Origin of the sequence: Nocardia macrotermitis (assembly GCF_009604405.1) — a bacterium.
In the GTDB taxonomy this organism is placed as follows: domain Bacteria; phylum Actinomycetota; class Actinomycetes; order Mycobacteriales; family Mycobacteriaceae; genus Nocardia; species Nocardia macrotermitis.
In genome coordinates this window covers 115,344-230,686 of sequence record NZ_WEGK01000008.1, presented here as the reverse complement: position 1 = coordinate 230,686, position 115,343 = coordinate 115,344, and the positions used below count along the sequence as shown (strand labels likewise).

Here is a 115,343-nt window from a genome sequence, read left to right as displayed (position 1 = left end):
GTTCTTCCGAGTGCGGCGGCATGTGAATCGCGAGAACGGCGTATCTCGACACGAGCCTGATGCCGCATTCGCGGGCCACATCGATGGGACTCTCTCCCCGGAGCAATGCGGTGGCGACTGTCTCGGTGGCGTCAGGTGATGAGGGCCGGGGGCCCGTGGATTTATGCGCGTACGCCTTGGTTATCGCGCTGGTCAACAGATCGAGGGCGTCGATGAGGCCTGCGATCCGCGCCGCTTGCCCCGTGCCGCGCTCCTCGTGGAAAGATCCGCGGGCGTTGTTCTCGACAGTCATCGCCGAAGCATCGGCTGCGAGCCGTACCCGCCGGTGAAGGGCATGCAATACGCTGTCGAGCGGTAGGCCGGAGGTAGCCCATCGGGCAGCGGCGTTCTCCAACGGAGGAATGCACAACGGCATCGCGTCATCCCGCGTCGCTTCGACCAGCAATTCGAGGCTGCGGTGCGCGGCTGCCGCGATCCCGCTGCGGTCTTCGCTCGTCGGCGCTGTGCCAGAGGTGGTGATCTGTTCGAGGATATCGGCGACCGAGTTTTCGATGGTGCACTGTGCCTGTGGATCCAGCATGGGCGACCTACGGCTGTGTGAGAGGGATCGGGTCCTGGGAACGGCGAAAACGCTTTCATCTGTTCGGACAGGCTGGGTGGACGGCTGACAGCCTAACGCAGGTCTAGACGCATGTCTAGACCCATGTCCATTTATCGGCGAGACTGGATTGGATAGACATCTAGACGTTAGTCTGCCAATTGTTCGATGGCGCCTCGGTAACCGAGCTGTCGGCTGACGGCGCACCGAGTCGATGCTTGCATCGGCGTTGACGATGCGAAGGGTGATCACGACGCGGGTGTCCATGACTTCTGACCGCATCTAGTAAACTAGACTAACGTCTAGACGGATGGCTATATAATCTCTACTCTCGTTGTCGAACCGTCGAAGACGTCGCCGCGCGCCGGGAGCCGGATAGAGGAGGAACCATGGGCTACGAGGATCTGACGAGGGCGCAACCGGCTCAACTCCTGCCCGATCTGATGCTCAGCGGCCACATGTCGGACCGCGCCGGGATGCCCTATGTGATCGCGGAATTCGGGATGGACGAACAATCGCAGATCGCGATCGAGGAGTAATGAATCTGCATCCCGCGTTGAAGCCGCAGGTCTACACCGGAGTCACCGTCGAGCGAACACACTCGGGGGAGTTCGGCGGCGTGCGTCTGCGTTTCCCCACCGATGCGCCCGCAGTGCGCGACCGCAGTTGGATGGCCACCCTCGGCCCGGGGGACCTCGGATGGTCCGCTTTCCTGTTCCATCCCCGGCGTATCACACCCGAGGATCGTGACCGTCTCCTCGAAGCGTGCCACGTCGGCGGTACCACCGTGCACGGCAGTGGTCTCAACCCCGGCAATATCTCGGGCGTTCTGCCGCTGGTGCTGTCGGGGATGAGCCGCAGGGGAGCCGCTCATCGACATCGAGGCGTTGTGGACCGTCGGCGGCGAGTACCCCGCGCAGTGGCCGAAGCCGCAGGATGGCTGGACACTGACCATCGAAGGCGACCCCTCGATGCGGACCCGCTTCTTCTCCCTGGTGAGTTTCGTCCGTCCCGCGGCGAGCCGGGAAAGGGTGAGCTGTGTTGATGAGTGTGCGACAGATCAGTGACCAGCTGGAAATCACCGCGCTACTGAACACCTACGCTCGTGCGGTCGACAGCCAGGACTGGGAGCTGTGGCGTTCGGTGTTCACCGAGGACGCTCGTATCGATTACTCGAGCGCTCCCGGCGGCACGGCGGGACCACGCGACCAGATCGCCGAGTGGCTGCGCACCAACGTGGCACTGTTGCCGATGACGCAGCACTACATCACGAACGTGGAGATCGAGGTCGAGGGCGATACCGCTGCCGTGCGAGCGATGTTCTACAACCCGATGCAGCTGCCCGGCGTCGAGGGACTCAGCTTCTGCGGTGGCTATTACCACCATCGCCTGGTCCTGACCGCCGAAGGCTGGCGTAGCCGAGAGCTGCGCGAGGAGAATATGTGGTTCGGCAACCAGCCGTTCGCGGCGGATACCCCCGGCCGGGATTCGAACAGGAGACATCAGCAGTGAGTGCCCGCCATCTGGTCATCGGAGCGAGCGGCTTCCTCGGCTCGCATGTGGTCCGTGCCTTGATCGAACGTGGTGAGCCCGTGCGGGCGATGGTCCGCAGAACCAGTTCGCTTCGCGCACTGGAGGATCTGGATGTCGAGTACGCCTACGGCGATATCGAGGATCCGGAGTCGGTCCGCGCGGCGATGCGGGGCTGCGAGGTCGTGTATTACTGCGTCGTCGATGCCCGGCCGTGGTTGCGCGACCCGGCGAGGTTGTTCCACACGAACGTCACCAGTCTGCGCCCGGTGCTGGATGTGGCGCTCGAGGCCGGGCTGCGACGGTTCGTGTTCACCAGTTCGATCGCGACTCTCCCTATCGGCGAAGGCGTCGTCGACGAGGGGTCGGGCCCGCACAACTGGGAACGCCGCGGCGGGGCCTACGTGCAGTCGCGCGTGCAGGCGGAGCGCCTGGTCCTGGACTACGCGCGCGATCGCGGGCTGCCCGCTGTCGCGATGTGTGTGGCCAATACCTATGGGCCGGGCGACTATCTGCCGACGCCGCACGGCGGATTCGTCGCGGCGGCCGTGCGGGGCAAGATGCCGTTGTACGTTCGCGGCGTCGGGGCAGAGGTCGTGGACATCCGCGATGCCGCGCGAGCCTTGATTCTGGCCGGAGAACGCGGCCGGGTGGGGGAGCGTTACATCGTCTCGGCCGGATTCCACAATTCCCGTGAACTGCACGATCTCGCCGCGAGAATCAGCGGAGCGGAACCACCGCGATACGGGATACCCCGCGCCATGCTGCCGGTGGCCGGGCTGCTCGGCGAAATAGCCGCCCGAATCAGCGGCAAAGAGGTTCGTCTGACCCGGACATCCATGCGTCTGATGCACATCATGACCCCGTTGGATCATTCGAAGGCCGAGCGCGAACTCGGATGGTACCCACGACCGATCAGGGACACGATCGGCGACGCCGCGCATTTTTTCACCGTAGGAAGGCGGCGTGGGAGAGCAGATGGATCGGCGGATCCCGATGTCAGCGGAACAGTGCCTTCCACAACACCGACAGGTGGTGAAGTATGACCGATAAGCTGTCCGATGAACAATTGGCCCAGTTGTTCGCGAAGCAGGAGATCACCGAGCGACTCGCCGCGTATTGCCGGGCGATGGACCGGATCGATCTGGACCTGGCCCGGTCGGTGTTCCATCCCGACGCGGTGCTCGACTACGGCGCGATGTTCACAGGCTCCACCGACGAATTCGCCGAATTCATCGGCGCGGTGCACCCCGCGTTCGAGGGGCACGTCCATCATCTGGGCTCGATCGGGATCAATGTCCATGGCGATGAGGCGGGCAGCGAAGCCTATGTGATTTCCCGGCTGCGTTCGCGTATGGATGACGGCACGTTCTCCGACTTCGTCTCCTACGGCCGGTATGTCGACGAATGGCAACGGCGCCAAGGAATCTGGCGGATCAGCCGCCGCCACTACCTGCATGTACTCGACGAGACCCGACCGATCACCGCGCCGGCCTTCCCGGCGGGAGGGTCCCGCGACCGCAACGACCCCGTCTACGGGGCCCTGGAACGACCCGGAAAGCAGAATTCATGAACGACACGATGCGCGCGGTCAGCCTCCGCGACGGCACGCTCGCCCTGCGCGAGATCGCCCGGCCGGTACCCGGGCCGGGCCAGATCCTGGTCCGCACCCTGGCCTGTGCCATCTGTGCGTCGGACCACCACTACATGGATCACCCCGAGGTCGCCGCGGCCGACCGATCCGGCATGCGGGTGCACGCGCCCGATCAGGACGTGGTCATGGGCCACGAATACTGTGCCGAATTGGTCGAATACGGTCCGGATACCCAGCGGCAGTGGCCGATCGGCACCCGTGTCACCTCCGTGCCCGCGCTGTTCGTCGACGGTGGAATGCGCATCATCGGCATGGCGCCCGATGCGCCGGGCGGGTTCGGCGAGTACTTCCTGCTGTCCGAGGGATTCGCGCGATCGTTGCCCGATGACCTGCCTGTCGAGCGTCTGGCTCTGGTCGACGCCATGGCCGTCGGCTGGTACTACACGCGTGTCGGGCACAACGACACCACGGTCCCGCTGGTCATCGGACTCGGCGCGATCGGTCTGTCGGTGGTCGCCGCACTGAAGCAGCGCGGCGCGAAAACCGTTGTTGCAGCGGACTTCAGCCCCTCGCGACGGAAACTGGCCCGCGAGTTCGGCGCCGACGTGGTGATCGATCCCGCCGAGCGTCCGACCTTTGAGCAATGGCGGGCAGCCGCGTGGGGCAATTCCGAGGACGTGCACGATCGCATCGCGCTGGCGGGTCTGGCGCCCTGCACCGTCTACGAGTGCACCGGTGTCGAAGGAGTCCTTGCCGACATCATCGAGAACTGCCCGATCGGCACCCGGATCCTGTCCGCGGGCGGAGCCGGGAGTGACACCATTTCCTCGGCGACCGCTCACCTGAAGGGGATCAACCTGCAATTCGGTGGCGGTCCCGCCGTCGAGGACTGGTACGAGACACTCGATCTGGTCGTGAGCGGTGGACTCGATCCCGAACCGCTCATCGGCGAAACCGTCGGAATCGACGGCCTCGCCGATGCTTTCGAACGAGCCCGCGCCTCCGATGCCCCACCACGAATCGTGTTCACAACGGCGTAGCCCGTGTGGGGTGCTCGGCAGCTCAGCGGTGGGCGTGAGGAGATTCGTCGCTCGTGGACGCCATGGACTCGGCCGGATTCACCACGTTTCGAGACTGCGCACTTCGCCGACGGGAAGCCATACGAGAGCGAGTACAGTATCTGGGTCTAAGCCCCGAAATCCGGTGGGGCCCCTGCGTCCTTTGGGTATTCCGGTCCTGCTGGATCGGGTGCTTCAGGCGCGGGGTTTGTCGTTCAACGAGGACAAGACCTCAATCGTGTCCCTGGATCAGGGATTCGACTTTCTGGGGTTCACAATTCGGCGGTTCACCACCCCACGAGGGGGCAAACTGCTGATCAAGCCCAGCGCGCAATAATCCACTTAGCGGCAACGGGTTCGGTCTCGAATAAGACAGTGCGAGTCGGGTCCCGCGCCGTTCTCGAACGCCCGCCAGCGGCTATGAGCGGATACGCGCGGCGTATCGGGGTTCCGACCGTATTCGCGGTTCAGTCGTCGGGAATGGAGGTCTTGGTCAGCTCCTCGGAGATCGTCCAGATGCGTTGGGCGTCATCGGTGTTGGTCAGGCGGGCGTAGAGCTGCTGCTCGGCGGGCGGGCCGCCGAGGTGGCCGGGGCCGCTGGGGCCGTAGAGTCGCCCGCCCTGAGCGTCGGGTGCGGTCGCGGCGTACAGGGCGGGGAGTTTCGCGGTGTCGACGGTTCCGAACAGGATGCCGCGGGCGGACAGGGCGCTGATGAGCCGCCTGCGCGGTGTCTGTTTCGTGCGGCCGACCTCGGGACGGGCGGCGAGCAGGTTCGTCGGCGCGACGCCGGGGTGGGACAGGTTGCTGGTGATGCCCCAGCCGTCGGCTCGGCTGCGGCGGTCGAGTTCGAGGCCGAAGAGTCCGAACGCGATCTTGGATTGGCTGTAGGATTTCGCGCCGTTGTAGGAGTGCTCCCAGTTGAGGTCCTGCCAGTTGATCGCGTGCTGGTCGGCGGCGACGCTGATCTGCGAGGTCACCCGTGCCCGACCGGCGCGTAACAGTGGCAGCAGGTGCGCGACCAGGGCGAAGTGGCCGAGATGGTTGGTGCCGAACTGCAACTCGAACCCGTCGGTGGTGCGCTGCCGGTCCGGCGGCGTCATCACGCCCGCGTTGTTGATCAGCAGGTGGATGGGCCGACCCTGCCGGCGCAGGGTCTCGCCGAATGCCGCCACGGAGTCCAGCGAGGACAGATCGAGGCTGTGCAGGGCGAGGTTCGCGTGCGGGGCCGCCTGCGCGATGGTGGTGATCGCCGCCTGGCCCTTACGTGGATTGCGCACGGGCAGCAGCACTTCGGCTCCGGCCGCGGCCAAGCGGGTGGCGATGCCCAGCCCGATGCCGTCGCTGGCTCCGGTGACCACCGGCGGCGTTTAAGGCCGCGATTCACTGAACTCGTTGCGAGACTGGCGTAATCGAAACTGGCGTAATGATGTGTGGCCGAGGCTCGTGGCGCCGACGTACTTGGTGGCGAAAGGTCTTGCGGCCAGCAGATATTCGTTCCCGGGTGACTGATGTCGATGAGGTATCGCGCACGGACGTGGCTCACTCGGTCGGGCGCGAAGTGCGCTCGATCGGATCGCTGCCGTCGAACTCGCCGAACACGAATCGGCAGTGCGGTTGCAGGGTGTGGGCGAGGTTCACGATTGTGGTCAGCAATCGGGGGTCGGCACTGAATTGTATTGCCGTGCTGATGAATACGGCGTCGTAGTGTTTGGTTCGAAGTGATCGGCGGACGATATCGGCCGCGTCCTGATCCTCGATGATGCAGGTGTCGACCTGGTGCTCGACAGTTGGTTGAATTACCTTGTCGGAATTCGCTTTTCGATATCCGGAGGCAGCGGGTAACGGGAGATTGCCGGTGTCGCCGACGAGGTCGGGGTGTAGTTCGACTCGAAGTACCGTGGTGGACGGCGATTCTCGGACAGAACCTGTCGCGGCGTCACCCGGTCGCGTCTCGGGAGGAATGCGGCGGGGATCGATCGCGGTCGCCGAATCCGGTGCCAACAGGGCGGGATCCTGGTGCAGGATTCGTTGCTCGAGAGTGCGGAGTGAAGGGCCGGGGTCGGTTCCGGTGTCGGCGCGCAGGCGTTGACGGAACCGGTGCAGGGCTGCGAGGGCCTCGGTTTGGCGACCGCTGCGGTACAGCGCGAGTGCGAGCAACTCCCATCGGCGCTCTCGGTAGGGGGCGGCCTCGATGGCGTGCGGAAGTGCGGCGATGGCCGCAGCGGTCTCGCCGAGAACGAGTCGTGCGGCTTGGAGCTCCTCCAGCGCGGTCTCGTACAGCTCCCCAAGGCGGACGCGAGCCCCCGTCAGCTCCGGCATATCACCGAGTTCTTCCCACGGCGCGCCGCGCCACAACTCCACCGCCGCCTCGAAATCGCGCACCGCGACCGCCGAACTGCCGTGGGCGAGTTGCTGTTGCGCCCGGGTGATCAAGGCCGGAAGGCGGCCGTAGTCGGTCTGTTCCAACGGGACGGTCAGCGCGTATCCGCCGCGACCGCGCTGCAGATAGCGATGTCCGGTCTCGGCGCCGAGGCCGGTGCGCAAGCGGTTGATCATGGTGCGTAATGCCTGAACGACGTTGCGCGGCTGTTCGTTTCGCCAGACTCGATCGATCAGGTAGTCGTCCGGGACCGGCACGCCGAGGCCGGTGGACAGCACCGTCAGCACCTGCCGCGTGCGTGGACCGCCGAGATTCGCCGGCACACCGTCGATCTCGACCTCGGTGGGGCCGAGAATTCGGCAGAACGGTATCGACGCTCCCGCCTCGGCCGGTTCGGTCCGGACATCGGTCATATTTTCGGCTCCTGATCGCCACGCAACAGATCCGATGTCTTATCGCCGTTCGGGCACGCCGCGTATACACACCCGCGTCATCGGTGAAGCTCTCGCGGGCGATCCGCATTCCGCCGAACGCGCCACTCAGCCCGGCCGACCCTGGAAGATATGAGTGGGCTGGGCCGCGCACGTCTCGCTCGGGCAAACCGGGCGATCGGCCTGCCCAGGTCGATGAACTCGACGTGTGAGAACCGATCAGCCAGCCGAGATAACATGGGCGGCAGCGAATTTCGCCGCGTTCACGCGCCTCGACGAACAGGTTCGACGCCTCCACCACACCGCTGCGCAGCCTGACGCGGACATCGGGTTCCGGCTGTGCGTATACGGGCGCCTGGCTCCGGATCGCGTATTCCACCTCGCCGGCCAGCGCGGCGATCTTGTCCCGCAGTTGCGGGGCGAGTTCGGGTGTAAGCGACGCCAGCGAAAGGGGCTGTGGCGTGCGGCGCGAAGCGGGTGCGGCCAAGGTGTGGCCGTGTAGGTGCATCGGGTGGAACATCATGGTCTTGTTCACGAAACGGAGCCGAACTCGTTGGCTCGCAGTCACATCCAGTGGGATGTGATCGGGCTAGGTCTTGCCGTTGATCGTCCAGATGTACCTGGATGAATCGGTTCCGAGGGTCACCTCGATCGGGTGTCGGCGCTGAATTGTATTGCCGTGCTGATGAACCCGTCGCTCGGGAGGGCTGATCAGCCGACTGGTGCGGAGCGGTGATTCGCGTGGAGGACGGTGAGGCCGTGTGGGGTGGTTTCGGTGTGCTGCATGTGCAGGTTGTTTGCCCGGAATTGGTCGACGAGCCATTGGGTTGACAGTCGAAGTTTAGGGTAGCTTCCTTTGTCGAGTTTCCAGGTGTCGCCGTGGCGGGTGTGGAGGATGTCCCAGACCATGACGGTGTCTTCATCGATGTAGTCGAGAAAGCAGGTGAGGATCTGGTCGGGGGTGCTGCGTACGGGGATGAAGCGGTCGGCTCCGCGTCGTTCGGTGCTCAGGTCGCGGTAGGTGATGGTGAGGCTGCCGTTCGGAGTGAGGGCTGTGGCGGAGTCGGCGATGAGTTGTTGTACGTCTGTTTTGGTGGGGAGATGCGTGATGGTGTCGCCCATGCAGGTGATCGCGGCGATCGACGCGGGGGTGAAGAGGTGTGGGAGAAGTCCGCGCAGGTCGTCGTGGACGGTGTGCACGGTGTTGGTGATGCCGCGGCGGGTGCAGTGGTTTCGAAGTTCTTGCAGGAGAATGGCGCTGGAGTCGATGGCGGTGATGGAGGTGAAGCCCAGATCGGCCAGTGCGAGGGTTTGGAGGCCGGGACCGCAGCCGAGGTCGACCGCGGTGCCGTTGCCGATAGTGGTGTCGAGTCCGAGTGTGCGTAGTAGTTCGGTTTGCGTGGAGGCCATTGTGTCGATGTCGCCGCCTAGCATCCAGGTATAGTTCTGGGCCAGGAGGTTTTCGTAGTGTTCTGTTGCAGTTGCCAATTCGAGGTTTCCTTCACACAGTCGCGGTGACTCGGTCGGGGATGTGATCGAAGGCCCGTCGGGGCGTGCTGTGCCCGAGTTCAGGGCTGCGCCGGGGCGTCAGCGGTGAGCTGGAGCAGGTAGCCGTCGATATCGGTGATGAATGCGGTGTCTGCGTTTGTCGGCTCACGGAACCGGCGGTGCACCTTGCCGCCCGCGGATTCGACGTTGATCAGGATCCGGTCCAGTGTCGAACTGTCGCGCCGATAGAATTCGACGGCCGACTCGACGTCTTTCACAACCAGGTTGACGTGATTGAGTGCCGACGTCGATGCCGGGCCAGTGTCTTCGGTATTGTCCGAGATTCAGTCATGCGCTCATCCTGCAAGTTGAAGTCAACTTGAAGTCAACGGGCAGGTCGGGTCCTTCGTGGCGTGCGCATGTCATTCGGAAACCGGGTGATGGTGATCGTGGGGCCGGGTGAGGTCGTCGAGGACGACGAGATTTCCGCCGGAATGTTTTGCCTGGTACATGGCGGCGTCCGCGGATTGTAGTAACCGGTCCGGGCTCGGGCGGGGGCATTGTGGGCAGCTGGTGGAGTCGAAGACGACGACGCCGACGCTGGCGGTGATCTCCACCGCGGTGTCGGACGGTTCGGCGATCAGGTGACGCAGGCGTTCGGCTTCGGCGCGGGCAACGTCGACGGCGATCGGTGCGGCGACCACGAACTCCTCGCCACCGGTACGCGCCACCACCGCACTGCCTCCGGCGGCGTCGGACAGGCGCTTCGCGGTTCGCACCAGGACCGCATCGCCGACGCGGTGCCCCCAGGTGTCGTTCACACTCTTGAAGCGGTCGAGATCGAAGGACATCACACAGATCGCGGGACACCGCTCGACCAGCAGCGGGAGTCGAATCTCCAGGCCGCGGCGGTTCAGCAGGTGCGTCAACGGGTCCGAGAGCGATTCGGTGCGCAGCAGCCAGTAGAGGACCTGCAGCGCGGGTAACACGCTGACCACCGACACGAACAGCACCAATCCGACCGCGACGGCCAGCGGGACACCGCCGCCGCCGGTGGCGATCCGCACCGAGAACACGACCACCGACAGCAGCGACCACGTCGAATGCGCGGCCAACGCTCGCGCGCTGTGGAAAAAGCCGAGATAACTGCCGGTTACCACGAGCAGCACCGCGCCCATGGCGCCGAACACCCGGTTCGGCACCTGCAGGAACTCGATGGTGAACAGGACGTCGGCGCAGGCGATCAGCACCAGCGACTCGGTCCTGCTCGGCCAGGGCAGCAGCCACCAGCGCAGAGCCCACAGCACCCCGCACACCACCCCGATCGTCGAGGCGATGCCGGGCGTGCCGGGCGGACCGTCCGGCGTGCCCGCGATCACCGCACCCATCACCGCGATCGCCGCGCCCGCGACACCGATCAGCAGTTTCAGCGGACGCACCGACGATCGAGCCGCCAAGGTGCGCACCAGCCAGCGGTAGTCGACCGGATCGTCCCACCAGGCCCGCAGCGTGCTGCCGTTGTTCATCGACTCACCCGTGGTCCCGACCGCATGACCAACCGTTGCTCGTACCGACTGTGAGAGTTCCAGGAAATCTCACCAGCTAACCCGCAGCAGTCTAGACCGGATGGTCTCGTGCGACGAGTGAATGTGCGTGCCATTCCGGGGAGATTCTGGGTTGTCGCGATCCTGTCCGGGCTGGTCGCCGTTGTTCCCACTGCGGCGTTGGTGATCGAAGCGGCGGAAGATATCGCGTGGTGCCGCAATCGCTCGGGAATACGGGGTGCCAGCTGTGTCCCCGGCTACGACTCCAGGTCGAGGCGGGTGTCACCGATGATGACGAATCAGGATGGTGCGGCTCTCGGATTTGATACTCACCGAACTCTCGGCCGCCGGCCTGGGTGAAGGAGATGCGCTGTGCTTTGCCGGGGCGGGTGTCCGATGACCGGGCCGGGGCTAGCATCGGGGAATGGACGTCGGTGAACTGGTGGGGCGGTGGGAGCTGACCGGGTGGACCGCTGTTGACGAAAATGGTTCGGTTTCAATGCCTTTCGGTGAGAGGCCGCAGGGCTGTGTGATTTATACGCCGGGTGGGTGGATGAGTGGTCAGCTCGCGGTGGGCGGACGGCGGGAGTTGTCGACGTCGGTGGTGCTGGCTGGGGCCGAAAGTGAACGGGCCGAGGCGTATTCGAGTTATGTCGCTTACTGCGGTGAATATCGGTTGGAAGCGGATGTGGTTGTGCATACGTTGCGGATGAGTTTGTTTCCGAATTGGGTGGGTGTCGAGCAGCGGCGTAGGGCGGAGTTGATCGGGAATCGTCTGGTGCTCGCTACGCCGCCGACGGTCGTGGGGGAGCGGGTGTTGGTCAATCGGCTGGATTGGGTTCGCGCGGAGTAGCGGGCGGTATTCTCGTCAGCGTGCCGGGGGTTCGCAACAGGCGTGCGGCGCTTGCTCTTTCGCGCCTCCGGCCTCGCCTCGGCCGATGGCTTCGGCGACTCTGCCCAGCCACTGGTCGCCGGTTTCGTCTACCGCGGCGGTGTATTCGTCGTGCCAGTTCCACCACTGGTACGGCGCGGTCGCGGGGTAGCCTTCGGGCGAATCCTCCCACGTTTCCTGGCGGCCCAGGGCCGTCATGTCGAGGTAGCTCCAGGTATTGCCGAGGGTTTCGTCGCCGCGGCGGTGGATGAAATAGGTGCGGTATATCTGGTCGCCTTCGCGGATGAAGGCGTTCGTGCCGTGGTATTCGTCGACGCCGAAATCCTTGTCGAATTCGTCGGTGATGGTGTACCAGGGCATCGCCCAACCCATCCTGGCCTTCACCTTTTCGATCTCGGGTTGTGGTGCGCGCGAGGCGAATACGAGGGTGGTGTCGCGGGCCTCGAGGTGGGCGAGATTGCCGACGTGGTCGGCGATCATGGAGCAGCCGCGGCAGGCGTGTTCGGGCCAGCCGACGACGCCGGGCTCGAAGAACGCGCGGTAGACGATCAGCTGACGGCGGCCCTGGAACAGATCGAGCAGGCTCGCCGGTCCCGTGGGGCCTTCGAATGCGTACTGCTCGTCGATGGCGACCCATGGCATGCGGCGGCGTTGGGCGGCCAGCGCGTCGTGTGCGCGCATCACCTCCTTCTCCTGCACCAGCAGCGCCAGACGCGCTGTCTCCCAGTCATTTTGCGAAACGATCGGCGGTGTGTTCATGGTCTGATTCCTGTTCGGTTGTTCAGTTTCGGTCCAGGGCGTTCTTCAGGGCGTCGAGCGGCCCGTCCCAGTCGCGCGCGAGTGCGGCCAGGAATTGTTGCGCCACCTGCATCGGCGCGGAGCGCAATCGATAACGCACCCGGCGGCGCTCGCCCGGCTCGGCGGTCACCAGACCGGCCTCGGACAGCAGCGTCAGGTGTTTGGTGATGGCCTGCCGGGTGATCGGCAGGCGGGTCGCCAAGTCGGTGGCCGTGGCCGGCCCGGCGGACGCCAGCGCGGCGAGGATCGCGCGTCGGCTGGGGTCCGCCAGGGCCACGAACACCTGCTCGGCAATCGCCTCCTGGTCAGGCTGCATCGAGGTAGGTGGCCAGTTCGCCGAGCTCGTTGCGCCAGCCCTGGGTGTTGCCGTCGAACGCCACCTTGTGGGCGTCTTCCGGGAGCTGGGCGAAACCGGATTCGACCACGGTCAGCCGGGTGCCCGCCGATACCGGTTCCAGCGTGAACTCCACGTAGGTCCGGCGCGGATCCTCCTCGGGCAGGCCGAAGATGTGCCAGGTGAATCCGAATACGCGCGGCTCCTCCACTCGCTCGACCCGCAGGTCGGCGCGGTGCTCGCTGTCGTTCCAGCGCATCCAACCGGTGCCGCCGGGGCGCAGCTCGATGTCCGCTTCGTTACCGAACCAGGTGCCCAGCCCTTCGGCTGTGGTCAGCGCGCTCCACACCTTGGCGGGCGGATGCGCCAGCTCGATCGTCCGTTCGATGTGATCGGGGAATCCCATGAACCACCTCACTTAGTAGCAACTTGTCGGTTGCAATAGTATTGCAACCGACAAGTTGCGTCAATGGTGGTCCGGAACGAAGGTGCTGTCAGTGGGTGCCGATGTATTCGATGTACCCGGTGCCGGTGACGGGTTCGCCGCGGAAGTGGCCGTCGTACCGGTAACTGCCGACATAGCCACCGGCCATTCCGTAGACGTAGTCGTCGTTGGTGGTGCCGTGGATTTCGATCAGCTCGCCGCCGTTCTCGTCGTCGACGCGCCAGCTGAATTCCTTTCCCAGGTGCATGGTCAGGCCGTTGGGCGTGCGCCGGGGAGTGGGCTCGAGGCGCTGGACCTCGAAGCGGAAGCCGTTTTCGTAGGTCCCGCCGTGGTCGGTGAGCGAGCGCAGGTACACGGCTTGCTGCATGGGGATTCCGCCCGGGCCGCGCAGTTCGACCATCAGGACCTGGGTGCTGTCGTCGAGATTGATGATGTGGTAGGTGAAGAACCGCAACGGCAGCGGCACCCGGACCGCGCGGGCGTATTCGAGGGTGTTCAGACCCGACAGTTCGACGGTGGATCCGCCGTGGGTGATGGTGCCCTCGTACCGGCACAGCAGCGACCAGTGGTCGTAGAGGTCGCCACGGAATTTCGCGAAGTGGGCGATCTTGTCGGTCGCGTGCACGCGCAGATCGAACTCGAAGTCCGGGTTGCGGTAGGTGACGGTGAACTGGGGGTAGCGGGCCTCGAGGCGGAAGTCCTCGCCGAAACGGACGAGGCTGGAGTCGGGGGCCAGTTCCAGATCGCGACCGACCCGGTAGCCGCGGAATTGGCCGGGGAACTCGACCCCCGCGCCGATGAGGAGATTCGCGGTGTCCGCGGCGGAGGTCTCCACGAGATGGTCGTTGGCCCACAGCCGGACCGCGGGCTGGCCGATGATGGCGATGACGTCCAGAAACCGTAGCGGGGCAGGAAGATTCGGCAGCATCAGCCCGTAGTGCACGGTCGAATACCGTCCGCGCGGGGGATGAAACGGGGTCGCGGGATCGAACGGGGTGCCCTTGAGCGAGTGTGTGGCCGAGACGCTGCGCTGCGCCGTGTGTAGCACGAGATCTTTCAAGCCCATGAGGTGGTCCCTTCGCGAACGGCAATATATGTGTGACTGAAGGTAACATGAAGAATTGACTCCTGGGTCAGTTGATTCGTCGAGAGCATGGTGGTGAGGTCGTTGGTGCGCAGGTCGGGCAGCAGAGGGGTGCCGCGTGGTGAGCGGGAGACGCAGATCCTGGACGCGGCGGCGATCGAGTTCGGCACGCGTGGGTATGCCGCGGTGTTCGTCGCGGATGTCGCCGCGCGTGCGGGGATCTCCAAACCTTTGATCTACCAATACTTTTCGTCGAAGGACGGGTTGTACTCCGCGTGTGTGGAGCGGGCCGGTGCGGCCTTGACCGCGGGGATCGGCGAGGCGATGCGGTTGTCGAATCCCGGTTTCGTCACCGCCGCCGCCGCGGTGCTCGACGCGATCTTCACCGCCCTCGAGCCGCGACCGCACGATTGGAATGTGCTCTACGACCGCAGCGTGCCGCCGGACACCCCGGCTGCCGTCGCGGCCGGAAGGTATCGGCGGAACATCGCCGACCAGGCCGCGGCCGGAGTCGGATCGGCGTTTCCGGCCGAGGAACTGTCCGACCCCGGCGATCTGAGCAGGCTGATCCGCATCTGGATGAGCAGCGTCTCGGCGATCGTGTCGTGGTGGCTGGACCATCCCGACCAGACCGCCGCCGAGATGAGCGCTCGCACGCAACGCGTGCTGTCCGCGCTGGGTTCGGGGCCGCCTCGCCCCGCTTCTTCGGCCCAGGACGCTCTCAGTCGACGGGGCCGCGGGCGGTGAGGACGGTTCTGAGGACGTGTTCCACCGCCGTGGGGAAGACCGCTCCACGCAGTTCGTCCCGTTCGGCGAGGTTGCGCGTCGCGAGGTCCAGGATCTGGTCCGGGGGCAGGCGGTGGACGAGGAGGGCGGCGATGTCTTCCAGATCCAGGTCGGCGGTTGCGTTGTCCAGCCGGATGAGGGCGAAGGCGACGACTATCTCTTCGTCGGTCATGGTTCGCCTCCTCGTGCGGCCGGGACAGTCGGCCCACAATCCTACGGCGTCGAGGTTGTCGTCAGCCGTTCGAGGGCAGTGGTACCGGCGGCGGGGGGAGGGTGGGGACGGGCAGGTGCAGGTGGACTCGTTCGGGGTCTATTCCGTTGGTGCGCAACAGGTTCAGCACTTCGGACAGGAAATCCTGGAAGGTGCCGTGCCGGTGGCGTTGCAGGGCGGCGAAGATCAGGGCGGTGCGCAGGCCGCCGAAACTCGTTTGCGCGCGGCGGGGTTCGGCGGCGTAGGCGACACCGGCCAGCACCTGATCGGTGCCGGGTGGGACATCCCAGAGGAAACGGTCGCTGTAGGACTGCTGGACCTGGTGTGCCCAGGTGAGTACGCGGCGGACCGCGTCCTGGTCGCGCAGGAAGATGACGATGCCGTCGTTGCGGCGGTGGACGGGGCCGGTGACCTTCGCGGAGTGGACGCCGGGGAAGTGGACGGGATCGTCGACGATCTCCCGGACCACACCGGCCATCAGCCAGGTGCGGGCGTCGCCGGCGGGGTTCAGGTAGACCTTGTAGCCGATGTCCTCACCGCGCATCCCGTCCCGCTGGCTGACGCGGCCGAAGTGCACGAATTCCAGATCGTCGGGACGCCACAGGTGGGCATTTTCCCTGGTGAGCACGCCGACGCCCTGGATGACCGCGGACTGCGCGGGGCCGACGGCGCGGCGGGAAAGGATCCGCACCAGCGCGTCGGTGTAGGTGGCCGGGTCCTCGGTCGGGTCGCTCGCGCCGCGGTCGCTGTAGAGGGTGTAGACGTCGTCTTCGCTCCGGATCAGCTGACGGTAACCCCAGACACCCTCGAGGAAGAGATCGAAGTTCTCCCGCGACACCTCGGGAACGGGTATTCCGGCGTTGATGTAGGACTGGTCCCGCAACATCATCAGATCCTCGAACGCCACCCCCGGGCGGAGCGAGGTACGCAGGATGTCCAGCGGACGCGGCTGGTCCAGGACGTCCGGATAGTCGCGCATGATGTCGGTCAGATCGGCGTTCTCCGCAGGTTCCGTCGGGTGGCTACCGGAGCGTTCCGGGGTGAACAGACCACCCTCGACCCAGACGTGCGGGGGCCGGGCGGGCGGTTCGGACACCGGAGCGGCCGGGGTGGGATCGAACGGTGCGCCGGGCGAGAGTGATGTCGCGCCACTGGTGCTCGGCCGTGCGGCGGGGCCCGGTCCGTAGGCCGCGTACGCGCCCGGGCCGCCCGCGGTGAACCGGTCGAATTTCGGCAGGTGTTCGAGTCCGACCGCGAGGACGCCGGTGCCCTTCGGCATGGGTACGGTCGGCCACTCGGGGAGGGTGCCCGCGGCGTAGAAGCGGGGTTTGCCGTCCGGGCCGTACACCGCGCCGTGGCCCTCGGGGGACATCCGGTACTCGGTGCCGTCCGGCAGTCGCCAACCCTGATGGTCCCGCATCGACCGGTACTCGACGCCGGTGGCGGTCCGGAGGTACAGCTCGCCCTGCTTCGAGAGCCCGACCACCGACCCGTCGGGGTCGCGCCGGAACTCCACTCCGCCTGTGGGAGTGAAGAATTCGCTCACCACATCGTGCAGTCGGCCGCCCTCGGCACGTCCGGTTCGCTCGTCGCCGACGTTGAAGTACTCGATGCCCCGGCTCTCGTCCTTGCGATACCGGACGCCGCCGACGTCGGTGTAGCCGGTGCCGCCCGGATCCAGCCGGTGCTCGATACCGTCGAGCGGCCGCGGGTATCCGTGGTTCTGGTCGTGTGGATCCTCCAGCAGCAGCCGCACGGGTTTGCCGCTGTGCGCGTCGTATTCCAGGCCCAGGACCGCGTAGGCGTGCATGCCGAGCAGGCCGGGGGCCTCGCCGGGCCCGAACCAGTGTGTCGAGATCAGTGCTGTCGCAGCACGTTTCAACAGATATTCGATCCGCCCGAGGAATTCGGTCCCCGCCGCGCGCTGGCCCTCGGAGTGCAGGGTGTTCAGGCCGCCGCGCAGGTGTGCGTAGTAGTCGACCAGGGCGGCCTTCTCCGAGGTCCAGCGGTCCGGGAAGTTGTCGTTCAGATACTGCTCGAACAGCGGGACGGCGTCGGTCTCCTCGTCCCACTGGAACCGCACCCATGCGGCGTGGCGGTCGGCGCCCGGCGGATGGGCCAGGTCGATCCGCTCCCGTGCGGCGGTCACCCGATCGTCGACCGACTGCTGCCAGTGGTCGAAGGTTTCCGCCACCCGCTCGACGAAGTCCGGATCGGCATTCGCCCCCAGCAGCGCCCGCAGCGTGCGCGGACCGAGCCGGAGCGGATGCAGCACCGGCTCGCGGTGGGTGCGGGTCGGGCGCGAAATCCCGGTTCCCGCTTCGTAATACGCGTGGCCGAGACGTTCGAGAATCTGTTCGGGCGGATGCCCGGGACCGCCGTAACCGTCCTCGGGGGCGAAGCGGCGCAGATACGCCTTCTCGATCATCGCGGCCCACAGCGGACCGCCGCGCTCGTGCCGGACGAAATAGCCGACACCGTCGGCGTCCACGAAGAGCGTTTTCTCCACCGGCACCCATTCGGGGGCGCCGTCGACGAAGAAGCGGACGCCGACCGTGCCGTCCCCGTAGTCCTCGAGCATGTCCACCAGCGCCTGCGGATGCTCCCGGGCCAGGGACTTCAGCGGGGCCAGCAGGCCGCAGGTGGCTCCGGCGCCCTGCCGCGCGTCCTCGGGATCCGGCACGGGCGCACCGGTTTCCGACAGTCGGAACAGGGGATCGTCGTGCCGATCGGCGAGCTGCGGCAGGGCGGGCAGGACGTCGTCGCGGGCCTCGACGCGGACCCATTCGTCGTGCCCGACCATCCGGATCCACCGCGACGTACCGCCGCCGGCGGTGGCCACCAGTGCGTCAGGGGGCGAAATGCGTACCACCGCAGGATTATTCGAGGCGGAATGCCCCGTGATGCGGATCTCGCCGTTCGGCATGTTCCACTGGAGTGTTCCGGTGTTGCTCCCGGGGCTGTCCGGCTGGAAATGGGAGATGTCCAGCAGACTGGTCGGCAGGTACAGCTGCTGCTTGTTCGGACCCCAATAGGCGTAATGCTGTCCCTTGCCGGGGATTTCACCGACCGTGACGGGCATGCGGCCCGAGCTGTAGAAGCGGTGCGCGTCGCCGTTGTGGTCGACGAGCGTCAGCAGCGGGTCGCCGTTCGCCGTGTGCAGGCCGATCGGCTGCACCGGCACCGGGAGCACGGGCAGCTTGCGGTTCCTGTCCGCGGGGGACAGATTCTCCAGGCGCTCACTGTCATCCAGCGGTTTCGCCTCTAGTGCGGCCCAATCGAAGGTTTTCGGGAACTGCGCGCGTCGGCGCGGGGCAGCGGTGCTCGGGCCGGGGTCGGCGGAGAGTTGCTCGTGCAGATCCGCGCCGAAGGCGGTGCCGTCGTCGGAGGCGGGGTGGTGCTCGGGGAACAGTTGGGGTGCGGGACCGGCGAGTCCCGGCTGGGACGCATTCGCGGATACGGGCCGCAGCGCCCGGTGTGTCGGTGTGGTCGCGGCGGCCGACGGTGTGGTCGGTTTCGGGCCGTCGGCGGCGTACGCGCCGACACCGCTCATCGAGACCGACGAGAATTTCGGCAGATGCTCGAGGCGCACCGAAACGATGCCGCCGCGCGGCGGCACGGTCATATCCCGCTGCGGGACAACGGGATTCGGGTCGATGGACCAGTTGGATCGGCCCGGACCGCGGATCCGATGGGTGCCGGTGCGGGTGGTCCAGTGCACGACCCCGTCGGGGGAACGGCGGAAGCTCCCGTCCCGCACCATCTTGTACTCGGCGCCGTCCGGCGTCCGGGCGTAGCGTTGGCCGTCCGCCGACAGGCCGTACACGGTCCCGTCCGGATCACGGCGGAACTCCGCGCCGCCGGGGGGTGCGAAGAAGTCACTCACCACATCGTGCAGCGCACCACCGGGAGCACGGCCCGATCGCGGGTTGTCGACGGCGAAGTATTCGATCCCCTCGACCTGGTTCTTGCGATAACGCACACCGTCCGCGTCGGTGGTGTGGCCGGACGTCCGGGGATCGAGCCGATACTCGATACCGGCGGGCGGCACCGGATACTTCTCGTTGAAGTCGTACGGGTTCTCGAGCAGCACCGCTACCGGATTCTTGTGCGCGTCGTACTGCACATCGGACACCGCGTACGCGTGGGTGCCGTAGAGGCCCGGTACCGCGACGGTGTTCTCGAGCCCCTCGCCGAGTTGGCGCGTACCCAGCAGCACGGTGGTGTTGCGCTGCATCATGTAATCGATGCGCCGAGCCAGCGCCTCGCCCGCGACCTGGTAGTTCGCATCCAGAACCCGCTCATGATCCGGCCCGGCGAACAAGCTGCGGTAGTAACTCCCGAGGGCGTCCTTCTCGGCATCCCACCTGTCCGGGAACTGTTCGTTCAGGTAGCGGCGGAATCCGTCCGGGGAGAAGATCGACCGGTTCGCGACGAAGTCCTCGAACGCCTCGTCGCGGGTGTCGGCGTGCGGGTGGAGTTGCGTGAGGTGCGCGAACTCCGCCACGCCCTCGGCGTCGAACGCGGTGTTCCAGGCGTCGTAGGTACCCGCGAGGCCGCGGGCGAATTCGAAATCGGTGTCCGGGCCGAGCAATTCGTGCAGGGTGTCGGCGTCGAACAGCAACGGGTGCAACATGTTCTGCGCATCGGTGCGGATCGGTTGCCACGGTCCGGTACTCGCCTCGTAATACGCGCGGCCCAGGTGTTCGAGCGTCGCATCGGGGTGATCGGCGAAACCCGCGTACCCGTCGTCGTTGCCGAACCGCTGGGCGAACGCCTTCTCGATCATCGCCGCCCACAGCGGCTCACCCGGTTCGTGACGCACGAAATATCCGGTACCGGTGCCGGTCCGGACGTAGAGCCGTTTGGTCACCCGCACCCATTCGGGTCGGCCGTCGACGAAGAACCGCACGCTCACCGTGCCGTCGCCGTGGTCGGCGAGCATGTCCAGGATGGCCTGCGGGTGGTGTTCGGCCAGATACTTCAGCGGGGCGATCAGGCCGCAGTCACCGGCCGCGCCCTGCCGCGCCTCGCTCGGCCACGGCCGCGGCTGCCCGGTTTTCGAGGTGCCGAACAGCGGGTCGGAGTGCCTGTCGGCGAGTTCGGGCAATTCGGGGATGACGTTGAGCGGCGCCTCGACGCGATACCACTCCGATCCGTTGCGGAACTTGATCCACCGCGACGTTCTCTCGCCCGGTTTCGCGACCATCGTGGTACCGGCCGGGGCCAGGACCGTGATCGGGTTGCCGTCGGTGGTGTGCGCGTACATCCGGGTCTGGCGAGGTGGCAGCGACCAGCTCAGTACGCCCGTGGTGCCCGAACCGTCCCACCGGAAATGGGAACCGTCCAGCAATATCGCCGGGATCTCCTTGATCCGACCGCCCCCGATATTGATCCGATAGTACGGCTCACCGGAGGGGAAGACGCCGGGCTGCGCACGGGCCTGTCCGGTACCGGGGATCTGGAAGCCGTCGCCGGTGTGGTCGACGAGGACTATTCCGCGTTCACTGCCGGGTGCCTGTTGGACAACGAGATCGACGGGGACACCGAGATCCGGGAACAGTTGCTCGCGCTGTTCGGCGGTGAGGTTTTCCAGTCGCTCGTGCTCGGCGAGCTTCGGGGGTGCGAGTAGCGCGCGGTCGTATGTCTCCGGGAAGACCGCTCGTCGGATCTGCTGCGCGGGGGAGGTGTCCGGGGCGGACATCTGCTCGTGCAGGTGGTCGCCGACGTACGGCTCGTCCCGGCGCACCACGGGAGCGGGATCGTCCGAGTGGATTCCCGTGTCGGCAGCCGCCTGCCCCTCGACCGCGTGGACGCCGACGCCGCTGACCGAGACGGTCTTGAACTTCGGCAGATGATCGATCGCGACCGCGACCACACCGCCGCGCGGCGGCACGGTCGGATCCACGACCCACGGATCGGCCAACCGGTCCGCACGCCAGCTGCGCTGTCCGGGCTCGCGTACCTCGGCGAAACCCGAAGGCTCCCTGCGCCATTCGGTCCCGCCCGCAGCGCGTTCATAGTGGTATCCGTCCCGCAGGACCTTGTACTCGGTACCGTTCGGCGTCCGGGCGTACCGCTCACCGTTCCTGGACAGGCCGTACACCGTGCCGTCCGGATCGCGGCGGAATTCGGTCGGGCCGTCGGGCCGGAAGTAACCGCTCACCAGATCCCGCAGCGCGCCGTCGGGACCGCGCCCGGCATCGGCGTCCGAGGCGAAGAAGTATTCGACACCGGTCTCGTGGTCCTTGCGATACCGGATGCCGGACTCGTCGGTGGTCCGTCCGGCCGGACGCGGGTCCAGGCGGTATTCGACGCCGGGCACGGGCTCGGGGTAGCCCTTGGTGAAGTCGTGCGGATTCTCCAGCAGGAGTCGTGCCGGTTCGAGGTGTTCGTCGTACTCCACGCCGAGTACCGCGTAGGCGTGCGAACCGACCAGGCCGGGCACCGCGGTGCCGTTCTCCTGCCCTTCCCCGAGCGGGTACGAGCCGAGTTGCACCGTGGTGTGGCGATCCAGGAGGTAGTCGATCCGCCGCGCCACCGCCCGGCCCGCCGCCAGGTAGTCCTCGTCGAGGATCCGCCTCCGGTCCGTTCCGGAGGTCAGACTGGCGAAATACGATGCGAGAGCTGCCTTTTCGTGTTCCCACCGCTCCGGGAGCTCCCGATCCAGATAGTCGCGGAAACCCTGCGGACTGTTGAGGGCAATGGTCTGCCGGAACTGGGCGAGGGCCGCACGCCGGGCGGCGCGATCCACCGGGTGATCGGTCGCGATCCGGCGGATCTCCGCTTCCTGCTGGTCGGTCAGCGCCCGCTTCCAGTGGTCGTACGAACCCGCTACGCGACGGGCGAACTCGATGTCGGTATCCGGGCCGAGCACTTCGTGCAGCGTGTCCATATCGAACAGCAGCGGGTGCAGCATCTCCTCGAGTTGCGTGCGGGTCGGCTGCCAGCTGCCGTTCTTCGATTCGAAGTACGCGCGCCCGAGACGTTCGGCGTACACGTGGGGTACGTCCTCGAAGCCGCCGTACCCGTCACCCCGGCCGAAGCGCTGCGCGTACGCCTTCTCGATGATCGCGGGCCACAGCGGTCCACCCCGTTCGACGCGGGCGAAATAGCCGGTCCCGGTCCTGGGGTCGACGTAGATCCGCTTGTCCACCTGCACCCATTCGGGTTTGCCGTTGGTGAAGAAACGCACGTCGACGGTGCCGTCGCCGCGGTCGCGCAACATGTCCAGGATCGCCTGCGGATGCCGCTCGGCCAGCTGCTTCAACGGGGCGAGCAAGCCGCAGTCGCCCGCGGCGCCCTGCCGCACATCCCCGGGCAGTACGAGCGGCCGCCCGGGCGGGCCGAACAGCGGATCCTCGCGCCGATCCTCGAGTACCGGCAGTGCGGGCAGCACGTCGTTCGGGATCTCGGCGCTGAACCAGCCCCGGCGGCCGGGCATCTTGATCCACCGCGACGTCTCGTCACCGGGCCTGGCCACCAGCGTGGTTCCGGAGGCCACGGTGAGCACGCTGGGGTGACCGCTCTCGGTGCGGACCGAGAGGAGGGTCTGTCCACCCAGCCCGCGCCACTGGATGATGCCGTACCCCTGGCGGCCCGGGTTCGGGGTGAAATGGAAGTCCGCCATGAATTCGGCCGGAATCCGCCGGGTCCGGCCGTCACCCGGATCGAACTCGTAATACGGTGTGCCGTCCGGCATTCGGCCCTTGCGCGCGGATTCCACACCGGAGCCGGGCAGATCGACCACCTGACCGGACTCGCCGACCAGGGTCAGCGCCGGGCCGCCGCGGGGTGCGCGGCGCACCGCCAGATCGACCGGAACGCCCAGCACCGGGAACCTCTCCGCACGCTCGAAGGGCAGCAGTGTGTCCAGCTGTTCGGTGGCCGGCATCGGCGGCGGTTCGAGCAGCTTCCGATCGAACGTCGCCGGGAAGACCTCGCGTGGTCGTCGCGGATGCAGGGCCGGATCGTAGTCCGAGGCCAGTTGCGTGGACAGGTGCTCGCCGAGATCCATGTCGTCGGCGGGGGGCGCTCGTTCCGGTTCGTGCGCGGTCTCGATCAACAGTGAATCTGATTGCGGTGCGGCGGTTTCCACATCCGTGGGTGCTGCGAGGGAGCTTCCGTACGAGACCAGGACACCGATGTCGGCGCTGTCGACCGAGCTGACCGCGTCGGACGAGCCGTCGTCGACGTAGTCCTCTTCCTCGCCGACCATGATGTCGTCGTCGCTGTCGCCGACCACGACATCTTCGTCCGGCTCGACGGCGAGGAGGTCCGTCAGCTTCCTGTCGTGGCGTGTGTCTTCTTCGTATTCGTCTTCGTCCTCGATCGGCACGTGCCCGCGAGTGACGTGCGCGCCCACACCGCTGACCACCATCTCGCCGAATTTCGGCAGATGCGCCAGATCGATGGCCACGAGGCCCCCACGGGGCATGACCATGCCCCGCAGCGAGGGGGGCGTCGCCGTTTCGGCGGACCAGTCCGGATCGCCGGGCCGACGCACCTGGATCACGTCGCCTTTGAGCTTGCGATGCTCGGTGCCGTCGGGGGCGCGGCGTTGCAGACCGGCAGGGGTCAGCCGGAATTCGGTACCGTCCGGCAGTCTGGCGTAGCGCTCACCGGACTCGGTCAGCGCATACACGGCGCCATCGGGATCCACGCGGTACTCCGCGACATTGTCGTGCGCGAAATAGTCGTCGGACAGGTGCAGATCGTGTAGCGCACCGCCGGGCGCGCGACCGGACCGGCCGTCGGAGACGTGGAAGTAGTCGACACCCTCCTGCTCGTCCCTGCGGTGACGCACGCCTGGCTCGACCTCGGTGGCGGCCGCCGCGTTCGGGTCGATGCGATAGCTCATACCCCGCATCGCGGGATACACCTGCTGGGTGTCGTGCGGATTCTCCAGCAGGATCCGCACGGGTTCGCGGTGCTGCGCGTCGTACTCGACACCGGCGACCGCGTAGGCGTGGGTGCCGATCAGCCCCGGCACTTCGGTCGCGTTCTCGAGGTTCTGCCCGAACCGGCGGGTATTGAGCACCACCGTGGTGTCGCGTGTGCGCAGGTAATCGATCTGCCGGGCGAGCCAACGTCCCGCGACCCGGTAGCGATCGGGCAGCAGCCGCTGGTGGTTCTCGATCTGCGTGGAGTAGATGCTGTCGTAGTACTGCGCCAGCGCGTTCCGTTCGGCTGTCCAGTCCTCGTCGTCCTCCCAGGCCATCATGTCCAGGTACGACCGGAAGTCGGGGTAGTGGTGGACCGCTGCCTTCCAGTGGTCGAAGGTGTCGGCGACCCGGCGGGCGAACTCCGGGCTGGCGCTGGGGCCGAGCAGTTCGAGCAGCGTATCCATGTCGAATTGCAGTGGATGCAACGGCACTTCGGCCTGCGAGTAGGCGGGTCGCACCGATCCGGTGCGCCACTGGTAGTACGCCAGGCCGAGGCGTTCGGCGGGAATGTAGCCCTGATCGCTGAAGTCGGTGTAGCCGTTGCCATTACCGAAGCGGTGGACGTACGCCTTCTCGATCATCGCCGCCCAGAGCGGCGCACCCGGCTCGTGCCATGCGTACAATCCGATGCCGTTGGAGCCCACGTAGATTCGCTTGTCGACGCGTACCCATTCGGGTTGCCCGTCGGCGAAGAAGCGGACGCTGACGGTACCGTCGCCGTGATCGGTCAGCATGTCCAGGATCGCCTGCGGGTGATCGGTCGCCAGCTGCTTCAGCGGGGCCAGCACGGTGCAGGAACCGGCCAGGCCCTGCCGCACGTCCCGGGGCCACGGCAGCACCGCACCGGTCGGCGAGGCGCCGAACAGCGGATCGTCACGGCGATCGACCAGGGCCGGCAACTCCGGCAGCACGCTGTGCGGAATCTCGGCCCGGAACCAGTACCGTCCGCGTTGCTGCTTGATCCACCGGCTGGTACCCGTACCCGGTTTGGCCACGATCTCCTGACCCGGCGAGATCTGCAGGAAATTCTTGCCGCCGTTTTCGTCGGTGACGCTGATTCGGGTCGTCCCGGGCTGCGCCCGCCACTGGATGGTGCCGGTCTCCGCACCCGGAGTGTCGGCCTTGAAGGTGAAACCGAGCAGCAGTTCGTCCGGAATGTAGTGGAACTGCCCGTCCGGCATCAGGATCTCGTGCCGTGGTGACTCACCGGGCTCTTTGGTCATGGTGGCCCGTGCCTGCCCCGAGTGGGGCAGCTCGTACATGTCGCCCTTGTCATCGACGAGCGTCAGCGTGGTCTCGCTGCCGGGGCGCGTGGCCAGCCGGGCCGGGACGGCCGGTGCCGGGAGCAGCTCCTCCCGCTCCTCGGGGGTGAGATTTTCCCAGCGCTCGGCCTCGGTCAGTACCGGCGGCGCGAGCAGTGCCGGATCGTATGTCGGCTGGAAGGTCTTGCGGGGGCGCTGCGGGTGCAGGGCCGGGTCGTACTCCGAGGACAGCTGGACGGACAGGTGGTCGCCGAGGTAGCTGCCGTCGGCGGGGTCCGGGCCGCGGCGTGCCCGCCCGAGCGAACCGTCCGTTGCGCCCGGTACGGCGGCGGTGTGCGTCGGCATCGTGGATCCCGGGCCGTATGCGGCGTACGCGCCGGGGCCGGTCGCGGATATCGAGTCGAACTTGGGGAGCTGTTCCAGTCCGACGGCGATGATTCCGGCGCGGTGCGGGGTGGGCAGGGTCGGCCAGTCGTGGAAGGCGCCCGGATCGTGCAGGACGGGGTTGCGGCCCGGCTCGCGGACCAGGGTGTAGCCGTTCGGGGTCGTGCGGATCTCGGTGCCGTTCGGGAGCCGCCAGGCCCGGCCGTCGTGCGTCGCGCGGAATTCCAGGCCGTCGGTGGTGCGGATGTAGCGCTCGCCCTGCGCGGAGAGTCCGAAGACGGCGCCGCCCAGGTCGCGTCGGAATTCCGTGGGCCCGGCGGGCTGGAAGAAATCGCTGACCACCTCGTGCAGCGCGCCGCCGGGGCCGCGGCCGGTGTGCGCGTCGGGGACGCGGAAGTAGTCGGTTCCCCGGGACTCGTCGTGGCGATGACGCACCCCGCCGCGGTCGACGTAGCCGGTCCCGCCCGGGTCCAGGCGGTATTCGATGCCGGAAACCGGTGCGGGATAACCCTTGTTGTCGTCGTGCGGGTTCTCCAGCAGCACCCGCACCGGTTTGCCGGTGTGCGCGTCGTATTCGAGTCCCTGGACCGCATAGGCGTGCCAGCTGTGCAGGCCCGGTACGGCGGTGTTGTTCTCCATGCCGACGCCGAACGTGTGCGTCCCGAGCACGATCGTGGTATCGCGTTTGAGCAGGTATTCGATGCGCCGCAGGAATTCTGTGCCCGCCGCGCGCTGCCCGTCGGTGTGCAGGGTGCTCAGGCCGCCCCGCAGGTCGGCGTAGTAGTTCACCAGGGCGGTCTTCTCCGCGGACCACTTGCCGGGGAAGGCGTGATTCAGATATCCGCGCAGGGCCCCGGGTGTGCCGAGGCCGTTGGTCGACAGGAACCGTTGCCAGGCAGCGGTTCTGGCCGGACCGCGCGGATGGGTCCGCTTGATCCGCCGCCACTGCGCGTCCTGATGGTCGCGGGTGCTGCGCAGCCAGCGATCGTAGGAACCCGAGATCCGCTCGATGAATTCGGCGTCGGCGTCGGGACCCAGCAGTGCGCGCAGGGCGTCCGTGCCGAACTGCAACGGATGCAGCACCGCCTCGAAATGCGTTGCGGTGGGCCGCACCCGGCCGGTGCCCGCCTCGTAGTAGGCGCGGCCGAGGCGTTCGGCCATCAGATCGGGATAGTGCCCGAGATGGCGGTAACCGTCACCCTCGGCGAACCGTTGCGCGTACGCCTTCTCGATCATCGCGGCCCAGATCGGTTTGCCCCGTTGGTGTCTCGCGAAATATCCGATGCCGTCCGGGCCCACGTAGATCTTCTTGTCCACGCGCACCCACTCGGGTTTGCCGTCGATGAAGAACCGCACTCCGACGGTGCCGTCGCGGTAGTCCTTCAGCATGTCCACGATCGCCTGCGGACGCTGCTGCGCCATCGCCTTGAGCGGGGCGAGCAGACCGCAGGTGCGGGCCGCGCCCTGCTGCACGTCCTCCGGATGTACCTGTGGCTCACCGGATTCGGAGAGGGTGAACAGCGGGTCGTCGTGCCGGTCTTCGAGCGTCGGCAGGGCGGCGATCACGTCGGTGGGGGCCTCGACGCGGACCCATTCCCTTTTTCCGGCCAGCCGGATCCACCGCGAGGTGCCCGGCCCGGCCAGTGCGATGACCGTCGAATCATGTTGGACGCGAACGACTCTCGGCGCGTTGCTGCCGGTGGCGTTGCCGAGGATGCGGGTTTCGCCACCGGGCAGCTGCCAGCGCAGCGTGCCCGTGGTGGCGCCCGGCGAATCCGGATGGAAGGTGAACCCCTCGGTCAGCTCGGCAGACAGGTAGGTGGCCCGGCCGTCCGGGCCCCACATCGCGTAGTGCTGCCCGCGGCCCGGGAGCACACCCGCGGTGACCCGCATCTCGCCGGAGCTGTAGAGCCGGTGCGTCGCGCCGGTGCGGTCCACGAGCGTGAGCAGTCGGTCCCCGCCGGGTTGCCGCTGTCCCGGCAGTTCCACCGGCACCGGGAGCGCCGGGAACAGCTCGGATTTCCGCGCGTCCGTGAGGTTTTCGAGCCGTTCACCGGCAGCCAGCGGCGGCGGGGCGAGCAGCGCCCAGTCGAACGTCCTCGGGAAGGACGGGCGTTCGCGGGGCGATTGCGACACCGGGCCGGGCTGCGCGGACAACTGCTCGTCGAGATGTGCGCCGAGATCCGTTTCGCCCGAATCGAATTCGGCCGGTGCGGTCCGCGTGGAACGGTCCGGCGTGCCGCCGTCGCCGGTCGTGATCTCCGCGGTGCCGCGCGTGGTCGCCGGGACGCTCACCTCGTGTCGCGGCTGCGCGCCGGGGTCGCGCGGGGTCTCACCGGTCGGCGCATCCGATTGCGGTGCGGCGACGGGGCCGCTGGCGTGGGGTGCGGGTCCGGCTGTGTTGGCCTGGACCGGCACCTCCGGTCCGTACAGGGCGACCGCGCCCGGACCGCTCATGATCAGGCCCCTGAATTTCGGCAGATGCTCCAGGGCGAGGGCGACGATGCCGCCGCGCTTCGGGATGGTCGTGTCGCCGGGATCGCGGCGGGTCGGATCATCGGAACGGTCCGGATCGCCGGGCCTGCGGATCTGCTTGCTGCCGTCGGCGTTCGTCCAGAACTCGGTCTGATCGGGAGTCCTGCGGTAGCGGCTGCCGTCCGGATTGCGTTGCTGCTCGGTGCCGTCGGGGGCGCGGTGGTAGCGGGTGCTGTCGGGGGAGAAGCGGTAGAGGTTGCCGTCGGGGTCGTGACGTTCCTGAGTGCCGTCCGCCTTCGTGAGGTAGCGGGTGCCGTCGACGCCGTCGCGGTAGCGGCCGCCCTGACCGTCGGACAGGTAGCCGATACCGCCGGGATCGAGACGGAACTCGATGCCGGGGATCGGCGTGGGGGAGGTGCGGTTGTCGTCCCACGGGTTCTCGATCAGGATCCGGGTCGGGGTGCGCTTCGCGTCGCGTTCGACGTTCAGCACCGCATACGCGTGCCCGCCGACCAGGCCCGGCACCTTGGTCACATCCTCCTGATCGGTGCCGTACGAGAAGGTGCCGAACACCACCTTGGTGCCGCGCCGCAGTGCGTGATCGATCCGCTCCGCGACCGCGCGTCCGGCGGCGGCGAGGTGGGCCGGCAGGCTCCGCTGCTCGGGGATGCCCTCCCGGAAGGTTCTGAAATACTCTGTCAGAGCGCGCTTCTCGTTGTCCCACTGGTTCGGGAAGCGGCGGTCGAGGTAGCTTCGGAACCCGGCGGGGGTGGCGAAGTCGTAGGTGCTCAGGAACTGTTCCCATGCGGCGTTCGCGGCCGCGTCGTCGCCCTGGTGGACGGTGCGGATGTGCTGTTTCGCCGCGTCCCGCCGGGCGAGGTCCTCCTGGTCCCAGTGTTCGAAGCTGTCGGCGATCACGCGGGAGAACTCGAAGTCGGCCACGGGCGTATCGGCCCGGGTGTGGCCCGGACGGACCTGTTCGTCGGCCAGGAATCCGCTCACCAGGTCGTGCAGGGTGTACATGTCGAAACGCAACGGGTGCAGGAAGATACCGTCGTCGACGACGCGGACCGGTTGCGCGCGTCCGGGCTGTTCGACCGTCACCATCGCGCCCTGCTCGGAATTCCACGCCCGGTAGCTCGGGCCGGTCGGAGTCCGATGGAAGCCCCCGCCCAGGATTTCGGCCGTATCGCCCGCGTGCGCGCCCGCCGCCAGGCCGTGGTAGCCATTGCCGCCGCCGAACCGGATGGCGTAGGCCTTCTCGATGATGCTGGGCCACAACGGTTCTCCGGGCAGGTGGCGGGCGAAGTGCCCGCGATCGGTTCCCGGGGTGACGAAGATCTTCTTGTCGACCGTGACCCACTCGAACTTGCCCCCGACCCGGAACCGGACGCTGACATTGCCGTTCTTGTCCTCGCGCAGGACGTCGCGGATCGATTGCGGATCGACGGTGGCCATCGACTTGAGGTTCGCGAACAGCGGGCAGTCCCCGGCCCGACCCTGCACGGCGTCCTGCGGCTGCGGACCGTGCGGGCCGTAGAGCGGACTCGAGCTCCTGTCGACCAGCTGGGGCAGTTTCGGCAGCACACTCTCGGGCGCCTCGACGCTGATCCAGAACGGGACGCCGGGATCCTTGATCCACCGTGCCGTTCCGGCCCCGTGGAGGGCCACCAGGGTGTGTCCGGGCGGTAGGTGGATCGGCATCTTCTGACCGGCCTCGTTCTGGCCGATGATCCGGGTCTGTCCGCCCGGGACGTTCCAGCTCAGGGTGCCGTACGGGCCGTTGGTGCCGGGCTGGAAACTGAAACCATTGTTCAGGTCCACCAGATCCGCGTGGACCGGCAGGTGTTTGCCGTCCACCATCCGGATCAGATACATCCGTCCGGTTGGAAGGTATTGCGCGTCCGCGATTCCGCTGGCGGCCAGCTTCCGCACGATGCCCTTGTGGTCGACGAGGGTCAGGGTGTCGGTCGTGCTGGGGACCCTGAGCGATACGCCGGGGTTGGGGAACGGTGTCGGTAGCGGTGTCGGGGGTTCGAGGTCGGCCTGGTCGAACTCGGTGCGCGCCGGGGTGGTGGCGCCGGGGTGTTCGAAGCCCAGTTTGTCCAGCAGGTCGTGGCCGAAGTCGGTGCGGCCGCCGTCGAATGTCGTTGGGGTCGTGGGGACTTCGACGTCCATCGGATCGTCGGTGGTCGCCGGGAGCGTGGGGTATGCCTCGGGGTTGTGCAGGTCCGCGTGGTCGAGGGTGAAGCCGATGCCGTCGGCGGCCATGGCCACGCTCAGTTGCGGCGTCTCGCCGTAGGGCCGGTGCAACACCAGGTACGAGGCGTCGAACTCGTTGTGCTGATGCACATTCCGGCTTCCATCCGGGCGCACCACGACCATGTCGATGCCGAATTCGCGGGCGGCGATAGGGATCAGCAGATCCGTCAGGTGGTCGGTCGGCGCATGCGGGTTGCGCAGGGTGCCGATGAGGCTCCGGAGCTCGGTGCGCCGCCAGTGCTCGAGTTCCTGGTCGACCTGGAGGCGGCGGATCTGCTCGGTGGACCATTGGGCGGGGGTGAGGCGTCCGTACCGGTGCTCCGCGTCGGCGTGCTCGCGGTGGGTCTCCTCGGCCTCGCGGCGCTGCCGGTTGCCGGGAGTGTTGTCGAACAGCGGGAGCAGGTCGTAGAAGTGCTCCCGCATCCGGTCGGCGAGCATGGTGCGCACCCGCTGCGCGCCGGTGTGGCCCTCCCAGCGCGCCAGCGCCTCGAACAACTGATTCCCGTTGTCCGGCAACGTGTCCCAACGCGCCGCCGCGGGCTCCGCCGTGTGCTCGGCGTCCCGCTCCGATGACGTGTCCGCCCCGTCCCGATCGCCGATGGCGGGGCCGGGCGCGGTGAGGCCGCCGCGATCCTTCGGGCTCGGATGATCCTCCGAGTACAGACCGTGCGCGCCGGGCCCGCTCAGTCCGGCGCTGCCGAACTTCGCCATGTGCACCAGGTCGACCGCCACGGTCAGCCCGCGCGGCGGAATGGTCATATCCCGGGCCGGCGGCGCGCGGTACGGATCGGACTGCCACGCGTGGCCCGGCCGCTTGCGCAATTTGATGCCGCCGGGGCTGGTCAGGTACTCGGTGCCGTCGATCTCCCGGCGGAACGTCGTGCCGTCCGCGTCGACCTGGTACCGGGTGCCGTCCGGGGACGTGCGGTAGCGGCTGCCGTCGGTGGTGAGGCCGTACTGGACCCCGTCCCGGTACCGGCGGTACTGGTTGCCGTGGCCGTCGATACCGTATTCGACCTCCCAGGACTCGTGATTCGGCTCGCGGCGGTAGGTGCCGCCGTCGGGACGCGGACGGTGGTCGGTCCCGCCCGGGTCGAGGCGGTAGGAGACGCCCGGCATCGGCAGTGGCGGGAAGGTGCCCTCTTCGTCGTGCGGGTTCTCCAGCAGCACCCGGGCCGGATGGCCGCCCTCGTGTTCGACGCCCAGCACCGCGTATCCGTGGTTGCCGACCAGACCCGGTGCGGCGGTGGCGTTTTCGTGGGTCCCGCCGAACTTGAACGTGCCGAGCACCACTGTGGTGTTGCGCCGCAGGGCGTAGTCGAGCCGATGGCCGATCGCCCGCGCGGCGATCCGGGCTCGCGGGCTCAGCACCCGATCCTCGGCCCGGCCGCCGTAGACCTCCTCGAAATACCGTGTCAGCGCGGCCTTCTCGGTCTGCCAGGTGTCCGGGAACCGCTGGTCCAGATATTCCCGGAAGCCGTTGGGGGAGGCGTAGTCCCGGGTGCCGAGGAATTCGCTCCAGGCGGCGCGCAGGGCGGCCGGGTCGTCCCTGTACCGGGCATCGAACTGGCGTCGGGTCCGCTCGAGCAGATCCTCGCGCTCCTGGTACCAGCCGAGGTAGGTGTCGGCGATCGCGCGGGAGAAATCGCGATCGATCCGGGGCGTCCAGGTCTGCCGGGTGTCGGACCGGACCCGGTCGTACCGGGCGTAGGTGCGGATCAGGTCGTGCAGGGTGTCGGCGTCGAAGGCCAGCGGGTGCAGGATGTCGTCGTCGGCGATGCTGCGCGCGGGTTGCGGACGCGCGTCGGGACCGGACTGGTGGAAGCCCTTGTCGAGGAGTTCGGCGACATGTCCGGCGTGCGCACCGTCCATGAGCGTACGGAAACCGTCGCCCCGGCCGAAACGTTGCGCGAACGCCTTCTCGATCATCGCCGCCCACAACGCTTCTCCGGGCCGGTGCGAGACGAAATATCCGGCGGTCGCGCCGCGCGCGACGTGGATCTCCTTGGTGACCTCGACCCAGTCGAACGACACGGCTTTCGTGTCCGGATCCCGGATGGTGAACCGCACCGAGACGGTGCCGTCCTCGTTGTCCCGCAGCATCTCGGTGATCGAGCGCGGATCCCGGGCCGCCCTGGCCTTCAGGTTGGCCAGCAGGGCGCAGTCGCCCGCGGCGCCCTGCCGCGCCTCGTGCGGTTTGGGCAGCCCGTCCGGCCCGAACAGCGCATCCGCGCGCCGGTCGACCAGCGACGGCAGCCGCGCCAGGATGTTGAACGGGACGTTGATCCGGAACCAGCCGTCCTCGCGCGCGAACTTCACGTACCGGAGCCGGCTCTCGCCGGGTTTCGCCGCGAAGGTGTAGCCGTGCGGCGCCTGCTTGGCCACCAGCGCGCCCTGCTCGTCGTGACCGAGGAACCGGATGCCGCCCTGCGGGAAGTTCCAGCTCAGTACGCCGGTCCGTCCGGTCGCGTCGTCGGCCTTGAAATCGAAGCCGTCCGAAAGCTTTTCGTGCAGGAACTGGGTGAACCCGTGCTGTTTGAACACGTACCCCGCGGGCTCGCCGTCCTTCGCGGGGCGGAACGTCGCCTGGGCCGAGGAGACGCCCGGCAGCTGGGTCGTCTGCCGCCGGTCGTCGACGAAGGTGTACATCGGGCGGCCGGCGGCGTCGGTGACCACGGGGACGTCCAGCGGCACGGGGAGCACCGGGAACCGCTCCTCGCGCTGCTCGGCCGTGAGGTTGTGCAAGAGTTCGTCCTCGTTCAGCGGCAGCGGTTCGAGACCCTCGGTCTCGGGCTGCCAGCGTTGGAACGCGGTGCCGTCGGACGGCTCGGACCTCGGCGGCTCGATCGGGCGGCCGCCGAAATAACTGTCGATCTCCTCGGGTGTGAACATCGGGTTCGGGTCGTGATCGGCCGGGCCGTGCGATGCGTCCGTTCCGGAGATACCGGGTGCGGACTCCGCCGCGACGGGACCCACATCGGCGTCCGAACCGGGCGCCCTATCGGTGGATGGTACGAGGACGGCATCGATGTGGATCAACTTCGGGGTGGCGTCATCGGCCCGGACCTCATCTACGCGCAGCGTGCTTCCCCGCGAAATGCGCAGACGGGGAAGGCGTCCGGTGTCGCGGACATCCAGCCAGAGCCCGCGCGAGCCGTCGGGAAGTGCGACATGCACCAGGACATCACCGTGGGTGTGCTGCGATCCCAGTGACAGTTCGAGATGACCCGGCTCCCGATGTTCACCGCCCCGCAACAGCCGGGGGTTTCGCTCTCCCAGCGGTTTGCCGTCCACGGCGATCCACGAGGACACATCGTCCAGGCCGTAGGTCCCCACGACGGGCCCGTGCGGAATGACCCGATCGAGGATCCGATCATGTTCCGCCAGAACACGTTCGAAGGATTCTGCATCAGGCTCGGCATTCACGAAGTGCCGCAGCGCGTCCCACCGTTCGCCGCTCCTGTGTAGCGAACTCAGATGGTCGGTCAGCCACCGGCCCCGCGCCCGTCCCCGAGCGTGCTCGTGATCGTCCCGGTCCAGGAATTCGGTAAGTAGTGGTTCGATCCGTGCCGCCAGTGCGGCGCCCTCGGGATCGAGTGCGGTGGTGTCGTGCGCGCGTAGCTGGTCGGCGCAGTACTGGATATGCTCGCGCAGCTCCTCCGGCGTGTTGTCCTCGAGCATATCCGGCAGGTTGTCGTCCTCGAAGAGCCCCGCGTCGTCGAGGAGTCGCATCGTCTCGGCCTCCGCGCGCGTTCGATCGAAGAAGGCCGCGTCGGGGGTCTCGGTGCGCAGGATGTCGGTGAGGCTCGCACTGGCGGTGGAGTACCGGGCGACGAGCTCCTGCTCGGATTTCGGAATATCGCGGTGGACACCGGCCAGCCAGCGAGCGGCGTAACGGTATCCCTCGCGGTTGGTCGTGAACTCGCGTGAACCGTCGGCACGGTACGTGCGGGTCCGGGGCGTCGGCACTATGCCGTTGGCCGGGATGTCGAAATCGACGTCGTCCGGACCGCGAATCGCGGTGAACGACACCTCGACGGTGTCGTCGATCAGATCCTGCGGCAGATCCCGGAAAAGCTCGAGCGACAACCCATCCCACCACATCGGCGCACCCGCGGACGGGTAGACCACCGCCATGTTCCGATACTCGAATACGCCGGGCCGATTCGGCGCGCGCATGGTGATCTCGACGAAAGCCGCAGAGCCCCAGCCGTAACCGGGATCATCGCGCAGGGTGTCGACGATGTGCCGAAAGCGGGCTGCCGCGTTCGCTCCGGGCGCGGGTGCGGGCGTGGCGCCGAGCCACTCCGTGATCTCCTTGTGCACCGTATCGCGCAGCTGTGCGATCGGGAGTGCGGTGCCGTCGGGGCCGAGGTGTTCCGTGGTCGGGAACGCCACTGTCGCAGAGCCTTCGAAGCTCAGCAGACCGGCGACCATCGCGTGGTAGGAGGCCAGGTAGCGGGCCTCGGGAGTGTCGATCACCGTCGGATGGCCGACCGGTGCGCCGAGGGTGTACACCAGCTTTCCGTACGGTGTGCCTTTGTCCCCGGCGGCGCTGTGGGTCCGCGGATCGAAATGGCGGAAGTGGTGGAGATTGGCCTTCAGGATCGACAGCTGCGCATCGGCCTCCACCTTCCAGTCCTGCGCCGACAACGGTGTATCGGTGTCCAGCCGCTGCCGCAGCGCATCCAGGGAATCGGTGAGGTAGGCGACCTCGTCGAAGCGCCGGACCAGTTCGGCCGGTAATGTCGGCCCGGTCACCACCCGGCCCTGGTGCGGCATCATCCACACCGGGGCCGTCGTGCCGTCGGTCGGATATACGAGCAATGCCGCGTGCACCGCGACCGGCGTGTCCGACCAGGTGGAGAAGGAGTCGAATTCGCGGAATTCGACGAACGCCATCGCACCCGGCCCGGCCTTGCGGACCGCCTCGGTCACGGTGGTGATCGCCGGATTCGCCGAGTAGGTGCGCTTGGGCACGACGGTCAGTTTCCGCTGGAACAGGTACGCGGCCTCGGCCCGGCCGCGTTCCCAGGCGCCCACCCGGTAGTCGACGGCCTGGGAGCGGAACCGCTGCAGCGTCGCGACAGCGAACTCGCGACGGCCGGCCCACGCCCGGGCGGCGGCGATCACCGCCTGATGACTGTCCACCACACCGACGCTCGGGGAAATTTCCGGAAAGACGAGCTGGGCAACGGTTTTGCCATCGCCGGTCGGTGCCGAGGGATTCCACCCGGACCGGTCGCCGACCGTGCGATCCAGATCGGCGTAATGCCGTGACGCCGCCTCGACTCGTTCCGGATCGGTGATCAGGAAGCGCACCCAGGCCGTTTTGTCGATCACACGCTGCGGCGGCAGCGCGCTGCGGGTGCCCGTCTGCGGGTCGACCCATTCGGGTGCACCGGCACCGCGCGGATAGACCACCCCCATGACGTGACTGATCTCGGTGACGAACCGAGCACCGGTGATCTTGCGTTTTCCGTCGGCCCCGAGCTCGGCCCACTGGATCAGGGCAACTCCGGCCGCACCCTCACCCGTCTTGGCGACCAGCTCGTGCATCGCCCGATACTGGTCGGCGAGCCGCAGCTTGCCGTTCTGGAACGAGAGGAACCGCGACCCCAGCGACTGCTCGAGCTGCCATTGGTATCGGGCGCCGAGGCCGAACGGAAGGGACGCCGAAGTCGGCGGCGCGACGAGCGGCGTGCCGAAATGTGTCGACATCAGCGCGAGCACCGTCAGACGGCAATTGGTGAGTCGGCCCGGATTGAACCAGCCGTTGCCGTTCAACAGCCCCAGATACTTGCCGATGTCCGGATACTTCTCGAAAGTACCGTCCGGCAGCCGCAATACCTGCTCGAGATCCTGCTGTAAATTCGGATTCTCCAGCGGCAGAACCTCTCTCGCGGTCACATGCCGCATCACTTCGATGGTGTTCGGTGCGGCCGGGGTGCGTGGCGCGGGGACGGGATCGTGTTCGGCGGATGGCTGTTCCGGCGGATGGTGACCGATGTGCGAGCCGTCACCGGAATCGGCAGTGTCGCCTCGCACGTCGGACATCGGGGCGAGTACAGCATCGAACGGTTCGCCGTGCGCCTCCGGATCATTGTTCCGTGCCCGCGGGCTCGGTGCGAAGATCGCGCGCGCGCCGGTGGTGTTCGTCGCGGCGGCCGCCACCGCCGATAGCTGGCCGAGGTCGACGGAGATGTTTCGGGCGTGGTTGGCGGGCGCGGAGACCCGCGGCGTCGCACGGGGCCGCGCTGTCGTTACGGTGGGCCCGCGGACGGGTGCGTATGCGGTGCATCCGTCGCCTACCAGGGCCTGGACTCGGGTAGGCGCAGGATCGGCTCGCACGCTGGATGTTTCGGGAGTCTGGGAGGATTCGGGCGGGGATTCCATCGGGGTGACATCCAGGTCGGAATCGGAATCCGAGTCGGTGATGGGTTCGGGTGTGACATCGGTGCGCGGGCCGATGGTCTTCGGTCCGTAGAAGGCGTGCAACGCCGCGCCGCTGACCGACATCGTCCGGAATTTCGGCAGGTGCTCGACCCGGATCGAGATGAGGCCGCCGCGCCGGGGGATGGTCGGGTCCGGTTGCCGCGGAATGGTTTCCGTGGTGGCCGTCCATGTGCCGCCCGGCTTCTCGACGAAGCTGCGGCCGTCGGTGCGCAGCCAGTACTCGGTGCCGTCAGGGTCGCGCCGGAATCTGCCCTGCTCGACGACTTTGTGCTCGGTGCCGTCCGTGGTGCGGGCGTAGCGTTCGCCGTCCTCGGTGATGCCATACACCGTGCCGTCCGGGTCGCGCCGGAATTCCGCGCCCCGGGCCGGTCTGAAGAAGTCGGTCACCACACCCCGCAGCGCACCGCTGTCGCCGCGCCCGGCCCTGGCGTTGCGCACGCGGTAGTACTCGACGTTCTCGTCGTCGTCCCGGCGGTGCCAGACGCCTTGGGCGATCTCGACGCGGTCGCCGGGCCGCGGGTCGAGGCGATAGTCGATGCCCGCGGTGGACTTCGGATAGATCTTGCTGCCGTCGTGCGGGTTGTCCAGCAGGATGCGCGTGGGTTTGCCGGTGGTGCGGTGGTATTCGACGCCCGTCACGGCGTAGGCGTGCCTGCCGATCAGTCCCGGCACCGCACGGCGGTTCTCGGTTCCGGGCCCGAACCGGTACGACCCGAAGATGATCGTGGCACCCTTGTTGTGCAGTCCGGCGATGCGCCGGGCGACGGCCTCGCCCGCGATCCTGGCGCCGCCCTTCAGGATCCGGTTCCGGTCCGGTCCGGACTGCACCTCGGACATGAACGCCGTGAGCGCGGCCTTCTGCGCGGCCCACTTGCCCGGGAAGGTCTTGTCGAGGAATTCGCCGAAGCCCTGCGGGGTGCCCATCCGCGCGAATTCCTTGGACTGCTGACGGCTGATCCCCTGCACCCAGTTCCGGTACGCCGCGCCGGCCTCGCGGGCGAATTGCCGATCGCCGTGCGCGCCGAGGATCTCGTACAGGGTGTCCTCATCGAGCAGTCCCGGATGCAGAATGTGCTCGATGACCGAGCGGGAGGGCCGCATCCCCAGCAAACCGGTCTGATAGTGCGCGATCCCGAGGCGTTCCGGGACGTCTCGGAAGGTGCTCCGGATACCTTCGTAACCGTTCTCCCCGCCGAACCGTTTCGCGTACGCCTTCTCGATAATCGCCGCCCACAGCGGCTCGCCCGGCGAGTGCTGCGCGAAGATCGCCTTTCCGCTGTCGTCGACGTGGAGCTTCTTGTCCACCCGGACCCATTCGGGTTCGCCGTCCACGAAGAACCGCACGTCCACCGTGCCGTCGTCGTGATCGGCGATCATCTCCATGATCGCCTCCGGACGATCGGTGGCCAGCGCCTTGAGCGGGGCCAGCAGACCGCAGTCGCCCAGACGCCCCTGCCGCACGTCCTGCGGTGCGGCCCGAAGCACACCCTTGGCCGAGGTGCCGAACATCGGGCTCTCGCGCCGGTCCTGGAGTTTCGGCCGCGGCAGGACGGGGGCCGGGGCCGTGACCCGGAACCAGTTCTGTTCCCCGGGCAGCTTGATCCACTGTGCCGTGCCGGCGGCCGGTTTGATCACGACCCGGTTGTTGCGCGCGATGGTGATCACATCGGAATTGCCGGTGGCCGGGTCGTGGGACTGGATGCGCGTCTGGCCGCCCAAGGTGTGCCAGACCAGCTTGCCGGACGATTTGCTGGTCCCGCCCTGTTCGAACCTGGCATCGGGCAGCAGCGCGACCGGAATCCGCAGCGGCTTGCCCTCGCCGAGAGACACCACGTAATGCGGCTCGCCGCCGTCCTGCTTAGGGATCTTGACGCTGAATCGGCCGCTCTCGGGCAGATCGTAGACGGCTCCGTCGCGGTCGACGAGGGTCAGCCTGCTCGCGGAGTTCTTGCGGCCGGGCAGCACGAACGGAGCCGCGAGTGCCGGGAACTTCTCCTCTCGTTCCTCGCGGGAGAACCTGTTCAGCTTCTCGTGGTCGGTCAGGACCGGAGCCGCGAGCAGCGCCGGGTCGAACGTCGGCGAGCCGGACGCGACGGTCGGCTGCTGTGCGGGGCGATCGGTGGTGTACGAACCGTCGTGGACCGGAGCGGGCTGCGTCGGCGTCGCCTCGGTGACGGCGGGCATCGCTCCTGGCGTCTCGCCGTGCACCCCGGAGTCATCTCCGGGCGCGAGCAGATTCGGCTGGAAGACCGCAGGCGCACCCGTGCCGCTCGTCGGCGTGGACTCCTTGTCCGGCCGCGCCACACGAGCCAGGTCGAGCATCTCGCTGATGCCCGTGAGTGACCTGTTGTACTGCGGCTCAACGGTTTTCGGCTCGTTGGAGGCCGACCGCCGGACTGCGGCGCCGTCGCCGGGATCGGATTCGGGCCCGGCCGGGCGCGACGGCGGACTCCGGTCGACGGGAGTCGAGAACCGCGGCGTCGACGGCAGCTGTGCCGCCGGTGCCGGGTGCACGATGGAATCGCTCGCGAGGGTGTGGGCCGCACTTCCGTCACCCGTCCGGATCTGGTCTCCGGTGTGAGTCGACGCGGGGTGATCCGCGCCGGACCGTGGTGCGGGCAGGTTCGGCAGCGCGTCGTTGGATGCCGCCGCGGCGCGTGCCTTCGTGGCGGTGGTGCTGGTGCTCTCGATCGCGGGTCCGTACGCGGCGTACACGCCCGCGCCGCCCGCCGAGATGAAGTCGAACTTCGGCGCGTGCCGCACGGCGACCGCGAGCAGGCCCGAACGCACGGGGAAGGCCCGATGCCAGTGCAGTTCACCGGGGTTCGAATCGACGAGCCAGAGCTTCCGGCCCGCCTGCCGGACCCACACGGTGCCGTCGGCCTTGCGCCGGTGCTCGGTGCCGCCGGGTGCGCGCCGCAGCACCTCCCCGTCGTGCAGGACCTTGTATTCCGTACCGTCCGGCGCGCGGGTGTACCGTTCGCCGTCGTGCGAGAGCCCGTACACGGTCCCGTCGGGTTCGCGACGGAACTCCGTGCGGCCGACGGGCGTGAAGTAGTCGGAGACCAGATCGTGCAATGTGCCGCCGGGCGCCCGGCCCGTCGAGGCATCCGGGACAACATAGTATTCGACGCCCTCGGTCCAGTCCTTGCGATACCGCACGCCGTCGTTCTCCATGGTGTGCCCGGACGTGGCCGCATCGAGGCGATATTCGACACCGGCGATCGGCACCGCGAACACGCCGTTCTTGTCGTGCGGATTTTCCATCAGAATGTTCACCGGTCTCTTGGCGCGATCGCGCTCGACGCCGATGGTCGCGTACACGTGATTGCCGATCAGCCCCGGCACCATGGTGCGGTTCTCGGTGCCGGGACCGAACGGCAGGGTGGACATCGTCACCGCAGTGCCCCGTTTGCGCAGGTAGTCGATCCGGTCGGCGAGGTTGTGGCCCGCGACCAGGTCGGCGGCGTTCAGCTCGCGGTCCTTGTCCGCTCCCGAGGCAACGCGGCCGACGTATGCCGCGAGGGCATCCTTCTCTCTCGTCCACTGCCCCGGTGTCGGCTCGGGCACGAAGGTGTCCAGGAATGCACGCACGCCCTGCGCTGTGTCCGGGTCCTCGGTCGCGCGCCAGGTGTCCATTGCGGCCTTCCGGGCCTTGACCGCGGCACCGGAGTCACCCGGATATTGTTGCCGCAATTCCTGGCGCTTGGCCGTGTACAGCTGGTCGGCCGCTTGCTGCCAGCGCTCGTAGGAGCGGTCGAGTTCCTCGGCGAATGCGCGATCCGACCCGGGCCCCAGCAGTTCGTGCAGTGTGTCCGCGTCGAACCGGGCCGGATGCAGCGGGAACTCGTTGACCGCGCGGGTCCGCTGCCGCATCCAACCGCCTGGTTCGTGATGTGCGCGCCCGAGGCGGACGGGAACGTCTGCGAAGGTGGCGCGAATCCCCTCGTAACCGTCGATCCCGCCGAACTTCTGGGCGTACGCCTTCTCGATGAGCGCCGCCCACAGCGGCTGCCCCGGGCGATGCCGGGCGAAGAGCGTGTCACCGGATTCCGCGTTCGCATAGAGCTGTTTGGTGACCCGCTCCCATGCGGGTTTGCCGTCCACGAAGAATCGCACGCTGGCGGTCCCGTCACCGTGATCGGTCACCATGTCCAGGAGCGACTGCGGATCGTCGAGCGACATGGCCTTCAATGTGGCCAGCAGGCCACAGTCCCCGAGATTTCCCTGGTAGACATCCTGCGGCAGCGGACGCGGCAATCTGCCGGACGGTGAGGTACCGAATATCGGATCCTGGCTCCGGTCCACGAGCACCGGCGATTTCCGCAGCACGGTGTCCGGGATCTCGGCCTGATACCACGTCTGTGACCTGCGGAATTTGATCCACCGCAACGTAGCCGTGCCTGGTCTGACCACCATCCGGGTGTCATCGGGGATCTCGACCATCTCCTGCCCGCCGGTGGTCGCGTTGCGCGCGAGTACCCGGGTGGTCCGCGCGGTGACGTTCCAGCGCAGCTCGCCGGTGGTGGTACGCAGGAAACTTGTCCGGAATCGGGCGTCGGGCAGCAGTTCGACCGGTACCCGCTGAATCTTGCCGTCGGCGGTGGTGAACTCGTAGTGCGCGACGCCACCGGATGGCGTGCGCATCTTGGCCCTCACCCGGCCGCTGTCGACCAGATTTACCGCGTTGCCGTTCGCATCGACGAGCGTCACCGACCGGCTCGCGCTGTCCACCGGGATCGGCACCGCGAGCGTCGGGAATTTCTGTTCTTTCTCGGCGGCGGTGAGCTTTTCCAGGCGCTCTTTCGGGTCCAGGACCGGAGGTGCGAGCAACGTCTCGTCGAACGTCGCCGGGACGGTCTCTCGATCTCGCTGCTGATGCGTCACAGAACTGTGATCGACAGCGAGCTGATCCCGCAGGTGATCACCGAAATACGAACCGTCCCTGGGTTCGTGCGCCCGCGCGGCCAGTCGCGACGCGAACGTCCCGGGTTGCGCGGACAACGCCGTGAAACCACCCGCAGTGAGATGTGCATGTGGCGCGGCCACGGTCTGTCTCGGCTCGAGGAGATCCTGCAAGGACAGTACTGTGGGACCGGACTCCGGCGCACGACGGGTCGGTGGGGCCGGTGGGGCGAGCTTCTCGGATATATCCGACGTCTCTTTAAGGTCGGACGCCTCTTTTGCCACCTGCGATGCGAAGCCGTACCCGGGCGTGACCGTATGCCGACCGCGGATCGTGTGCAGCGCATTCCGGCTGTACTGGGGTGACTGCGAAACATGTTGCAGCCCAGCAGTATTCGGTGTGGTCACGGCCCGCTTACCGCTGCCCTGCGCCGGTGCGGTGGGTTCGGGCCCGTAGACCGCCTGCGCCGCGACGCCGCTCACCGAGATCCGGACGAACTTCGGCAGATGCTTCAACTCGACGGTGACGATGCCGCCCCGATCCGGAATGGTCTTGTCCAGATGCCCACCGGCCGTATTCGGATCCGGTGTCTCGACCCCGTCGGGGGTGCGCACGACCAGCGTCCGATTCCCGTGCTCGTCGGCAACGGCCTTGTATTCGGTGCCGTCGGTGAATTTGACGTAGCGATCACCGTCGGGCGTGAGGCCGTAGACGGTGCCGTCGCGGTCCCGCCGGTATTCGGCCGGGCCGTCGGGGGTGAAGAAGTCGGTGACCACGTCGCGCAGTGCGCCGTCGCGACCGGAGGTGGCGTTCTCGGCGTGGTAGTAGTGCACGCCTTCGTCCGTGTCGACGCGGTGGCGCACACCGTCGCCGAGATCCTCGGTGTCCGCGCGCCTGGGATCCAGCCGGTATTCGACACCGGCCACCGGCCGGGGGTAGTCGCGGCTGTAGTCGTGCGGATTGTCGAGCACGACCCGCACCGGTCGTTTCCGGTCGTCGCGTTCGACGCCGATCGCCGGATACGCGTGCCCGCCGACCAGTCCGGGCACGGCGTCGGAGTCCTCGGTGGTCGAGGTGAACCACTGCGATCCCAGGATGACCGTGGTGCCGCGCCGGAGCAGGTGATCGATGCGTTCGGCGGCCCACTCGCCGATGGGCCGGTAGCGTTCCGGTAGTTCCAGCGGGTTGCCCGGCCGCGCGTCCAGCAGCTTGCTGAACTCCAGGATCGCGGCGCGCTGCGCCCGCCAGTTCCGCTGCGGGGTGTCCGGGAAATCGTGGCCCATCTGGTAATCGAGCGACCACTTGCCGGGCCAATCGCCCTTGACCTCGGTTATCGCTCGCGCGAATTCGATATCCGCGGCCGGTCCCAGCAATTCCTGCAAGGTATCGATATCGAGCGAATACGGGTGCAGGAAATCTTCCGAGTGCGAGCGGTACGGGTGCCAGCTGCCGGACTCGGATTCCAAGTAGGCGCGGCCGAGCCGTTCGGCGGTCAGCGACTCCCGTTCGGACAGTTCGTGATAGCCGTTGCCGTGACCGAACCGCTGGGCGTACGCCTTTTCGACCAGCGCCGCCCACAGCGGCTCACCGGGACGCTGCCGGACGAAATATCCGACGTCGTCGTCGGTGTCGACATAGATCCGCCGGTCCACCTGAACCCATTCCGGCTCGCCGTTCTCGAAGAATCGGACGCTGACGCTGCCGTCGTCGTTCTCGTGGATCATGTCCAGGATCGCCTGCGGGTGGTCGATCGCCAGCGCTTTGAGCGGGGCCAGCACCGAGCAGTCCCCGGCCATGCCCTGTCGCACATCGTCGGGGGAGGCGCGGAGTTTCCCGGTGACCGTGGTGCCGAATATCGGGTCACCACTGCGGTCGACGAGCTTGGGCATCCGTTCGGGCAGCAGTTCGCGGGGCGCCTCGAAGTCGAGCCATTCGGTGTCGCTGGGGCGTTTGACGGTCCAGGACGTGCCGTGCGGTTTCGCGACCGCGGTCATGTTCGACGGAATGGCGACGACGGACAACTCGCCGTGGGAGTCGCGGCCCTGGAAGCGGACTCCGGAGCGGGGTACGGACCAGGTCAGGGTTCCGGAGGCGCCCTCGGGTCCGCCGGGGCGGAAGGTGAAGTCCTTGTTCAGCAGTGCGGCCGGAATGTCGGCGGTGGTGCCGTCGTAGGTCTTGATCGTGTAGCGCGCCTCGCCGTCCTGGCCGCGGGTCAGGGTGACCGATTCGGTTCCCTTCGTACGCAATCGGAACGATCGGCCGCTGTGATCCACGACGGTCAGCAGCGGACGTCCGCCGCGGCTCAGCTGATCGGGCAGGTTGATCGGGATGCCCAGGGGCGGGAAATGCTTGTCCCTTTCCTCCGGGGACATCCGGTCCAGCCGCTTGTCCTCGGCGATCGCCTTGGGCCGCAACAGTTCCCGGTTGAACTTCGCCGGGACGGTCCGGCGTTCCGGCGGGGCGCGGGTGCGGCCGTGCTGTGTGGTGAGCTGACCGGCGAGGTGGTCGCCGAGGTACGAGCCGTCGCCGGGTTCGACGTCGGGCGCGAGCCGAGCCGGACGCGCGGCCTCGTGGGGGGACTTCAACTGCCGGAACAGGTTACGTCCGAAATAGGTGCCGTTCCCGGGATCGAAGGCGGGTGTCGTGCGGGGAGCCGGTGCGGGCTCGGACCGGGCCGGTGTGGTCTCGGGCCGCGCGGAACCGGTCTCGCCGCCCTCGTCCTCGCTGTCCGTCCAGTCGATATCCGATATCACCTCACCGCTCGAGATCGATGTCGCGTCGTCCTCGTGCGCGTCGGTACGGTCCGTATTGTTCACGGGCGCAGTGTGATTCAGCCCCATGACGCTGTTCGCGCCGTCGATCAGCGAACCGAATCGGGTGGCGTCGCCGGTGTCGGCCTCGATGAGACCTCGCCGCAATGGCGCCGAGTCCTGCGGCGGCGCATCGGTATTCGTTCGAGGGGTGAGGTCGGCCGGTCTCGCCTCCGGCGCGCGGACCGTCATCGACCGGAACTTCGGCAGATGCTCGAGCCCGACCCGGACCAGACCCCGCGGCCCGGAAACGGTCATATCCGGTTTCGGGACACGGTAATTCGGATCGTGGGTGCTGCTGTCCCCACGCTTGATCAAAGTCAGACCCGGACCGTTCGTCCAATACCGGGTCCCGTCGGGGTCCCGTCGGCCCACGGTGTGCCGGGCGACCACGTGCTCGGTCCCATCCGAGGTCCGTACGTAACGGCGCCCGTCCTGGGCGACCCCGTACAGCGTGCCGTCCGGATCGCGACGGAACTCCGCGCGTTCGCCGGGATGCCTGAAGATGTCGCTGACCATCGCCAGGCGACCGCCGGGCCCGCGCCCGGCCTGATCATCGGTGACCGCGAGGTACTCCGTGCCGTCGGTGCGGTCCGTGCGGGACCACACACCGTCGCCGACCAGGGGCCGGGCGGTCGGCTGCGGATCGAGCCGGTGCTCGATACCGTCCTGCGCGCCCGGGAACGAGCCGCCGGGTTCCTGCGGATGCTCGAGCAGCAGGCCCACCGGCTCACCGGTGTGCGGGTCGTATTCGACGTCGCGTACCGAATACGGCTTGTCGCCCCACAGGCCGTAGACGTCGGGGGACTCGTCCTCGTCGCCGTTGCGGAAGGGATGCGTGGTGAGTTCGATCGGGTTGCCGTTCCGCATCAGCGTATCGATCTGCCGGGCGACCGCGCGGCCCGCGGCCAGCTGTTCCTCGTCGAGCGTGCGGTCCTCGTGCGATTCGTCGTTCAGCATCTCGAAATACTGTGTGAGAGTGGATTTCTCGGCTGCCCACCGGCCGGGGAACCGGTCGTCGAGGTACCGCCGGAACTCCTCGCCCGAGGCGGGGTCGGTTGTGGCCTGTTTCCACCGGTCGTAGGTTCCGGCGAGTTGTTCGGCGAACGCGCGGTCGGCTTCGGGGCCCAGCAGAGTGTCCAGCGTGTTCGCGTCGAACCACAGGGGGTGCATCGGGTTCTCGGTGTGGTTCGTGCCCTCCATGGACGTATCGGTGTGCGTGGCATCGTCCACGGGCACAACGGGATTCACGTTCGCGGCGGGCATGGTCAGCGGCGCGTGCTGTGTGACGGAACCGGAGGAGATCGGCGCGGCCGTGGGGGCGGCGGCAGCGGGCAGCGGGCCGTACGCCGCGTACGCGCCGTAGCCGCTGGCTTGCAGGCTCGCGAACTTCGGCAGGTGCTCGATACCGACGGCGATCAGGCCGCCGCGGCGGGGGATCGTCATATCACGCGGGGGCGCAACGGGATTCGGTTCGGGCAACCAGGACTGCGTGCCGATCGGGCGCATCACGGTCTCGCCCGAGAGCTTCGTCCAGTGCTCGACGCCGTCCGGGGAACGCCAGTAGCCGCCGTCGGGCAGCACCTTGTACTCGGTGCCGTCCGGCAGTCGGGCCCAGCGCTCACCGTTCCCGGCGAATCCGTACACCGCACCGTCCGGATCGCGGCGGTACTCCACGGGACCGGTGGGGGTGAAGAAATCGCTCACGATATCGCGCAGCACGGTGTCCCGGCCGGCCGCACCGTCCTCGGCCCGGAAATAGTCGACCCGCTCGGCCTCGTCCCGGCGGTGCCGCACACCGTCGACGACGGGACCGTGACCGATGCCCTTCGGATCGAGCCGGTACTCCATGCCCGCTCGCGGGGCGAGGTAGAAACCGTTGTTGTCGTGCGGGTTCTCGATCAGGATCCGCAGCGGTGTACCCCGGGGGCGGTCGTACTCGACGCTGGTTACCGAATAGGCGTGCGTGCCGTACAGCCCCGGCACTCCGGTGCGGTTCTCCGCGCCCGGACCGTAACGTGCGGTGCCGAGCATCACCGTGGTATCGCGCTTGTGCATGTAATCGATGCGCCGGGCGATCTCCTGCGCGGCGATCCGGTAGCGGTCCTCGAGTGGCGGCGTCGTGGTCGGGTCGACGGTCAGGCTGGTGTGGTAGGCGTCCAGCGCTGTTTTCTCCCGGTCCCACCGACCGGGGAACTTCGTGTCCAGATAGTGCCGGAAGCCCTGGGCGGCATCGGGCGAGAACTGCCACGTCTCGTAGGTGTCGGCGACCGCGCGCGCGAATTCGGGATCGCTGCCGGGACCCAGCACGCCGAGCAGGGTGTCCATGTCCAAGCGCAGCGGATGCAGCGGCATGTGCAGGATCGATCGCATCGGCCGCCACCGCCCGGTCCGCGTCTCCCAGTACGCGCGGCCCAGTCGCTCCATGATCTTCGCGGGGGGTTCGAGCACGTCGCGGTAGCCGTCGCCGGTACCGAACTCCTGCATGTACGCCTTCTCGATCATCGCAGCCCACAGCGGTTCACCGGGCGTGTGCTGGATGAAATATCCGGACGTGGCGCCGGTCCAGACGTAGATCTGCTTCTCCACGCGCACCCATTTGGGTCGGCCCTCGGTGAAGAACCGGACCAGGACCGTCCCGTCGCCGACGTCGTGCAGCATATTCATGATCGCTTGCGGATGATCGGCCGCCAACGCCTTGAGCGGGGCGATCAGACCGCAGTCGCCCGCCGCGCCCTGCCGCGCGTCCTGCGGCATCGGGCGCACCACACCGTCGGGTGAGGTGCCGAACAGGTTCTCGTTGTGCCGGTCGGCCAGTTCCGGGGGCCGGGGCAGCACGGCCTCGTTCGTCCGGACCAGGTACCACCCGGCCTTACCGGGTTGTTTGATCCATTGCACGCCGTTGTTCGCGGGTCGGGTCACCAGTGTCGGATCCGTTGCCAGCACCTGGATCGGAGCCTGGCGGCCCTGTGTGTCGTAGCTGAGGATGCGGGTCTCGCCGCCCTTGCCGTCCCAGCTCAGGATGCCCGTCGCGGCGCCCGGTTGATCCCGGGTGAAGGTGAAGTCGCTCATCAGCGGGTACGGAATGCGCCGGACCTGGTTGCCGGGCATCTGGAACTCGTAGTGCGGGACGCGCCCGGGCGGGGTGACCAGGGTGGTCCGCATGGCGCCCGACGCGCTGAACCGGTACGAATTGCCCTCGAGGTCGGCCAGGCGCAGCACCGCTACGCCGTTCGGTCCCTGCTGCTCGGGCACCCGGACCCGCACGCCCGGAACCGGCAGGGCCAGTTGGTAATTGGCCGGATCCAGATTCTCCCGGCGCAGCGCGGCGGGCACCTGCGGCGGCGCGAGCAGGCGCGGATCGAAGGTCGCCGGGAACGACTGTCGTTGCCGCTGCGGCTGATTCGCGCCGGTCGTATCGGCGGCCAGCATGCCGTGCAGGTGAGCGCCGAAATAGGTGGGGTCCGCGAGCGGTTGGGCCGCGTCGGCCCGGCGGAGTTCGCGCTCGGCCCGCAGGTTCTGGACCGCCGGATCCACCTGTGCCGGGCGCACGATCTCGACGCGGTCCACGCCCAACGCTGCGTGCTGGCCCCGCAGGTAGTTCCGGAAACTCCGGAAGCTGCGCTGCTGGGTCGCGCCGGAGACGTCCCCGGCACCGGTCCGGCGCACCTTGCGCGGTCCCGACTCCGACGGCGGCAACCGGTGCGTACTGGGCATCCGCACCGAATGCCCGTCCACCACGGCCTCGATCTCACCGTTCGGGGTGTGCAGCAGAATCCTGGTGCCGGTGGGGAATTCGTCCGATACCGGGCGGGCCAGGAATTCCGCGACGCCGCTGCTCTCGCGCTGTTCGGTCGCGGCGGCCGGGTGTGTCGCGCTGCTCGACGCGGCGGCGGGCGCAGGGCGCGAACCATCCCGCCCCGCGCGCGGTGCGTGCCGGGTCTGCCCGGGAGCGTTGGTCCGTTCGTTGCGGTACAGCGCGAACGCGGCGGGACCGGACAGGCCGAGGAAGGAGAACTTCGGCAGGTTCACCAGGTCGACCGCGACGATGCCGCCCCGGGTCGGGGTCGTCGGATGCGACGGGTCCCGGCGGTTCTGATCGCGCGACCATTCGTCGTCACCGGGATGTTTGATCCACTTGCGGCGCTGGGTGTCGGTCCAGTACCGGGTGCCGTCGCTGGTGTGCCAGGACAGCGAGCCGTTCGGGTCCTCCCGATAGACCGTGCCGTACAGATCGTGGAAGTACCGGACTCCCTGCGTGGTGATGCGGTACTCGGTGTAGGCGGTCCGGGTCGGATCCTCGGGATCCTGATACGGGTCGCGACGGTAGCGGGTGCCGCTCGCGTAGGTGCCGTACTGCCTGCCGTCCGCCGCCACGCGATGACGGGTGCCGCCCGGCGCGATCGGCGCCTCCGGCTCCGGATCGAGGCGGTACTCCAGGCCCGGAGCCGGGGGGATGTAGCGGCCGTTGTCGTCCAGCGGGTTGTCCACCAGCACCCGGATCGGATTGCCGTACGCGTCGCGCTCGACCGCGGCGACGGTGTAGTTGTGGTGACCGGTCAGGCCCGGCAGCGGATCGGACTCGTCGTCCTCGGCCAGATCCGAGTACTTGGCGATGCCCAGTGTCACCGCGGTGCCGCGGTTGAGCGCGAAATCGATCCGCTCGGCGACCGCCCGGGCCAGCGGATCCGCCGGGTTCGTGAACTGCCGGTTGCGTGGCAGGCCGGTCGAGATCGCGGCGAAGTAGCTTGTCAGAGCCTCTTTTTCGGCGTCCCACCAGTGCCTGTCACCCGGGTGGTACTGCCGCAGGTGGTCGGCCAGGCTGCGGTCCAGGTAGTCGCGGAATCCCTCCGGCGTGCGGGCGCTGGGGTAGCGGTCGTAGATCGCGTCCTCCGCGGCGTCGGCGGAGCGGCGGCTGCGGAAGCGGCGATCAATCCGGTCCAGCGCGCGGTTCCGCTTGCGGCGCTGGACACTTCGATCCCGCTTCCAGTCGGCGTAACTCTCCGAGACCTGCCGGGAGAATTCGAAGTCCGGGTGGCCGGGTCCGGTGTAGTTGGCGGTCACCAACTCGTGCAGGGTGTCCAGGTCGAATCGCAGGGGGTGCAGGTAGTCCCCGTCGTCGACGAAGTGCACCGGCTGGCGGGTGGAGCTGTTCTCGGCCTGATAGAAGCCGGTGCTCAGATGTTCGGCCATCACCGTGAGATACGGGATGTGGAAATCGTGGAAACCGTTGCCGCCGTTGAACCGGACCGCGTACGCCTTCTCGATCATCGCCGCCCACAGCGGCCGGCCGGGCCGGTGCTGCACGAAATGACCGGTGTCGGTGCCCGGCGTCAGATAGATCTGCTTGGTGACGCGGACCCACTCCGGTTTGTTGTCCACCACGAACCGCACGCTGACGGTGCCGTCCTCGTTGTCGTGGATGATCCGGCGCAGATCGTTGGGATGCGAGATGGCCATCGCCCGCAGATGCGAGATCAGCGTGCAGTTGTCGGCGTACCCCTGCGCGGCGTCCTCCGGCATCGGGCCGTACTCGCCGAACAGCGGATCGTCGCGGCGATCGACCAGGCGCGGCACCCGGTTCATCAGCGCGGGATCGTCGGCCTGGATCTTGTACTGCTTGGACCCATCGGGGAATTTCAGGTACCAGGAGTTCTCGTGCCCGTTCCGCGGCGTCATCACCAGTGACTTCTCGGGCGTCACCAGGATCGTCTCGGGTCGGCCGCGGTCGTCGGTGGCGGCGAACCGGATCTGGCCCTCGCCCACATCCCAGGTCAGCGTGCCCTGACTGCTCCACGGTGAGTTCCGGCGGAACGTCATGGACCGGTCGCTCGACATGAGCGGAAGGTGGCGATTGTGCCTGCGGCCGTCGGACTCCCGCACCTTGACCTCGTAGTACTGACGGCCGTTCCGGTCGACGATCTTCGCCGCTGCCCGGCCGGTCGGTGGGAGCCGGGTGCGCTTGCCGTTGTGATCGAAGACGACCAGGGTCAGCTCGCCCGTCGGACGGGGGAAGGCGAACTCGACGCCGGGCTCGGGCAGCAGCCGCCGCTTGCGCCGCGCGGACAGATTCTCCAGCCGCTCGCTGCGGCGCAGACGCGGGGGAGTGATGTCCGGGGTCGGTTCGACGGTCTGGTGGGGGACCTCGGTGTGGTAGCCGGGGTCGATTCCGAGCCTGCTGAACAGGTCCGCGCTGTATCCGATGTAGTCCGTGCCCGAACCCGCCGTCGACGCGGGGTAGGTCGCCTCGCCCTGCGAGTCGGACTCGGACTCGGATTCCGACTCCGACTCGGATTCCGACTCGTCCTCGAACTGCTGCTGGCCTTCGGATTCGGACTCCTCGGACTCGGAATCCGTTGCGGGCTCGGTGTTTCGGGCGTACGTGCCCGGGTAGCCGTACGACCCGTCGGAGGTCCGCGCGGCCGGGTACCGATAGCCGTACTCGTGACCCCCGCGCGGATCCATCTCGGGTTTGGGCCAGTCGTTCGGCGCGGTCGCGGTCGATTCGCCGAACGCGAAGTGGGTGCCCGTGCCGCGGATCGAGAGCAGTCCGAATTTGCTCAGATGACCGGCGTCGACGGTGAGCGCGCCGTCCGGACCGTAGGTGAGGCCGTCGATGGTCTGCGCCACCTCCGGGTTGGTCTCCCACGGATTCGCCAGTTCGAGCGCGATACCGCCGTCGGCACCGGTGTGCACGTTCGACACCGAGTAGGCGTGCGTCCCGACCAGACCCGGATATTTCGAGAGCTGGGCGCCGGCGCCGAAATTCGCGGTCGACAGCAGGATCTTGTCACCGCGGCCGCGCAGGAACCGGATCAGGTCCGCGACATGTTGCCGCGCAACCGAACTCGTCACGATCTGCGCGGGATCGGCGACCCGGCGGAGGTGGTCCAGGACGGCGGTGATCTCGGTCTGCCACTGCGTGCGCTCGGTCGGATCGAGGTGGTAGTTCAGGAAACTCTCGAAACGTTCGACCGACTGTTCCCGGTTCCGGCTCCAGATCGGCTCCAACTCGCCGAGGCGCCGTGCGAAGGCGAACGCCGAATCGGCGTCGGCGTGCGGGCCGAGCTGCTCGACGAGCAGCTCGTGCAGTGCGTCGACACCCAACCGCATCGGGTGCAGGAAGGTCGTCAGGTCGATACTGCGCACCGGCTGCCGCACACCCGAGGCGTTCACCTCGTGGGGCGGCAGCAACTCCAGCATCGCCTGACCCGGGAATCCGCCCTTGATCGCCTGGAAGCCGCCGTGCTGCACCGCGTACGCCTTCTCCACCAGCGCGGGCCACAGCGCGCGCTTCGGATCGTGCGCGGCGTAGATCATCCGGCCGTTCGCGTCGGCGAACAGATCCCGGTTCACTCGGATCCAGCGCGGTGCGCCCTGTGCGGTGAAGAGCCGCACCGCGACGCTTCCGTTCGGGTATTCGGTGATCATGTCCCGGATCTCCCAGGGCGCGTCCGCGGCGATGTTCTTCAGCGGTGCGATCAGATAGCAGTCCCCGGCCCGGCCCTGGGCCGCGTCGCCGGGCACGGGTCCCTCGTCACCGAACACCCGACCGTTGGCCCGCTGGATCGTGCGGCCGAGATCCCGCAGCGTCTCGTCGGTGACCCGGGCGTTGCCGTCCAGGATCGGTTCACCGCCGATCCCGATGGACAGGTCGATCGGTGCGCCGCCCGGGAAGTGCGTGACGGCATTCGAGGTCATCCGGCGCAGTCCCAGGACGCGGTCGGCCGCCGCCTGCGAGGTCCAGGTGGCCGGTGTCGTCCAGTGGTAGGCGCCGTCGGCGTCGAGGCCGAAGACGGTCAGCTCGCCCAGCAGCGCTCGATCCACCGAGTGGACCGGGGCGGTCGGGTCGTCGCCGACCCACACGGTGAGCAGGTCCGGGTTGTCGGGGTCGTCGATGCCGTGCAGTTCCTCGCCCGGCCGGACGGTCAGCAGACCGCCGTCGCGGTCCAGGACGGTCAACCGGTCCTGCGGCGCGGTGATGGTCGTCCCGGGCATCATCCGGAGCCGCGGCGGATGCACCGGCTCGCCGAACGGCCGTATCGAGACCGTCGTATCGGACTCGAGATCGGGCCGCAGCAGCGTATATGCCTTCTGCGCCAACGCCGCCCACAGCGGTTCGCCGTCGGTGTGATCCGCGTGCGCCGGTGCGCCGTCCGCGTCGTGCGGCAGCCGCCGGTCCACCCGGACCCAGTGCGGTCGGCCGTCGATGAAGTACCGCACCCCGACCGTGCCGTTGGGGTACTCGTGGAACATCTCGACCAGGCCCTGCGGATCGCGTTCGGCGAGTCGGCCGAGGTTGTCCATCAGGACGCGGTGGTCGCCCCGGGTGCCCGGCCGCGCGTCGGAGGCGCGTGGCACCGGCTTCGAATCGACCGTGGCGAACAGGGGGCCGGTGTGGGTGACCAGGCTCGCGGTGGCCGCGGGACCGCCCATGCCGAGTGCCTGGACGGCGTCCTGGGGGATCACCACACTCGCGGTGAGGTTCTCGATCCGCAGGCTGCCGGGCGTCACCGCCGGCCGGGTCGCCAGCAGCTCGCCGACGCCCAACGTGTGTACCGCGCCCTTGTCGTAGAACACCAGCTGGGTGGACGGGTTGCCGGACCAGACGTCGAGTCCGGAGGTACCCGTCATCGCGCCGCTGGGATCCTGGGTCCAGGTGAGGCGGTCGAGCAGGGCGGTGTGTACCCAGTGTGCCCGGCCGGACGGGTCGGAACTCGTGCGGATCAGCGCATTGCCGTTGATGTCCCGGCCGTCCCACTGGACCGTGTCCGCGGGGCCGACCACCACGGCCCGTCCGCCGCGGCTGATCAGGACGGTGTTGCCGGTTTCGCCGATCGTATCCGCTTGCTGCACAGCCAGATTCGCCCGGGGGGCGGTGTACTGCGGGTTGGCTCCGGGGCGGGGGCCGGTGGTTCCGGTCGGCTCGGGTTCCTGCTCGAACAGCCAGTCCAGCTGGTTCTCGGCAGGGGCGTTCCCATGTTCCTCGAGGTATCCGGGACCCGGGCCCTGGTCCTCGGGGAAGTCCTCCGGTTCCGCGGTCGGACGTGTTTGCGGGACAACGGATTCCGGGGTGGTCGTGTCCTGGGATTCGATCGGATGGGTGATGGCCGCGGGTTCGGCCGGGGTCGGTTCGGTGGTCGCGGGTTCGGTGGTGAGGCGCACGCGGCCGAACCACTGTCGCAGCCGGGCCCGGAAACCGGTGGTGCGGGGTGTCCCGCGCGCGGAGCCGGTCGCGGGATGGCTGCCGTCGGATGTCGCGGGAGTTGTTCTGCCACGCCATGATCGCAGGCCCCGGGGCGTGCGGCCGGGCATCCGGCCGCTGGTGACGCCGCCGTCGGAGATGCGGTTCGGGAGGCTGTCGGCGGTGACCTGGTGGATGTCCGAGGGGGTGGCGGCCCGGGTGGGCTGGATGGGGAAGTCCGCGAACACCGGCTGCGGTTCCTCGCTCGTCGCGGGCGCGGTCCGGGTTTCCGGCGTGGTTTCGGTAGCGCCGATCCGCAGCACGGTGGCGTGCGTGGTCCCGTCGGGTTCTGCCTGCGAATGCTGTTGCGCCGCAGCGATGATCGCGCTGTTCATCGCGGACAGGGGCACGTTGTCCGGCGTGTGCCATCGCACGGTATCGGCGGTGTCCACCTGACCGAACGCGATCGTCGCGGTACCGGATCGCCCGCCGCTGTGCTGCTCGAACGACAGCAGGTGCACCGGGGCCGCATCGACACCGGATTGCTGTGCGGCGATGCGTGTTTCGAGATCCGCGGCATGCAGATCGGCGAGCGTGTTCTTCAGATCCTGGAGTCGGCGCGCCGGTCCCCAGCCGAGCCAGCTGGCGCGGACCTCGGCTGCGAGGCGGGCGATCTCGAGTTCGATGTACCTGCGGTTCAACGTATTCCGGACGGTGGCGGGAATACCGTCGCCGTTGCGCAGCCCGGGGAAGTCGGTGAGCAACCGGGACTGGAATTCCGGGGCCAGATCCGCGAAATGCAGTTCGTTCCACCAGTTCTCGCCGTGTTCGCGCCACCAGTCCGCGCGCTGGGACGCCGTGGATGTCTCGCTCCGCAGCTCGTCGGACTGCCCGGGTGGCACGATGCGGTCGTCGGTGTTGTGGGGCGCGGGGTGCGAGAAGATCTCGAGCTGCCGGTCCTGGTCGATGACACCCTGGTCCAGGCTCTCGCGCCACTTGTCGAGCTCGGCTTGTCGCCGGTCCAGATCCGTCCGACCGGCCTGGACCACGGGGTGGGTCACGGTGTCGGGCGCCGCGAGTTGCGCTGTCGCGGATGCCTGTTCGCGCTGGGTGAGCGCTTGGAGGTCCGCGTCGAGCAGGATCTGCCGCCGGGCGAGCTCGTCGCGCTGGCGCTGTACCTCGCCGTGCCGTTCGCGGGGCTGGTCGCTGAAGTCCCGGCGGGAGAAGCCCGGGCCGGGGCGCAGACCCTGGTGACGCAGCAGGTCCAGCGCGTGGTCGTTCTGCTCCGCCCGCGGCTTGTAGTGTCCGCTGGCATCGCTCATCAGCATGAGCCAGCCGTCCCGCACGTCGATCTCACCGGCGGCGGCGATCATGCGCCCACCCAGGAACGAGGAGTGGTGCTGCACCCCGAGTTCCTGGTCGGATGCGTACAGGTTGCCGAACTCGTCCATCACGAATATCGCTCGCCCGGCACCGCTGCGCGCGTTTCCGGCCCACGTGGTGTCGAAGGGCAGGCCGTCCGATGCCCGGTACAGCCTGCCGTCCGGTCCCACGAACAGCCGGTACGACTCCAGTTCGGCGGGCGTCATGTACCGCACCGGCGACTGGTAACCACGCATGAGCGGTGTGGGCAATGTCTTGGCGTCCGCGATGGCCGGAACCGTGGATCGGGGCACCATCGGCCGGTTCTCACCGATGTAGGTGCGCAGCAGGGCCGCCCCGCCCAGCAGCGGCAGCTGCCGAGAGGCCAGCACCCGGGTCCGGGGCGGCGGGATCAGCTCGCGCCGCAGCGCGCCGCTGGGCGAGCTGAGCCGCACGGGCTGCGGCGGGTTGGGGTTCGAGACGAAGATATTTCCCTCGGGTGTGACGCCGACCTCGTAGGCGCCGGTGTCCGTGCGGCGCAGGAAGAATCGCGGCGCCTGGTGGACGTGGGTGGGTTCGAACTGCTCCCCGACCGGATTGATGCTGACCATGTTGATCTGGCGCAGGTAGGTGACCAGGTGCACCGCCTGGTCCACCAGCTGTGGATCCGGCGAGTTCGCGAAGGCCGTGGGATCGATCGCCATGGTCTGGCGCGCCTTGGCCATCCACTCGCCGACGCCCTGCGCCCGGGTCAGATGCGCGTTCCAGTCGTCGTCGGACACCTCACCCCGCTGGTGACGAGCCTCGAAGTCGTTGTGGCTCTTTAGTTCCGCGAGTTCCATCGCGGCCAGCTGGTCGTTCATCTGCGAGCGCAGGGTGGCCGCGTCGCGGAGATCGACGATCCGGGCCAGGCTCGTGAACAGCGGGTCGGTGGCGTGCTCGATGGGCAGCCAGTCCGTCGGGGTGAGCGGGCGGTGCACCGTGGTCGGGGCCGCGGGTTCGGACTGCGGGGTCTGCGAATGCTGTTGCGGCGCTGAGTTTTCGGATGCCTCGATGACGATCGGGCCCTGGTCGATCGCCGTCTGTTGCGCGGTGACCGTGTGATCTGTGATCGTTTCGATGGGGGTCGGTTCCACCGTGGCACGCACGACGGTGTTTCCGGTAACGGGATCCTGGTCGACGCCGGTGATCCGGAACCGGGTGCCGCGCGGGAGCAGCAGTTGATCGCGGTTCGGATGCTCTTCGTCCGGGCCGAGGCGGATACCGGACGTCCCGGGTGGGATCTCCAGCTCCATACGGTGCGTGGTCTCACCGGGACGCGCGGTGGGCGCCTGGTCGTCGAGTGCGACGGTCAGGTAGCCGGGCTCGTCGCGCACACTGCCGAGCAGTCGGCCCGAGGTGAGTTCGGTGGCGTCCGCGTGCTGTCCGAGCACGAAGTTGCCGACGGCGTGGATCGGCGCGGTGAGTCCGAGGTCGTGTCCGGTCGCCCGGTCCAGGTTCTCGATGTGCTCCTGGACCACTTCGGGGTCGAACAGCTGATCGTAGTTCTGCATCAGGTATGAAGACCACTGCCGATAGCCGGCGTGATTGTCGAGCATCCGCTGCCAGTGGGCGGCGGCATCGTTGCGGGACAACAGATCTCGCAGCGTGCGTGCTTCGAGCTCCTCGGTGGTGGTGAGGGAACGGCCGCCCTCGGCCCCGTCGGTGAGTTGGGTCAGCCGGTTGCGCAAACCGTCGATATCGCGTGCCTTGGTGCCTCGGGGCACGAGTTGACGGACCAGTTCGTAGTGCTCGTCGAGTTGGCTGTGCCAGGCGTCGATCCGCTCCTTCCAGGTGCCGCCCGGCTGGTCGGAGATGGCGCGCAGGACGTCGTTCGCGATCGGACGGTTCCGATGTGCGTCCAGTGCGGTCTGTTCGGTCTCCGACAACGTCACCGGAGCCGTCGGCGGGACGGTCTCGGTTCCGGTCGCGGGAGCGGTCGTCGTCGGAGCTGCTGTGGAGATGGCCGCGGCGCCCGTCGTCGGGGCAACCGTTGCCGCGGTGGTCGTCTCGGCTGATTCGTCGTGCGTTTCGGCGGCCACCGGAGTTTCGGCGGCCGCGCTCTCGTCCGGCGCGCCGATGCGGGTGCGGCCCGGCAACTTCGGGATACCGCCGTCGTCGCGGCGGCGCACGGGGCGGCTCGGCCTGCCGTCGGGGGTGTAGAGGACGGCGTGCACGCTGGCCCAGCCCGCGTTGCCGGGCGGTCGGACCCGCGCGACGTCGTGCACCCGGATGATGCCGTCGTCGTGGTGGATCATCCGATAGGCGTGCGCGCCGATGCCGTTCGCACCGACGGTGCGGTGCTCGCCGACGACTAGGGCCTGCGCGCCGGGCCCGAGCAGGAACAGCTCCCGGGCGATCTCGTGCTCGTCCGGATAGCCGCGCAGTCGGCCGCGGCTGTACCAGCGCAGGGCGCGCCGGGAACGGCCGGGCAGCGACGACGGCTTGGTCGGGATGCGGATCCTGCTGCTGCCGGTCTCCCGCTTGATGCTGCTCAGGGTGTCGACGACGCACTGGAACGGTGTGTTGCCGGAGTCCGTGTCGACCGACGAGTGGGTGCTGTCCGAGTAGATCGAGGAACCGTCGAGAGACGAGCCGTCGTCGCGGGTGTCGGCCGTCGTGAACCGCCTGCCGAAAGCCGCTGCGCCACTGCGCAACAGGTTCAGCGGCCGCTGGAACAGGCCGCGCCCGGACCGGTTCGGCGCGCTGCCGTCGGTCCGGAGCGGGGTGGCCTGCTGCGTCGTGCCGATCGGCGTGTTCGTGACTACCGGACGTCCCGAGAGTTGCCCCGGGTGCTGCCGCAGCGGCCGCGCGGCCACATGCGTATTCGGCGCGATCCGTGATGTCACGTCCTCGGAGAGGCGGTGGACCTGTTGGTCGCCGCGACGTCGCAGTGGGCGCGACGGGATGTGGGTGACGTCGTCCTGGTTGGTCCGGCGTAGCTGCGGCGTCGCGGTGAACGGCATGTCGTCGAAGTCGTCCATCGACGGGTATCGGGTTGTGCTGGGGCGCAGGCGGTTCGTGCGCACGAAGCTGAACTCGAAGGGCGTGGAGGAGCCGTCGGATACGCGGGATCCGGGAGGCGTCATGTCCCGAAATCCGGTGTCGAACGGTGCGGTGTCGGACAATGCGGTCCAGGGAGCGGTCCGGGTGCGAGCGGATCTGCCGCCACGCACGGTGGGGACGTTCGAGGTCCGGGAGAGGCCCGCCGGATTGGGGAATGTGGTTTGTGCGCCGGGCGGTGGTGGTCGTAGCGGGGAGCGCGGCGGAACCTTCGGCCGGGTCGTCTGTTCGAACGGCCTGGTGTCGAAGGTGGGTGTCGCCGACAGCTGGCTACCGGTGGTGCGCAGGCGGCGCGGCGGTATGTACTCGGACAATCCGATGTCGGTGAGTTCGGACTGTGCGGCCGGGGGACCGCGCACTGGGCGAGGTGCGCCGCCGCGTCTGGTCCGCACCCGCTGAGTCCGCGTGAGACGTGCGGGACTCGTTGTCTCCGAACCGAATTCGGCGTTCCGGTCCCGCACGGGCGACTGCGGGCGGACGTCCGGCCGAGTGGTCCCCGGCCGTCGCGGGGAGCGCGCGGGGATGGGCGGCGGTTGGGATCCGGGGGTGGATTCGTCGTCGGAATCGGTGCGGAGGGCGTGCTGCAGCGAGGTGACGTCGAGTGGGGTGCGTCCGGTCCCGGAGTCGCTGCGTTGCGGGTCTTGCAGGGCGGCGAGGTCGAGCGGGGGCTGTTCGGTCTCGTCGTCGGAGTCGGTGCGCAGGGCGTCTCGCAGGGCGGTGACGTCCAGGGGAGGGCGTCCGGTTTCGGCGACCGGACGCCGGGTCGACGTTTCCGAGACGGGACGGGCGCGGAGCGGGGCGACGCCGGAGTCGTCGGTGGGATCGGCGAAGTGCACATTCCTGGGGGCTGCGTTCGGGTCGCGCACCCTGCCAGGTCGGCGCAGGATGCCTCCCCTGGCAGGTTGCGGCTTGCCCTTGTCGGTCGGGGCGGTCTCGCCCTTGTCGGTCGGCTTCGTCTCGACCTTGGCGGTGGGCTTGGTGCCGGTCTTGACGATCGGCTTGGCCGCCGCCTTCCACGGTGCGGCCGCCGGGCGACCACCGGGGAACGGATCGTGCGGATTCACACCGGTGACATCGTGCAGCTTCGGGTTCCAGGCGTACGACCCCGCGGCGATGGCGTTGTACGTATCCTCTTCGGACGCTTCGGGATTCATGGTCCGGAAGTCCGCGACCGCCTGTTCCAGCGTCAACGGGTTGTCGGTCCGGAAAGGAGTCGACCGGTTGTCGGCCGAGAACGGATCGGCGGGCATATTCGACTCCATCAGGCCGTTCGCCCACGTGATCAGCTGGTTCCGCAGATCGAGCAGCAGTTCCGCACGCCGCTGCGTCGGCACGCCACGCGCGATGAGGTCCTGATCGACCCGCGCTATGTGGTGCTGGCCGAGGGCGCGCCACCGCACGGTGTCGAGCCAGCCGAGCGAATGCGCGGGGATGTCCGGGAGTCGATCGGGACCGAATACCTCGCCCCGGACATCGGCCGTGGTGGGACCGATCGGCGCGGTCTCGGCCGGTTTCGTGACGGTCTCGCCGCTAGATGTTCCGATCTTGGCGGGGTCGGCGATCTTCGTGGGATCGTCGGTTTTCGTGGGGTCTGCGGTTTTCGTCGGATCGTCGGTCTTGGAACTCGTGGCGACCGATCCGGTATCCCCGGACGTGATGAAGATACTGGTGGCGGACGACCCCAGCGCCGGGACCGCGAGGTAGTAGTGCGCATTGTGGATCAGGGCGTTGACCTGCGGATGCGTGGAGGTCTGGTCACCGAGCGCCGTGCCGGTGCCGTACTGCCTGGGAATGTAGACGTTGAGTCCGACCCCGTTGCGGCGGAGAACCGCGACGCTGGCCTGCGGAACCAGATAGCTGGCCGCGTTCCGCCACACCCCTTGCTGTCCCAGTGTCGCGACCTGCTGGTAGAACCGCGCCCAGAGCAGATTGTCGCGCCGTGCCATGAACAGGTCCCGGAACTCGTCGTATGCGAGATAACTCTCCGGATCCTCCCCGACCGCTCGGAACAGCGCCACCATACCGGGGGAATTGTCGGTCGCCGCGAACAACTGGTGGAAGCGGCCGCGGCGGACCGCGGTGTGGAGTGCGGTCCCGGGCGTCAACAGGACGGAGAGCTGGTCGCGATAGTAGCCGGCGGCCGCCGCCAGGACGGATTCGAAATCCGCGTAGAAATCGTCCGGGTTCCGGTGGATCTCCTGGACTATGTCCGCGCGAATATTCCGGATCACCTGGTTGCGTTGGTTGCGGGTCATCACCGCGCCCGGGTGGAGGGCCCGGGTCAGGACATGGATATAGCAGTCGCCGTCCATCGGCATGCTCTGCCACCGGTAACCCGCGGGCGGCGCGACGCCCCCGAGCGCCTGCCCGGTCGGCTCCCTGAGCTTGCCTTTGCTCTTCGCGCCTTTCGCGGGCTCGGACTTCGACTTGTCGGAATCGTCCTTGGTATCGGTCTTCTGCTCGGTCGGATCCGACGACGACTTCTCATTGTCGTCCTTGCCTGTCTTCTGCTTCGCCGGGTCGTCCTTCGCGAGATCCGCGGTCGACTTCTTCGGGTCGTCCTTCTTACCGTCGTCTTTTTTGGTGTCGTCCTTCTTGTCCTCGGGTTTCATCACGCTGCCGTCCTTCGGATCGATACCCGGTGGATCGACATGCCCCGTGGGATTCTCCATCGTATTGAATTCCACATTTCCGGAAACCCACAGCACACCCTTGGGACCGGCGACCTCGATGAGCGCGGCGGCGCTGATCCGGTAACTCTTGGTCTCGCCCTGCACACCGAAACGGGCATAACTGGTGGACTGCCGGGTCAGTGAACTCGAGTCGACGTATCGGACGGTATCGCCGTCCAGCGGGATGTTCGTCGGAGTGTTCTGGTTGGTGGCGTCCGCGTTGAGGTCGTTCGTCAGACCGAAGGTCAGCCGGTATTCGTAGGTCTCGCGATCCTCGTTCTGGGTCGAGTCCTCGGCGACGGAAATACCCTCGATCGAGGTCCTGCGGTTGACCCGGACGAGTTGCGGCGAGTAGAGCGTCACCTTGAGGTACCGGTCGCCGGTCGGGTTCTTCACGAACAGGATCTCTTTGGTCGGCGCGGCCTTGTCCAGGGCCACACCGGTGCCTTCCTTCCCGACGTGGGTCGGGACGCCGTACGCGGCCAGCGACTGCAGCAGGCTCGGCACGCCCGGCGAGAAGCCCGGTTGCAGGCTGGGGACGAGCGAGGGGTCGACCGCCCGCAGCGCGCGGGCCAGTTCGGCCCGGCCGTCGAAGTCGTGGATCAGCAGCGGTAGCGTCGGCTTCCAGGTCGGTCCGGCGAACAGCGCGCGCAGGGGTGCGGGCGGGTTGATCGGGATGACGAGACCGCCCGGCGCGGGCAGCAACGGTCGGCTGGGATCGTCGGAGTACAGCCCGGGCGGGATGCGCTGGACAGGATTGCTGGCCTTGGTCTCGGAGTTCTCGAACAGGACGAGAACGTCGGCGGGCATCTCGATGTGGTCGGAGTCGGCCGCGGGCGGAAGTTTCGAGTCGTCGATCGACTCGAGCTGCGCCTCCAGGTCCGGATCCAGGACGGTGACCGGGACCATGTCGAATGTCGGTTCCGGCGTCCGGTTCGGGTCGAGCACGGTGACCGGCACCATCGGCAGTTCCGAATCGGGCGTCTGCTCCGGGTTGATCACCGTGACCGGCACGATCGGCAGATTCGGGTCGAGTTCGGTCATCTCGATGGGCGGGTTGACGGTCGGCCGGGGACCGCGCACCCAACCGACCATCGTCTGTCCGACACCGGCGACGCCCTGTCCGAGATAGGCCAGCGTGCCGATGCCCGCGGACATCAGGTACGAGGTCACCGGCTGGGTGATGGCATGGGAGCTGATGTCGACATTGATCTTGTACGGCGTCGAGAACCGGGTCAGACCGGCCGAGCGGACCCAGGTGCGGGTCTGCCGGGTGGATTTCGAGCCGTCGCCGCCGCCGCTCTGCCGCCCGGCCGCGATGCTGAAGGTCGGCTGCGAGCCGTTGACCAGGCCACCGGGGTTGAAGTTCTCCCGGTGGTCGCGAGTGCGGTAGCGGCTGGTTCCGGTCGAGCCGGGGATGCCCAGGGAGTTGCCGGTGGTGCCCTGGTAGCCGCGCAGGATGTCCAGCACGGTGGTGTCCGGCAGTTGCTCACCGTGTTCCTGGAGCTGTTGCAATTCCTTCGACACCGGTTTGCCGCTGTCGTCCTTGCCCAACCGTGAGAAATCCGGTGTCACGGTGAGTTTGACGACGACCAGGCGCGGAATGAACCAGGACCGATACAGGAACCGAACGGTGTCCTCTGCCTCGGGACCCGCGTTGACCAGGGCGCGCAGCGAATCCTCGTCGGTGGCCTTGGCGATGCGCGGCAGAACCCCGGGTTGATAGGTGGTCGAGCCGATCTTGGTGATACCGCCCGCCTTCTTCTCCACGGCGTCGGTCACCCTGTTGCGCAACGCGTTTCGGGGGCCGTGCACCTCGACGTCGTAGGCGATGCCCAGGTTGAGGTCGCCCTTCGCCTTGAAGTCGGCGGGCAGGCCGTTACCGGGTTCCAACGGTTTCGGAATCTTCAGATCGGCGCGGGCCTGGACCAGCGCCAGCAGGTTCGGGTGATGCCGCAGTTCGCTTTCGACGAGGTAGAACTCCACGCCGTCGGGCACGTCGATGATGTAGGACTTCGTGCGCGGCCCGCCGGGGAAGATGTTCCGGGCGGTGTTGCGCGGGGCGGCGGTGAGGCTCATGAGGTATTTGGCGTCCGCGACGAAGACGTACGCGCCGACGTAGCTGGTGAACGAGGTGTCGTTGGTGGCGGCGGCCTGCGCGGTGACGCGCTTGTCCCCGGTCCTGCCCCACTGACTGCCACCGGCCAGGGTGCCGTGCCCGTCGGCATTCGCCCCGTAGTAGCCGATACCGGAAACGCCGCCGTGATCGCCGAAGTGCTCGGGCTGGTACATGGAGGTCTGCGAGGTGGTCGTCAGCAGCTGTTCGGCCTCGAACTTCGGCTCGTACCGCACCCGGATGTTCTCGATCAGACCGCGCAGATCGCCGCTGAAATCGACACCCGCGAGGGTGCCCGGCGCCGCGGCGCTCTCGAACGGGTAGGAGGTCTGGAAGATCGACGGGGTCAGGTTGCTCGGCGCCAGCGCGCTGTGGAAGACCTCGCGAATCGTCGAATCCGGATTCGCGGGCGGTTCGCCGAGCGTGGTCTGCCGGGTCCACTGGCCGACGCCGATGGTCTTGTTCGCCAGCCAGCGGGCCGCGCCGAGCAGCGAGTTGCCGACCGCACCCCAGTTCACCGCGGTCTCGCCGGTGTCGGGCGCTCTCGCCTGTCTGGCCGCGAGTTGCTCGTCGGTGAGGAAGGCGCCGGGGATCACCGGATCCTCGTCCTCGTCGGTGATCTTCGTGATCGTCGTGTCCGCGGGTGCGGTCTCCTCGTCCGTCCTCGTCTCGTCCGATGTGGTCGTCTTCCCCTGTTCGGCGGCCTTCTTCGCGTCCTCGGCGTCCTTCTTGACGCCCTCGTACAGCTCGGTGATCGCCTTGTCCATGGTCTCCCGCAGGATCTTGCTGCCGCCGGGATCCTGCATCTTGGGGTTGCGCGGCAGATCCGCCCGCTGGTCGAATGCGCGGACCAGCGCCTGATCCTTCTTCGGGTCGACCGTGTGGACCGTGGGTTCCAACGCCGGGGGCGGGGTCTTCGGCTTCTCGGACAGGGTGCGATAGGTCGGCAGCGCCACCCGGATCCGGCCGGTGCTGGCGCGCAGTATGCGGCTGGTGGTGGTGCCGGTGCCGGGTCGGCTGCCGGTCGCGGGTTCGGTGATCTCGCCGCCGCCGCTGTCCTGGCTGTACACCGATGCGGAGTAGAGGCTGTCGCTGTCGGTCGCGGGTTTCACGGCTTTGACCGGCTGGACGACCGGCACGCCGGAGCTGTCCCGGCTGTAGACCGACGCGCTGTCCTGGCTGTAGACCGACGCCGAGTACTCGGTATCGGCGTCGGATTTGTCGGTGTCCGACCCCTCGGACTCGGTCGACGGCGCGCTGTCGTCGGTATTGACCCTGGTGATGGTGTCGGCCGCGGGTTCGTGCGTATCGAAGATGTGCAACTCGTACTCGGTCGGGATGCCGAAGACCTCGCTGCCGTCGTTCGGGGTGAAGATGTTGCGCTCGTTGATCTTCCAGCTGAAGTCGCTGACGTTCGGCGCCGCGTGGTTGTGCACGTACGCACCGGTGATGCGGGCGGCGGGCTGGATCCTGCTCCCGCCGCCGATGAGGTTGTCGATGGAGAAGTTGGCGCCGATGTTCCACGGGATCGAATTGCTGTACTGATCACTGCCGGAGGAATTGCCGCCGTTGTAGTTCATCGTCGGAACCTTGGGCAGCGACGCCTCGTGCGTGATGCCCTGGTACGGGTCGGCAGGGTTCTCCATCCGGCGTTTGGTCACGATCATGGCGGTGATCCGGCGCATACCGGTCGGGGTGGCCATGTGGAACGACGGCGGTTTGGCGCCGCCCTGGATGCTCTCGTCCAACATCGCGCGCGGCCCGGCCTTGGCCTGGTCGAGCGTGCGATTGTTCTCCAAGTTGTCGCGCAGGAAACCCTCGGCGTCGAGGTATTCCTCGAGGTCGTGCAGCAGCGGTGCGACGCCCTCGATGCTCAGCGGTGTCGTGGTCAGTCCGAGTTGCCGCAGGTGTACGAGTTCCGACGGCGGATACAGCGGTTTGGTGGGCACGGTGCCGAGGGTCTTCAGATGCGGCACCATCATGTTGACCGGATAGGTCTTGCCGCTGGCCAGCGGCGACCCGGGGGCGGGCCGCAGCGGCGGACCGAAGTTGCGCACCAACTCGACGTTGACGGTCATCTCCGGCGTGACGTGCAGGAAATCGCCCTTGTGCCGCAGCGTGCGGGCCGTCGTACCACCGTGGTTGACGCCGAGCTGGTAGGTCGCGTGGTAGCCCGCCCCGCCTCGGGGAAGGGTGAACCGGAAACCGGGGACCGTCGGATAACCGGTGTCCGGGTTGGTCTTGCCGAACTTGAACGACGTGGTGAGCGCGAGCAGGCCCCCGAACGAGTTGGCCACCCTGGTCATGCCGTACACCGCCAGTTGTCGCACGGTGTAGAGCTCGGCGCGCGAGTTCTTGATGGGCGGGCCGGTGAGTTCGGTGCCGCCGTGCAGGTCGACGGTGAATCGCAGATAGCCGATCTCGTCGCCGCCCGCGGTGTGCAGCGTCGGCGTGTCGACCGGCCCGTCGCTCCACATGATCGGCAGCGCGCCGAGGAAGTTCTCGTGCCGGAAGAATTCCCACAGCGCTTCGACGGATTCGTCGGCCATATTCTTCAACGGCGCGAACGATTTGAGCACGTCCGCGTATATCTTGTCGATATTCGGAATATCGTGCGGCCCGTACAGCGGGAATTCGTGGCGGAGTCGTTCGATCGGCGGCGGCCCGTCCGGATCGTCCTGCTTCAGCACCGGCATTTCGCTGTTGTCGGTCAGGTAGTCCGGGAAGTACGCCTGGAGAATGTCCGGCGCGCGCTCGTCGATGCGGTTCCAGTTCTCGTTCATCCGGTCCGGGTCGCGCAGATCGGCGATACCCTCGCCGACGCGTACCTCCCAGGTCGGCACGAGGTCGTAGAGATGGTGCTTGCCCAGGCTGCGCAGTTTGGCGATCGACTCGACCTCCGAGGAGATGCGCAGGTCGGTGGCCATCTCGTTGAGCCTGCCGTCGACCTGGCCGGTCAGGTTCACCTTCTCGACGACGCCCTTGTGCAACTGCCCGGACTGCGCGTAGGACAGCGACCGTATATTGGTGTTGCCCACCTGGCGTTTGACGTCGATGACCGACCGCTGGAAGTTCTGCATCCGGGATACTTCCACCCCCTCGGTCGGCTTTCCCGTTTCGTCGGTCCGTCCGATGGAGTTCAGTGAAAGGCGCAGGGAGACCGGATATTTCGTGCCCTTGTACACCACCGGCAGCGGCAGTCCCGATTCACTCAGCAGGCGCGACCACTCGTTGTTCAGCAGGTCGGCGGTCAGGGTCTGCTCGACGTTCCTGCGGAACTTGTCGTCCCGGCCCCGATTCCCCTCGACCTGCTGGATGACGTGCTGCTGCAACCATTCCACGGTTTCCTGCGGAATCGGCTGGTAGTCGATGAGGTTCTTCGCGCCCTGACGGTCGGTGCCGAATTTTCGCATCGCCGGGTTCAGATAGAGCGGTTCGACCCCGAGTTGGCGGCCGAGGTCTCGGCCGAAGAAGGATTCGCCTTCCTCGGGGTCGTACTCGTCGAACAGGTCGCGTAGGCCGTGGTTTGCCGCTTTCTTGCCGGTGTCGTCCGTCTTCTTGGTCGGGTCATCGGTCTTCTTTACCGGCTCGACTGCCTTCTCGCCGGGATCGGCTGCTTTCTTGCCTGTCTCCGCTGACTTCTCACCGGTTTCCGCCGCTTTCTCGCCGGGATCGGAGATCGTCGTCTTCACGACGGGTTTCGCCGATTTCTCGCCGGCCGGTTTCGTCTTCGTGGCCGGATCCTCGGTCGACTCCTCGGTTTCGGAAGCCTTGCGGCCGCCGGTACCCATCGAGAGCGTGGACGCCAGCGTGGAAAGGAGGGGGCCGAGCCTGCGCGGTCCGCCGGTGAGGTCGGTCTCGTCGCCGCTGTCCTGGCTGTAGGCGGAGGGGGAGTCGCTGTCGTAGGGGTCCAGGAACAGCGGGTTGCTCGGCGTGTTCTCGAGAGCGAGGTTCCCGGTGGTGTTGTTCCTGCGGACGGATCCGTCGCCGTAGAAGTTGGAGAGCCCCTGGCTGGAGCTGCTGGGCGAGCCCTGGTTGTACAGCGAGGGGGAGTACGGGCTGTGCAACGAGGGCGAGCCGAAGCCCGAGTGGCCGGTGAAAAGCTCGTTGTCCGAGGGGGTTTCGAGGCCCGGGAATTGTTCGGTGGTCGAATTCCCGGCGAGGTACGGGGTGGGGTCGTACCGGAACTCGTCCCGGCTGTCGATCGACGGCGACTCGGTGTCGGAGTTTCCGGTGAAAAGCCTGCTGCCGGAAGGGATGTCGATACCGGGTTGGCGTGAGTTCGCGCCGTCCTGACTGTAGATGGACGGTGAGTCGGAGTCCGAGCGGTTGGTGAAAAGCTTGCTGTCGGACGGGATTTCGAGGGCCGGTCCCGTTGGGATGGTCGGCGGTGCGGTGTGGTGCGGTGTGGGTCCGTGCTGGGACTCGTCCTGGCTGTAGGAGGAGGCCGAGTCGCTGTCGGAGCCGATCGCGAACAGCTTGTCGTCCGCGGGCGTTTCGAGCGCCGGGTTGACCGTGGGGGGCGCTTTCCGGAGGGCCTGCGGAGTGGGCTGGTTCAGGACGTTGTCGAGCAGGAAACTGTCGTCGCTGTGGACGGAGTCGCTGTCGTCTCCGATCACGAAAAGTTCACTGTCCGAAGGGAGTTCGAAAGGCTGCCGGTTCCCGGTGGTCGAATTGTCGATGACGTGCGGGGGTGGGTCGATGACGTGCGGGGGCGGTTCGTGCTGATCGTCGCCGCCGTACACGGACTCCGCGTCACCGTCGTAGAGGGAGTCGAGGTCGGAGCCGTAGTCGAGCTCCACCGCGAACGGGTCGTCCTGCGACTGGTCGTCGGTGAGGGGGTTCTGCGCGGTCTGTGAGTTGGGGGTGGTGGTCAGCGGTGTCTGGACGTTCCACAGGGGCGTCCGGCGCACGGCGGATACGGCGGGGTTGCCGGTGCGGGCCGGGGGGATCTCTAGCGGCGGCTCTTCGGTTTCCACGGTCCGGGAGCTCGGCGCGTAGGTTTCCGGCTCGGCGGGCATGATGCGGACGGTGTCGACGCGTTGGTCCTGGAGTACGGCGAGCATGCCGTCCAGGTTCACGGTTTCGGTGCGATCGTCGGAGTGCCGCAGTTCGATCCCGTGCTCGGTGAAGTCCGCTCGCACGAAGTCCCCGCCGGGAGTGGTGAACGACAGCAGGGTCCCGGCGGGACCGCCGCTGCGCCGCAGCCATTCGGCGGCGTTATCGCCCGTGTAGTGGCGGATGAAGCCGTTGTCCTCCGTGGTGTGGGGGACGTCGTCGGCGTGCGAGTCGTTCGACACCGTGTGCTCGGTGTCGGTCGATTCGGCCGGATGCTGCGTCGAGGTCGCGTCGTCCGAGCGGTTCGATGTGTGCTGCTCTTCCGACGTGTGCTGCTCGTTCGGTGTGTGCTGTTCGTCGGACGTGTGCTGTTCATCGGACGTGTGCTGCTCGTTCGGTGTGTGCTCTTCGTCGGTTGTGTGCTGCTCGTTCGGGGTGACGGTCTCCCGCGACGTACTCTCCGGCGTCCGCGAGGACTGCACCGTGAGGTTGTGCAGCAGCTCGGACAGCGACGGGCGCGCCCCGGCTCCCTTGGGTGCGAGAAGTTGTTTCTCCACCTCGCTCTGCACGTGCGGCACGGTCTCGTCGCGCAGTTGTTGCTCGGCCGCGTGCAGTTCGGTTTCGGCGTTGGTGACCTCGGTACGGGTGGCGTCGGTGCTGTGCGTCTGGTCCGCGGTGACGGCCTGTTCGTGCGCGGTGGCCGCCTTCTGGTAGCGCACGACCTGGGTGACGACGCCGTGGTCGTGGACCTCGGTGTACATGTCCTCGGGGGACAGGAAGCGTTGGAACGATCCCGGGTAACCGCCGTTCTCGCGGTCGGTGCCGGAGCCGCCGCGTTGGGCGCGGCCGCGGATCTGGATGTGGGCGCGATCGCCCGCGTCGGGGCCGACGGTGGTGCGGGCGCGGGTGCCGCCCATCGCGAGCGAATCCTTGTCCGGCTTCGGGCTGGCGCCGCGGCCGTCGGTCTTGTGGCCGAAGTGCAGGCTGCCGGGTTTACCCCAGTCCTTGGTCTGCACGTTGGCGAGGTTCTCCGCGTCGTCGCCGTTGCCCTCGCGGTCGTACCACTGCGCGTCGCGCACGGTGTAGTCGAGCTTGATGTCGTCGGCGACCTTCAGTTCGGGTTCGCCCTTTCGGACGCGTTCCTCGTTGAGCCGTGCGACTTCGGCGCGGACGCGATCGTTGGTGATCTTGTCGACCCAGTCGGTGACGCCGAACTCCTCCGGGTTCTTGTCCCGCCAGGAGCTCAATTCTGTTGTCTTGGTGATACTTCCGTCATCGCCGCGTTCGATGCGCACACTGTCGCCGGAGATGTCGCGGTTGCTGTGCACCTGCCAGTGCGGTTGGCCGCCCTGCTCGACGCCGGTCACCACACCGTTGTCGTCATATTCGAGCTTGATCTCCCCGTCACGTGCGATGACTTCCTGCACGATCGCGGCGGCGGAGGCTTCGAGTTTCGCCTCGCGGGTCTTGTGCATGATGTCCGGGAGGTCATCGATGCGGTCCTTGTAGTAGTTCTCGATGCGCGGCACCGGCCCGATGTGGTGCTGGTCGTAGAGCGCGTTCTCCACGTGCGTCAGCGTTCCGGACACCCCCGAGGGCGAGTGCAGGAAGCTGCTGCCGACGAACTGACCGAACCCCAGGTACAAGGCTTCGGAGGAGTGGTTGGCCTGCACCTCGACCCCGGCCAGCACGTCGAGATACTGCCCGATGTCCTGGAGCCGGTTCTCCCGCACATCGGTGGAACCCTTGGTCCGGTCCAGCATCAGCTTGTCGGTGTTCTTGTGGTCGAGCAGCCCGACCCGCGACCCGCTCTGCCCGGTCGGGTCGTGCGAGACGATGTAGTGCTCGTTGCGGGTCATACCCCAATTCGCCAGTGCCGCATTCTTGTACATCTGCGCGTCGGGGTGATCGCGCGTCAGTTGCGGTCCGGGGATCTGGTTGAGTTTCTCGATCGCGGCGTCGGTCAGTTCCGCGCGCCACATGCCCTTGGTGCGTTCGGGTCGGGCGAAGTCCGCGTCGGTGAGCCCGTGCAGCTTCTGCGCGGCCAGCACGCGGTGGGTGACATCCTTGATCTGCTGCGCCCGCTCTGGCGATTCGGCCTGCGAACCACCGGGGGTGAGGACCGCTTCCTGGCCGTCGAACATGGCGGCGTCGAATTCGTCGCCGGTGTAGATGCCCTTCGGGAACGGTTCGAACTTCCGGTCCACCTTGTACTTCGCGGCGGCCTCGTCGAGCCTGGCCTGCATCTCGTCGAGTTTGGGGCGATCGTTGTTGAGCCACTGGTGCAGCGCGTCGACCTCCTCCTTGGGGGCCTTGGTGCCGATGCTCTCGAGCATCGCCTGGGCTTCCCGCAACGCCCGGAACTGGAAGTCGTTCTTGGTGCCGACGATCACGCCGTTCTCGGGCATCGGCCCGTCGTCGGTCATGCGGCCCACGTTCACCAGCGGAGCGCCGGTCTTCGGGTGCGTGAACGCCTTGACCAGTGTTTCCATCGAGGCGACGAGGTTGTCGCTGCTGGTGCTGCCGTAGGCGGTGCCGTGTTCGAGGGCGTCGGTGAACAGCCGCATCGCCATGAGCATTTCCTTGCCCTGGCCGGTGCCCATGTTGGCGGTGCGCAGCAGGAAGCCGAGCATCTGGTTCTCGCGGGGGGCGAAACCCTCGGGATGGTTGCGGCGCACGAACTCCGACAGGTAGGTCAGGCGCTGCTCGGGGGTGCCGGTGCGCATCAGCTCGCGCATCTGGTCGTCGGTGAGGCGCGAGACCGGGCTGTCGTGCTTGTCGGACAGCAGTTCCTCGTTGTGCACCGAGAGCGCGGCGAGGATGTCCTTCGCGGAATCCATGCGCTTGTTGTTGATGGCTTCGAATGTCGTTTCGCGCTCGGCCAATCCGGTGTCGAACGCTTCCTGATCGGCCTTGCCAGCCTCCTTCAGGGCCTCGGTCCGCTGCCGGATCACATCGAGGCCGGTCTTGTCGAGTTCCTCGTGGGCCTTCTGGACGGCGGCCTCGTGCTTGTCCAGCTCGGACTTGAGCGAACCGAGGTCCGATTCGTCGCGCCGGGTCAGTTCGTTGCGCAACTGCTGTTCGCGGGTCCGGACGTCCTGATCGAACCGTTCGTGATCGGTGATTCCGGGAGTGCCCCGATCGCCGCCGGAACCGATCCTCTCGAAGAATCGGGCGATCCTGCCACTGCTGGTGTGCGCGTCGTCGTGTTCGTCGCGCGCGACCGACTCCTCGGCGTGGCGCTCCTGCATCGACTTGTCCAGCGCGGCGCTGTGGTCCCCGGGCGCGGCGCGTAGCAGCGCCTCGCGTTCGACCAGTTCGCGGCGCACCTCGCCCGCGCGGGAGTTGATGTCCTTGCGCAACGCCTCGAGATGCTTTGCGGCGGGCTCGATTTCGGCGCTCGCGTCGCGGTGGGCCCGGCGGGCCTCGGCGAGTTCGTCGCGAGCCTTCTGCACGCGGACGTCGGCTTCGGTGATGCTCTTGGTCAGATCGCCGTTCCGGCGGGCCTCGAGGTCGGCGGCCCGCTGGTTGTAGGCGTCGCGGCTGGTGGTCCAGTTCGCGCGGGCATCGGACAGCTGCTTCTGCGCGGCCCGCAGCTGCTTCTCGGTTTCGTTGTGCACGGTGGCGGCGTGTTCATCCGCATCCCGGATGCGTTGCTCGGCTTCGGCTTTGAGGATCGAGTACTGGTGATCGACCGCGTGATCGACCGCGGTGTCGTGATCGATCCGCGCCTGCTCCAGCTTCGCGCGGGCCTCGTCGAGTTGCTGGTGTGCTTCGGTCAGCGCGGGGTCGTCCGAGCGGTTGGTCTCGGTCGAGCGTTCGGTGTTGTTCGCGTGCTCCGGGTTGTCCGGGTGCTCGGTCTCGGTGGTCCGATCGTGTTCGGCCTCAGCGGTTTCCACGGCCCGGCGGCTGCTCTCGTACGCCGCGGTGGCGTCGTCGAGTCGCTGACGGGTCTCGATGACGTTCTGGTCCCGCGTCTCACCGCCGCGGATCTCCTGCGCCAGCTGATCCCGGCGTTCGATCTCCCGCCGATCGCGTTCGGGGGTGGCGGCGGGCGTATCGGCCTTGGTGCGGTCGGTCCCGCCTGCGGCGTCGTCCCGGTGGAGGTTCGCGGGGTTGCGATGTTCGGTCTCGGGCCGGGGTTCGATCCGGGCCTGGATCACGGTGGTGCCGTTGTCGTGGCCGACGCCGGTGATCCGGTAGGTGATGTCGCGGGCGAGCAGCAGGTGATGGGTGTCGGAGTGATCGCCGCCGACGTAGACGCCCCGGGTGCCGCGCGGGATCTCCAGTTCCATGCGGTAGGGACCGCCGCCCGCGGCGGGTTCGTCGCGCAGCGGCAGCGACATGTAGCCGGACTCGTGCTGGACGGTGTCGACCAGGTCCTGGGTGTTGCGGCCGGTGAACGGCTCACCGTTCTTGTCGATCAGAGTGCCCGGGTCGTCGAGGGGGCGATCGATGCGAATCGTCTGCGGCAGTGGGAGTTCGTGCCCGGTCGCGTTGTCGAGCAGGTCGATGTTGTGCTGGATGTCGCCGGGCTCGAACGACCGGTTCAGGTGTTGCCGGAAGTAATCCGACCAGATCCGGTACAGCGCGGCGCGGTTGCGGAGCTGGTTCCAGCGTTCGTCCGGCTGCTCGTGGGACAGGATGTCCTCGAGGGCGCGCAGCTCCCGTTCCTGTTCGGGCGTGCGGGTCTTGTTGTCCCGCAGCGTGTCCCGGCGATCCCGCAACGTGTCGGAGGGGACCTCGCGCAGGGCGGTGAGGTCGGGGGCCAGGCCGTCCCTGCCGGTGAACAGGTTCGCGGTCTCGTGGTCGTCGGCGAATTCGGCGTGCCGGTCCGCGATCCGATCGGGCGGGATGTTGCGGAGCAGGTCGTTGACGGTGGCGATGTCGTGGTTGCCGTCCAACGCCGCCCGCTCGTCGCTGGGCAGGTCGTTCCGGGTGTTCAACCGCTCGGCGGCGAAATTGTCCGCGTGCGTGCGGGATTCGAAGCTGCGCACGTCGTCCGGAGTCGACCGGGGCTGCTGTTGTTCGTGCGGCAGGGTGCGGGTCTCGTCCGTCGGCGAGGAGAGCGGGGATTCGCTCGGGCGCGAGACCTCGTCCTGGCGTGAGATCGCCGACAGCGTTTCGGTGCGACGGTTCGCCGGCGTGGCGTGATCGGATCCGGCGGGCATCGATCGGATCCGCGATTGCTCCGAAACCGATGGTGTGGCAGTTGCTTTCGGTGCGGGCTCGGTCTTGGCTCCCGCGGTGATCCGGGGTGTGGACCGTGAGCCGTCGTCGAGCGAGGACAGGCTCGGGCGCGAGGAGGCCGCCGTGCGTGTCGTGGTCGAGTCCGTCGACATCGATCGGGACAGGTCCTGCGACTGGTTCCGCAGCGGGATATCGGATTTGGGGGCGCGTGAGGAGCCGCCCGTGGATTCCTGCGGTGCCAGCGGGGTGGATCGGGTCTCGGGGTTCTGGGTGCTGGTCCGGGTCGGGTCGATCCGGCTGTCGGAGCTGTCGGGAACTTTCTCGACGGTCGTCCGATGCTGCTGGCCGACGGGATCGTCTGTGGGCGTGACGCTTCGGTTGTCGGTGGGCCGGGTGTCCGATTCGTCGCGGACCTCTTCGACGGTGGCCTGGTACGGCTTACGCTCCGGACTCGACTCGGACGCGCTGCGCAGCGGAGTGGACTGCTGCTCGCTGGGCGAGTTCTCGGAGCGCTGCTGCGTGCCGTTGCTCTCGCGGATCGGATTCGTGGCGCCCGCCCGCACATTCGAGTTCTCTACGTGCGATTCGTTGCTCTGCCGGATCGGGCTGCTGTTCGTGCCGCGCGGGGTCTGCGCCGCCGCCGGGTTCGTGTCGTTCGCGGTGCTGCGCGCGTGCTGCGGCTGCGTGCTGCGCGATATGCCGTTCTGGGAGTTGGTTTCCCGCGTGGTCGTCTGCTGCGGCGGGTTGTCCCGGGTCTTCTCCCCGCCCAGGTTGGTGGCGCCACCCGAGTTGCCGTTGGTGGCGCTCTTGGTGTCGGGGCCGCCGAGTTTCTTCTCGTACGAGGAGGATCCGTCGGTGTAGGCCGGTGGTTTGTCCTCCGCGCTGTACCCGGGTAGCGGCTCATACCCGCCCGCGGCGGTGAACTTGCCCTGGAAGTGCCCCAGCACGCCGTGCACGCCACCGACGAGACCACCACCGACACCGCCGATCAGCGCGGCGGGATCGAATTCCCACTGTCCGGTGATCGCGCCATACGCGACGATGCCCGCGCCCGCGCCGACCACACCGGCCGGGATACCGGATCCGACAGCGACCAAACCTGCTTTCCACCAGGTCATTTCGCCGTTCTTGGCGACCCACCCGCCCAGGTATTTACCGCCGAGGTGACCGATCGGGGTGGCCACACCACCGGAGATCGCGCCGACCGCGCCGGTGATGAACATCTGTTTGACGTTGAAACCCTTGCTGTGTCCCTGCGCGAGTTCGATGCCCTGGGCGAGTGCGTCGGTGCCGAGACCGATCGCGCCCTGCTCGAGCACCTGAATCGCGGTGAGCTTCCACAGCGGCATCGCCGCCAGACGCTGGGCGCGTGCGGCGAGGGCTCCGGCCAGGCGCGAGGCGATCAGGCGCATGATCCCGGCGCCTTCGGCCTCGATGAGCGGTACGGCCCACGCGCCCCACAGTGTGGCCAGCGCGTACGCGATCTCCGCGGCCATCACCGCCAGGGTGATGATGATTTGCAGCTTCGCGTACTCGGTCTGCTGTCCGCAGTCGAAGACCGAGTCGGCGAGCTGCTCGAGTCCCTGGATGATCTTCTCGATCGACTGGTCGCCCGAAAAGAACTGATTGAACTGGGATTTCATCTGGTCCGCGCCACTACCGCTGTAGTTCTGCGACGCGGTGTCACACGCCAGATGCAGCGGCGTCAGGATCCCTTTGAGCCCTTCGGCAGCCTCGGTCCAATCGTGACTCAGCGCGAAGAGTGCGTCCTCATCGCCTTTCGGCCACGACGACCCCGCCAGATACGACAGCCACTGTAGCCCAGCGGGCATCTCGATACTCATGGCTCACGCCACCGACGCCGAACCATCTGCACCGCACCCCGGCGCACCCCCACCCGATCAGCGCCCGTTCGCTCGTAGTTCACTTCGAATTCGCCTGTTACTCAACAGGTTTCGATTGAACGACAGCCCGCTTCGACCCCTCGGCTCCACAACTCCGCTCGTCACACCCGCCGCACCCCAACAGTCCCATCCCACTCACATCCTCCGACCAGGCCCTCGGGGCCGACGGCTCACCTGGATCCGAGTAATTAAGCGAAAGCAGAACTGCCGGAATGCAATTCCCCGGTTAATAGGAGGTTTCGGCTGTGGGAATTCTGGTCGCTGATCAACGGGCGAGGAACGACAATCGCACAGCGGAGGTTCGGTCGACCCGCTCCGCAAGCGTGTCTACCCTGTGCAGGTTCGGGCCAGGTGAGTACCTCACGCCGTCGCACACGACGATGCCGGTGCGTCGCGCGGTGTGGGCGGATCCGTTGGCATTCGCCGGAACCGACCTCACTCGAATCCGGTTGTCTCCCTCAGCTTCCGGAATTCGTCGGCCAGCGCGTCGAGGGTGTAGTGGGCGTTGAGCCCGCTGGGGTTGGGCAGGACCCAGATGTCGGTGTCGCCGAGCGTTTCGGATTGCGGGCCGACGACGGTTTTCGGGCGGCCGAACGCGGTGCGGTAGGCGCCGAGGCCGAGGACCGCCAGGACCCGGGGGCGGTAGTGCAGCACTCGTTCGGTGAGTGCCTGGCCGCCGTCGCGGTATTCCTGGGCGGTCAGTTCGCTGGCCTTGGCCGTCGTGCGGGCGACGACGTTGGTTATGCCCAGGCCGAGGGGGAGGAGTTCGCGTTCTTCGTCGGGCCGGAACAGGCGCGGGGTGAATCCGGACCGAAACAGCGTGGGCCAGAAGCGGTTTCCGGGGCGAGCGAAATGGTGACCGGTCGCGCCGGACCACAGCCCGGGGTTGATGCCGCAGAACAGTACGCGCAGGTCCGGCGCCAGCAGATCGGAGATGGTGCGATCCTGCGCCGCGGCCAGGTCGGCGGGGGTGGGGCGGTACGCGGCCGAATGTGCCATCCGGACAGTCTGCCGGAACCGGACCAGCGGTGTTCGAGCGGTGGGTGCCCGCTCGCGGAAGCGATCCTCACGCCTCCCGGTGCGCGGCGGTCGGGGTGAGGGCGAGCAGTGCGGCGGTGAGCGTCTCGACGTCGATTCGCGTACTGCGGCCGTCGGCCACCACGACGTCACCACCGACCAGCACCGTATCCACGATTCGCGGTGTGCCGCAGGTCAACAGTGTCGCTCCGGGGTCGCTCACCGGCAGGCACGCGAAGTCCCGATCGAACCGCAGCAGCGTCAGGTCGGCGAGCCGACCGGCACTCACCCCGCCCGGCGTGGCGGCGACGGGGAGTCCGAGCGCCCGCGACGCACCGTCGCAGGCGATCGCGAGCATCGATCCGATGTCGAACAGATCCGCGCGGCGCGCATGCGCACGCTGCACATACGCGCCCGCGCGCAGCGTCTCCAGCATGTCCTGCCGATCGTTGGACCCGGCGCCGTCCACGCCGAGCCCGACCGCGACGCCGTCCGCGAGCAGTTCCGGAACCGGTGCGACGCCGGACCCGAGTCGCATGTTGGACACCGGATTCCAGGACACCGCCGCACCCGCATCCGACAGCGCCCGGCGCGCGTCCGCGTCGAGCTCGACGCCGTGCACGGCGAGCAGCCGCTCGCTCAGCAGCCCGCCCTCGGCCAGATAATCGATCGCGGACAGACCGGCGTGCTCACGGCACATCGCGTCGTCGGTGCCCGTTTCGGACAGATGGATCATCACCGTGAGCTCGCGTTCCCGGGCGAACGTGGCGACGGTCCGCATCCCCTCGACCGTCAGCGAACGCGGATTCGGCACGGCCAGACCCAGCGTCACGTGATGCCCGGCCGCCGCGGCGAGCCGGTCGGTGTCGGCCAGCGCGGTGTCCAGCGGCTGCATCAGCCGCGGGTCGAAACCCCAACGGCGCGTGGGATCTTCGCGGTCGGCGATACCCCGCCCGAGCACCGCGCGCACGCCGACGTCCGACAACGCGGTGAGTACGGCGTCGTGCACCTCCGGCGCCGGATGCGGCCACATGTGCTCCACGAGCGTCGTCGTCCCCGACAGCAGACCCTCGAGTGCGGCGGCCACCGCGGCCACATAGGCGCGCTCGGGCGTGATCGCGTTCATCGCCTCGCCGACGGCGAGCAGCCACTCCAGCAGCGGCCGCCCCTCGCCGACGCCCCGGCACAGCGACTGTTGCAGGTGTGTATGGGTATTCACGAAGCCGGGAACGAGATGCCCACCGGCACCGTCGATCACACCCGGGCCGTGCGCCGGAACATGGTCGCGAACCTCGGTGACTACGCCGTCTGCGATCAGCACATCGGCGTGCGGTCGCCATGCGACGCCGGTCCACACGGTCACATCGGACACGGTGTGGATCCGGGTCACGGTGGGCCGCAACGTGATCGGCCTCACCGGATGCCGATCGAACGATCACCGAACCGCGGATCGAACAGCGCGGCCGGATCGACCTTCGGATCCACCTTCGACCCCTGCGCGGCCAGCAGCGGCGCGAGATCGGTGACGAACGCGCTCACCCGCGCCGGATCGTAGGTGCCGACCGAACCGTTCTCGTTCGCGATGATCCCCTTCGACTTCATCACGCCCGACGCGAATTCGGCCTCGGCGAGCGAGTAGGTGGCGTAACTCGGATCCTTCGCGACCACGTCGGCGATCAGCTGGTCGGTGGCCGCCGGCGCGGTGACGAAGTCGGCGTCGGCCTGCTGGATGATCGGCACCAGCTTCCGCAGGCACGGCGTCAGCTGTGCGAGCCGATCGGCCCGCACGGACACGTTGGACGCGTACGGATCGAAGCCGAGTTCCGAGATGAGCGCCTCGGCGACGGGCTTGTTCCACGCCGGGGTGTTGTGCTGGTACTCCCACGGTTCGGCGTCCGCGAACCCCTGCTGCACGATCGAGGAATCGCCCACGAACCGGGCGGGGCTGCCGTCGTAACTGGTGTCCAGCTGCGATTTCGTGACGAAACCCTTGGCGAGCAACCAGGTCGGGAACGTCTGCTCCTTGGACACCACGACGGTGGCGTGCGACGCGGCGAGCCCGCGCAGGGTGAGCCCGGGATGCTTGGCCGGATCCCACATCAGGATCGCCGGACTGTGCGTCAGCAGCGGCGTCACCCCGACGACACGCTGGGCCGCACTCGCCGCGACGACCTGATCACCGTGCACGAGCCCGAGGTCGATCGACGAGTCGACGTACATCTGGGAGGCGACCGACTGGAATCCGATGGCGGACCCACCCGACTTCAACCGCAGCTTGACCCCGGTGTCCTTCCCCTGCGCCACCAGCGTCCCGGTGACCGATTTGGTGCCGGTGTCGACCGTGTAATCGGGCCCGAGCAACTGGAACAGCCCGCCCATGTCGGCCTGCGGCTGCCATTGCAGCTGCACGGTGAGCGTGGCCGGGCAGACGTCCGCGAGGCGTTGCGCGGCGGGCGCCGGGGCGAGCGAGACCTTCGGTGCGGGCGCGGTGGACGAGCCGCACGCGGTGAGGGTGCCGATGCCGACGGACAGCGCCGCGGTGAGGATGGCCGCGCGTCGGGCGACGCGGCTGTGCAATGGGGACATCTGTTCTCCTGCAACGTGTTCGGTGGCGGGACCGGGGGACCGGAAGCGGTCGTGGATGCGGTGGCCTGCGGTGCCGGGGCGTCTACACGGTCGCGCACCGGGCGACGAGTCCACAAGCCCGGGCGATGCATGTAACAAGATGTTCACGGCATAGTTCACGCAGTAATTACATGCAATCGAGATGCTGGATCCACGCCGCGAGCCGAATCTGCTCGCAACTCGTTCCTGCATCGGAGGTTCCCTTGTCATCCTTCGCCCCGCTGGCCGACACCCGTAACGGTGTCGACGCGCGGCATCTGCGAGCGAACGACCAGGTGTCGTTCCACGAGGTGTCGATGACCTATCCGACCGGGACGACGGCGCTGTCCTCGGTGTCGCTGTCGGTGCGTCGCGGCGAATTCGTCGCGGTCGTCGGGCCTTCGGGCTGCGGCAAGTCCACGCTGCTGCGCCTGGCCGCCGGGCTGGAGCGGCCGTCCTCGGGTGCGGTCGCGGTGGGCACGCCGTCGGTCGCCTTCATCTTCCAGGACGCCACGCTGCTGCCGTGGGCTTCGGTGCGCCGCAACGCATCCCTGCTGGTCGAACTCGCCGGGATGCCGTCCGCCGAACGTCGCGCGCGTCGACGCGGCGCTGGCCGCGGTCGGTCTGGCCGATTTCGCGGAGCACCTGCCCAAGGCGTTGTCCGGCGGGATGCGGATGCGGGTCTCGCTGGCACGCGCGCTGGCGCTGGAACCGGAGTTGATGCTGCTGGACGAACCGTTCGGCGCGCTCGACGAACTCACCCGGCAGGAGATGCAGCTACAACTGCTGGGCCTGTGCGAACGCGGCGGTTTCACCGCGGTCTTCGTCACGCATTCGGTCTCCGAGGCCGTGCTGCTCGCCGATCGCGTGGTCGTGATGTCGGCCCGGCCCGGCCGGATCGCGGCCGAGATCGAGGTCGATCTGCCCCGGCCGCGCGGTGAGCGCGGGGACGGCGGATCCTGGGGCGCTGAGCTGCGATTCACGCCCGAATACACCGAAACCGTCGCGCGGATCTCGGGGCTGCTGCGAGGTGTGGCATGAGTACGGTGCTGAATGTTCCGATCGCCCGGACCCCCGAGGTCGCGCCGGCCGCCTCGCGCAGGCTGGTGGCCCGGTTCGGGCGCGGGTCGGTGGCCGTTGGCGCGCTGGTCGCGGGTATCGCGCTCTGGTACGCGGTGTCCTATCTGGTGCTCAGTCCGCAACGCCGGTTCCTGCTCCCGGCACCGCACACGGTGCTCTCGGAGTCGCTGCTCGATCCCGTGCATCTGCGTCCCATGCTCGTCGCGCTGGGTGAGACGGCGCAGGTGGCCGGGATGGGGTTCGTGGCGGCCGCGGTGATCGGGATCGCGGTCGGTGCGCTGATGAGTCAGACCTGGTGGCTCGAACGGGTGATCTTCCCGTATGCCGTTGTGCTGCAAGTGGTTCCGATTCTGGCCATTACGCCGCTGCTGGGCCTGTGGTTCGGCTACAGCACCACCTCTCGGGTGGCGGTGTGCGTGATGATCGCGCTGTTCCCGATCATCACCAATACGCATTTCGGGTTCCGCTCGGTGGATCCGGGACTGCACGAGTTGTTCACGCTGGGACGGGCCTCGCGGCTGCAACGCTTGGTCCGGCTCGAACTGCCCGCGGCCTCGCCCGCGATCCTGACCGGGCTCCGGATCGCGTCCGGGCAGGTCATCATCGGCGCGATCATCGGTGACATGTTCTTCGCACAGGGGCAACCCGGTATCGGCACACTGATGGACGATTACCGGGCGCAGCTGCGCTCCACCGACCTGATCGCGGCGATCGTGCTGGCGGCGGCGTTCGGTGTGGTCGTATTCGTCGTCTGTTCGGCGGTGTCCCGGCTCGCGGTCGGGCGCTGGCACGGTTCGGGAGGTGCTCGATGAGCGAAAACATCACCGCGGACGGCGAATTCGTCGTCCCCACGGTCGACATCACGCCCTATCTGGATCCGGCGGCCTGTGCGGCCACCGATCCGGCGTGCGCGGCGGTCGCGAGGAGTATCGACGATGCCTGTCGCACAGTCGGTTTCCTGCAAGTCGTCGGGCACGGTGTGAGCGCCGCCGCGATCGACGGGCTGGCCGCGGCGATCGACGACTTCTTCGGCGCACCCGCGCGGACCAAACACGAGTTCCGCCGTCCGGGCGAGAATCGCGGCTACACGCCACCGAAATCGGAGTCGCTGAGCATGAGTCTCGGTGTGGCTCCGGCGAATCGGATGCACGACTACTACGAGTCGTTCACCGTGGGGACCGAGGCGGCGGCCTATCCGGGGTTGGATCTGCCCGCGGCCGACTATCCGGCGAACTGCTGGCCCGACGTGCCGGAGTTCCGCTCGTCGGTGACGGCGTACCTGCGCGAGGCGACCGCGCTGTCGCGGGCTCTGCTGCGGGCTTGTTCGGACGCATTGGGCTTGCGCCCCAACCATTTCGACGATCTCGTCGATCACTCCATCGACACCCTCAAGATGAACAACTACGCGCTGCCCCCGGGCGCGATCGAGTTGGACGGGCCGCTCACCGGAATGGGCGCGCACACCGATTTCGGGATTCTGACCGTGCTGTGGGCGGATCGCGTCGCCGGACTGGAAGTGCTCGGACCCGACGCGGTCTGGCATCCGGTCGCACCCGATCCGGGCGCGTTCCTGGTCAACCTCGGCGATGCCTTCGCGCGCTGGACCAACGACGTGTGGCGGTCGACCCTGCACCGCGTGGACCCGCCCGTGGTCGACGGCCGGATCGAACGTCGCCGATCCGCGGCCTTCTTCTTCGACGGCAACCACGACGCGGTGATCGAACCGCTGCCCGGCACCGTGCCGCCCGGCGCGGACGCCTACCCGCCGATCACCATCGCCGCACATCTGCGGGCCAAACTCGCCGGCATGAAGCTGGGCGCCGCGCCCGCCGGGGCCGATCGCGAGGCCGCCCGGGTGCGCGCGGCCCGCACCTGACTCCGAAACCCCTTGCCCGACAGGAGAACACCTACGATGACCGAGCACCGCATGCGGGAACTGGACCGGGAGAGCCGGATGGGCGGGCTGGGCGTGGAGACCGCGCGCAGCGTCCCGCGGATCGATCTGACCGATCGCGAGACCCGACGTGAGGAGATCACCGACCAGCTGTGGCACGCCGCGACCGAGATCGGGTTCTTCCAGCTGGTGAATCATTCGATCCCGCAGCCGCTGGTGGACGCGGCGTTCGCGCGGGCCGCGGACTTCTTCGCACTGTCCGAAGCCGCCAAATCCGCACTGCCACTGGACAAACCGAACAACGCGGGATGGGAGTACTCGAGTCAGGTCCGGCCCTCGGTGGGCACGCCCGACCAGAAGGAGTCGTATCAGATCACCCGCCCGCACATGGCCGGGATGTGGCCGGTCGAACAGGAACTGCCGGGGTTCCGGGACTTCATGCTCGAATTCGAGCGGCACTGTTGGGAACTCGCGATGTGGGTGCTGTCCTGCTTCGCCGACCGGCTCGGCTTCGATCGCGAATTCTTCGCTCGCGCACATGATCCCGAGTCCGCCGCCTACCAGTCGACGCTGCGGCTGATCCACTACTACGCGCTGCCCGCGGAACTGCGCGGTCGTCCCGGCACCTGGCGGGCGGGCGCGCACACCGACTTCGACTGTCTCACACTGCTTTTCCAGCGCGACGGCCAGGGCGGCCTGCAGGTCTGTCCCGGCCGCGAGGCCGACGCCCAGGAGTGGACCCCGGTGCTGCCCTCGGACGACGTGATCACCTGCAATATCGGCGATATGCTCATGCGCTGGAGCGATGACGCGCTGCGCTCGACCTTCCATCGCGTCCGGGTGCCGGGCGCGGGCGAGTACACCGGGCCGCGCTACTCCATCCCGTTCTTCGCCCAGGCCAATCGCGACGTGGTGATCGCGCCGCCGCGTGGCAGCTATCCGCCGATCACCGCGGCCGAGTACCTTCGACAGCGGGTCGCCGCGAACTACGCGGGCCCCACGGCGTGAGCGCGCCGGTCGAAGCCGAGCGGGGGAGGAGGACGGCGCTGGTGAACGGTGGTTCGGACGCGCTGCTCGGGGAGGCGGTCTACAAGCAGCTGCTGGACCGGATCTTCACCGGTGAGCTGCCGCCGGGTGCGCCGCTGAGCGTTCCGGCGCTGGCCGCCGCGCTCGATGTGAGCCGGAGTCCGGTGCGCGATTCGGTGCAGCGGCTAGTCGCCGACGGGCTGGCGGTGCACACCCCGCACGCGGGGGCACGGGTGGCGCACGTCGACGAGCGGGAGATCACCGACGTGCTCGCCGTGCGGGAACTGCTCGACGGGTACGCGGCGCGGGAGGCGACCCTGCGGGCGTCGGCGGCCGATGTGCGGCGGCTGGCCGGCCTGGTCGAGGGCCAGCAGGCGCGGCTGGCCGAACCCGCCGACGCACTCGGCGAGGCCCGGCGCGACCTCGAATTCCACACCGCGGTAAGGGATCTCGCGGGCAATCAGCCGTTGAGCGACGCCCTGCACCGACTCGACGCCAAGGCCCACCTCTACAACACCGGGCTGTGGTCGGACGAGGCCGGACGTCGGTTCGCGGTCGCCGAACACGTCGCGATCGTGCACGCCATCGAGATCGGGGACGCCGCCGCGGCCGAGCGGGCCGCAGCCGCGCACGTCGCGGCGCTCGGGGTGCGGATGCGTCGGCTGGCGCGGGCCTAGGTTCGTAAACCTTTGCGGCGAAACACGGTTGGTTCGAAAATTTTACCTGCGTGACGACATCCGCGCCGAACGATGCGGGACCATCGGAGGATGACAGCGGTTGCCAAGCCCATAGAGTATCCACCGGGGATTTTCGACGGCTACCACGTCGAGCGTCACCCCGATGCCCACGACGAGATGTTCGACCGGGTGGGGCGGATTCGTCAGCCCTATCGCGGCGTGCACAAAGGATTGATGCGAATGGACGTAGGTGAACTGGTCTCACGTTCGGATGCCCTCGGCCGGGCATTCATCGATCAGGGCATCACGTTCTCCCTTTCCGGACAGGAAAGGCCGTTTCCCCTGGATCTGGTGCCGCGGGTGGTCGCGGCCGCGGAATGGTCGCGGCTGGAAAAGGGTTTCGCGCAACGCGTTCGGGCGTTGGAGATGTTCCTCGCCGATATCTACGGCGAGCAGAATATTCTGCGGGATCGGGTGATTCCGCGGCGGCTGATCACCACCTGCCCGAATTTCCATCGCGAGGCGGTCGGCATCGCACCGCCCAACGGCGTGCGCATCCATGTCGCCGGAATCGATGTGGTGCGCGACGAACACGGCGTGTTCCGGGTGCTCGAGGACAATCTGCGGTCGCCGTCCGGGGTCTCGTACGTGATGGAGAACCGCCGCACCATGGCCCGGGTGTTCCCGGATCTGTTCGCCTCGCACCGGGTGCGTCCGGTGGGCGATTATCCGAGTCATCTGCTGCGGGCGTTGCGTGCCTCGGCCGCGACCAACGCCGCCGATCCGACCGTCGTGGTGCTGACGCCCGGTGTGTTCAATTCGGCGTATTTCGAACATTCGCTGCTGGCCCGGCAGATGGGTGTGGAACTGGTCGAGGGGCGGGATCTGTTCTGCCGCGACAATGTCGTCTATATGCGCACCACGCACGGTGAACGTCAGGTCGATGTGGTCTATCGGCGGATCGATGACGAATTCCTCGATCCGATGCATTTCAATCCGGATTCGGTGCTCGGCGTCGCGGGAATTCTGAATGCGGCGCGCGCGGGGAATGTGGTGATCTCGAGCGCGGTCGGTAACGGCGTCGCGGACGACAAACTGGTCTACACCTACGTGCCGACCATGATCGACTATTACCTCGGCGAGAGTCCGCTGATCCCCAATGTGGACACCTTCCGCTGCTGGCTCGACGACGAACGCGCCGAAGTGCTCGACCGGATCGATGAGTTGGTGATCAAACCGGTGGAGGGGTCGGGCGGATACGGCATCGTCTTCGGTCCCGACGCCTCACCACAGGAACTGGAGAGCATCCGCGCGAAAGTCTTTGCCGAACCGCGCAATTGGATCGCCCAGCCGGTGGTGCAGCTCTCGACGGTGCCGACCAAGATCGGGGATTCGCTCTCGCCCCGCCACGTGGATCTGCGGCCGTTCGTGGTCAACGAGGGCGACGACGTGTGGGTGCTGCCCGGCGGCCTGACGCGGGTGGCGTTGCCCGAGGGTTCGCTGGTGGTCAACTCCAGCCAGGGCGGCGGCAGCAAGGACACCTGGGTGCTGGCCTCGCGCTCGATCGGCGTGCGGGAGGAGGCCGCGCTCGAACTGGTGGGTGAACCCGAGGTCACCGATCACGCCGAACAGAGTCCGGCCCTGTCGGTGAGCCAGTCGCAACAGCAACAACAGCAGTAGCAACGACAGCGCTAGGAGGCGTGATGCTGGCGCGGAACGCGGAATCACTGTTCTGGATCGGCCGCTATGTGGAGCGAGCCGACGACACCGCCCGGATCCTGGACGTCACGGTGCATCAGCTGCTCGAGGACGTGACCGTCGATCCGGACCGGGCGGCTCGAAAACTGTTGCGTGTCTTGGGAATCGACCTGCCCGACGGGCAACTCGACGTCTGGTCGCTGACCGAACTGGTCGCCTTCGACCACGGCCAACCGGCCTCCATCGTCGCCTCGATCTCCGCGGCCCGGGAGAACGCCCGGGGCGCGCGCGAGGCGACCTCGGCCGAACTGTGGGAATGCCTGAACACCGCCTACAACGGGCTCGGCGGCGCGATGCGCGCGGCGCGGGAATTGGGGCCGTACGAGTTCTTCCGGTATGTCGAGGATCGGGCGGCGATGTTCGCCGGGCAGGCCGACTCCACCCTCAGCCGCGACGACGGGTACCGGTTCCTGCTGCTCGGGCGGCTGCTCGAGCGCGTCGATATGACTGTGCGCCTACTGCTTTCGCGGGGCGGTGAACCCGCGAACTCGCCCGCGTGGGTGAGCGTGCTGCGGTCGGCCGGGGCGCACGACGCGTATCTGCGCACCCATCGCGGGGTGCTCGACGCGCGTCTGGTGGCCGAGTTCATCCTGCTGGATCGGCTGTTCCCGCGCTCGGTCTTCCACTCGGTGCAACTCGCCGAGATCTGCCTGCACGAACTCGACCAGGCGCCCGGCGGCCGGGTCGGATCCCGCAACGAGGCACAGCGGCTGCTCGGACGCGCGCGCAGCGAACTCGAATTCCTCGCTCCCGGAGTACTTCTGGAAGATCTGCAAACCCGGCTGGCCGATCTGCAACAGACCTGCCGCGAGGTCAACGAGGCCATCGCCCTGCAATATTTCCACGCCGCGCCGTGGGTCGCCTGGACCGACGCCCGCCACCACCTCGGGACGACCGCGGTGCTGGACGGGGAACTGTGAGAGAGGAACCATCATGGGCTGGCGTATGAGGGTCGTGCACACCACGGGGTTCGCCTACGACGACGCGGTCACCCGGTCCTTCAACGAGGCCAGGCTCACGCCGCTGACCGACGCCCGGCAGAACGTGATCCTGAACCGGGTCGAGACCACGCCCGCGACCCGGCCGTACCGGTACATGGACTACTGGGGGAGCGCGGTGACCGCGTTCGACCTGCATGTTCCGCATTCGGCGCTGGCGGTGACCGGTCTGTCGGTGGTGGAGACCGAATCCGGCGTGGGTCCGGCCGGGTCGCGTTGGTCCTGGGAGGAGTTGCGTTCCGAGGAGAACCTCGATCTGTACGCCGAATTCCTGGCGCCCACCGAATACGTTCCGGCCGACGGCGAATTGGCCGGGGCCGCAGCGGATCTGGCGCGCGGGGTGGAGCCGGTGGAGGCGGTCCGGCGCGCGGCCGACTGGGTGTATTCGCGGATGACCTATGTGCCGGGGACCACCTCGGTGCACACCTCGGCGGTGCAGGCGTGGTCCGATCGCAAGGGCGTCTGCCAGGACTACGCGCATCTGACGCTGTTGTTGTTGCGCGCCATGGGAATTCCGTGCCGCTACGTCTCCGGCTATCTGCATCCCGATCCCGAGGCGGCGATCGGGGAGACCGTCGCGGGGCAGAGTCACGCCTGGATCGAGGCGTTCACCGGGACGTGGTGGGGATACGACCCCACCAACGCCACCGCCATCGACGAACAGCACATCTCGGTCGGCGTCGGCCGCGACTACGCCGACGTGCCGCCGCTGAAAGGCATATTCCACGGCGGCCGATCCACCGATCTGGACGTGATCGTGGAGATCACCCGGCTCGCCTGAACGCCGCCGCCGGGACCCCGACACGCCGCTACCAGCCCGTTCGGTAACCATTCGCCGTCCGCATCCGATGATCAGAGGAACCCTTCGGAAGGATTGTGAATGCGACGAACGACGATGACCGCCGCACGCGTCGCGGTCGGTGCGGTATCCGCACTGGGATTTGCCGCGGTGATCGGCACCGGTACGGCTCAGGCGGCGCCACAGGATTGCACCGTCACCACGGATCTGTTCGGGGCGCGGGCGGCCTGTCACGATGTCGGGGCACCGCCGGGTCGGGAGTACACGCTCATCGTGGAATGTTTTGGGCTGCACGGGATCCCGGAGGCCTTTCCGCTCATGGCGATCGGCCCTTATCACGGGTCGTGGGGTGGGTCCTTCGTGCCGTCCGGGCAGGGCGGGGCCTCATGTCTGGGGCCGATGAGTTTCGGCACGACGACCGGTGCGCACGTGGAGATCTATCGTCAGTGAGGAGTCGACGTCGGGTGCCGGTGGCGTTGTCGGCCACCAACAGGCGTACCCACCGAGCGTCGATGCGGGATGTCGGCGTTCGGTGGGCGTCGGTTTGCGCTGTGTTATGAAACAGTCTGTGGCGCTACATGTTTCGAGTCACCGGCCGATTCGCTCATAGGCCGCGGCGGCGCGCAGGACGGTCGCATCGCCCAGGTGTTGTCCGATGAGCTGGATGCCGACGGGTAAGCCTGCGGTGGTGATGCCCGCCGGGAGGCTGATCGCGGGTTGGCCGGTGAGGTTGGCGATCGGGGTGAAGCCCTGCCAGGCGGTGGGGGAGACCGGTCGGCCGTCGATCTCGGTGGGGCCCTCGATGTCGAGTGGGAAGGCGGGGACGGCCGCGGTGGGGGTGAGCAGCAGGTCGAAGCGGCTCATGAGGCGGGCCATCCGGTTCACCACGGACTTGCGCATCATATTGGCCTGGGTGAAATCCTCTGCGGTCCAATCGGTTTCGAGCATCGCGACCAGGTGGGGTGAGATACGTTCCCGGTATTCGCCGAGTAACGCGCGCATACCCACCAGATCGGTTTCGGCCATGATCAGCGCCGTGAAGTGCCGTGCCGGATCCTCCCAGTCCGGGACGAATTCCGTTACCTCGCAGCCGAGTTCGGATTCGAATGCGGCGGCGGCGCGATCGGCCGCCGCGCGGACCTCCGGATCGACTGTCAGATAACCGAAGTCGGCGCTGTAGCCGATCCGCAGCCCGCGAATATCCGGATCACGGACGGCGGCCCGCCAGTCGACATCACCGGCGGGCAGCGTGTGCCGATCGCGGGGATCCGGCCCGGCCAGCACGCTCATGGCCAGCGCGATGTCGTCCACCGTGCGGGCGATGGGACCGATGTGTTCGATGCTCTCCCAACCGGATACGCCCGGATAACGCTCGTCACGGCACCCGGGATACACCGGCACCCGCCCCATCGACGGCTTGAACCCGACCGTCCCGGTCAGCGCCGCCGGAATCCGGATCGAGCCGCCGCCGTCGCTGCCCAGCGCGAACGGAATCATCCCCGCCGCGACGGCCGCCGCGGATCCGGCACTCGAACCACCCGGGGTGCGGGCAGGGTCCCACGGATTGCGGGTGGTGGGGAACAGGGGATTGGTTCCCGTTGCGCTGTAACCGAATTCGCTGGCATTGGTCTTGCCGAGGCTGATCGCGCCCGCACCGTTCAGCCGTTCGACGCAGATATCGTCCTGCTCGGGCACGAAATCGGCGTACACCAGCGAACCCGAGGTGGTGCGAATTCCCTTGGTGCAGATCAGATCCTTCACCGCGTACGGGACCCCGGCCAGCGGCCCGGCCGTCCCGTCCCGCAGCTCCTGCTCGACCTGCCGCGCCCGCTCCAGGGCGATCTCGGGGGTCAGGGTGCAGAAGGCGTGCAGTTCGGGATCGGCGTCCGCGACGCGGGCGAGGGCTTCCTCGACGATCTCGACCGGGGACACCGCGCCGGAGGCGAGTCTGCCGACCAACTCGGTGGCGCTGGGCTGTGCGGTGTCGATCATGCCTGCACCACCTGCGTCTCGGTGACCAGCGCGGAGACCGTGCGCGGTCGCCGCAACTTCTCCATCGCGGCGTACACCAGCGCCGCGGCCACGATCCCGATCACCGCGTCGACCGACCCCGGCAGCAGGTAGTGCGCCACGGTCGCCGCCGCCGCGCCCAGCGCCCAGGCGGCGAATGCGGTGGGGCGGAAGGACTCTCGTCCGATCGTGCGACGCAGCAGCAGTTGGTCCACGATCAGCACCGCGCCGATCGGCGGGACGAAGATGCCGAGCAGATTGAGCCAGTCCAGGAAGTGGCTCCACACGCCGGTGAGCGCGGTGACCAGGCCGACCACACCGAGAATGAGCGCCACCGGCCGCATCCCGAGCCGGGTGATGCCGGACCAGCCCAGCGCGCCGTTGTACAGGCAGTGCGAGGCGACCGAGCCGAGGTTGATGTACACGAACGCGACGGCGATACCGGTCAGCAGCGGGCCGTGTCCGGTCAGCAGGCCCAGGAAGCCGCCGCCGTCGGTGGCCGGATGCGCCGAACCGCCGACCGCGACCACCAGACCGCCGATGGCGTAGGCGATGAAGTTCGAGACGGGGAAGGCCCAGAAGGTGGCGCCGACCGCGGCGCGGCCGGTCTTGGCCCAGCGCGTGAAATCGGCCGTCATGGTGCCGGAGTCGGCGAAACCGGCGACCACGATGCTGACCGCCGCGCCGAACGAGAGCGCGGTGCCGCCGCCGTGGTAGCTGAGCACCTGGTGCACGGACAGCCCGTTACCCGACGCGCCGAACCACAGCGCGACCACGGCCAGCACCACGAACAGCGGAGCGGCGATCATGCCGAGCCAGGACAGCGCCCGGATGCCCACGATGGTCACCAGCGTGTACAGCACGCACCCGACCGCCGCGGCCAGTAGGGCGGGCCAGCCCAGCGCGTCGCGCAGCGTCGTTCCGGTGAGCCCGATCTGGAAGGAGAACCAGCCGATGACGACCGTCGCCAGGAAGGCCGCGGCGATCCGGCGGCCGGTGCTGCCGAAGGTGGCGGCGGCCTGCAGCGAGAAGCTCTTGCCGGTGCGTCCGGCGATGTAGCTGAGCGCGCCGACGTAGCCGAACAGGATGAGATTGCCCAGCAGCAGCGCGGCCAGGCCCGCGACGACGCCGAGGTTGTAGACGATCACACCGCCGAAGACCGCGTTGCCGAGGTTCATCGGGAACCCGAACCACACCGCGGCGATGGACAGGGTGCTGCGGCGGGCGGTGTCGGGAACGGGTTCGTGCTCGTATTCCTCGGCCAGTTCGAGGTGCGGCTCGTGGGAGTTTGCGGACATGACAGCTCCAGCGGAAGAGGGGGGACGCCTCCGGTGTCTTTGGTATTCCAAAGAGCCGGACAGCAACGAGATTCGGGGGAGACCGGCCGGATGTCAACCGGTTCTCACGCCGGTTCGGCACCCGCGGTGACCGCCGTCTACCTGCCGTTATGGCGTGATCCGGCGGCGATTGCCGGGAATTTGGCATACCAAACTTAACGTGCCGTTTTCAGACGAAACAGACTGAGAACCTTCGCGTAACAGATGCGGCGCTTTGGCATACCAAACTCGATCGCGAGCAGCCGGTCGAACGTACGAAGGAGTGACCACGTGTACCGAGTCGGAATGATCGTCCCGTCGTCGAACACCTGCCTGGAACCGACGACCTACCGGATGCTGTCCGGAATCGAGGGCGTATCAGTGCATTTCGCTCGGGTGCCGGTCACCCGGATCGGGCTGGACGCCGCCGCGGACGGTCAGTTCGCCCTCGAACCGATGCTGGCGGCGGCCCGGCTACTGGCCGACGCGGGCGTGGACATCCTGGTCTGGAACGGCACGGCGGGCTCATGGCTCGGGATCGATCACGACCGCGCGTTGTGCGCGGCGCTGGCGGAGGCGACCGGAATCGAGGTCACCACATCGACTCTCGCGCTGCTGGAGGCGTGTCACGCGTACGGCGTCACCAGACTCGGGATCGCCGTGCCGTACACGGCGGAGGTGACCGAGCGTATTCGCGCGGTGTATCGGGGCGAGGGAATCGACTGTGTCGCATGTGAATACCTCGACATCACCGACAACGCGGCGTTCGCGGAGGTGCCCGAGGCACAGGTGCGGCGGATGGTGACGGCCGCGGCCCACGACGCGCATGCGGTCGCGGTGGTGTGCACGAACGTGTTCGGTGCCGCCGTGGCCGCCGGTGCCGAAGCCGAGTCGGGGATTCCGGTCTTCGACAGCGTCTCCGCGACGCTCTGGCGGGCACTGCCCGCCGGATGCGCGGTGCCCGGCTGGGGTGAGCTGCTGTGGGCGGGCCACTTGCGCAACGACTTTCAGCACGCGGTCGAGACGCTGCTCGAGGCGACCGGCGCGGACCGCACCACCCTGCGCATCGATCTGCCCGAACAGGGGCTGGCGGTCGATCTCACCGCGGCCGAGGGATTACGCGACGGGGTGTCCTCGATCCGGCGGGACGCCTCGCTCGACCAGCGGCGGCTCAATACCGTCGAATGGCTGGAGCGGCATCGTGAACTGTTGGTGCAGAACGACTTCGGTGCTGATCCGAAGCCGCCGGACGCGCTGCGCGAGGTGTACGGCGTGCGGGCGCAGATGCTCGGGCCGGTCGTGCGCGGTGCGGCCATGGTCGGCTGGCTGTCGGTGCACAGCCTGCGTGAGCGCGAGTGGGGTGCCGGGGATCGTGAGGCGTTGAGTGCCGCGATCTCCGCGATTCACGAAATCCTCGACGCGAGTGGGAAACTCTGAGGTGCGAAATCGCCATGCGCCTAAAGGATTTGGTCCTCGCCGAACAGGATCTTCAACGCGACACCCCGGTTCTCCCGCACATGACGCAGCGCGTGATCGGCCGCGACATCCGCATCACCCGCCGCGATCGCCTCGTACAGCGCCCGATGCTCGCACCACAGGTGCCCCGGATTGTCGATCTGCTGGAACAGCCATCGCAGCCGCCCCTCGAGCGGCCGGAGCAGATCGGCGAGCAGCTGATTGCCGGCCATCTCGATGATGTGGCGGTGGAATTCGGAATTGGCCCGGCTGATCCGGTCGGGATGGCCGGAAAGCGTTGCCCGCCGGGCCTTCTCGACCAGGCGCTCGAGCGTGCGCAGTTCCGCGGCGTCGGCCCGCAGTGTGGCCTCGCGGGCCGCGTAGGTCTCCAATGCCTCACGGACGCCGAACAATTCCTCGACATCGCGTCGCGAGACACGCTTCACCACGATCTTGCGCGGCGAGAGCACCTCCACGAAGCCCTCGGTGATGAGCGTCTGGATCGCCTCCCGCACCGGAATCCGCGACACCCCGAACTGCTCGGCGAGATCTCGCTCGACCAGGCGGTGTCCGGGCTCGAACTGCCCGGCGATGATGCGGTCCCGCAGTTGCTCGCAGACCTCGTCGCGCAGTCGCGTCCACTCCAGTACGGTCGCGGTCTGCTCTGTCGCCACTGGAATCTCACCCCATCCGCCGATTGTCGGCATCGCCGCACTGTGTCGATATCACGGTATACCAAAACGAATGCATCGTGCTCGTTCGTCCGAGTGCGCATCGCCGCCGAGGTGGTGATCCGGGGCTGGGAATCGGTCCTCACCACTGCGAAGTGTGTTAATCCCCGATTACGGTGCGGCCGGATATCTTGACCGGCGGTGGCGCGGTGGGCAAGCTTTGGAATACCAAAATGATTGCGGTGGGAGGTTGTCGTGCACGCAGGGTTTCGGATCATGGTCTCGCAGGACGCCGGGCAGGTGCGGGCGACGATCATCGCGGCGGTGAGCACATGAGCGCCGCTCGCATACCGGATCTCGTTGTCGCCCACGGGTTCGTCGTCAACGCCGCCGGGTTCGGTCCCGCGCATGTGGTCGTGGATCGCGGTCGGATCGTCGCGGTCCTCGATGCCGCCGCACCGGTTCCGGTGGCCGCGCGGGTGATCGATGCGGCGGGTCGCGTCGTCATTCCCGGTGGAGTCGACGGTCATTGTCACGTCGCGCAGATCACCGGTCGGTATCGCACGCTGGACGATTACGCGACCACCTCACGTGCGGCGCTGTGGGGCGGTACGACGACGATCATGGACTTCGGTATCCCGCGCGACGGCACCGAAACCCCGCTCGCCGCAGCGCTCGGCAAGCTGGAACTGGCCCGGCAGGCGCGGTGCGATGTCGCGCTGCACGCGTGTGTGATCGACTGGGACGCAACGACTCCCGATCAACTGACGGAATTGGCGGAGCTCGGCATCCGATCGGTCAAGGTCTACACGACCAATCGCGGCACCACGATGGCCGACGACGACACCGTGCTGAAGGTCATGCGGGAGATGGTCCGGCTGGACGGACTGACCTACGTGCACGCCGAGCACGACGCGATGATCGTCGACTGCACCGAACGGCACGCCGCCGCGGGCACGATCGGAATCCGGCACCTGCACCGCACCCGCCCGGAACTGGCCGAGGAGGCGTCGGTGCGCGAAGTGCTCGCGATGGCCGAATATACCGGTGCGGCAGCGTATTTCGTTCATCAGTCGACGCCGGGCGCGGTCGATCTGGTGCGCGCGGCGCGTGCTCGGGGGCTCGATGTGCACTCCGAGACCTGTCCGCACTACCTGGCCCTGGACGAGCAGGTCTATTCGGGGGAGTTCCCCGAGTGGTTCGCCTGCTGTCCGCCGATGCGTTCGCCGGAAACCGTTGCGGCACTGCGGGAACGGTTCGCCGCCGGGGCGATCGATACGATCGCCAGCGATCATTCCTGCTACGACCTGAAACAGAAGCGCGAACGTCGCGACGATATTCGCCACATGCCGCACGGCCTGCCGGGAGTCGAGACGCGGATGCCGGTCACCTTCACCGCACTGTGCGACACGCTGGGTGCGCCATGGGATCCCGCTGTCCTCCGGCGATTCGTGGACGTCTTCGCCGCGGCCCCGGCCCGGATCAACGGACTTCCCGGCAAAGGTGCCGTCGCCGTCGGTTACGACGCGGACCTCGTCGTCTTCGACCCGGATCACACGCGCTCGGTCGCGGCCACGGACCTGCACATGGGCACCGACTTCTCCCCGTTCGACGGGCGCGAACTGCGTGGCTGGCCGGAGTTCGTCATCGCTCGCGGCCGAGTCGTGCTAGACGGCAACGGATTCCACGACCCCGGCCCGACCGGACAGTTCGTGCCGCGGCACGGATACCGGGCAGCCGCAGACGCGATCGGATCCGTCGGCCGGTACTCCCGTGCGGAGTCCCCGGCCCTCGCCGAGCGGTAACGGTGGCGACAGTTCGTCAACCCCGACTGGACCGCGTCGCGCGGAGGCGTTAGCATCGGTGACGATGATTACTCATTCTGATGCAGGATTGGGGGTCGCGTTCGTTCGAGGTGAGTGCTGATGCACTCTTCGACGGACGGGATCGAATCCCGAATTTCCTTCTGGCGGCGGGTACGCGAGTTCGCGGTGCCGCCCTCCATGATCGAGAACGCCACTGCTCGGCGTCGTGCCGGGGACTGGGCCGGGGCTTGTGCCGCAGCGGGTTTCGACGTGGATGTCGATCTGCGGGCGCTGGCGTGCCGGTATGGTCGCGAGTTCGCGGCCCGGGTGCGGGCCGATCTGCGCGAACTGGCACCGGATCTGCTGCGCTGGCATATGCCCAGGGTCGCTCCCGACGGGTTGCTGAGACCCGGCCTGACCGCGACGTTGGCCCGATACGGCCCCGGAGATACCGGAAACCCTTGTGGGAGAGCGAGTCCGGTACATCTGGTGGTCCGGACCGCGCCCGCCTGGGCGGACTCCGGACAGCGGATGAGCCTGGCGCTGTGGGACGAATCCCAGCCCGAGGCCGGTATCGGCCGACATCCGCATCCCCGGCCCAACCGTCGTTTCCGATTCGATCTGCACCCGCACCTCTGGGATGCCCGACGCAGCGATGAACTCGGAATACGTTCCGGTACAGGCATATTCGACGGCGAGGGGATGGAACCCGAGTTCGGGGAAGCGGCCCGGCTGGGGTGTGCGGTCGATCGCTGGGCGGCCGAGGTCGACCTCATGCTGCGCGCGGACGGGCATCCCGATGATCCCGTGCTGGTGCGAATCGGGGCGAAGCGCAGGGTGATCGTGGAGGGCGGGGGCGATCCCGCGACACTGCGAATCGTCCGGCGCTACCCCCGTGGCGTGACACCCGCACTGTCGGTGCTACCGCACGCGGCAACCTGGGTGCTCCCGGATCTGGAATTGCTCCGGTCCGGCGCGCTCACCGCCGACCGGCTCCATCCACTGGTCGCCACGGCGCTCGTACCGGACTTCGATTCGGCCACAACGGCTTCCGTCACGAACCCGACCGGCCCGCATCTGGTGCAATGCCGGGGAGAACAGCACCGCATCGGACTGGTCGACGGGATCCTGACCGCGTTGGACCACAGTCCGGACGAGATCCGGCGGGAGGAACTGCTCGTCGCCCTGTCCGGCACCCCGCTGCCCTGTCTACAGGTGATCGATCGGGCGCACCGTCGGCCGGATTGTCTTGCGGGCGTGCGGGAACGGCTGACGCACGGTGATGTCGCGGGTGCGCTCGCCATCGTCGAGAACCTGCTCGGCCGCCAGGCGAAACTGCGCGCGGGACCATTGCGGGACGAGCTGGAGGCGGCGGCGCGGCGGGAGATCGTCTACCGACGTTTCCGTGCTGGGCAGACCGCCCCCGCGCCACCGGTGGAACGTCCGACCCGCACCCAACGCTCTCATCCACGCCAAGCCATGTCGCGCTGACCGCTCGCGCACATTTCATCCAATTCTCCTGAACCCAAAGGTGATTCACACATGCCTGCACACGCTCCGACCATGACACTGCCGCGCACTTCCCGGGTCGACACCGCCGACGAACTGCTGACCCTGCTGAACGCGGCGACCACCGAACCCCGCCCCGACATCCAGCTCGAAGCCCTGATGCTGGCCGTGGCCGCCGACCTGCCGGTGCTGCTGTGGGGTGAGCCGGGCATCGGCAAGACCGCGGCGCTGACCCAACTCGCCGAATCCCTGGACCTCCCGCTGACCACCGTCATCGCGAGTGTGCATGAGCCATTGGACTTTTCGGGTCTGCCGGTGATCGGCGACGATCCCACCACGCACGGGGTGCCGCTGGCCCCGCCGGACTGGGCGGTGCGGCTGGTGCGGGCCGGTCGCGGTCTGCTGTTCCTGGACGAACTGTCCACCGCACCGCCCGCCGTCCAGGCCGCGCTGCTGCGCCTGGTCCTCGAACGCCGGATCGGCGCGCTGCAACTGCCCGCCGGGGTCCGCATCGTCGCCGCGGCGAACCCGCGGTCCTCGGCGGCGGACGGCTGGGAGCTGAGTCCGCCGCTGGCCAACCGTTTCGTGCACCTGAACTGGATGCACGACCCCGAGGTGGTGGTGCGTGGCCTCGGCGGCATCTGGCCGCGCGCGAGTCTGCCCGAGCTGGATCCCGAAAAGTTCCCGGCGGCAGTGGCTTTCGCGCGACGTGCGGTGTGCGAGCTGCTCACTGCCCGGCCCGCGCTGGTGCATCGGCTGCCCAGTGGCGAGGCGCGTAGAGGCGGCGCTTGGCCGTCGCCGCGCAGCTGGGAGATGACCGTGCGCCTGATCGCCTTCGCCACGGCGGCCGGTGCGGGAAACGATGTGATGTCGCTGCTCATCCGGGGCACGGTCGGTGACGGTCCGGGGTTCGAGCTGCTGACCAGTATCGATCGGATGGATCTGCCCGACCCGGAGGCGCTGCTCGCCGATCCGGACGCCGCCGAACTGCCCGAACGCGGCGATCTGCGCCAGGTGGTACTGGACGGCGTGGTCGCGGCGATCCGCCGGAAACCGACGCGGGCCCGCTGGGATGCGGCGTGGTCCCTGCTGGTCCGGGCGGTGGAGACCGGTGCGCCGGATCTGGTGGTCGTCCCCGCGACCACCCTGGCCACGCTGCGCCGCGAGGACTGGGACGTGCCCGCCGCCATCGACCAGCTCGGCGGCATGGTCTCGGTGTCGCGTACGGCGAACCAGGCCGCGAATCGCGTTGCGGTGCAGGTGAAACGATGACAACACCGCTCGACGTCGACAAACTCTGTGCCGCCCGCCTGCTCGCCGTCCGGGCGCGCCCCTACCTGGCGACCGCGCTCTACGCGCTGCACCTGATCGAATCGCGCAGCGTGCCGACGATGGGTGTGGACCGCTACTGGCGCTGCTACATCTCACCGGCTTTCGTCGCCCGCAAACCGGTGGAGGAGCTGGCTTCGATTCTGGTGCACGAGGTTTCGCATCTGCTGCGCGACCATCACGGCCGCAGCGACCGCTTCGCCCGCGAACACAACCTGACCGGCGCGGCCGAACGACTGCGGATGAATATCGCCGCGGACGCCGAGATCAACGACGACGCCTTCGGCGACGGCCTGGTGGAACCCGAGGGAGCCGTCCTGCCCGCGCTGCTGGGCCTGCGCAGCGGCGAACTCATGGAGGACTATCTGCACCAGTTCCGGCTCGGCCGGCACACCGAGGAGATGGCCTGGCTCGACTGCGGCAGCGGGGCCGACGGACTGGACCGCGAATGGGAACTGGGCCCGGACGGGGCCGACGGCCTCAGCGATCAGGAATGCGACGCGGTCCGATTCCGCGTGGCCCGGGGCATCGACGGCCATCCCGGCAATGCCTCCCGCACCTGGCGTCGCTGGGCGCAGGAAGCGCTGCACCCACCGCAGCCGTGGCGCGATCTGCTGCGCGCCGCCATTCGCGCCGCCGCCTGCGCACCCGGCATCGGTGACGACTACACCTACGGCCGGCCCGCCCGCCGCGCAACCGCCCTGCCCCGCGTGGTGCTGCCCAGCCTGCGCCACATGCCCGCGCGGGTGAGCGTCATCATCGACACCTCGGGCTCGGTCAGCGACGAGGAACTCGGCAGCGCCCTACTGGAAACCTTCGCCATCACCCGCGCTCTGGGCGGCCGCCGCGACCTGCTCAGCGTCCTGTCCTGCGATGCCGCCGCCCGCATCGCCCACCCTCTCTGCGAGGCCGACGGCATTCCCCTCATCGGTGGCGGCGGCACCGACCTGCGCGTCGGGTTCACCAGAGCCCTACGCGCGCAACAACATCCGGACGTCATCGTCGCTCTCACCGACGGCCACACCCCCTGGCCCAGCACCCGCCCCGCCTGCCGCACCGTGGTCGGTCTCTTCGGCCACCAGCGGGCCTGGCGCGAACACGACCCCAACTATGTCCCGAATCGCCCACCCGCCTGGGCCCGAGTCGTCCAGATCGGCTGACGACACTCTGTGTCCAGGTGCGGCGGACCCGGTGAATTCACCGAGCACTCGTATGCGGGGCGCGGAGCGTGATCGGCAGACTACGCAAGCCACGCAACACCGGGCTCGCGATTCGTTCCGGCGTTCCGGAGGGAGCCATGAACGGCACCCGGCGGGCGATTTCCTCGATCGCCGCAACGGCTTCCATCCGCGCCAGCGCATTACCGATGCAGTAGTGAATACCCGCACCGAATGCCAAGTGGTCCTGCGTATTCGGACGATCGAGCCGGAATTCGTCGGGGTCGGCGAACCTGCTCGGATCCCGGTTGGCCGAGCCGACCAGCGGCAGCACGTAGGCTCCGGCGGGGATCGTGGCGCCGCCGAGCTCGACCTCGGCGGTCGTGACCCGCAGCAGCGCCTGCGCCGGGCCGTCGAAACGCAATGTCTCGGTGACGGCGGCTGCCGCGGCCACTGGTTCGGCGCGCAATCGGTCGCGGATGTCGGGCCGGTCGAACAGGGCCAGTGCGGTATTGGCAATCAGATTCGTGGTGGTTTCGTGGCCCGCGACGAGCAGCAGGATGCAGAAATTCACGGCTTCCGCGGTGGTGAGCGCCTCCGCTCCGGTGCCGGTGACCAGGGAACCGATCATATCGTCGCCGGGTGCGCGGCGACGGCGGCGAACCGCGCGGTAGAAGTACCAGGAGATGGCGATCGCGCTGCGGATCATCGCGGTGCGGCTGCCGCCGGTGAGCAGTCCGTCGATCAGTCCGTCGGACCAGCGTTTGAAATCCTCGCGTCGATCGGCGGGCACCCCGAGCATTTCGGCGATGATGATGGCGGGTAGCGGGGCGGCCAGATCGCGCACCAGATCGGGGTTACGAACGGTCGTCATCTGGTCGACCAGTTGCGCGGTGACCTCCCGGATACGTGGCTCCCACGCCGCGATGCGACGCGGCGTGAAGGCGCGACTCACCTTGTGGCGCAACATCGTATGGTCGGGCGGATCGCTGGTCAGCAGCACCCGGACGGCGGGGATGCCGGACAGCGATCGGGTCAGCCACGTCGGGGGGTTCATGGTCGGATTGAACGGATCCGAACCGATCGCGGAGATCGCGGAGGAGAAACGTTCCGCGTCGCGGATGACCGTCCGCACATCGTCGTAGCGACTCACGATCCACAGGTCGGGGTCGAGCGAGTGGAAGACCGGAGCCCGCTCCCGCAACAGCGCGTAACTCGGATAGGGATTCTCGATCACGGCGGGATCGTTGAAATCGAAGCTGTACGTCATGGTTTCGCCCCCAGTGCGGTCAGTAGTGAATCCACCCATTCCTCGACGAAGCGATCGTCGGTGGTGCCGAGCGGGCGGTGGCGATAGACGTTCGTCATCACCCAGAAGTTCTCGATCGCGCCCAGCCAGATGGTGGTCATCGCCTCGAAATCGCGTTCGGGCAACTGCTCCTGCGCGGCCCGCTCGGTCAGCCAGCCCGCGAGATAGGTGTAGGACGGGCTGAACAATCGCTCCCGCGCCTGGGTCATCACCTCGGGAAACTGCTCGGACTCCTTCATCATGACCCGAATCAGGTTGCCCCAGTTGGACATCAGCAGCAGCGAACCCCGCGCGACCAGCACCAGTTCGGCGCGCAGATCTCCGAGCGGAAACATCGGCGCCAGCGCGAATCCGGTCTCCGCCAACGTGATAGCCGCCTCGACCGCGGCCGCGAGCACCTTCTCCTTGGATGCGAAGTGCGTGTACAGCGCCCCGGACCGCGGCGACAGCCCCGCTGCCTCCTCGATGGCCGCGACGCTGGTCGACGCATACCCCTGTTCGGCGAACAACCGCAACGCCGCGGCGACGATCCGCTCCCGAGTACTGTCCACTTCGGCTTCCCCAATCACCTGTTTGGATATACCAATCGTATGTTTGGGCTGTTGGAGAGCGCAAGGGGCAGTTTCGGGCGGCGACGACTACGTCCCGGTGAGTACCTGGAAGGGTGCTGATTCGGGAGCTGGGGACCGGGGGAGGTAGTCGGTGGTTCCGGCGAAATATTGGGTGGTCCAGCGGACGGCGAGTTGTTGCAGGGTGGTGGTGTTGGCGGGTTGGGGTGTGCCGCAGAGTGATTCGGCCAGCAGGTCGGTGCTGGGGCCTTCGGCGTCGGTGTGTTCGCCGGTGGTGAGGCGTACGCCGAGGAGGGGGCGGTGGAGGTCGGTTCGCAGCGCGGTGGTGCCGGTGCCGAAGTTGTTGCAGGGGGCGGGTGGGCCGGAGATGGTGAGGATCGGTAAGGGGGTGGGGGACAGGTCGGTGAGGGCGGTGTCGGTGTTGGCGCCGAGGAAGGATTTGACGGGGTCCAGCAGGATGAGGCCGCGGAGGTTCGGCCAGGTGGCCGGGTAGGTGGTGTGCAGGCGGTGGGCGACGTATTCGACGGCTTCGGCTCCGGCTGAGTGGCCGATGAAGACATAGCGGTGCGGGATCGCGGGCGGGGTGACTCCGGTGCGGGTGGCCGCCGCGGCCAGGGCGGTGGCGAGGGGGCCGGTGGGATCGGTTGCGGTGCCGAACAATTGGGCGACCCGGTCGAGGAACGGGGTGTTGTCGCCGAGGTTCTGCAGGGTGCAGCCGTGCGCGTTCAGAAACGGCAGGGTGGGGGTGAAGACGAGATAGCCTGCGGCGGAGAGAGTTCGGGCCAGGTCCGCGACGTCGGTCGCGGTGCGGGCGAAACCGTGTTGGAGCCAGACCAGGCCGCGGGGTGTGCCGGGCGGGAGATACCAGGCCGCGTCCTGACGCAGGACGCTGGCGGCGCAGGGCAGATCGATCGAGCCGGATAATCGGCCGGTATCGGCGACGGCGGGGGTGAATCCGGCGGCGGTGACGCACGCCGTGGTGAGGACGATCAGGGTCGAATTGCGCAGGATCATCGCGACTCCACATGCGGGACAGGCGGTTTCCGAGAATGACTGCCTGCGCCGAGCGTGCCGGAGACAGTGTCACATCGTCACCGGTGTGTTTCCTCATACAAAACGGTGTTCCGTATGAGGAAATTGTACGACGTACACGCGCACATGGGGAGGTGGAAGTGGAATCCGGTCGACCCGGAAATCTCAGTGCTCGCGCAGCAGCTGTCCGGCGCCCTCGACGCGATCGTCGATACCGTGCTCGCGCAACGCATGCCAGAGCGTCGCGGCATTGATCGCGATCACCGGTTTACCCAGCTCGCGTTCGAGTTCGTCGGCGGTAGCGACGAAGGACAGATTCGTGCCGACCTGCACGATGGCCTCCACATCCGGCCCGTCCAGCTCCGCGACCAGCGCGCGCAACGGGTCGGGTGCGACCCGGGCGATATCCATCGCGGTCGGGCAGCGCAGCCCGGTGATCGCGGCGACCTCGAATCCGGCCTCACGGAAGAACGTGCCGACCTGTTCGTCGGCGATCGGCTGATACGGCGAGAACACCGAGATCCGCCGACATCCCAACGCGTGCAACGCCGCTCGGCACGAACTGGCCCCGGTCGTCACCGGCAGGCCGGTACGGTCGCGCAGCCGCTTCTCGAATGCCGCGTTACCCTCCACGCCACCCCAGAACGTCTCGGCGGACATGCCCATCACCATGCGATCGGGTTCGGCGGTGAGCGCGTCGCGGACGGCGGTCTCGATGGACGCGCGGATCTGCCCCAGCAGCGCCCGGAAGTCGTCGTCGTTGCCCATCACCGGATCCGGGATGTACATCGACCCCGCGCGATAGCTCACCCCGGGCACCCCGGCACGCCAATAGTCGTGCTCCACAACGGTATTCGTGCTGGGTACGATCACGCCGAAGACGGCGCGGGGTCCCACGATATTGGTCATGTCGAACTCCTCGAGATAGGGACGACCAGGTCAATGTCCCTGGGCCGGAAGGTGATTCAGGGCTTCGGTGACCGCGCGATGGGCCCGCTCCCGATCGGCGGGCGCGTCCAGCAGCAAGGTGTCGACCAGCAGCGGCGCCACGATGCTCATGGCGATCTCCTCGGCCGTCGCGCGCTCGCGCACCCCCACCGCCCGCACCGCGGCACGGAAGGGCGCGAGCAGATCCGCGACGTACCGGTGCCGCAGCTCCACGCACTCCGGATCGGTCGCCGACGCGGTGACCAGCGCGCTCAGGAACGCCGCAACGGGCTTGTCGCGCAAGCGATCACAGAGCGAGTCGACTTCCGCGTGCAGATCCGCGACCGGATCTCCGGTGGGCGCGGGGGAGGGGTGCGGCGCGACGGTGATGAGCGCGGCCAGGAAGTCCTTGGGCGCGGGCCAGTGCCGGTAGATGGTGGTGCGGGCGACCCCGGTCATCGCGTGCAGGCGCTGCGGGGTCAGGGCCGCCGCGCCCTCGGTGAGGATCAGTTCCAGGGCGGCGGTGAGCACGATCTCGGCGGTCTCACTGGCGGGTCCGGCGGGGCGTCCTGGTCTGTTCACGGTAATAAACGATACATCTTGTGTTGGTTATTGTTAAGCGCTACATTCTGTATTGGAAACAGCGCTGCCGCAGGAGGTTCCATGCGCCCGCACGTCGAACTCATCGATGAAAAAGATCTGATCTGGCATCCGGCCGAGTTCCGGCACGCCACCGGTAGCGCCGAACAGCGCAACCTCAGCTATGACGAGGAGGATGGTTCGGCCTCGCTGAAGGTCCGTTTCACCAGCGACTGGTCGCGCCCGGCCGGAGTGCACACGGCCGAGACCGAGTGGTATGTGCTGTCCGGGCGGGTGCGCCTGGGCGAACAGGAACTCGGGGCCGAAGGCTACTGGACCGCGCCTCCGGGGGTGTGGACTCCGGCGCTGGAGGTCCAGGCGGGCACGGAGATCCTGCTGTTCCGCGAACGCGGCGGCTGGGAGTTCGAGCCCGCCGCGGGCAACGGCGAATCCGTGCGCCCCGACCAGGAACTCATCGTGCTGGACACCGCGTCGATGCCCTGGATCGACGTGAAGGACGGCAGCCCGATGCGTTTCGACCTGGGCGGCACGCCGGTCCCGGGCCTGTATATCAAACTGCTGCACCGGGATCCGGAGACCGGCTTCTACACCCGCCTGATCAAGGCCAAGCCCGGCTGGCGGGAGGTGCCGCTCGCGCATCACCCGTGCAGCGAGGAGGCGTACTGCCTGGACGGCGGTTTCGAATACAACTTCGGCACCATGTGGCCGGGAACGTACTTCTGGCGTCCCGCCTTCATCCGGCACGGCGATTTCACCGCCGACGCGGAGAAGGGCTGCACCTGGATCATCCGGTCCGACGCGGATCTGGTCGACTGGTACACCGAGGACGCCACGGTCACCATGTCGGGCAACGCGACCAACTGGGGCCCGGAATTCCCGGACACCCTCCCGCCGAAGTTCATCGAACCGGTGCGTTCGGCCTCGATCGGCGCGTGGGCGAACCCGAGCCGTCAGTGACGCGCGGCGGCCCCTCCGGGGTTACCGGAGGGGCCGCTCTCGTGCTCAGTGCTCCCGCAACAACGATCCGGCGCCGTCGATGCGATCGGTGAACCCGTTGTCGCGCAACGCCATCCACCAGATCGCCGCATTGATCGCCAGCACCGGCTTACCCAGCCAGCGCTCGGCCTCGTCGGCCAGCCGGACCATCGACAGATTCGTCCCGCACTGCACGATCGCGTCCACATCGTCGCCGTCGACCTCGAGCAGCGCCGCCCGCAACTCGTCCTCGCTCACGTGCGCGATGGAAACCGCTGTGGGACAGCGCAATCCCCTGATCCGCCGCACCTCGAACCCGAGCTCACCGAAGAACCGCACCACATTCTCATCACCCACGGCCTGATACGGGGTGACCACGCCGATGCGGTGCGCCCCACTCTGTTCGAGCGCGCGCCGACACGCCTCGGCCCCGGTGGCGACCTGCAAACCGGTCACCTCGTGGATCTGCCGGACGAACCGCTTGTTGCCTTCGACTCCGCCCCAGAAGGTTTCGGCCGACATCCCCATCACCATGTAATCGGGTTCGCAGGTCAGCACGCGTTCGCAGGCGGCGACGATCTCGTCGCGGATCTGGTCGAGCAGCCGTTCCATCCCGGCGTCGTCGCCCATGTGCTGATCGCGGATGTGGATGCGGCCGATGTGCGCGGTCACGCCGGGCACGGCCATGCGGGTCAGATCCGCTTCCACGACGGTATTGGTCGAGGGGGCCAGGACGCCGAATTTGGCGCGCCAGCCGAGGATGTCGGGCATGGGAGATCTCCTGCGGTCGAGGGAGTGTCGCTCAGGCCGCGAACGGGTCGCGGGTGTGGAACGGCGCGGTGGCGAAACGGCGGATCACCTTGCCCGTGGTCAGCCAGGACACCCGCGCGCCGTTGCGGGTGCGGGTCACGGCCCGTTCGGCGAGCCAGGGGGCGACGGTGTCCACCGGATCGGCGAGAATCGTGAAAATCCTGCGGGCCTTGGCCAATTCGTCCGGATCGTCGTAACCGTGGGTGAGTAGATCGGTGGTGACCATGCCGGGGCTCAGCACCCCGACCGATACTCCGGCGGGAACTTCCTTGGCGAGCGCGTCGGTGAGGTATGTGACGGCGCGTTTGGTGGCGCCGTAGACGCCCAGGCCCGGCACCGACCGTCCGTCGCTGCCCAGGCCCTCCATATTCCAGATGTGCCCGCCGCGATCCCGCATCCCGGTGATCGCCACGGCGCATCCGTTCAGCACGCCGATCAGGTTGGTGCCGACCACTTTTCGCGCTTCTTCGACGGGGAGTTCCCACATCGGCGTGCGGGTGTGCGAGACGCCCGCGTTGTTGATCCAGATGTCCACGCCGCCGAACCGTTCGGCCGCCGCGTCCCAGAATGCTTGCAACTCGGCGCGTTCGGTGGTGTCGGCGGCGAATACCACTGCGGTATCACCCAATTCACCACATAGCGCCTCGATCCGCGCCGGATCGGTGCCGCAGACCGCGACCCGATGCCCGCGGGCCAGCAGCGCGCGGGCCATACCCAATCCGATACCCCGGGTGCCGCCGGTGACGACGACGTTGCTCACTGCCGCTCCAGCACGCCGTGCAGGACCACCGCGAGCCGGTTGTGCTCGTACAGCTGATAGGCCACCGCCAGCGTCGACCCCGCACCCATCCCGGGCTCGGCGTCCATCATGAATTCCCGCCCGATCAACCGGCGGCCGTCGGCATAGTGCAGGCGGACGAAATTGGCTCGGCCGCAGGCGAGTCCGCTGCCGTAGGCGTCCGGGCCCTCGTGGAAGGTGCGTGCGCCGTCGCGGCGTATCGCGATCCGCAGATCGGATTCGACCGGTCCCGCGAGAGTCAGGTGGTGCTCGGCGGTGAGCAGGTCGCGCGGCGCGATCGTGCGGGTCATCCGGGACTTGCCGATACTCTGCTGATCGGCCGACCACAGTTCCAGATCACCGGCGAAACTGCTGTCGTCCTTGGTCGCGAAGGTGAATGTGACACCACCACAGCGGGTTTCGGTGTCGATCCGTTCCTGTGCGAGGGCCGGATCGCGGGTGTAGAGGCCGGTGAAGACCCCGACCATCGCCGGGCCCTGGTACAGCACCGACGAGTAGATCTGGGTGTCGCCGACGGTCTGGTTCCACGTGTTCAAGGCGACCTGCCAGCCCGGACCGTAGTAGTTGGCGTCCACGAAACCGCCGTAGGGCTGGCCGGATCCGTAGAAATCGGGCCCGGTGTAGATCCGGTCGCCGTCGGAGTCCACCACCCCGAATTCGAACGGCGCGCCGAGCGCGAAGCGTCCGGCCATCCGCCCGCCGCCGGTGAGCCCGCCGTCCATGTAGTACGTGGTCCTGCCGTCCTCGAAGACCGAGGACCGGCGAATGTCCTCGAACCCCAGCCACACCCCTTCGTGGTCGAAAAGCGAAGGGCGGCCGACCCATTCACCGGTGATGCGCTGCTGCCAGCGGCTCGGTTCCGCTTGTTCGCTCATCGCGCCAACTCCATGCGCACCCGCTCGGACTGCTCGACGCCCAGCATCCGCGTCACCTGCTGCCACACCGGGTCGACCTCGGGGCTGAACAGATTGGCCCGATTGGCCAGATCGCGCGCCGGGAGATCGGCCTCGGGTGTGGGAACTCCCTTGTCCATCAGGGAGATCCAGTGCCGCAGATACGCCTCGACGGTCTCGCCGAGTGCGGTGAACGCGGGTTCGGTCGCCCGGCACACCACCATCCACGGCGACATCATCGCCCGCTGCCGCGGCCCGACGGCTGCCGCGGAGACACCCTCGATCTGCCAGGCCGCGTCCAACAGCGGCGTCAGTGGCAGGAAGGCCGCATCCAGATAGGCCAGATTCACCGCGAGGTCCGCGCGCGGCACCAGATCCAGATGCATCGCGTAGTACTCGCCGTGATGCACCGAATCCAGCGTGAAATGCGGTACGGCGGAATCGGGTTCGGTGAACGCGAAGATCATGTGGCTGTCCAGCCCGATCGGCGGCACCACCAGATCGACGGTCACCAGCTTGTCGATCGGCCCGCCGCGGAACACCCGCAGCCGGCCCACCGGCTCGGGTGACATCGGACTCACCAGCGCTTCATCCTCTTCGACGCTGGAACCCAGTGCGCCGGACAGTGTTTCGAGAGTTCGGTCGCTCAACTCGGCGGTCAGGCTCATCGGGGGTCTCCTCCTTGGCGGGCCTTGTGCACCCAGGCTGCGGCGAGTTCGGGATTGTCGTGGCGGGCCGGTGAGGCCAGGACGGTGGCCCGGCGTCGCGGCGAATCGCCGGTGACGACATCGTCACCGCCGACCCACCAGCCGTCCTTGATCAGCTGGGCGCGGCGGCGGCGATAGGCGACCTGCAACGCGTCGCTGCGCACGTGCAGCTCGTCGGACAGGTCGAACGGAAGTAGTTCGGGGCGTTGGGATTCCACCACCGGACGGTCCTGCAGCAGGATCTTCTCGATCCGCTTGCGGGTATTGCCGTCGGCCCAGCCGCCGGTGAAGAAGTTGCGGAAGCCCAGGATCTTGATCAGCGTGCGATCCTGCGACAGCGGGATGTTGAAGTCGTAGAGCATCAGATCGCCGATCGGCAGCCGCACGTGCAGTTTCACGATGTTCGGCAGGTACCACGCATTGGTGACGGTGACGAAGTCCGGCAGTTCCTTGCCGCGGAACAGCAAGCCCCACAAGCCTTTCGGCGGCGGCGGGCTCAGCGGGATGTCCGCCTCGGCCGACCAGTCGGTCTGGCGCACCCGGAAATCGGGGATCTCGGGTTTGTCCGGATTGCCGAACGCGGTGCCGTGCACGAACGGGGTGTGCGAGGCGTCCACGACGTTCTCGAAGGTGCGTTCGTAGTTGGCGTCCACGACCATCTCGTACTGCACGGCCCGGAAACTCGGATCCGCCCACTGCGGAATCTCCGGAATCGGCGGCCGCTGCTCCTCGGGCAGATCGCCGAGGAACGCCCACACCATGCCGTACCGCTCCACGGCCGGATAGGCGTCCACCCGGGCCTTGCGCGGGATGGCGCGTTCGGGTGCGTTGGCGGGAATGCGCACGCAGACGCCGTTCGAGTCGTACTGCCAACCGTGATACGGACACGTGATGCAGTCCCCGCTGACCGTCCCCATCGACAGTGCGCCGCCGCGATGCACGCACAGATCCGACAGGCAGATCGGCTCACCCGATTCGGTGCGATAGAGCACGAAATCCTGGCCCAGACAGCGCACCTGCCGCGGTGTGCGGCCCACCTTGTCCGCGAATTCCAGTGCGTACCAGAAGTTCTTGAGCACCGTGATCTCCTAGCGCCGCTTCAATAACAGTCCGTCGTCGAAACCCGCCAGCTCGTCGCGGGCGGTCGCCGAATCCTTCAGATGGGCGTCCAGGAACAACGTTGTCAACCGGGCGAACGGGGTCAGGGCGTCGACCTCGGCGGCCTCGTCCAGGAAGGCGCGGGCCGCGGTGGGATCGGCGTCGGCGATGCCGAAGTGATTCGCGCCCGGCACGGTGGCGAGGATGTGATCGCCCTCGGGCAGCGCCTCGGTGAAGGTCCGCACCACCGGGTCCGGGCGGTCCTCGCCCTCGCCGTAGCGGTCGGCACTGCCCTTGATCACCCCGTCGTTCCCGCCGACGCCCAGCAGCACCGGACACTCCACCTGGGCGGGCAGGACGGTGCCGGGATCCCAGCCCAGCATGGTCGCGACCATGGTGTGCGCACCCCAGGCGAACACCGCGCGCACGGCCGGGAAGTAGCGCGCGGACTGCAACACCACGGTGCCGCCCGCGGAATGCCCGCCCAGCGCGATGCGGTCGAGATCCATTGCGCCACGCAGCGGTTCGGTCTCATTCAGTTCGGCGAGCGCGTCCAGGACGGCCGGAATGGTCGGGCAGGTGGGCCGGGTGCCGTAGGTGTCCGGCCGCGCGGCGGCCAGGTCCACGCCCGGGGTCAGCCCGCGCTGTCCGCCGAACAGATCCGCGACGCGATCGAAAGTGACCACCACATAACCGGATTCGGCGAGGGCGGAGGCGAAACGGCGATAGGAGTCCTGCCCGACATTGACGCCGGACAGGAACAGCACCACCGGATAGGGCGCGTCGGCGGGATCGGGTGCGAAAACGCCGGTGAGGCGTTCGGCATCGTCCCCGGACGCGACGGCGGGGTAGTAGACCTTGAGATGTGCGGTGTCGAACGGGGCGTCACCCTCGGTGCGCGCGGACCACCACAGCGAACGGATCAGTCGCATGCTCATCCCACCGGCCTCGGCAGCACGCGGTCCCCGCCCCACAGGGCGCGCACCAGACGCTGGGTCAGTTCGGCCCCGAACATGCGCTCTCCCATCACATTCGCCGGATCACGCTCGGCGATATTGCGCCGGATCCGCAGATCCCGATCCGCGAGCGCGGCGCGTTCCTCGTCGGGTACCGGTTCGGCGGCATCGACCCAGCCGAGCCACTGATCCACCTTCGCGGTGAGCAGTTCGGCGACGGTGTCCAGATTCGGGCGGTTCGCCGGGAACGAATAGCAGTACGCCACCGGGGAGAGGCTGGCGCGGATGAACCCGGTGCGACTGGTGAACCAGGTGAAATCCGGGTGGTCCTCCTTGAAAGCCAGCCACGGTGCGTCGGCCTCGGCGTAGTAGCTGTCGTAGTAGTCGCCGTCGCCGACCAGGTCGCCGCGCGGCACCCCGTCCACGTAGAACCAGCCCTGCGGCCACAGCAGCAGCGCCGAGGCCAGATGCGGCACCCGGACCTGCGGGCCCAGCCAGGCGGTGAGGTGCAGATTCACGAAACCCGTTCGGGGATCACCGATCCAGGAGTGTACGAGCCAATCGATCTCGGGTCCGGAGTAGGCGGCGAGACTGCCGGACGGGCCGGTGGCGGCGTCGCCGTAGGAGTCCAGATCGGTGGTGCAGGGATCGCGGGTGAGTTCGAAACGTCCGGCGATCTTGTCCTTCAATCCGGACAGCAGTTCCTGCCATTCGTTGAAGGTCTCGGTGACATCGACGCGCGGATTCTCGTCGACCATCTGCTCGACGTGTTGCAGGGTTTCGCTCATGAGGGCTCCGATTCGGTTGTCGCGGTGGCGGGTTCGCGCAGCAGGGCGGCGACGGCGGCGGGTGGGCGGCCCGCCAGCAGATCGGTGCCGCGCGAGACGGCGCGGTTCACCGCCTGCGCGGGTCGGATGACGGCCCGCATCCGGTCGGCCCCCGGCGGTGCGGGGATTACCTCGGGATGGCTGATCACACCGGTGAACGGGCCCTTCCAGGCGGTCCAGAGGGTGAAATCGGGGCTCAGGGCATAGCTCGAGGCGGTCAGTGATCCGGACGAATCCAGTGCTGCCGCAACGATGTTGAGCCGGTTCTCGGCCGCGCGCTCGGGCAGGCCGAGGCGGGTTTCCCACGGTTCGCCGATGGTGTGCGGTACGGCCACCACATCGGCGTCGGCGAGGGCGGCCGAACGGAATATCTCCGGGAACAGCGCGTCATCGCCGACGACGAGAGCCATTCGGCCCCAGGGTAATTCGAATATCTCGAGCCCGGACCCGAGGTCGGTGAGCCAGGGATGACGTGCAGTGCGATGCAGTTGTGGCTGGCGGCCGACGACGCCGGTCGCGTTCACCAGAACCGCGACGTGTGCGGCGTCCTCGCGGATCGACAGCACCGCGTGCGCGGTGCTGCCGCGCAGTGCCGCGACGACTTCGTCCACGGTTCCGGTGAGTTCCGGCAGCACGATCAACTCTGTTCCGGCACCGGCGAGTTCGGTGATCACCGCGGTGTCGGCCAGGGCCGCGGCGACCGGGATCTCGTCCGCACCCGCCGGGGCCTGTCGCACCGATCGGACCGACGACGCCGCGTAGATCGACGGCCGCCGGGCGGTGAGGACATCGGTGCCGTCGGGACGACGTTTGTCGTCCGCGAGGGCGATATCGATATCCGCGACGATCACCGCCTCACCGTGCCGCGGTGCGCGGGCGACGGTGGTGCCGTCGGGCGCCACGATCTGGCTCTCACCCGCACCGTGCAACCGGTCCGGCGGCACGCCCAGCTTCGCCGCGATATCGGGCAGTTGCGCCTCCGGCAGCAGCGGCCCGACCTTGTTCGCGGCCACCACCCACACCTTGTTCTCCGCGGCACGCACCGGAATGTGCAGGCTCGCTTCGTCGGTTGCGAAGGAGTTGAGGCTGTTGAGCAGCACCTGCGCGCCCCGCACCGCGAGCGAGCGCGTGACCTCGCAGATGACGCCCTCCATGCAGGCGTACATGCCGATCCGGCCGAGCGGGGTGTCGATGATCTCCGAATCGGTTTCGCCCCGATCCAGGTGATCGTTCTCCGCGCCCATCAGGATCTGCTTGTCGGACTGGCCCAGCAGCGCGCCGTCCGGGCCGTACAGCAGGCCGGTGCCGGTGATCCGGCCGTCCTCGCGGGCGAGGGTGATGCCGATCTTGACGTACATCGCGTGCCGCGCGGCACGCTCGGCGATTGCGGTCAGGAATCGATCTTCGAGTCGGCACGCCATTCGGTGCGCATGGGCGCGGTCGGCGTACCACGATAGGTGGTTACAGAATTCGGGCAGGACCACCAGGTCGGCTCCGGCTGCCGCGGCGGCGTCGACGACGCGCAGACAGGTGTCGAGGTTGGCCGCGACATCGGTTCCGGCGGCGAGCTGGGCGGCGGCGACTCGCGTCATTGAACGCGCACCTCCAATCGAAGGCGTTTCGGACAACGAAACGCCGTTTCCAACAATTGCGATTCTGTACCGGCGGTGCGGATCTGTCCAGCCGATGGCGAAGATTTCCTGCCGCAATGGTCACCGGCACGTGAAAATCCCCTGTTTCCAGGCCGTTACGCGCTCGTTCTCGCTTGACAGCGGCGGTTACCGACGGTTCAATATGGCAACTGCGAAACCGTGTTTCCTGATGCGAAACAGGTGCTGGAGGTGAGAGATGACCACACCACCACCGACAGGTGCGCGATCCGTGGACATTCGTGCCGAACTACCTGCTGGGCCCCGTGCGGCGCGCTGGTTGCTCGGTATCGCCGCGGCGGCCGCCGGTCCGATGGCGGGTGTCGAAATCGCGCTGCTGAGTGCGCCATTGGGCGGTGTGATCGGTGTCCCCGGTGCGGTGGTGGGGTACATCACGCTGACCGCGGTGGTGCTCGGCGGACTCTCGGTATGGCCCGTACAGCGTTTCCGGCTGCTCGGTACGGGGCGGGGCGTTGGAGTGGCGGCGGTGGTCGCGGGGCTGGGAGTGCTTGTGGCGGGCCTGTTCTCGTCGATTCCGGTGTTCACCTGCGGGGTGCTCGTCGCCGGTGTGGCGGTGGGGCCGCTGCTGGTTGTGGCGCGTGCCGTCGTCGGTGTGCGGGAATTCTATGGAACGGTCTGTGCGGCGTCGATCGCGGGCGCGGTCGTGGCCGGGCTGTGCACGATGCGGCCGGGAGCGGCGTTGCTGGTCGCGGGGGCGCTGGCAGCCGTCGCCGGAGTGGGTGTGGCGGTGCTGAATCCGCTGCTCGAGGGGGCTGGCGCGCCCGGTGAAGTTCGTCACGCGCGCTGGATATGGCCGGGTTACAGCGCAATCGGGTTCGTGCTCGGCGCAACGGTACTGCCGGGTCTGCATCTGCTGCTGTTCCGCTGGAACGTCCTGGATGCCGGGCGGTCCTACTACCTGGCGGCTGCGTTGATTCCGGCCCTGCTCATGGCGCTGGTCGGCGGATATCGGATTCGCGCGCTGGTGCCATTGCTGATACTCGCGGCGGGCGGAGGGGTGCTCGTCGCGACCGGGGCGAACGCGTGGCAGGCGACGATCGGTATCGGCGTCGCGGTCACAGCCGCGATCCGGTGCTTGATCGTGATGGATCACGAAGCGCGAGAACAGATTACGGCGTCCGGACATTTCCTCGGCGCGGGCACCGGACTCGTGTTCACGGTCGGTGGCCTGCTGGGGTTGGGGGCCGGATTCGGGGCCGGTCACCTCTGGGGTTTCGGTTCGGCGCTGACGCTGTGCGCGCTGCCGGTGCTGCTGGTCGCCCTGGTCGTCGGGTGGGTCGCGGCGGGCCCGGACCGTTCGACCGCATCCCGAACCACCGAAATCGCCGTCGAAGGAGGCGCATGATGAAACGCGCGATGCTGGCGGGCGCACTGGCCCTGACCTTCGCCGCCATGACGGCCGCACCGGCCGTCGCGGACGCCACCGCGACCCTGCACGTCGACGCCACCACCGATTTGCGGGACGGTCAGCGGATCACGGTGAGCGGCAGCGGTTTTCAGCCGGGACTCGCCGCGGTCGCGGTGGGGCTGTGTAAACAGGGATATACCAACGGTCTGACCGACTGCGATCTGGACGGTGGCGCGACCTTCGTGAACGTCGGCGCCGACGGGACCTTCGCCACCCTGACCCTGACCGTGCGCGACCACTTCAAGAGCATCGACTGCTTACGGCAACAATGCGAGGTCGCCGCCGCGCCACTGCCCGGCACCCAACCCGCCGCGGTCATCTCGGCCAATACCGGGCTGACGCCGGTGACGTTCGTCGGCTCGAAGCTCGCGCCACCCACGACGGCCCCCGCGGCGGGGACGGTGACCGCCGCTCCCGCCGACACCCGGGGACCATCCACAGTGCTGTGGTCGGTGACGGCGGCACTGCTGGCCGTCGTCGCCATTGTCGCCTTCGCCGATCGTCGGCGGTTGTAGAAGTCCAGGAGGACATCATGTTTCGTACCAGAACCCTGATGAGCGCGACCGTCGCCGGACTGGCCGTCGTCGCCCTGTTCGGCGCCGCACCCGCGGAGGCGGCCACCCTGGCGGTGAGCCAATCCGGTGGCGTCGCGGTCGGCCAGAGTATCAGTGTGTCGGTGAGCGGTCTGGCGCCGAACCTGTCCTCCGTCGCGATCGGTCAGTGCAAGTCCAGGATCGCGGGCCCCTCGGACTGCAACCTGCAGGGCTCACTGCTGGGAAAGGCTGACGCGCAGGGCAGTTGGCATGCCGGCAGCATCACCCTGGTCGGCGCGGTCGGCGGCGTGAACTGCGCGTCGCAGCCGGGCGCGTGCACCATCGCGGTCACCAGCCTCACCGATCCGCACAACATCCTCGCCTCGGTGCCGCTGACCTTCCGGTGAGTGCTACAGCATTGCGCCGGCACGGGGTCTGACCCGGCGGCGGTGGATGCCGCCGGGTCAGCGCGGATATGCCCCGGCGGGCAGGCCACTGCCGCCGTCGCGGAAGGCCGCGGGGAGATGCGTGACGGTGGTCTGCACGTATTCGCGCAGGCCCTCGTCGGTGTATTCGCGTCCATAGCCGCTGCGCTTGGTGCCGCCGAACGGGGCGCGCAGGGACATGCCGGTGCGGTTGTGGGTGTTGACGAAGGTGAAGCCCGCTTCCAGTTGCGCCGCGAAGGCGAAGGCGCGGGATTCGTCGGCGGACCACACCGATGCGCCCAGGCCGAGATCGGAATCGTTGGCGCGGGCCAGGGCCTCGGCTTCGGTGCGGTAGGTGAGCAGGGGTACCGCCGGGCCGAACTGTTCGGTGCGGACCAGTGCGGCATCGTCGGGTAGGTCCAGGGCCAGCACAGGATCTACGAAATAGCCGTCTCCCACACGTGATTTCGCGAGTGTGACGATGCTGCCGAGCTGATCGGCCTCGGCGATGAGCCCGCGGACCCGATCGGCGGCGGCGCTGGTGATGACCGGGCCCATCGTCACCTGATCGTCCAGGGGATCGCCGACGCGCAGAATCCGTTGGGCGGCAGCGACATACGCGTCGATGAACTCGGTGGACCGGTGTTCGGGCACATAGAGTCGTTTGGCGGCCATGCAGACCTGGCCGGAGGTGGCGAAGGAGGCGAGTACCAGGCGCTCGTAATCGTCCGGCTCGAGCACGAAATCGTTCAGGAAGACGGCCGGATCGTTGCCGCCGAGTTCGAGGACCACAGGTTTGAGAGCCGCTCCGGCCGCCGCGGCGATACTGCGTCCGGCCGTATCGCCACCGGTGAAGGCGACCTTGCCGATCGCGGGATGGTTGACCAGAGCCCGTACGAGATCGGGTCCGCCGTGTACGACCGTCGTCTCCGGGAGCATCGCGGCGACTGCGGACACGGCCAGGGGTGCCAGGGGAGAAGGCTTGAGCACCACCGTGTTTCCGGCCGCCAGAGCCGGTCCCAGTTTGAGCACCGACAGGATGATCGGGGCGTTCCAGGGCGTGATGGCGGCGATCACGCCGAACGGGCTCGGCGTCAGACGTAGCCGCCCCTGCGCGTCATCGATGTCGATATCAGCGTAGATCTCGGGCGCTCGCTCACACATCCAGCGCAGATAGGTTGCGGCGAAACCTATCTCACCGCGACAGTCCGATACCGGTTTACCGGACTCACGCGCGAGCAGCGCGGCGAGTGTGTCACGCTCGGTCGTAATACGCTCGGCGGCAGCGATAATCGGTTGCAACCGCTCGGACAGCGGAAGTCGTGACCACACGCGGAAACGCTGTTCGGATCGACGCACGAGCGTACCCACGGCATCGGGTGCGGTGACCGGAACCGACCCCACGATCTCACTCGGGTGCGCCGGATTCTCACGGTCGA

The 115,343-nt window shown here is 67.8% G+C and carries 56 protein-coding genes and 3 pseudogenes (2 of these 59 cut by a window edge); 26 read left to right on the top strand and 33 right to left on the bottom strand.

The annotated features are described in order from the left end of the window. Positions 1-580: the start of a PucR family transcriptional regulator gene (locus tag NRB20_RS20020; RefSeq protein ID WP_194289937.1), read on the bottom strand. 704 nt of this gene lie to the left of the window's left edge; 580 of the gene's 1,284 nt are visible here — the first part of the coding sequence; it begins with the start codon at positions 578-580; its stop codon lies beyond the left edge, outside the window. A 407-nt stretch (positions 581-987) separates the two neighbouring features. Here NRB20_RS20020 and NRB20_RS20015 point away from each other — a divergent pair, with 407 nt between their 5' ends. The 6 genes and pseudogenes from NRB20_RS20015 (at position 988) to NRB20_RS19995 (ending at position 4,762) form a co-directional block, all read left to right on the top strand. Next, on the top strand, positions 988-1,137 hold the full coding sequence (locus NRB20_RS20015; protein ID WP_153411674.1) for a hypothetical protein: 150 nt from the start codon (positions 988-990) through the stop codon (positions 1,135-1,137). A gap of 164 nt (positions 1,138-1,301) precedes the next feature. Further along, a pseudogene (locus NRB20_RS38235) lies at positions 1,302-1,632 on the top strand (hypothetical protein); the annotation flags it as partial. 10 nt (positions 1,633-1,642) lie between these two features. Continuing rightward, positions 1,643-2,110 (top strand): nuclear transport factor 2 family protein, encoded by a 468-nt coding sequence (locus NRB20_RS20010; protein ID WP_153411673.1) that lies wholly within the window; start codon positions 1,643-1,645, stop codon positions 2,108-2,110. After that, positions 2,107-3,174: an NAD-dependent epimerase/dehydratase family protein gene (locus tag NRB20_RS20005; protein WP_319945153.1), complete on the top strand. Its 1,068-nt coding sequence runs from the start codon at positions 2,107-2,109 to the stop codon at positions 3,172-3,174. Before NRB20_RS20010 ends, NRB20_RS20005 begins: the two co-directional genes overlap by 4 nt. Then, positions 3,171-3,701 (top strand): nuclear transport factor 2 family protein, encoded by a 531-nt coding sequence (locus NRB20_RS20000; RefSeq protein ID WP_153411672.1) that lies wholly within the window; start codon positions 3,171-3,173, stop codon positions 3,699-3,701. The genes NRB20_RS20005 and NRB20_RS20000 overlap by 4 nt, the downstream gene beginning before the upstream one ends. Then, positions 3,698-4,762 (top strand): zinc-binding dehydrogenase, encoded by a 1,065-nt coding sequence (locus NRB20_RS19995; protein WP_227833689.1) that lies wholly within the window; start codon positions 3,698-3,700, stop codon positions 4,760-4,762. The genes NRB20_RS20000 and NRB20_RS19995 overlap by 4 nt, the downstream gene beginning before the upstream one ends. A gap of 485 nt (positions 4,763-5,247) precedes the next feature. Here the strand turns inward: NRB20_RS19995 and NRB20_RS19990 are convergent, their stop codons facing one another. The 6 genes and pseudogenes from NRB20_RS19990 to NRB20_RS19965 all read right to left on the bottom strand — a co-directional run bounded on the left by NRB20_RS19990 (position 5,248) and on the right by NRB20_RS19965 (position 10,605). Beyond that, positions 5,248-6,138, bottom strand: coding sequence for an SDR family oxidoreductase (locus tag NRB20_RS19990; protein WP_319945152.1), 891 nt, complete (start codon positions 6,136-6,138; stop codon positions 5,248-5,250). Positions 6,139-6,319: 181 nt separating this feature from the next. Beyond that, positions 6,320-7,573, bottom strand: coding sequence for an AfsR/SARP family transcriptional regulator (locus tag NRB20_RS19985; RefSeq protein ID WP_153411671.1), 1,254 nt, complete (start codon positions 7,571-7,573; stop codon positions 6,320-6,322). A 487-nt stretch (positions 7,574-8,060) separates the two neighbouring features. After that, a pseudogene (locus tag NRB20_RS39625) lies at positions 8,061-8,159 on the bottom strand (multicopper oxidase domain-containing protein); the annotation flags it as partial. 143 nt (positions 8,160-8,302) lie between these two features. Continuing rightward, positions 8,303-9,001 (bottom strand): class I SAM-dependent methyltransferase, encoded by a 699-nt coding sequence (locus NRB20_RS19975; RefSeq protein WP_227833688.1) that lies wholly within the window; start codon positions 8,999-9,001, stop codon positions 8,303-8,305. A 158-nt stretch (positions 9,002-9,159) separates the two neighbouring features. Then, positions 9,160-9,357 carry a hypothetical protein gene (locus NRB20_RS19970; RefSeq protein WP_153411669.1) on the bottom strand — a complete coding sequence of 66 codons (198 nt, stop codon included), beginning with the start codon at positions 9,355-9,357 and terminating at the stop codon, positions 9,160-9,162. A 144-nt stretch (positions 9,358-9,501) separates the two neighbouring features. Beyond that, positions 9,502-10,605 (bottom strand): GGDEF domain-containing protein, encoded by a 1,104-nt coding sequence (locus NRB20_RS19965; protein ID WP_153411668.1) that lies wholly within the window; start codon positions 10,603-10,605, stop codon positions 9,502-9,504. A gap of 442 nt (positions 10,606-11,047) precedes the next feature. Here NRB20_RS19965 and NRB20_RS19960 point away from each other — a divergent pair, with 442 nt between their 5' ends. Beyond that, entirely contained in the window at positions 11,048-11,476 is a 429-nt protein-coding gene (locus tag NRB20_RS19960; protein ID WP_153411667.1) for a lipocalin-like domain-containing protein, read from the top strand. Positions 11,477-11,491: 15 nt separating this feature from the next. Here the strand turns inward: NRB20_RS19960 and NRB20_RS19955 are convergent, their stop codons facing one another. The 4 genes from NRB20_RS19955 to NRB20_RS19940 form a co-directional block, all read right to left on the bottom strand. Further along, on the bottom strand, positions 11,492-12,274 hold the full coding sequence (locus NRB20_RS19955) for a DUF899 domain-containing protein (protein ID WP_153411666.1): 783 nt from the start codon (positions 12,272-12,274) through the stop codon (positions 11,492-11,494). 22 nt (positions 12,275-12,296) lie between these two features. Beyond that, on the bottom strand, positions 12,297-12,629 hold the full coding sequence (locus tag NRB20_RS19950) for an ArsR/SmtB family transcription factor (RefSeq protein WP_153411665.1): 333 nt from the start codon (positions 12,627-12,629) through the stop codon (positions 12,297-12,299). Continuing rightward, the gene (locus tag NRB20_RS19945; protein ID WP_153411664.1) at positions 12,619-13,053 is read right to left on the bottom strand and encodes an SRPBCC domain-containing protein; all 435 of its coding nucleotides are present in this window, start codon (positions 13,051-13,053) and stop codon (positions 12,619-12,621) included. The genes NRB20_RS19950 and NRB20_RS19945 overlap by 11 nt, the downstream gene beginning before the upstream one ends. Before the next feature lie 88 nt (positions 13,054-13,141). Beyond that, positions 13,142-14,158, bottom strand: coding sequence for a DUF6670 family protein (locus tag NRB20_RS19940; RefSeq protein ID WP_153411663.1), 1,017 nt, complete (start codon positions 14,156-14,158; stop codon positions 13,142-13,144). Between the two features lie 87 nt (positions 14,159-14,245). On the opposite strand from NRB20_RS19940, the gene NRB20_RS19935 reads away from it, so the two are divergent. Then, a complete protein-coding gene (locus tag NRB20_RS19935) occupies positions 14,246-14,923 on the top strand; it encodes a TetR/AcrR family transcriptional regulator (protein WP_153411662.1) in 678 nt (225 codons plus the stop codon). Here NRB20_RS19935 and NRB20_RS19930 read toward each other — a convergent pair. The 5 genes from NRB20_RS19930 to NRB20_RS19910 form a co-directional block, all read right to left on the bottom strand. Then, positions 14,898-15,134, bottom strand: coding sequence for a hypothetical protein (locus NRB20_RS19930; protein ID WP_153411661.1), 237 nt, complete (start codon positions 15,132-15,134; stop codon positions 14,898-14,900). The two genes, NRB20_RS19935 and NRB20_RS19930, sit on opposite strands and share 26 nt — an antisense overlap. Positions 15,135-15,195: 61 nt before the next feature. Next, positions 15,196-75,201 (bottom strand): C2 family cysteine protease, encoded by a 60,006-nt coding sequence (locus NRB20_RS19925; RefSeq protein ID WP_153411660.1) that lies wholly within the window; start codon positions 75,199-75,201, stop codon positions 15,196-15,198. A 495-nt stretch (positions 75,202-75,696) separates the two neighbouring features. Beyond that, on the bottom strand, positions 75,697-76,260 hold the full coding sequence (mug, locus tag NRB20_RS19920; protein WP_153411659.1) for a G/U mismatch-specific DNA glycosylase: 564 nt from the start codon (positions 76,258-76,260) through the stop codon (positions 75,697-75,699). Between the two features lie 67 nt (positions 76,261-76,327). After that, the gene (locus NRB20_RS19915) at positions 76,328-77,650 is read right to left on the bottom strand and encodes an amidohydrolase family protein (RefSeq protein ID WP_319945151.1); all 1,323 of its coding nucleotides are present in this window, start codon (positions 77,648-77,650) and stop codon (positions 76,328-76,330) included. 41 nt (positions 77,651-77,691) lie between these two features. Next, positions 77,692-78,864, bottom strand: a complete 1,173-nt coding sequence (locus NRB20_RS19910; protein ID WP_227833687.1) for a nitrate ABC transporter substrate-binding protein — start codon at positions 78,862-78,864, stop codon at positions 77,692-77,694. A gap of 335 nt (positions 78,865-79,199) precedes the next feature. Between NRB20_RS19910 and NRB20_RS19905 the strand changes: the two are divergent. From NRB20_RS19905 to NRB20_RS19865, 9 genes and pseudogenes are all read left to right on the top strand, one after another. Further along, positions 79,200-79,923, top strand: a pseudogene (locus tag NRB20_RS19905) (ABC transporter ATP-binding protein). Then, on the top strand, positions 79,920-80,774 hold the full coding sequence (locus tag NRB20_RS19900; RefSeq protein WP_153411658.1) for an ABC transporter permease: 855 nt from the start codon (positions 79,920-79,922) through the stop codon (positions 80,772-80,774). Before NRB20_RS19905 ends, NRB20_RS19900 begins: the two are co-directional and overlap by 4 nt. Then, entirely contained in the window at positions 80,771-81,838 is a 1,068-nt protein-coding gene (locus tag NRB20_RS19895) for an isopenicillin N synthase family dioxygenase (protein ID WP_153411657.1), read from the top strand. Before NRB20_RS19900 ends, NRB20_RS19895 begins: the two co-directional genes overlap by 4 nt. 36 nt (positions 81,839-81,874) lie before the next feature. Further along, positions 81,875-82,864, top strand: a complete 990-nt coding sequence (locus NRB20_RS19890; protein ID WP_153411656.1) for an isopenicillin N synthase family dioxygenase — start codon at positions 81,875-81,877, stop codon at positions 82,862-82,864. A 41-nt stretch (positions 82,865-82,905) separates the two neighbouring features. Continuing rightward, positions 82,906-83,559 (top strand): GntR family transcriptional regulator, encoded by a 654-nt coding sequence (locus tag NRB20_RS19885; RefSeq protein ID WP_319945150.1) that lies wholly within the window; start codon positions 82,906-82,908, stop codon positions 83,557-83,559. Positions 83,560-83,649: 90 nt separating this feature from the next. Beyond that, a complete protein-coding gene (locus NRB20_RS19880; protein WP_194289936.1) occupies positions 83,650-85,239 on the top strand; it encodes a circularly permuted type 2 ATP-grasp protein in 1,590 nt (529 codons plus the stop codon). 23 nt (positions 85,240-85,262) lie between these two features. Then, positions 85,263-86,237, top strand: coding sequence for an alpha-E domain-containing protein (locus NRB20_RS19875; protein ID WP_153411654.1), 975 nt, complete (start codon positions 85,263-85,265; stop codon positions 86,235-86,237). 13 nt (positions 86,238-86,250) lie between these two features. Further along, positions 86,251-87,096, top strand: a complete 846-nt coding sequence (locus NRB20_RS19870) for a transglutaminase family protein (RefSeq protein ID WP_194289935.1) — start codon at positions 86,251-86,253, stop codon at positions 87,094-87,096. Positions 87,097-87,195: 99 nt separating this feature from the next. Continuing rightward, a complete protein-coding gene (locus NRB20_RS19865; RefSeq protein WP_227833686.1) occupies positions 87,196-87,564 on the top strand; it encodes a hypothetical protein in 369 nt (122 codons plus the stop codon). 138 nt (positions 87,565-87,702) lie between these two features. Here the strand turns inward: NRB20_RS19865 and NRB20_RS19860 are convergent, their stop codons facing one another. Further along, complete coding sequence (locus NRB20_RS19860; RefSeq protein WP_153411653.1) at positions 87,703-89,106, bottom strand: amidase; 1,404 nt, start codon at positions 89,104-89,106, stop codon at positions 87,703-87,705. Next, positions 89,103-90,422 (bottom strand): purine-cytosine permease family protein, encoded by a 1,320-nt coding sequence (locus tag NRB20_RS19855; RefSeq protein WP_153411652.1) that lies wholly within the window; start codon positions 90,420-90,422, stop codon positions 89,103-89,105. The genes NRB20_RS19860 and NRB20_RS19855 overlap by 4 nt, the downstream gene beginning before the upstream one ends. 309 nt (positions 90,423-90,731) lie before the next feature. Between NRB20_RS19855 and NRB20_RS19850 the strand changes: the two genes are divergently transcribed. After that, positions 90,732-91,877 (top strand): maleate cis-trans isomerase family protein, encoded by a 1,146-nt coding sequence (locus NRB20_RS19850; protein ID WP_319945149.1) that lies wholly within the window; start codon positions 90,732-90,734, stop codon positions 91,875-91,877. A 20-nt stretch (positions 91,878-91,897) separates the two neighbouring features. Here NRB20_RS19850 and NRB20_RS19845 read toward each other — a convergent pair whose 3' ends face one another. Continuing rightward, positions 91,898-92,569, bottom strand: coding sequence for a GntR family transcriptional regulator (locus tag NRB20_RS19845; RefSeq protein WP_319945148.1), 672 nt, complete (start codon positions 92,567-92,569; stop codon positions 91,898-91,900). A 329-nt stretch (positions 92,570-92,898) separates the two neighbouring features. On the opposite strand from NRB20_RS19845, the gene NRB20_RS19840 reads away from it, so the two are divergent. The 4 genes from NRB20_RS19840 (at position 92,899) to NRB20_RS19825 (ending at position 98,369) form a co-directional block, all read left to right on the top strand. Further along, the gene (locus NRB20_RS19840; protein ID WP_153411650.1) at positions 92,899-94,371 is read left to right on the top strand and encodes a dihydroorotase; all 1,473 of its coding nucleotides are present in this window, start codon (positions 92,899-92,901) and stop codon (positions 94,369-94,371) included. A gap of 120 nt (positions 94,372-94,491) precedes the next feature. Further along, positions 94,492-95,862 carry a hypothetical protein gene (locus tag NRB20_RS19835; RefSeq protein ID WP_153411649.1) on the top strand — a complete coding sequence of 457 codons (1,371 nt, stop codon included), beginning with the start codon at positions 94,492-94,494 and terminating at the stop codon, positions 95,860-95,862. Positions 95,863-95,913: 51 nt separating this feature from the next. Beyond that, positions 95,914-97,152, top strand: a complete 1,239-nt coding sequence (locus tag NRB20_RS19830; protein WP_153411648.1) for an AAA family ATPase — start codon at positions 95,914-95,916, stop codon at positions 97,150-97,152. Continuing rightward, positions 97,149-98,369, top strand: coding sequence for a vWA domain-containing protein (locus tag NRB20_RS19825; protein WP_153411647.1), 1,221 nt, complete (start codon positions 97,149-97,151; stop codon positions 98,367-98,369). The genes NRB20_RS19830 and NRB20_RS19825 overlap by 4 nt, the downstream gene beginning before the upstream one ends. A gap of 37 nt (positions 98,370-98,406) precedes the next feature. Here NRB20_RS19825 and NRB20_RS19820 read toward each other — a convergent pair whose 3' ends face one another. The 5 genes from NRB20_RS19820 to NRB20_RS19800 all read right to left on the bottom strand — a co-directional run bounded on the left by NRB20_RS19820 (position 98,407) and on the right by NRB20_RS19800 (position 102,785). Further along, complete coding sequence (locus NRB20_RS19820) at positions 98,407-99,636, bottom strand: cytochrome P450 (RefSeq protein WP_194289933.1); 1,230 nt, start codon at positions 99,634-99,636, stop codon at positions 98,407-98,409. Next, positions 99,633-100,226, bottom strand: coding sequence for a TetR/AcrR family transcriptional regulator (locus tag NRB20_RS39345; RefSeq protein ID WP_153411645.1), 594 nt, complete (start codon positions 100,224-100,226; stop codon positions 99,633-99,635). The genes NRB20_RS19820 and NRB20_RS39345 overlap by 4 nt, the downstream gene beginning before the upstream one ends. 87 nt (positions 100,227-100,313) lie before the next feature. Then, positions 100,314-101,258 (bottom strand): alpha/beta fold hydrolase, encoded by a 945-nt coding sequence (locus tag NRB20_RS19810; protein WP_153411644.1) that lies wholly within the window; start codon positions 101,256-101,258, stop codon positions 100,314-100,316. A 183-nt stretch (positions 101,259-101,441) separates the two neighbouring features. Next, the gene (locus NRB20_RS19805; RefSeq protein ID WP_153411643.1) at positions 101,442-102,185 is read right to left on the bottom strand and encodes a maleate cis-trans isomerase family protein; all 744 of its coding nucleotides are present in this window, start codon (positions 102,183-102,185) and stop codon (positions 101,442-101,444) included. Between the two features lie 30 nt (positions 102,186-102,215). Next, a complete protein-coding gene (locus NRB20_RS19800) occupies positions 102,216-102,785 on the bottom strand; it encodes a TetR/AcrR family transcriptional regulator (protein ID WP_319945147.1) in 570 nt (189 codons plus the stop codon). A gap of 81 nt (positions 102,786-102,866) precedes the next feature. On the opposite strand from NRB20_RS19800, the gene NRB20_RS19795 reads away from it, so the two are divergent. Continuing rightward, positions 102,867-103,760, top strand: a complete 894-nt coding sequence (locus NRB20_RS19795; RefSeq protein ID WP_153411642.1) for a DUF4437 domain-containing protein — start codon at positions 102,867-102,869, stop codon at positions 103,758-103,760. Positions 103,761-103,805: 45 nt separating this feature from the next. On the opposite strand, the gene NRB20_RS19790 is transcribed toward NRB20_RS19795, so the two are convergent. From NRB20_RS19790 to NRB20_RS19755, 8 genes are read right to left on the bottom strand one after another with little or no spacing between them, the layout of a single operon-like run. Next, positions 103,806-104,549, bottom strand: a complete 744-nt coding sequence (locus NRB20_RS19790; protein ID WP_153411641.1) for a maleate cis-trans isomerase family protein — start codon at positions 104,547-104,549, stop codon at positions 103,806-103,808. A 31-nt stretch (positions 104,550-104,580) separates the two neighbouring features. After that, positions 104,581-105,348, bottom strand: a complete 768-nt coding sequence (locus tag NRB20_RS19785) for an SDR family oxidoreductase (RefSeq protein ID WP_319945146.1) — start codon at positions 105,346-105,348, stop codon at positions 104,581-104,583. Then, on the bottom strand, positions 105,345-106,262 hold the full coding sequence (locus NRB20_RS19780; RefSeq protein WP_153411640.1) for a hypothetical protein: 918 nt from the start codon (positions 106,260-106,262) through the stop codon (positions 105,345-105,347). Before NRB20_RS19780 ends, NRB20_RS19785 begins: the two co-directional genes overlap by 4 nt. Further along, on the bottom strand, positions 106,259-106,948 hold the full coding sequence (locus NRB20_RS19775) for a hypothetical protein (protein WP_153411639.1): 690 nt from the start codon (positions 106,946-106,948) through the stop codon (positions 106,259-106,261). Before NRB20_RS19775 ends, NRB20_RS19780 begins: the two co-directional genes overlap by 4 nt. Beyond that, on the bottom strand, positions 106,945-108,066 hold the full coding sequence (locus tag NRB20_RS19770) for an aromatic ring-hydroxylating dioxygenase subunit alpha (protein ID WP_319945145.1): 1,122 nt from the start codon (positions 108,064-108,066) through the stop codon (positions 106,945-106,947). The genes NRB20_RS19775 and NRB20_RS19770 overlap by 4 nt, the downstream gene beginning before the upstream one ends. A 9-nt stretch (positions 108,067-108,075) precedes the next feature. Next, positions 108,076-109,023 carry an alpha/beta hydrolase family protein gene (locus NRB20_RS19765; RefSeq protein WP_227833685.1) on the bottom strand — a complete coding sequence of 316 codons (948 nt, stop codon included), beginning with the start codon at positions 109,021-109,023 and terminating at the stop codon, positions 108,076-108,078. Continuing rightward, a complete protein-coding gene (locus tag NRB20_RS19760) occupies positions 109,020-109,829 on the bottom strand; it encodes an oxidoreductase (RefSeq protein WP_153411638.1) in 810 nt (269 codons plus the stop codon). The genes NRB20_RS19765 and NRB20_RS19760 overlap by 4 nt, the downstream gene beginning before the upstream one ends. Further along, the gene (locus NRB20_RS19755; RefSeq protein WP_153411637.1) at positions 109,826-111,460 is read right to left on the bottom strand and encodes a nitrilase-related carbon-nitrogen hydrolase; all 1,635 of its coding nucleotides are present in this window, start codon (positions 111,458-111,460) and stop codon (positions 109,826-109,828) included. Before NRB20_RS19755 ends, NRB20_RS19760 begins: the two co-directional genes overlap by 4 nt. A 289-nt stretch (positions 111,461-111,749) precedes the next feature. Here NRB20_RS19755 and NRB20_RS37640 point away from each other — a divergent pair, with 289 nt between their 5' ends. Genes NRB20_RS37640 through NRB20_RS37630 form a run of 3 tightly spaced genes read left to right on the top strand, consistent with a single transcriptional unit; the run spans position 111,750 to position 113,886 of the window. Next, a complete protein-coding gene (locus NRB20_RS37640) occupies positions 111,750-112,883 on the top strand; it encodes a hypothetical protein (protein WP_194289932.1) in 1,134 nt (377 codons plus the stop codon). Next, positions 112,883-113,461: a neocarzinostatin apoprotein domain-containing protein gene (locus tag NRB20_RS37635; protein ID WP_194289931.1), complete on the top strand. Its 579-nt coding sequence runs from the start codon at positions 112,883-112,885 to the stop codon at positions 113,459-113,461. Before NRB20_RS37640 ends, NRB20_RS37635 begins: the two co-directional genes overlap by 1 nt. Positions 113,462-113,478: 17 nt before the next feature. Beyond that, on the top strand, positions 113,479-113,886 hold the full coding sequence (locus NRB20_RS37630; RefSeq protein ID WP_194289930.1) for a neocarzinostatin apoprotein domain-containing protein: 408 nt from the start codon (positions 113,479-113,481) through the stop codon (positions 113,884-113,886). A gap of 57 nt (positions 113,887-113,943) precedes the next feature. Here the strand turns inward: NRB20_RS37630 and NRB20_RS19740 are convergent, their stop codons facing one another. Then, positions 113,944-115,343: the 3' portion of an aldehyde dehydrogenase family protein gene (locus NRB20_RS19740; protein ID WP_153411635.1), read on the bottom strand. The gene runs 25 nt beyond the window's last position; the window shows 1,400 of its 1,425 coding nt (coding positions 26-1,425); its start codon lies beyond the right edge, outside the window — the gene reads right to left on this strand; the stop codon is at positions 113,944-113,946.

What these genes read in the sequence shown, in the direction of transcription:
- NRB20_RS20015 (WP_153411674.1), top strand. Translation starts at nt 988, where the DNA reads ATGGGCTACGAGGATCTGACGAGGGCGCAACCGGCTCAACTCCTGCCC.
- NRB20_RS20010 (WP_153411673.1), top strand. Translation starts at nt 1,643, where the DNA reads ATGAGTGTGCGACAGATCAGTGACCAGCTGGAAATCACCGCGCTACTG.
- NRB20_RS20000 (WP_153411672.1), top strand. Translation starts at nt 3,171, where the DNA reads ATGACCGATAAGCTGTCCGATGAACAATTGGCCCAGTTGTTCGCGAAG.
- NRB20_RS19995 (WP_227833689.1), top strand. Translation starts at nt 3,698, where the DNA reads ATGAACGACACGATGCGCGCGGTCAGCCTCCGCGACGGCACGCTCGCC.
- NRB20_RS19985 (WP_153411671.1), bottom strand. Translation starts at nt 7,573, where the DNA reads ATGACCGATGTCCGGACCGAACCGGCCGAGGCGGGAGCGTCGATACCG.
- NRB20_RS19975 (WP_227833688.1), bottom strand. Translation starts at nt 9,001, where the DNA reads ATGGCCTCCACGCAAACCGAACTACTACGCACACTCGGACTCGACACC.
- NRB20_RS19965 (WP_153411668.1), bottom strand. Translation starts at nt 10,605, where the DNA reads ATGAACAACGGCAGCACGCTGCGGGCCTGGTGGGACGATCCGGTCGAC.
- NRB20_RS19960 (WP_153411667.1), top strand. Translation starts at nt 11,048, where the DNA reads ATGGACGTCGGTGAACTGGTGGGGCGGTGGGAGCTGACCGGGTGGACC.
- NRB20_RS19955 (WP_153411666.1), bottom strand. Translation starts at nt 12,274, where the DNA reads ATGAACACACCGCCGATCGTTTCGCAAAATGACTGGGAGACAGCGCGT.
- NRB20_RS19950 (WP_153411665.1), bottom strand. Translation starts at nt 12,629, where the DNA reads ATGCAGCCTGACCAGGAGGCGATTGCCGAGCAGGTGTTCGTGGCCCTG.
- NRB20_RS19945 (WP_153411664.1), bottom strand. Translation starts at nt 13,053, where the DNA reads ATGGGATTCCCCGATCACATCGAACGGACGATCGAGCTGGCGCATCCG.
- NRB20_RS19940 (WP_153411663.1), bottom strand. Translation starts at nt 14,158, where the DNA reads ATGGGCTTGAAAGATCTCGTGCTACACACGGCGCAGCGCAGCGTCTCG.
- NRB20_RS19935 (WP_153411662.1), top strand. Translation starts at nt 14,246, where the DNA reads ATGGTGGTGAGGTCGTTGGTGCGCAGGTCGGGCAGCAGAGGGGTGCCG.
- NRB20_RS19930 (WP_153411661.1), bottom strand. Translation starts at nt 15,134, where the DNA reads ATGACCGACGAAGAGATAGTCGTCGCCTTCGCCCTCATCCGGCTGGAC.
- NRB20_RS19925 (WP_153411660.1), bottom strand. Translation starts at nt 75,201, where the DNA reads ATGAGTATCGAGATGCCCGCTGGGCTACAGTGGCTGTCGTATCTGGCG.
- mug (WP_153411659.1), bottom strand. Translation starts at nt 76,260, where the DNA reads ATGGCACATTCGGCCGCGTACCGCCCCACCCCCGCCGACCTGGCCGCG.
- NRB20_RS19910 (WP_227833687.1), bottom strand. Translation starts at nt 78,864, where the DNA reads ATGTCCCCATTGCACAGCCGCGTCGCCCGACGCGCGGCCATCCTCACC.
- NRB20_RS19900 (WP_153411658.1), top strand. Translation starts at nt 79,920, where the DNA reads ATGAGTACGGTGCTGAATGTTCCGATCGCCCGGACCCCCGAGGTCGCG.
- NRB20_RS19895 (WP_153411657.1), top strand. Translation starts at nt 80,771, where the DNA reads ATGAGCGAAAACATCACCGCGGACGGCGAATTCGTCGTCCCCACGGTC.
- NRB20_RS19890 (WP_153411656.1), top strand. Translation starts at nt 81,875, where the DNA reads ATGACCGAGCACCGCATGCGGGAACTGGACCGGGAGAGCCGGATGGGC.
- NRB20_RS19880 (WP_194289936.1), top strand. Translation starts at nt 83,650, where the DNA reads ATGACAGCGGTTGCCAAGCCCATAGAGTATCCACCGGGGATTTTCGAC.
- NRB20_RS19875 (WP_153411654.1), top strand. Translation starts at nt 85,263, where the DNA reads ATGCTGGCGCGGAACGCGGAATCACTGTTCTGGATCGGCCGCTATGTG.
- NRB20_RS19870 (WP_194289935.1), top strand. Translation starts at nt 86,251, where the DNA reads ATGGGCTGGCGTATGAGGGTCGTGCACACCACGGGGTTCGCCTACGAC.
- NRB20_RS19865 (WP_227833686.1), top strand. Translation starts at nt 87,196, where the DNA reads ATGCGACGAACGACGATGACCGCCGCACGCGTCGCGGTCGGTGCGGTA.
- NRB20_RS19860 (WP_153411653.1), bottom strand. Translation starts at nt 89,106, where the DNA reads ATGATCGACACCGCACAGCCCAGCGCCACCGAGTTGGTCGGCAGACTC.
- NRB20_RS19855 (WP_153411652.1), bottom strand. Translation starts at nt 90,422, where the DNA reads ATGTCCGCAAACTCCCACGAGCCGCACCTCGAACTGGCCGAGGAATAC.
- NRB20_RS19840 (WP_153411650.1), top strand. Translation starts at nt 92,899, where the DNA reads ATGAGCGCCGCTCGCATACCGGATCTCGTTGTCGCCCACGGGTTCGTC.
- NRB20_RS19835 (WP_153411649.1), top strand. Translation starts at nt 94,492, where the DNA reads ATGCACTCTTCGACGGACGGGATCGAATCCCGAATTTCCTTCTGGCGG.
- NRB20_RS19830 (WP_153411648.1), top strand. Translation starts at nt 95,914, where the DNA reads ATGCCTGCACACGCTCCGACCATGACACTGCCGCGCACTTCCCGGGTC.
- NRB20_RS19825 (WP_153411647.1), top strand. Translation starts at nt 97,149, where the DNA reads ATGACAACACCGCTCGACGTCGACAAACTCTGTGCCGCCCGCCTGCTC.
- NRB20_RS19820 (WP_194289933.1), bottom strand. Translation starts at nt 99,636, where the DNA reads ATGACGTACAGCTTCGATTTCAACGATCCCGCCGTGATCGAGAATCCC.
- NRB20_RS19810 (WP_153411644.1), bottom strand. Translation starts at nt 101,258, where the DNA reads ATGATCCTGCGCAATTCGACCCTGATCGTCCTCACCACGGCGTGCGTC.
- NRB20_RS19805 (WP_153411643.1), bottom strand. Translation starts at nt 102,185, where the DNA reads ATGACCAATATCGTGGGACCCCGCGCCGTCTTCGGCGTGATCGTACCC.
- NRB20_RS19795 (WP_153411642.1), top strand. Translation starts at nt 102,867, where the DNA reads ATGCGCCCGCACGTCGAACTCATCGATGAAAAAGATCTGATCTGGCAT.
- NRB20_RS19790 (WP_153411641.1), bottom strand. Translation starts at nt 104,549, where the DNA reads ATGCCCGACATCCTCGGCTGGCGCGCCAAATTCGGCGTCCTGGCCCCC.
- NRB20_RS19780 (WP_153411640.1), bottom strand. Translation starts at nt 106,262, where the DNA reads ATGAGCGAACAAGCGGAACCGAGCCGCTGGCAGCAGCGCATCACCGGT.
- NRB20_RS19775 (WP_153411639.1), bottom strand. Translation starts at nt 106,948, where the DNA reads ATGAGCCTGACCGCCGAGTTGAGCGACCGAACTCTCGAAACACTGTCC.
- NRB20_RS19765 (WP_227833685.1), bottom strand. Translation starts at nt 109,023, where the DNA reads ATGAGCATGCGACTGATCCGTTCGCTGTGGTGGTCCGCGCGCACCGAG.
- NRB20_RS19760 (WP_153411638.1), bottom strand. Translation starts at nt 109,829, where the DNA reads ATGAGCGAAACCCTGCAACACGTCGAGCAGATGGTCGACGAGAATCCG.
- NRB20_RS19755 (WP_153411637.1), bottom strand. Translation starts at nt 111,460, where the DNA reads ATGACGCGAGTCGCCGCCGCCCAGCTCGCCGCCGGAACCGATGTCGCG.
- NRB20_RS37635 (WP_194289931.1), top strand. Translation starts at nt 112,883, where the DNA reads ATGAAACGCGCGATGCTGGCGGGCGCACTGGCCCTGACCTTCGCCGCC.
- NRB20_RS37630 (WP_194289930.1), top strand. Translation starts at nt 113,479, where the DNA reads ATGTTTCGTACCAGAACCCTGATGAGCGCGACCGTCGCCGGACTGGCC.